This window comes from Salisaeta longa DSM 21114, from assembly GCF_000419585.1.
GTDB lineage: Bacteria > Bacteroidota > Rhodothermia > Rhodothermales > Salinibacteraceae > Salisaeta > Salisaeta longa.
The window spans coordinates 2,183,264-2,298,606 of record NZ_ATTH01000001.1 but is presented as its reverse complement, the minus strand read 5'-3'; the positions used below and the strand labels follow the sequence as shown (position 1 = coordinate 2,298,606).

General features: G+C 62.7%; 92 protein-coding genes, 1 tRNA gene and 1 pseudogene (2 of these 94 running past the window's edge). 38 read left to right on the top strand and 56 right to left on the bottom strand.

Annotation, left to right across the window (positions count from 1 at the left end; translation table 11 throughout):
* Together SALLO_RS0109530 and def are read left to right on the top strand one after the other, a co-directional pair.
* Positions 1-739, top strand: the 3' portion of a protein-coding gene (locus tag SALLO_RS0109530) for an SLC13 family permease (protein WP_022836081.1). Its footprint begins 1,091 nt before the window's first position; only the last 739 of its 1,830 coding nucleotides appear in the window; its start codon lies beyond the left edge, outside the window; its stop codon occupies positions 737-739.
* A gap of 85 nt (positions 740-824) precedes the next feature.
* Positions 825-1,412 (top strand): peptide deformylase, encoded by a 588-nt coding sequence (gene def, locus SALLO_RS0109525; RefSeq protein ID WP_022836080.1) that lies wholly within the window; start codon positions 825-827, stop codon positions 1,410-1,412.
* On the opposite strand, the gene SALLO_RS0109520 is transcribed toward def, so the two are convergent.
* The 10 genes from SALLO_RS0109520 to SALLO_RS0109475 all read right to left on the bottom strand — a co-directional run bounded on the left by SALLO_RS0109520 (position 1,407) and on the right by SALLO_RS0109475 (position 13,638).
* Entirely contained in the window at positions 1,407-2,444 is a 1,038-nt protein-coding gene (locus tag SALLO_RS0109520) for a PorV/PorQ family protein (RefSeq protein ID WP_022836079.1), read from the bottom strand. The two genes, def and SALLO_RS0109520, sit on opposite strands and share 6 nt — an antisense overlap.
* Positions 2,445-2,453: 9 nt before the next feature.
* On the bottom strand, positions 2,454-4,079 hold the full coding sequence (locus SALLO_RS0109515) for a FlgD immunoglobulin-like domain containing protein (RefSeq protein WP_022836078.1): 1,626 nt from the start codon (positions 4,077-4,079) through the stop codon (positions 2,454-2,456).
* Positions 4,076-4,549, bottom strand: a complete 474-nt coding sequence (locus SALLO_RS16420) for a hypothetical protein (protein WP_022836077.1) — start codon at positions 4,547-4,549, stop codon at positions 4,076-4,078. Before SALLO_RS16420 ends, SALLO_RS0109515 begins: the two co-directional genes overlap by 4 nt.
* 1 nt (position 4,550) lies before the next feature.
* Positions 4,551-5,732, bottom strand: a complete 1,182-nt coding sequence (locus SALLO_RS0109505) for a site-2 protease family protein (RefSeq protein WP_028567102.1) — start codon at positions 5,730-5,732, stop codon at positions 4,551-4,553.
* 68 nt (positions 5,733-5,800) lie between these two features.
* On the bottom strand, positions 5,801-7,225 hold the full coding sequence (locus tag SALLO_RS0109500) for a nucleotide sugar dehydrogenase (RefSeq protein ID WP_022836075.1): 1,425 nt from the start codon (positions 7,223-7,225) through the stop codon (positions 5,801-5,803).
* A 44-nt stretch (positions 7,226-7,269) separates the two neighbouring features.
* Positions 7,270-9,126 (bottom strand): glycosyl transferase, encoded by a 1,857-nt coding sequence (locus SALLO_RS17820; RefSeq protein WP_022836074.1) that lies wholly within the window; start codon positions 9,124-9,126, stop codon positions 7,270-7,272.
* 230 nt (positions 9,127-9,356) lie between these two features.
* On the bottom strand, positions 9,357-10,358 hold the full coding sequence (locus SALLO_RS0109490) for an NAD-dependent epimerase/dehydratase family protein (RefSeq protein WP_022836073.1): 1,002 nt from the start codon (positions 10,356-10,358) through the stop codon (positions 9,357-9,359).
* Positions 10,359-10,530: 172 nt separating this feature from the next.
* Entirely contained in the window at positions 10,531-11,475 is a 945-nt protein-coding gene (locus SALLO_RS16410; protein WP_022836072.1) for a glycosyltransferase family protein, read from the bottom strand.
* A gap of 51 nt (positions 11,476-11,526) precedes the next feature.
* On the bottom strand, positions 11,527-12,138 hold the full coding sequence (locus tag SALLO_RS0109480) for an MlaC/ttg2D family ABC transporter substrate-binding protein (protein ID WP_028567100.1): 612 nt from the start codon (positions 12,136-12,138) through the stop codon (positions 11,527-11,529).
* Positions 12,139-12,189: 51 nt separating this feature from the next.
* Positions 12,190-13,638, bottom strand: a complete 1,449-nt coding sequence (locus tag SALLO_RS0109475) for a TolC family protein (RefSeq protein ID WP_022836070.1) — start codon at positions 13,636-13,638, stop codon at positions 12,190-12,192.
* Between the two features lie 138 nt (positions 13,639-13,776).
* Here SALLO_RS0109475 and SALLO_RS0109470 point away from each other — a divergent pair, with 138 nt between their 5' ends.
* A complete protein-coding gene (locus SALLO_RS0109470; RefSeq protein WP_228702800.1) occupies positions 13,777-14,094 on the top strand; it encodes a DUF721 domain-containing protein in 318 nt (105 codons plus the stop codon).
* Here the strand turns inward: SALLO_RS0109470 and SALLO_RS16405 are convergent.
* The 3 genes from SALLO_RS16405 to SALLO_RS0109455 are packed head-to-tail and all read right to left on the bottom strand — an operon-like array spanning position 14,045 to position 17,961.
* Positions 14,045-15,010 carry a zinc-dependent peptidase gene (locus SALLO_RS16405; RefSeq protein WP_022836068.1) on the bottom strand — a complete coding sequence of 322 codons (966 nt, stop codon included), beginning with the start codon at positions 15,008-15,010 and terminating at the stop codon, positions 14,045-14,047. The genes SALLO_RS0109470 and SALLO_RS16405 overlap by 50 nt on opposite strands.
* 2 nt (positions 15,011-15,012) lie before the next feature.
* Positions 15,013-16,617, bottom strand: coding sequence for a hypothetical protein (locus SALLO_RS16400; RefSeq protein WP_157621376.1), 1,605 nt, complete (start codon positions 16,615-16,617; stop codon positions 15,013-15,015).
* A gap of 36 nt (positions 16,618-16,653) precedes the next feature.
* A complete protein-coding gene (locus tag SALLO_RS0109455; protein WP_040605750.1) occupies positions 16,654-17,961 on the bottom strand; it encodes a BamA/TamA family outer membrane protein in 1,308 nt (435 codons plus the stop codon).
* Positions 17,962-18,446: 485 nt separating this feature from the next.
* Here SALLO_RS0109455 and rpsT point away from each other — a divergent pair, with 485 nt between their 5' ends.
* Together rpsT and SALLO_RS0109445 are read left to right on the top strand one after the other, a co-directional pair.
* Positions 18,447-18,701, top strand: coding sequence for a 30S ribosomal protein S20 (gene rpsT, locus SALLO_RS0109450; RefSeq protein ID WP_022836065.1), 255 nt, complete (start codon positions 18,447-18,449; stop codon positions 18,699-18,701).
* 358 nt (positions 18,702-19,059) lie between these two features.
* Positions 19,060-20,016, top strand: coding sequence for a PKD domain-containing protein (locus SALLO_RS0109445; RefSeq protein WP_157621374.1), 957 nt, complete (start codon positions 19,060-19,062; stop codon positions 20,014-20,016).
* Between the two features lie 440 nt (positions 20,017-20,456).
* Here SALLO_RS0109445 and tig read toward each other — a convergent pair whose 3' ends face one another.
* Positions 20,457-21,854: a trigger factor gene (tig, locus tag SALLO_RS16395; protein ID WP_022836063.1), complete on the bottom strand. Its 1,398-nt coding sequence runs from the start codon at positions 21,852-21,854 to the stop codon at positions 20,457-20,459.
* Positions 21,855-22,092: 238 nt separating this feature from the next.
* Between tig and SALLO_RS0109435 the strand changes: the two genes are divergently transcribed.
* The 5 genes from SALLO_RS0109435 to SALLO_RS18440 all read left to right on the top strand — a co-directional run bounded on the left by SALLO_RS0109435 (position 22,093) and on the right by SALLO_RS18440 (position 26,738).
* Positions 22,093-23,298, top strand: a complete 1,206-nt coding sequence (locus SALLO_RS0109435; protein WP_028567098.1) for a M20 metallopeptidase family protein — start codon at positions 22,093-22,095, stop codon at positions 23,296-23,298.
* Between the two features lie 24 nt (positions 23,299-23,322).
* Positions 23,323-24,015: a class I SAM-dependent methyltransferase gene (locus SALLO_RS17815; protein WP_022836061.1), complete on the top strand. Its 693-nt coding sequence runs from the start codon at positions 23,323-23,325 to the stop codon at positions 24,013-24,015.
* Positions 24,005-24,685, top strand: coding sequence for an RluA family pseudouridine synthase (locus SALLO_RS0109425; protein ID WP_022836060.1), 681 nt, complete (start codon positions 24,005-24,007; stop codon positions 24,683-24,685). The genes SALLO_RS17815 and SALLO_RS0109425 overlap by 11 nt, the downstream gene beginning before the upstream one ends.
* Positions 24,686-25,128: 443 nt before the next feature.
* The gene (locus tag SALLO_RS0109415; protein ID WP_169577913.1) at positions 25,129-25,944 is read left to right on the top strand and encodes a hypothetical protein; all 816 of its coding nucleotides are present in this window, start codon (positions 25,129-25,131) and stop codon (positions 25,942-25,944) included.
* A 119-nt stretch (positions 25,945-26,063) separates the two neighbouring features.
* On the top strand, positions 26,064-26,738 hold the full coding sequence (locus tag SALLO_RS18440) for a hypothetical protein (RefSeq protein WP_022836057.1): 675 nt from the start codon (positions 26,064-26,066) through the stop codon (positions 26,736-26,738).
* Between the two features lie 41 nt (positions 26,739-26,779).
* Here SALLO_RS18440 and pth read toward each other — a convergent pair whose 3' ends face one another.
* The 8 genes from pth to SALLO_RS16380 all read right to left on the bottom strand — a co-directional run bounded on the left by pth (position 26,780) and on the right by SALLO_RS16380 (position 37,534).
* Entirely contained in the window at positions 26,780-27,349 is a 570-nt protein-coding gene (gene pth, locus SALLO_RS0109405; protein WP_022836056.1) for an aminoacyl-tRNA hydrolase, read from the bottom strand.
* 49 nt (positions 27,350-27,398) lie between these two features.
* Complete coding sequence (locus tag SALLO_RS0109400; protein ID WP_022836055.1) at positions 27,399-28,763, bottom strand: NAD-dependent succinate-semialdehyde dehydrogenase; 1,365 nt, start codon at positions 28,761-28,763, stop codon at positions 27,399-27,401.
* A 100-nt stretch (positions 28,764-28,863) separates the two neighbouring features.
* Positions 28,864-30,381 (bottom strand): sensor histidine kinase, encoded by a 1,518-nt coding sequence (locus SALLO_RS16385; RefSeq protein ID WP_022836054.1) that lies wholly within the window; start codon positions 30,379-30,381, stop codon positions 28,864-28,866.
* Positions 30,378-31,133 carry a response regulator transcription factor gene (locus tag SALLO_RS0109390; protein WP_040605749.1) on the bottom strand — a complete coding sequence of 252 codons (756 nt, stop codon included), beginning with the start codon at positions 31,131-31,133 and terminating at the stop codon, positions 30,378-30,380. The genes SALLO_RS16385 and SALLO_RS0109390 overlap by 4 nt, the downstream gene beginning before the upstream one ends.
* Positions 31,134-31,350: 217 nt before the next feature.
* Positions 31,351-31,698, bottom strand: a complete 348-nt coding sequence (locus tag SALLO_RS0109385; RefSeq protein ID WP_022836052.1) for a P-II family nitrogen regulator — start codon at positions 31,696-31,698, stop codon at positions 31,351-31,353.
* A 72-nt stretch (positions 31,699-31,770) separates the two neighbouring features.
* Positions 31,771-34,938, bottom strand: a complete 3,168-nt coding sequence (locus SALLO_RS0109380; RefSeq protein ID WP_022836051.1) for an efflux RND transporter permease subunit — start codon at positions 34,936-34,938, stop codon at positions 31,771-31,773.
* Between the two features lie 85 nt (positions 34,939-35,023).
* Complete coding sequence (locus SALLO_RS0109375) at positions 35,024-36,130, bottom strand: efflux RND transporter periplasmic adaptor subunit (RefSeq protein ID WP_028567096.1); 1,107 nt, start codon at positions 36,128-36,130, stop codon at positions 35,024-35,026.
* 45 nt (positions 36,131-36,175) lie between these two features.
* On the bottom strand, positions 36,176-37,534 hold the full coding sequence (locus tag SALLO_RS16380; RefSeq protein ID WP_022836049.1) for a TolC family protein: 1,359 nt from the start codon (positions 37,532-37,534) through the stop codon (positions 36,176-36,178).
* A gap of 316 nt (positions 37,535-37,850) precedes the next feature.
* On the opposite strand from SALLO_RS16380, the gene SALLO_RS0109365 reads away from it, so the two are divergent.
* Positions 37,851-38,870 carry a glycosyltransferase family 4 protein gene (locus tag SALLO_RS0109365; protein ID WP_040605748.1) on the top strand — a complete coding sequence of 340 codons (1,020 nt, stop codon included), beginning with the start codon at positions 37,851-37,853 and terminating at the stop codon, positions 38,868-38,870.
* A 139-nt stretch (positions 38,871-39,009) separates the two neighbouring features.
* Positions 39,010-39,465, top strand: a complete 456-nt coding sequence (locus tag SALLO_RS16375; RefSeq protein WP_157621370.1) for a hypothetical protein — start codon at positions 39,010-39,012, stop codon at positions 39,463-39,465.
* Positions 39,466-39,482: 17 nt separating this feature from the next.
* Here the strand turns inward: SALLO_RS16375 and SALLO_RS0109355 are convergent, their stop codons facing one another.
* Together SALLO_RS0109355 and SALLO_RS16370 are read right to left on the bottom strand one after the other, a co-directional pair.
* A complete protein-coding gene (locus tag SALLO_RS0109355; protein WP_040605746.1) occupies positions 39,483-41,234 on the bottom strand; it encodes a sulfatase-like hydrolase/transferase in 1,752 nt (583 codons plus the stop codon).
* Positions 41,234-41,920, bottom strand: a complete 687-nt coding sequence (locus SALLO_RS16370) for a CDP-alcohol phosphatidyltransferase family protein (RefSeq protein WP_022836045.1) — start codon at positions 41,918-41,920, stop codon at positions 41,234-41,236. The genes SALLO_RS0109355 and SALLO_RS16370 overlap by 1 nt, the downstream gene beginning before the upstream one ends.
* A gap of 184 nt (positions 41,921-42,104) precedes the next feature.
* Here SALLO_RS16370 and SALLO_RS16365 point away from each other — a divergent pair, with 184 nt between their 5' ends.
* The 3 genes from SALLO_RS16365 (at position 42,105) to SALLO_RS0109335 (ending at position 46,396) form a co-directional block, all read left to right on the top strand.
* Positions 42,105-44,039, top strand: coding sequence for a GWxTD domain-containing protein (locus SALLO_RS16365; RefSeq protein WP_022836044.1), 1,935 nt, complete (start codon positions 42,105-42,107; stop codon positions 44,037-44,039).
* A gap of 116 nt (positions 44,040-44,155) precedes the next feature.
* A complete protein-coding gene (hflX, locus tag SALLO_RS16360; protein WP_051141352.1) occupies positions 44,156-45,523 on the top strand; it encodes a GTPase HflX in 1,368 nt (455 codons plus the stop codon).
* Positions 45,524-45,736: 213 nt separating this feature from the next.
* Positions 45,737-46,396: a CBS domain-containing protein gene (locus tag SALLO_RS0109335; protein WP_022836042.1), complete on the top strand. Its 660-nt coding sequence runs from the start codon at positions 45,737-45,739 to the stop codon at positions 46,394-46,396.
* Positions 46,397-46,796: 400 nt separating this feature from the next.
* Here SALLO_RS0109335 and SALLO_RS0109330 read toward each other — a convergent pair whose 3' ends face one another.
* Complete coding sequence (locus SALLO_RS0109330) at positions 46,797-47,507, bottom strand: phosphoadenylyl-sulfate reductase (RefSeq protein WP_022836041.1); 711 nt, start codon at positions 47,505-47,507, stop codon at positions 46,797-46,799.
* 213 nt (positions 47,508-47,720) lie between these two features.
* Between SALLO_RS0109330 and apaG the strand changes: the two genes are divergently transcribed.
* Positions 47,721-48,104 (top strand): Co2+/Mg2+ efflux protein ApaG, encoded by a 384-nt coding sequence (apaG, locus tag SALLO_RS0109325; RefSeq protein WP_022836040.1) that lies wholly within the window; start codon positions 47,721-47,723, stop codon positions 48,102-48,104.
* A gap of 26 nt (positions 48,105-48,130) precedes the next feature.
* Here apaG and SALLO_RS0109320 read toward each other — a convergent pair whose 3' ends face one another.
* The gene (locus tag SALLO_RS0109320; protein WP_028567092.1) at positions 48,131-48,436 is read right to left on the bottom strand and encodes a gamma-butyrobetaine hydroxylase-like domain-containing protein; all 306 of its coding nucleotides are present in this window, start codon (positions 48,434-48,436) and stop codon (positions 48,131-48,133) included.
* A 136-nt stretch (positions 48,437-48,572) separates the two neighbouring features.
* Entirely contained in the window at positions 48,573-49,232 is a 660-nt protein-coding gene (locus SALLO_RS0109315; RefSeq protein WP_022836038.1) for an RNA polymerase sigma factor, read from the bottom strand.
* A gap of 414 nt (positions 49,233-49,646) precedes the next feature.
* On the opposite strand from SALLO_RS0109315, the gene SALLO_RS0109310 reads away from it, so the two are divergent.
* The 5 genes from SALLO_RS0109310 (at position 49,647) to SALLO_RS0109290 (ending at position 55,153) form a co-directional block, all read left to right on the top strand.
* Positions 49,647-51,038: an AAA family ATPase gene (locus SALLO_RS0109310; protein ID WP_028567091.1), complete on the top strand. Its 1,392-nt coding sequence runs from the start codon at positions 49,647-49,649 to the stop codon at positions 51,036-51,038.
* A 261-nt stretch (positions 51,039-51,299) separates the two neighbouring features.
* Entirely contained in the window at positions 51,300-52,037 is a 738-nt protein-coding gene (locus SALLO_RS0109305) for an MlaE family ABC transporter permease (protein WP_028567090.1), read from the top strand.
* 45 nt (positions 52,038-52,082) lie between these two features.
* A complete protein-coding gene (locus SALLO_RS0109300; RefSeq protein WP_022836035.1) occupies positions 52,083-52,850 on the top strand; it encodes an ABC transporter ATP-binding protein in 768 nt (255 codons plus the stop codon).
* A 15-nt stretch (positions 52,851-52,865) separates the two neighbouring features.
* Positions 52,866-53,798, top strand: coding sequence for an MlaD family protein (locus SALLO_RS0109295; protein ID WP_022836034.1), 933 nt, complete (start codon positions 52,866-52,868; stop codon positions 53,796-53,798).
* Between the two features lie 167 nt (positions 53,799-53,965).
* Entirely contained in the window at positions 53,966-55,153 is a 1,188-nt protein-coding gene (locus SALLO_RS0109290; protein ID WP_022836033.1) for a thiolase family protein, read from the top strand.
* Positions 55,154-55,282: 129 nt separating this feature from the next.
* Here the strand turns inward: SALLO_RS0109290 and SALLO_RS0109285 are convergent, their stop codons facing one another.
* Positions 55,283-56,449: a cystathionine gamma-synthase gene (locus SALLO_RS0109285; RefSeq protein ID WP_022836032.1), complete on the bottom strand. Its 1,167-nt coding sequence runs from the start codon at positions 56,447-56,449 to the stop codon at positions 55,283-55,285.
* A gap of 92 nt (positions 56,450-56,541) precedes the next feature.
* On the bottom strand, positions 56,542-57,777 hold the full coding sequence (locus tag SALLO_RS0109280; RefSeq protein WP_022836031.1) for a tetratricopeptide repeat protein: 1,236 nt from the start codon (positions 57,775-57,777) through the stop codon (positions 56,542-56,544).
* 260 nt (positions 57,778-58,037) lie between these two features.
* Between SALLO_RS0109280 and SALLO_RS0109275 the strand changes: the two genes are divergently transcribed.
* Together SALLO_RS0109275 and fahA are read left to right on the top strand one after the other, a co-directional pair.
* Positions 58,038-59,045 carry a hypothetical protein gene (locus tag SALLO_RS0109275; RefSeq protein ID WP_228702799.1) on the top strand — a complete coding sequence of 336 codons (1,008 nt, stop codon included), beginning with the start codon at positions 58,038-58,040 and terminating at the stop codon, positions 59,043-59,045.
* A gap of 39 nt (positions 59,046-59,084) precedes the next feature.
* Positions 59,085-60,377 (top strand): fumarylacetoacetase, encoded by a 1,293-nt coding sequence (gene fahA / locus SALLO_RS0109270; RefSeq protein ID WP_022836029.1) that lies wholly within the window; start codon positions 59,085-59,087, stop codon positions 60,375-60,377.
* Positions 60,378-60,467: 90 nt separating this feature from the next.
* Here the strand turns inward: fahA and SALLO_RS0109265 are convergent, their stop codons facing one another.
* Together SALLO_RS0109265 and SALLO_RS0109260 are read right to left on the bottom strand one after the other, a co-directional pair.
* A complete protein-coding gene (locus SALLO_RS0109265; RefSeq protein WP_022836028.1) occupies positions 60,468-61,544 on the bottom strand; it encodes an alanine racemase in 1,077 nt (358 codons plus the stop codon).
* Between the two features lie 47 nt (positions 61,545-61,591).
* Positions 61,592-62,059, bottom strand: a complete 468-nt coding sequence (locus SALLO_RS0109260) for a GNAT family N-acetyltransferase (protein ID WP_022836027.1) — start codon at positions 62,057-62,059, stop codon at positions 61,592-61,594.
* Between the two features lie 226 nt (positions 62,060-62,285).
* Between SALLO_RS0109260 and SALLO_RS0109255 the strand changes: the two genes are divergently transcribed.
* A tRNA-Ala gene (locus SALLO_RS0109255) sits at positions 62,286-62,358 on the top strand.
* Between the two features lie 275 nt (positions 62,359-62,633).
* Entirely contained in the window at positions 62,634-63,029 is a 396-nt protein-coding gene (locus tag SALLO_RS0109250) for a RidA family protein (protein ID WP_022836026.1), read from the top strand.
* Positions 63,030-63,047: 18 nt separating this feature from the next.
* Here SALLO_RS0109250 and SALLO_RS0109245 read toward each other — a convergent pair whose 3' ends face one another.
* From SALLO_RS0109245 to SALLO_RS18200, 9 genes are all read right to left on the bottom strand, one after another.
* Entirely contained in the window at positions 63,048-63,896 is an 849-nt protein-coding gene (locus SALLO_RS0109245; protein ID WP_157621368.1) for an ADP-ribosyltransferase-containing protein, read from the bottom strand.
* Positions 63,897-64,793 carry a phospholipase D family protein gene (locus SALLO_RS16355; protein WP_157621366.1) on the bottom strand — a complete coding sequence of 299 codons (897 nt, stop codon included), beginning with the start codon at positions 64,791-64,793 and terminating at the stop codon, positions 63,897-63,899.
* Between the two features lie 101 nt (positions 64,794-64,894).
* Entirely contained in the window at positions 64,895-66,094 is a 1,200-nt protein-coding gene (locus tag SALLO_RS0109235) for an MPP10 family protein (RefSeq protein WP_022836023.1), read from the bottom strand.
* A 19-nt stretch (positions 66,095-66,113) separates the two neighbouring features.
* Positions 66,114-67,922 carry an ATP-binding protein gene (locus SALLO_RS0109230; protein ID WP_022836022.1) on the bottom strand — a complete coding sequence of 603 codons (1,809 nt, stop codon included), beginning with the start codon at positions 67,920-67,922 and terminating at the stop codon, positions 66,114-66,116.
* Between the two features lie 81 nt (positions 67,923-68,003).
* On the bottom strand, positions 68,004-69,614 hold the full coding sequence (locus SALLO_RS0109225; RefSeq protein WP_022836021.1) for a DEAD/DEAH box helicase: 1,611 nt from the start codon (positions 69,612-69,614) through the stop codon (positions 68,004-68,006).
* Between the two features lie 48 nt (positions 69,615-69,662).
* Entirely contained in the window at positions 69,663-70,877 is a 1,215-nt protein-coding gene (locus SALLO_RS0109220) for an IS256 family transposase (protein WP_022836020.1), read from the bottom strand.
* A gap of 357 nt (positions 70,878-71,234) precedes the next feature.
* Positions 71,235-72,116, bottom strand: coding sequence for a phosphoadenosine phosphosulfate reductase family protein (locus SALLO_RS0109210; RefSeq protein ID WP_022836018.1), 882 nt, complete (start codon positions 72,114-72,116; stop codon positions 71,235-71,237).
* A 9-nt stretch (positions 72,117-72,125) separates the two neighbouring features.
* Positions 72,126-75,680, bottom strand: a complete 3,555-nt coding sequence (locus SALLO_RS0109205) for a hypothetical protein (RefSeq protein ID WP_022836017.1) — start codon at positions 75,678-75,680, stop codon at positions 72,126-72,128.
* A gap of 5 nt (positions 75,681-75,685) precedes the next feature.
* The gene (locus SALLO_RS18200) at positions 75,686-76,591 is read right to left on the bottom strand and encodes a DUF4007 family protein (RefSeq protein ID WP_022836016.1); all 906 of its coding nucleotides are present in this window, start codon (positions 76,589-76,591) and stop codon (positions 75,686-75,688) included.
* Between the two features lie 262 nt (positions 76,592-76,853).
* Between SALLO_RS18200 and SALLO_RS18930 the strand changes: the two are divergent.
* A pseudogene (locus SALLO_RS18930) lies at positions 76,854-77,015 on the top strand (HIT family protein); the annotation flags it as partial.
* Here SALLO_RS18930 and SALLO_RS16345 read toward each other — a convergent pair.
* Positions 77,005-77,334 carry a hypothetical protein gene (locus tag SALLO_RS16345; RefSeq protein ID WP_157621364.1) on the bottom strand — a complete coding sequence of 110 codons (330 nt, stop codon included), beginning with the start codon at positions 77,332-77,334 and terminating at the stop codon, positions 77,005-77,007. The pseudogene SALLO_RS18930 and the gene SALLO_RS16345 overlap by 11 nt on opposite strands.
* Here SALLO_RS16345 and SALLO_RS0109190 point away from each other — a divergent pair.
* Positions 77,318-77,581 (top strand): hypothetical protein, encoded by a 264-nt coding sequence (locus tag SALLO_RS0109190; protein ID WP_157621362.1) that lies wholly within the window; start codon positions 77,318-77,320, stop codon positions 77,579-77,581. The two genes, SALLO_RS16345 and SALLO_RS0109190, sit on opposite strands and share 17 nt — an antisense overlap.
* A gap of 49 nt (positions 77,582-77,630) precedes the next feature.
* Here SALLO_RS0109190 and SALLO_RS18925 read toward each other — a convergent pair whose 3' ends face one another.
* The 6 genes from SALLO_RS18925 to SALLO_RS16335 all read right to left on the bottom strand — a co-directional run bounded on the left by SALLO_RS18925 (position 77,631) and on the right by SALLO_RS16335 (position 84,519).
* Positions 77,631-77,987 (bottom strand): DUF5615 family PIN-like protein, encoded by a 357-nt coding sequence (locus SALLO_RS18925; RefSeq protein WP_084696232.1) that lies wholly within the window; start codon positions 77,985-77,987, stop codon positions 77,631-77,633.
* Entirely contained in the window at positions 77,984-78,229 is a 246-nt protein-coding gene (locus SALLO_RS18920; RefSeq protein WP_084696327.1) for a DUF433 domain-containing protein, read from the bottom strand. The genes SALLO_RS18925 and SALLO_RS18920 overlap by 4 nt, the downstream gene beginning before the upstream one ends.
* Before the next feature lie 220 nt (positions 78,230-78,449).
* A complete protein-coding gene (locus SALLO_RS0109180; RefSeq protein WP_157621360.1) occupies positions 78,450-79,244 on the bottom strand; it encodes a class I SAM-dependent DNA methyltransferase in 795 nt (264 codons plus the stop codon).
* 8 nt (positions 79,245-79,252) lie between these two features.
* The gene (locus tag SALLO_RS0109175; protein WP_022836012.1) at positions 79,253-81,403 is read right to left on the bottom strand and encodes an amino acid permease; all 2,151 of its coding nucleotides are present in this window, start codon (positions 81,401-81,403) and stop codon (positions 79,253-79,255) included.
* Positions 81,404-81,599: 196 nt separating this feature from the next.
* A complete protein-coding gene (locus SALLO_RS16340) occupies positions 81,600-82,499 on the bottom strand; it encodes a glycerophosphodiester phosphodiesterase (protein ID WP_022836011.1) in 900 nt (299 codons plus the stop codon).
* Between the two features lie 16 nt (positions 82,500-82,515).
* Complete coding sequence (locus SALLO_RS16335; protein WP_022836010.1) at positions 82,516-84,519, bottom strand: cation:proton antiporter; 2,004 nt, start codon at positions 84,517-84,519, stop codon at positions 82,516-82,518.
* 167 nt (positions 84,520-84,686) lie between these two features.
* Between SALLO_RS16335 and SALLO_RS0109160 the strand changes: the two genes are divergently transcribed.
* Positions 84,687-86,141 carry a Glu/Leu/Phe/Val family dehydrogenase gene (locus SALLO_RS0109160; protein WP_022836009.1) on the top strand — a complete coding sequence of 485 codons (1,455 nt, stop codon included), beginning with the start codon at positions 84,687-84,689 and terminating at the stop codon, positions 86,139-86,141.
* Between the two features lie 90 nt (positions 86,142-86,231).
* Here SALLO_RS0109160 and pdxA read toward each other — a convergent pair whose 3' ends face one another.
* From pdxA to SALLO_RS0109145, 3 genes are read right to left on the bottom strand one after another with little or no spacing between them, the layout of a single operon-like run.
* Positions 86,232-87,308 (bottom strand): 4-hydroxythreonine-4-phosphate dehydrogenase PdxA, encoded by a 1,077-nt coding sequence (gene pdxA / locus SALLO_RS0109155; protein ID WP_022836008.1) that lies wholly within the window; start codon positions 87,306-87,308, stop codon positions 86,232-86,234.
* Between the two features lie 44 nt (positions 87,309-87,352).
* Entirely contained in the window at positions 87,353-88,852 is a 1,500-nt protein-coding gene (locus SALLO_RS0109150; RefSeq protein ID WP_022836007.1) for a leucyl aminopeptidase family protein, read from the bottom strand.
* Positions 88,853-88,900: 48 nt separating this feature from the next.
* Positions 88,901-90,010: a DHH family phosphoesterase gene (locus SALLO_RS0109145; RefSeq protein WP_228702798.1), complete on the bottom strand. Its 1,110-nt coding sequence runs from the start codon at positions 90,008-90,010 to the stop codon at positions 88,901-88,903.
* A 176-nt stretch (positions 90,011-90,186) separates the two neighbouring features.
* Here SALLO_RS0109145 and uvrA point away from each other — a divergent pair, with 176 nt between their 5' ends.
* The 6 genes from uvrA to SALLO_RS16325 all read left to right on the top strand — a co-directional run bounded on the left by uvrA (position 90,187) and on the right by SALLO_RS16325 (position 101,834).
* A complete protein-coding gene (gene uvrA, locus SALLO_RS16330) occupies positions 90,187-93,096 on the top strand; it encodes an excinuclease ABC subunit UvrA (RefSeq protein ID WP_040606194.1) in 2,910 nt (969 codons plus the stop codon).
* Positions 93,097-93,747: 651 nt separating this feature from the next.
* Positions 93,748-97,887, top strand: coding sequence for an LAGLIDADG family homing endonuclease (locus tag SALLO_RS0109135; protein WP_022836004.1), 4,140 nt, complete (start codon positions 93,748-93,750; stop codon positions 97,885-97,887).
* 224 nt (positions 97,888-98,111) lie between these two features.
* Entirely contained in the window at positions 98,112-98,840 is a 729-nt protein-coding gene (locus SALLO_RS18435) for a hypothetical protein (RefSeq protein ID WP_157621358.1), read from the top strand.
* A gap of 71 nt (positions 98,841-98,911) precedes the next feature.
* A complete protein-coding gene (locus tag SALLO_RS0109120; RefSeq protein ID WP_022836001.1) occupies positions 98,912-101,056 on the top strand; it encodes a hypothetical protein in 2,145 nt (714 codons plus the stop codon).
* Between the two features lie 221 nt (positions 101,057-101,277).
* Positions 101,278-101,580, top strand: a complete 303-nt coding sequence (locus tag SALLO_RS0109115) for a nucleotidyltransferase family protein (protein WP_211214086.1) — start codon at positions 101,278-101,280, stop codon at positions 101,578-101,580.
* Positions 101,577-101,834 carry a HepT-like ribonuclease domain-containing protein gene (locus SALLO_RS16325; RefSeq protein ID WP_022835999.1) on the top strand — a complete coding sequence of 86 codons (258 nt, stop codon included), beginning with the start codon at positions 101,577-101,579 and terminating at the stop codon, positions 101,832-101,834. Before SALLO_RS0109115 ends, SALLO_RS16325 begins: the two co-directional genes overlap by 4 nt.
* 15 nt (positions 101,835-101,849) lie before the next feature.
* On the opposite strand, the gene SALLO_RS0109105 is transcribed toward SALLO_RS16325, so the two are convergent.
* The 3 genes from SALLO_RS0109105 to SALLO_RS16320 all read right to left on the bottom strand — a co-directional run bounded on the left by SALLO_RS0109105 (position 101,850) and on the right by SALLO_RS16320 (position 106,120).
* A complete protein-coding gene (locus SALLO_RS0109105; RefSeq protein WP_022835998.1) occupies positions 101,850-102,455 on the bottom strand; it encodes a transposase in 606 nt (201 codons plus the stop codon).
* 192 nt (positions 102,456-102,647) lie between these two features.
* The gene (locus SALLO_RS0109100) at positions 102,648-105,428 is read right to left on the bottom strand and encodes a serine/threonine-protein kinase (RefSeq protein ID WP_022835997.1); all 2,781 of its coding nucleotides are present in this window, start codon (positions 105,426-105,428) and stop codon (positions 102,648-102,650) included.
* A gap of 98 nt (positions 105,429-105,526) precedes the next feature.
* Positions 105,527-106,120 carry a sigma-70 family RNA polymerase sigma factor gene (locus SALLO_RS16320; protein ID WP_022835996.1) on the bottom strand — a complete coding sequence of 198 codons (594 nt, stop codon included), beginning with the start codon at positions 106,118-106,120 and terminating at the stop codon, positions 105,527-105,529.
* 309 nt (positions 106,121-106,429) lie between these two features.
* Between SALLO_RS16320 and SALLO_RS0109090 the strand changes: the two genes are divergently transcribed.
* The 4 genes from SALLO_RS0109090 to SALLO_RS17810 all read left to right on the top strand — a co-directional run bounded on the left by SALLO_RS0109090 (position 106,430) and on the right by SALLO_RS17810 (position 112,276).
* A complete protein-coding gene (locus SALLO_RS0109090) occupies positions 106,430-108,058 on the top strand; it encodes a thiol-activated cytolysin family protein (RefSeq protein WP_084696231.1) in 1,629 nt (542 codons plus the stop codon).
* 330 nt (positions 108,059-108,388) lie between these two features.
* Entirely contained in the window at positions 108,389-108,919 is a 531-nt protein-coding gene (locus SALLO_RS0109085; protein ID WP_022835994.1) for a hypothetical protein, read from the top strand.
* 46 nt (positions 108,920-108,965) lie between these two features.
* A complete protein-coding gene (locus tag SALLO_RS0109080) occupies positions 108,966-111,245 on the top strand; it encodes a hypothetical protein (protein WP_157621356.1) in 2,280 nt (759 codons plus the stop codon).
* Between the two features lie 17 nt (positions 111,246-111,262).
* Positions 111,263-112,276 (top strand): OmpA family protein, encoded by a 1,014-nt coding sequence (locus tag SALLO_RS17810; RefSeq protein WP_169577912.1) that lies wholly within the window; start codon positions 111,263-111,265, stop codon positions 112,274-112,276.
* A 363-nt stretch (positions 112,277-112,639) separates the two neighbouring features.
* Here SALLO_RS17810 and crcB read toward each other — a convergent pair whose 3' ends face one another.
* The 3 genes in view from crcB to SALLO_RS16300 are tightly spaced (each overlapping or abutting the next) and all read right to left on the bottom strand, a layout consistent with a single transcriptional unit that may run on beyond the window.
* Positions 112,640-113,005: a fluoride efflux transporter CrcB gene (gene crcB, locus SALLO_RS0109070; RefSeq protein WP_022835991.1), complete on the bottom strand. Its 366-nt coding sequence runs from the start codon at positions 113,003-113,005 to the stop codon at positions 112,640-112,642.
* Entirely contained in the window at positions 113,002-113,874 is an 873-nt protein-coding gene (locus tag SALLO_RS17805; protein WP_022835990.1) for a universal stress protein, read from the bottom strand. The genes crcB and SALLO_RS17805 overlap by 4 nt, the downstream gene beginning before the upstream one ends.
* A protein-coding gene (locus SALLO_RS16300; RefSeq protein ID WP_022835989.1) for a Lon protease family protein crosses the window boundary here: on the bottom strand, positions 113,867-115,343 show its 3' portion. It continues 971 nt past the right edge of the window; 1,477 of the gene's 2,448 nt are visible here — the last part of the coding sequence; its start codon lies beyond the right edge, outside the window; the stop codon is at positions 113,867-113,869. Before SALLO_RS16300 ends, SALLO_RS17805 begins: the two co-directional genes overlap by 8 nt.

Here is a 115,343-nt window from a genome sequence, read left to right as displayed (position 1 = left end):
GGGCGAGGTCCTAAACAACCATCTGGATAGCATTCCGCTGCAGGGCGGCGATACGCTGCTCGTGCAGGCCGCCTCGGCCTCGTTGCAGCGCTTGAACAACAACCGCTCGTTTGTGGTGGTGCAGCAGCAAGAGGCGCCGGAATACCGCACGGAGAAGCTGCCCATTGCGCTGGCCATTCTGGCCGGCGTGGTGGGATTGGCCGCGTTTGAGGTGGTGCCCATTTTGGAATCGGCGCTGGCCGGCATTGTGGCTATGGTGGTGACCGGCTGCGTGCAGCCCAACGAGATGTACCGATCCGTTGACTGGAGCGTCATCTTTTTGCTGGCGGGGCTCATTCCACTGGGCATGGCCCTCGAGCGCTCGGGGGCCGCGGCCTACATGGCGCACTACTTGGCGAGCAGCGTGGACGGGTTGCCCGTGGTGCTCATTTTGTTTCTGTTTTACCTGTTTACGGCCGTAATCACCGAGGTGCTGAGTAACAACGCGAGCGTCGTGCTCATGATACCCATCGCGATTGAGTCGGCCCAGCTGGTGGGCGGCGATCCGTTCTCGTTCGTGCTTGTCGTTACCTTTGCCGCAAGCACGGCGCTTATGACGCCCGTGGGCTACCAAACGAATCTGATGGTGTACGGCCCCGGCGGCTACCGGTTTACCGACTTCTTTCGCGTGGGCGCGCCGCTGCAGCTCATTCTGGCTGTTGTAACGTGCGGCGGCATCTGGGCGCTTTGGGGCGTGTAGGGCTGCGTTGGGAGCGCGCTGGGCACACGTAAAGCCCCCACGCGTTGAGCTAGCGCATGTACTTGTTTGTCAGCTTTTTCTGCGCATGATTCTTCCCATTTACGCCTACGGCCACGACGCGCTGCGGGCCGAAACGCACCCGGTGACCGAAGACTCCGACGCGTTGCAGCAGCTCATTGATGACATGATTGAGACGATGCACGCCGCGGCGGGGATTGGGCTGGCCGCCCCGCAGGTGGGCCGCACCGAGCGCCTCTTTGTGGTCGACGTTTCGGCCCTGGCGGATGACTTCGACGAGCCGTTGCCGCCCCAGCCGATGGTCTGCATCAACCCCAAGATTGTGGATGAGAGTGAGGCGACGGTTGAGTACGAAGAAGGCTGCCTGTCGATTCCGGAGATCCGTGAAGCGGTGACGCGCCCCGAGCAGGTGCGCCTGCAATACCTCGACCGCTCGTTTGCGCCGCAGGAGTACGCCGTCGGCGAGTTTCTGGCGCGCGTCATTCAGCACGAGTACGACCACCTGGAGGGCGTGCTGTTTACCGACTACCTCAGCAGCTTTCGCAAGCGATTGCTCAAGCGCCGCCTGCGCCGCATCGCCGAAGGCGACGTCGACGCCGGGTACCCCCTCGTCGCCCGCGATGGCTCGACCGTCGAACCCGCCTCGCAGCTATAAAAAGAGGTTGACGGTGAGCACGTGCAGCGGGTCGCGCACAAACGGTTCAAGCATAAACGCGTAGCCGACGCGCAGCTTGAGCGTCCCCAGGGTGTGGCGAATGCCAAAGCCCGCCGTGGGCCGCATCCCGTCCATGCCATCGTCGCTGATGCGATCGGCGCCGGCCCGCAGCGTCATCTTCTGTAGCGGGCGGTACGCCACGCCCAGGCGCGCACGCTGGTCGTAGCGCCGCACCGTCTCGGTGGTAAATTGGTTGACGAGGCGGCCGCCGCCCTGCCGCACCACACGTACACGGCGCTCGCGCTCTACGATCCGCGTTTCGTATTCAGCCATCACGCGGAAGCGGCCGTCGGCTATCGTGTAATGGCTACCCACGCGCACCCGCACCGGAAAACGGTCGGAGCTGCTTTGGCCGCCCACCGCGCCGGTGTCCCAGTTGTACGTCGCCAAAATGTCGTTTGCGGCCAGGGCTACCGTTAGTTGCGGGGTGGCGCGGTACGTGGCCCCCAGGTCAACGCCAAACCCAACAGAGGCATCGGTGACATCGTAGTAGTTGGCTTGGTAGAGATTCAACGCGACGCCCGCGGCGAACTGTTCGCTAAAGCGATTGCCAAACGCCAAGAAGAGGTTGTACTCGTCGGTTGAGAGGGTGCCGGTACGAAAGCCATCGGCGTTGCGGGCGTCGATGGTGCTCACGCCTGCGTGAATGACGCCCACTTCGAGGCCCGCCGTGGGCCCCAGCGGCGTCTGAAAGGCAGCAAACTGCAACGACCGATCGAACGTCATGAGCGCCGCCGAGAGCTGCACGTGCTGGCCCGTTGCGTAGGCGGCCAGCGCCGGGTTGTAGTACGCGCTCACGTCGCCCGACACGTCGGCCGTTTGCGCATTGCCCAGTGCCATGCCCCGCGCCCCAAAGCCGAGGCGCGCAAAGGCCCCAGGCCCCACCGCTTGGGCAGCGGCCGGCGGAACGAGGCCCAGCAGCACAAACGCAGCGCCGGCGGCCCATAGGCAAACAGAACGAAAAGAAATCATGACGCCGGGTTAGTCAATCAGGAGAATTTTTCCGCGGGCGGTGGCCGAAGGCGTTTGCACCTCGTAAAAGTACGGCCCGTTGGGCAAACGCAAGCCGCCAGCCCCGCGTCCGTTCCAGGCCACCTCGTGCTCGCCCGCTTGCGGGGCTTCGTCGCGTAGCACGCGCACCTCGTTCATGCCAAAGTCGTAGATGCGCACCGTAACGCTACCGGCCTGCTCGGTGGCGTACCGGATGCGCGTTTGGCCATCGGCCGAAGGAGTGAACGGGTTCGGATAGGCGTACGTGCGTACCGCAGGCACCGCCTCGCTGGGCGTTTCTGGTTGCAGCGGAACGTTCACGCGAAAGAGCTGCCATGTGGGGTGCGTGCCGAGGTCGCCGTCGATGAGGGCACCCTCGTTGGTGGTGCGCAGCAGGCCCTCGGTGGTGCCCACCCACAGGGCGCCCGTGGTGGTGGCGAGGCTGCGCACCCCTACGCCGGGCGGCAGGCGCACATCGGCCGCGGGCACGTCGAACTGCTGCACCGCTTCCCACGAGCGGCCGCTGTCCGTCGACACGAACAGCCCGTCGTCGCCGCCCGCATACACAACGGTGTCGCCGGCGGCCGTGCTGCGAAAGGCAAAGTCAAAGATGCGCTGGCCGAGTAAGGTCTGTTCGATGGTGCGCCCGCCGCCGCGCACGACGGTAACGCCAAAGCGCTCGGGTCGTTGGGTGCTTCGGTTGAGGGCCCAGCTGGCCATCCACAGCGGATTGCGGCCCGGCGCGGGCTGCTCGGCAATGCGCACCACCGCATCGCCGGTGGGGGCATTGGGCGTTCCATCGAAGGGCACGTGTCGCCAGGCGCGGTCGCTGCTTCCGGCCACCGGCTCCGAGTAGTTGAATCCGTTGGCGGTGCCCACCCAGGCGGTACCGGTCTCGTCGACGACGACGCTGTACGCAAAGTGGTTCAGAAAGCCCTGCCGCGATTGCGTGGGCGCGACCAGCGGGAAGTTGTATGCTTCGGTGGGCGTGATGAACGAGGCGGTGTCGGGCGGGAGGACGATGCGCTCCCACGTTTGACCGTTATCAACCGAGCGCCGCAGCCCGCTTGCCGCGCCGGCCACCCACACGGCCGTTGTAGAGGGCACGTAGGCGATGCTTTGGGGCGTTGCGCTCTCTTCCTGCACCGTGGGCACCGCCGGAAGGGTATTGGCGCCGTACTGCACCGTCGTATCGGTGGGGCTGTCGAGTGCAGGGGGGCGCTGCGTAAACGTTTCGCCGCCGTCGGTGGAGAAGAGGAACCCGCCCGCCGCTGCGCTGCCGCCGCCGGCATCGAAAGCCAGGCCGGCCCACAGCACGGTGCGCGCAGGGGTGGCGTCGACATCGAGCCCGAAGACCACGTTTTCGCCGCTTGTGAGCGCCGGGGCCTCTGCCGCCAGGAAGTTGGTGGTGCCGTTGGGCGCCAGGTAGATAAGCGGCCCAAACCAGAGCGAGTCGCCGGTGGCCGTCATCACCTGCACCAGGTTGCTGGGCGGGCCGCCCACAGGGCGGAGCATCGGCGGGGTGGCGGGGCGTTGCGGCGCGGGTTGGACTTGCGCGTGCGCCGCGCCGGCCATCAACCAACCGCTCACGAAAAACATCCAGAACAAACGCATCATGGCGAGGCCTCGGGGGCGTCAGCGGGAACGAAGCGAATACGGCCCTGCACCTGGTTGCTCACCAGGCTGTCGTTGTCGATGGCGTACACGCGGAGGGTGTACTGCGTGTTGAGGGTAGCCGGCACGCCCACGTTGAGGCGCGCTTCGTAGCGGTTGCCCGCAGCCGGTTGCAACGGTCCGCTGATGGCAGCCTGTGGGGCGCTGGCCGGCGCCAACGTGTACACCACGCGGGCCACCGCGCCGTCGGCATCAGCGGCGCGCACGCCCATGTCAATCAGCACGCGAGCGGTGCCGTCTGAGACTTGATCGGGCGGAAGCGCCGCAGCGTTTATGCTGTCGGGTGCGTACTGAAAGGCCCCCACCTGTGGCGGGGTGGGCGTTGGGGCTACGCCCGATGGGTTGTTGTCGCACGCAGCCAGTATCAGCAGCACGCCGCAGACGCCATACCAGCGCCATCGAAACGGATTCATGTTAGGCCACGGTGATTGGTTGGAAGCTGAAGCACAGAAGAAAGATGGCAATGCAGGCGTAGCCCAGGTAGCGCTGGCGGCGCGTGAGCGGTTGCTCGTAGCGCACCGGCGGGTGCTCTACCCGCACCAAGAAGATGATGATGAGCACCCAAAGAAACCAGCCGGTGTACCCAATGTGGGTAATGCCCAGCCAGCGCGCCCCGCCCACCGCAAGCAGCAGCCCGGCAAGGGACGGGGCAATGTGCTCATGCGCGCCATTCATGATGCGGTACAGCAGACCGTAAAACAAGCCGGCCATCAGAATCCAGGCTCCTTCGCCCAGCCACACCGACTGTTCCGCCAGCCACGGCCGGATGTCGTCCATAAACCCAATGCCGCCCGACCACAGCAGCAACAGGACAAAGCCGCGCGCAAGGCGCCGGTGCCAGCGACGACCAAAAAGGGCATACAGAATGTGACCGCCGTCCAGTTGTCCGACAGGCAGCAGGTTTAGGGCGGTAAAAAAGAGCCCCAGCCAGCCGGCAAACAGCACCGGGTAATGATAGATTTCGTACATCGGCGGCACGTGCGCAAAGAACTGCGACAGGAACCAAAAGAGGGGCGTTTGGCCGATGAGGATCACCGTTGCGCTTTGGGCGGGCAGGCGCTCGGCGGGAAACGCGCCGTGTTGCTGAATGTAGGCCTTCAGCGCCTCGTGGCCGGGTTGCGTGAGGAGATACTCGGGGCCTGGGAGCGTGGCGAACCCATACAAGAGAACGCCGAGCGCCACAACGAAGCCTGCGAGGGGGCCCGCGGCGCCAATGTCGAACAGGATGCGCGTGGAGGGAATGGGGTCGCGGATGCGAATGACGGCCCCAAAGTTTCCGATGCCATTAAACGGAAACGGAATGTAGTAGGGCAGCGATGCGTTGATACGATGGTGCCGCGAGGCGAAGTAGTGCCCAAACTCGTGCACCGTAAGGAAGCCTACAAGGGGCACGGCGTACCGCAGGCCATCGACCACCGCCAGCCACCATCCCATGTCGTTGTAGAGCAGCACGCGGCTGGCCCACTGAGCGCCCGCGTAGATCGTAGAGACCACGGTGAGCACGAAAAGGAGCGCATGCAGCCAGTAGCGGTTGCGTGGCGGAGCGGCCGACGACGCGGCCGAAGCATCAGAAGGCGCAGTAGAAAAGGGGCGCACAGAGGCGAGCGGGGCTGAAGCGAAGGGTAATGAGCCACGTTTCGCGTACGCCCCCTTCCGCCCGATGTTCATCCGCCGCCCAAAAGCGTCATTTTCGCCTGCAACGCGTCATCATCCACGTCGGCAAGCAGGTTGCGGGTATCCACAATGGCCGGGGCATGGTCGGCGATGAGGGCCGCATCAAACGCCGCATGGTCGGTGATGATGACGGCCACGTCGTGGTTGGCGAGCACCTCTGGCGTGCAGTCGACCTTCTCGATGGTGCGCCGCGTGCCATCGGGCTGCGGTACCGTGAACCCATCTACGTGCGGATCGGCAAAGTGGATGGTGTCGATGCCTTTGGCGCGCAGCTGCTTGATGACGGTTTCGGCCGGGGAGTGGCGCGTATCGTCCACGTTCCCTTTAAAGGCAACGCCCAGGATGAGGACGCGTGCGTCGGACAGCGCGATGGGCTGTTTGGCAATGGCTTCGACCACCGCCTCGGTGACGTAAAACGGCATGCCCTCGTTGATGCGGGCCGCGAGGGTGATGAAGCTCGTCTCGAAGTCGTAGCGCTTGGCAATCCAGGCCAGGTAGTGCGGGTCGATGGGAATGCAGTGGCCGCCGAGGCCCGGGCCCGGGTAGAACGGCATAAAGCCGAAGGGCTTTGTTGCAGCGGCCTCTACGACCTCCCACATCGAAACGCCGCCCATGCGGTCGCAAAGGCGGGCCAGCTCGTTCACCAGCGCGATGTTGACCGACCGGAAAATGTTTTCCAGCAACTTTTCCATCTCGGCCACTTTGGGGTTGGCCACCGTGTGCACCTCGCCGACGATGGCATCGAGCGCGCGCCGCGTGAGCTCGGTGCACACCGGCGTGACGCCGCCTGCGACCACCGGCGTGTTGGCGGTGGTGTACTCTTTGTTGCCGGGGTCGATGCGCTCGGGGCTGAACGCCAAAAAGTAATCCTCGCCGAGGGTCCACCCGTGGTCGCGGCCCTCGCGGTCTAGGATGGGCTGCACCACGCCTTCTGTGGTGTTGGGATAGGTGGTGCTCTTCAGGATAACCAGCTGCCCAGGTCGCAGGTGGTCGGCAATGGACTGGGCCGCGGACTCAATGTAGGTCGTGTCTGGCTCCTTCTGAGGAGTAACGGGCGTCGGCACGCAGATGTAAAACACGTCGACATCGGCGCACGCCTCAAAGGACGTCGTGCCCTGCAGCGTCTCCTGATCAACCAAGCTGCGCACGTGGTCGTCGTCGAGGTCTTCAATGTAATTGTCGCCGGCGTTGAGGCGCGCCACCCGTTGCTCATCTACGTCAATGCCGATGGTGGAAAACCCTTGGGCCGCATATTCAACGGCCAGCGGCAGGCCCACATACCCCAGCCCAATAATGCCAATGGTCGCGGATTTGTCGTGCAGGCGGTCGGCCAATTGCTGGGCCGGTCCGCTCAATGCCGGGCCGGCGGGTGGGGCTTCGCCATTGGGCGTCGATACGTGGGTTGGGCTGTTCATACGTGCAGGTCAAAAGTGAGGAGGTACGTCGTTATGCAGGGCCGTCACGGGCCGGACGGGCGGATCAGGACCGGGCGCTCGTTGGAGGTAGGGACGGCCTGAATGCTAAGGTCGAACTGCCGGCACGGAATGCCCAGGGCCGCGCATCGTTCGTGCAGGCGAAGGCGCTTGCGAGCCGACAGGTGGTCGGTTGTAATGATAAGCGTCTCGATGTCGTGCGCTTGGCACAGCGCTTCGAGGCTGCCGCCGCGCCCCAGCACCTGGAGGCCCTGGATGCGCTGGCCCTGTTTGAGTGGATCGTCGTCGAGGAAGCCCACGGGAACAAGGTCGAGGTGGTCATTTTGCCGGAGCTCGCGCACCGCGAGACTACCGGCGGCGCCGGCGCCATAGAGCAGCGCGCGCGCCCCCTGGTTGGCCTTGGACGCCAAGTACTGCCGCAGGCCGCGAAATCCGAAGCGCACGCCGGTCACCGCCAGGGTGACGGTCATCCAGTCGATGATGAGCACAGCCAGCGACACGCGATTGGGGCCCTGCCACGCCGCAATGAGGCCGCCCACGACGAGTGACGCAAGGGCCGTTGCGGCGCCGGCACGAACAATCTCGGGCGTTCCGGCATGGCGCCAGATGCCGCGGTATAAGCCCATCGCGTAGAAAACAGCAATTTTGATGCCCACGACAAGGGGCAGGAGCAGCGTCAACTGCTCTTCATGCGGCACCGACAAGCCCTGTTCAAACCGAAGGTAGTGGGCAAGGACAAAGGCCGCGGCCACCAGCACCATATCGGCGAGGACGCCAAGAAAAGCTTTCCAGCGATCGCCAAACAAGCGATACAGCAAGTGCGAGGGGTTGCGGCGCCGCGAGGCGGCGGCGCCGTGCCCGTCGCCTTGCGTGGGAGCGCCCGACGACTCGTACACGTCGGCACGGGCCAGCTGAATGCCAAACACAATCAGGGCGATGGCCCAAAAGCCCATGAGGGCGTAAAAGAGTTTGAGGTCAACGACGAGGGCTGCCAGCGCGAGCCCGCCGGACAACAGGCTGAGGCCGTACAGCATCAGCACGGCATGGCGCTCCGACAGTCCGAGAAAGACCAGCCGGTGGGAGGTGTGGTCGCGGCCTCCTTGCGAGACCGCGCGGCCCGCGAGCTTGCGCACGAAGGTGACGAGGGTCGTATCCAGAATGGGCACTGCCAGAACCGCCACAGGCACAAGAACGGCGGCACCCTGCACCGCCGGCGGCACCTCTTGCTGAATCATGACGGCCAGGCTGGCAATCAGGTAGCCGAGGAAGAGGCTGCCGCAGTCGCCCATGAAAATGCGGGCGGGGTTAAAATTGAAGACGAGGAACCCCAGCGATGCGCCGCTCACCACCAGTCCCCACAGCACAGCCACCGGCTGGCCAACCCAGGCAGCAAATCCGGCCATCACGAGGGCGGCAATGCCGGCAATGCCGGCCGCGAGGCCGTCCATGTTGTCAAGGAGGTTGATGGCATTGGTGATGCCCACCACCCACAAGAACGTGAGCGGAAACGAGATCCAGATCGACCAGCTTTCGGCAAATGCGTAGCCGGCAAACAGGAGCAGAGCGGTGGCTATGCTTTGGGCCGCGAGCTTTGCGCTGGGCTGAACGCCGTACCGATCATCGATGAAGCCCACCACAAACATCAGCAGGGCACCGCCGGCAATAAGGAAGGAGGCCTGCGACGGACCGCTGCCCATCCAACCGGCAAAAACGGCCGGCGCGATGGCCAGGCCGCCCATCAGCGCCGTGGGCGTCTCGTGCCACCGATCGGCCTCGGGATAGGCGAGCCACTCGCGGGCGTGAGCTAACCGAATAACAAGCGGCGTAAACAGAAGCGTGGCAAAGAACGCAACACTTCCCGCGATGTACCAGGGCCAATTCATGTTGGTCGGACGTATGGTGTCACGTGCACGTTGTGAACCAAGGAGGAAGATAAATTGCATGAAGCAGCAAAGGCTTCACGCTTGTGAACGGACAATGTCGCCCGTATGTGTGCCACGGTGTAGCCCCGCAGGTCCCCTCCCCACAAGAAATAGCTTCTTCTTTGTCTAAGACGCAAAGGGTGACCCTAGCGTAACATGCGTGCCTTTGGGCCAGCAGCGGCCATAACGTGTTACGAGGCCGCCGGAGCTGGGCGTGGCCGCTGCTTTTCGTAGGCGATCACATCGTCAAGAATGTCTTCTGTGGTGTGTTGGGGGGCATAGCCCACCACCGAGCGAATCTTATCGAGGTTGGGCGTGCGCCGCTTCATGTCTTCGAACCCCGGCCCGTAGACCTCTTCGTAGGGGATGTGGTCAATCGCTGCGGAGGAGCCGGTGCGCGCGATGACACGCGCGGCGAGATCGTTGATCGTGACTTCTTCGTGGTTGCCGATGTTAAAGATTTCGCCTTCGGCCGCGGGGGCGTCGAGCAACGCACGCACAGCCGCCACCGCGTCGCGCACATGGGTAAAGCACCGCGACTGCGTGCCGTCGCCAAATACCCGCACGGGGCCACCCGCGAGGGCCTGGCGTACAAACGTGGGGATGACCATGCCGTACTGGCTAGACTGCCGCGGGCCTACCGTATTAAAGAACCGCATGCACACCACCGGCACATCATACTCGTCGTAGTACGCGCGCGCCAGGAATTCGTCCATGGCTTTCGAGCAAGCATAGGCCCACCGCCGCTTTTCAGGCGTGCCCAGCGTCCAGTCGTCACCTTCGGAGAGGTCGTTGAGCGACGGGTCCTTTTGCATGGCCTTCCCGTACACTTCCGACGTGGAGGCAAGCAGCACCTTCTTGTCAAGATGATGGGCGAGTTGCAAAACGTTTTCGGTGCCGCCCACATTGGTCTGAATCGTTTCCACCGGATGCTCCATGATGCGCTTCACACCCACCGCGGCGGCGAGATGGATCACCGCATCGCACGGGCGCATGATCTGCTCAAGCGTGTGCGCGTCGAGGACGTTGCCTATGGTAAGCGCAAACCGATCATTGCTGGCAAGATGCTCGATGTTCGTGCGCCGACCGGTCGATAGGTTGTCGAACGCATGAACCGAGTGGCCGTCAGCGAGGAGGGCATCCGCCAGATGGCTGCCTATAAAGCCGGCTCCGCCAGTAATGAGGTAGCGCATGGGGCATTCACTAAGCAAAAAACGAAAGCAGAAGAGGCTGGCCGTACGGATATGTTAACAGCCAGCACAAACCAGTAGCTAATGTAAGAGACGGGGCAAGGAATCGCTACCCCGAAATCTAGGCTTTCAAATAAGACGCAATGAAAGCTCGTTAGGGAAAGAGGGGGCGCGGTTAGGCGTGCTGCGCCCATACCCGCTCTGCAAATTCGTAGAACGGCTGCTTTTGGTGAATCCAGCCGAAGTGAAGGATGAAGGGCGTCACGTACATGTAGTCACCAAACCCGGGGAGCTTCGTGACGAGGGAAATGAGCGTATCGCGCAGGCCTTCCAGGGGAATGCCGCGCAGGCTGTACGTAAAGCGGGAGCTGTAGTACCGGCAGCGCACGGTGCAAAAGTCCGGGTCGTAGGTTGTGAGCCCTTCAATGAAGTCAAGCTGCGGACTGTTGATGCCCTGCCACCACGGGAAGACGGGCACGTTGCGTTTGCTCATGGCCATGGCCAGGCTCCACTCGCAGGTTTCTTCCGAGCGCCCCTCGTCGAGGCGGCTCCGAAAGTGCATGGCATCGACCTGGTCGAGGAACGAAGACGCCAGGGCGCACACTTCCTCAGTAAGCGCGTCGTCTTGGGCGTAAATCATGCCCGCTTGTACGCGGGGAAGGTGCGTGAGGCCAAACCGGCGAAGGGTGCGCTGGCGGCGCATCAGCAGCATGTCCAAAAGGACGCCTGCCCCCTTCGGCCCGCCAAAGAAAAAGTCGGCGCGTTGCAATCCGGTAGCCGTAAACGGATACGACGACAGTTGGGCCCACAGCGGGTCGGGGTTGCGGCAGAACACCATATCGGCATCCAAGAAAAGGGACCGGTCAAAGGGCTTGAACCGGTCCAGCGAATGCTTGAAGCCAACGATGGAGTGGTGGGGTTCGGGGAGATCTTCCAAAACCGCGAACGCATCGCTTAAACCGCGCGCCGCGAGGGCCGCTTGGTGATGGGGCGGGCAATAGAGGGCTACGGGCCGGGTGGTATCATACCGCCGCAAGGTCTCTACCGAAGCTACGACGTGATGCACATACCGCTCCGGACCGTAGCTGTGATAAACGTACCCTTCGGTGGGGGAGGACATGGAGTGTGGATTGATTCATTGGTCCGCGAGCCGCGCAGCGGCGCCCGGTGGCTAGCGGGAGGCAACCGCCTCGCGTTTTGCACGCAGGCGCTTCATCAGAAAGTCGTAGCTGCGTTTGCGTATCATGGTTTGGAACGAGCGCGCATAGCCTTCGGCCGTGCTCACGCCATCCAGAATAATATCTTCGGCCCTCCACGTTCCATCGCTGCGGCGTAAGATGTAGTTGACGGGCGTGCGGGTGTTCTTGTACTCGGTGATGGTGCGCACAAAAGCGCTGTCGCCCACCACCTCGATCGTGTCGTAGGTAACCTTCGAGTTGTACACCTCCAGGTCGGCCAGCGACTGCGCCCGCACGATGTCGCGGAAGACGGCGACAAACTCATCCTGCTGCTTGGCGGACAGGTCGCTCCAGTACGGCCCCAAGGCTTGCTTGCCCATCGCGCGAAAGTCGATCACGCTGTTGATGAGCGTTTTGAGGCGCTCGCGTTGCGCCTCGGAAAAGTTCTTGGTGTCGCCCTCCAGGATGGCCTTGATTTGCTGGTCGCGCTCGGTCAGCATCTGGCGGATTTCGGCCGCGGCCCGCTCAGCCGATTGGGCGTGAACCATCGGCACGGCGCTTAGAAGAACGACGACAGCAAGCAACAACGTGCGAAAATGTCTCATGGCAAGAAGCAGTTTGTCAGAAAGCACAGGAGCGATGCAAGGCACCGTCCGTTACGGGTTGGGTTCAACAAGCATGCCGGACTTAGTGCGGTCGACGAGCACGCCGGTTGCTCGGTAAAGCCGCAGTACCGCGACGTTAAAGTCACGCACGGCCTGCCAGTAGCGTACCTCGGCGTCCAGATTGGCCTGCACGGCCTGTACCAAATTGTCCACATTGCCCACGCCCAGGTCGAAGTTGATCTGCTCGGTGCGCAGCCACTCTTTGGTGAGGTCGAGCGACGCTCTGCGCGATTTGAGAGCGGCCTGTGCGATGAGCAGCTTGCGAAAGGCTTCTTCTGTTTCAAACTTCACGAGCTGCCGGGCGCCATCGAGCTGGTACCGCACGGCGGCCAGCTGGGCCTGCGCCTGCTCGACGCGCGCTTCGGTCTGGAAGAAGTTCAGGTTTTGTTGGATGCCAATGCCGGTGCGCGTGCCCTGGCCCCGGTAGGGGTCGTTGATGTAGGCATTTTCCTGGCGGTAACGCCCGGGCGTGCCGCGGATGGTGTACGACGCTTGCAAGCCCAGTTTCGGATAGTAGTCGGAGCGGGCCACGGTTACCTGCGCCTTGCGGGCTTGAATGCCGGCTTGCGCCTGATTAATCTCGGGGCGGCGGCGCAGCGCCATCGTGATGTAGTGCTGCAGCGCGTCGGGGGCGATGGAGACGTTGAGCGGCTGCAGCGGGCCGGCAGCGGGGGCAAACGCCGTCGTGTCGGACAAAAAGAGCTGGCGTTGCAGGGCGGCGCGGGCGGTGGCTTGTTGCTCGCGAATTTCGACGACCCGCCGCTGGTATTCCTGCCGAAAGAGCTTGAGCTGGTACTCATCGGCAAGGTCTACGCTGGTGCTGCCGGCCTTAATGAGCCGCTGCATTTCGCGGGCCGCGCGGTCAATCACCGACTCCGTTTCGTTGGCGAGGCGCTGCAGCTCTTGCGTAAGCTGTAGGTCGTAATAGAGGCGGCCGGTGCGTAGGGCCACCTCCAGGGCTTTCCGCTCAACGGCGGCGGCGTCTACCTGCACGCCAAAGCGGGCCGCGCGGATGCTGCCGCTCAGCTCACCCCAGGTGTACAGCGGCTGTGTCGCCTTCACCTCCAGCTGGTTGAACGGTCGAAGCGCGCCCAGCGTCCAGTCGTTATCCACCTCGGGGTTCAGGTACAGCTGGTCGAGCGGCTGCGTGTTGCCAGGGGGAATGTCGAGCCCGGGCGCGAACGAGTGGGCCGTGTTCAGGGAGAACTCGGTGAGGAAGCGGCTGGCGCGTGCCTCTCCGTAGCGGGCGGCGGCGCGGCGGCGCTGGGCTTCCTCCACGCCCACCTCGGGGCTTCGGTTGAGCGTGCGCGCAATGGTTTCTTCAAGCGACAGGCGCACCGTGTCGGGGGCCGCGTGTTCGTTGAAGGCATGCGCCCGCGACGAACGTCCACTACTGGCGAGCAGGACAAAACCAACCAAGCAGGCAAGCAAAAGGCGCATAACGCAGGGCAGCAAGCGGTGAAACGAACGAAGGAGCGGCACCCAAGGGCATCGCATGGCCGTACACATCGTAGCGGTAGACGCGCCCAAACGCCAACACGTAACAACTTTGCGTGGCCCTGCGCATAGGAAGTTTGTGTGCATCTGTCGGATTACAGCAAGCGCTGGATGAACAACCGCCCCGAAAAGCTAGGCCACGTCCTTGGCGACCTCATCGACCGGATGGGCCTGCGCGACGGCCTAAACGAAGGCCGCGTGCTAAACGCGTGGGAGCAAGTGACCGACGCGCGCATTCGCGCCGTCACGCAGCGGCTGTGGATGAAGAACGACACGCTCTACGTCAAGATTTCGTCGGCGGCGTGGCGGCAAGAGCTGCACTGGCAGCGGCGCACCTGGCGCACGCGCATCAACGAGCATCTGGGCGAGGCGCTGGTGGGGGAGATTCAGTTTCGCTAGGGATCGTTTGTTCGTTGGGGGCCGCCTGGGGCGGCGCGGCCGAGGGCCGTCGCGGGTCGAGTTGAAACAGCGCCACGAGCGCGTCAAACAGCGCGGGGCGCGCATCCGCGAGGATGTCGGGGCGCTCCACGAAGACCTCCACGGCCACGGCAAACAGCTCAGACGGCGCGGTGCCCGCGTACGAACGAAGCGGCGAGCGGCCGCGGCGCACGGCCCGCAGCTCGCGCTTTACGAGAGCCTGCCACGCCTCCACCGAAGCCGCAGCAACAAGCGTGGGCACGCCATCGGCGCCGTGGCCGGTAAGGTCGAACAGGTGCGCTAGCTCATGCAGCACGACGTTGTCGCCGTCGTGAGGGTTGGCCCAGGCGCGGGCTACGGCCGGGGCGCTCATCAGCAAAGGGCCTTGCGCATGGGCCATGCCGTCGTAGTCGGCGTACGGACCCTCGGCGTAGGCATCGTCGAAGCGATCGGGGTAGAACAAGATCGTGCGCGTGCCGGGCATCTCCCAGGTGGGGCGCCCGTGCACAAGCAGGGCGATGCCGGCAGCCACCGCCCACCGGTGCGCATCGGTCACGTGGGCCGCGCCCACCGCCTCGAAGGTGTATTCCGCAAGGACAAACCGCATGTCGCGCACAAAGCGTTCGCGCCCGGCCGCATCCAACCGTCCGTAGAAGGGAACGTGCGCCTCCAACCAGCGGATGAGGGCGGCCGGCGGCGACTGGCGGGTGAGCTGCCAGCGCCGCACGGCCGAGCGGCTTGCCCAGGCGCTGCCCACAAGGCCCAGTGCTCCACCGATGAGAAGGGGCCACGGACGTGCACCGGGCGCGGCCATCCATCCAATAGCCGCGGCGCCACCGGCGGCGCTCCACACCACGAGCAGGCGCAATGCAAGAGAAAGCGGGCGAACGATGCGCATGGCTATGTTCCCTCCGCGGCGTCGCGGCGCCGCACGCCCACGACGGCATAGGCGCCCGAGGCGCGGCGGCGCAGGTACACGTACGTGTGGCCGTGGCCCGGGGTGCGCAGCGTGACCTGCAGGAAGGGGGCGCGGGCGTCGGGCGGTAGGGCTACGGAGGTGTCGTGCACGGTGCCCCCGCCCAGCCGCTCGCCGCGCTGGCCGCTCGCGTTGTTGAACACATGCCAGTTGTAGAGGCGGCGGAGGGCGTCGGGGCGTAGCCCGTAGCGCGCCGGCAGGTCCGCAAAGTGGAGCGTGTCGCGCCGCACAACGAACCGGTCGAGGCCGCCGGCGAATCGCAGGTGCGTGGCCCCAATGCGGTTGCGCCGCGCCAGTAGGGTGCGGGTGATGGCGTTGGCGGCTACCGGGTTGCTATAGTGCGCAGCAGCCACCGCGCCTTCAATCGCTTCTTGCGAGAGGGCACGAATGCGGGCCGCCGCCCAAAAAGCATCGGCAGAATCGCACCGCAAAAACGCCGGGTTCGGGACGCGTGGTTTCCAGGCGCGCGGGTCAAAAAAGGAAGACGAGAACCGCCCCACGGCCGGATGCGGCGACAACGGCTCGCGCGTCCAGGGGGTTGCCGCGAGTCCTAGCGTGGCGGCGCGGCGCAGCACCGGTCCAACTTCCAGCAGATACTCGTGGCCCACCCATGCCGGCTTGGGCCCCTGCCCGCTGCTCCCCAGCGCCGACGTGAAGTCGTACAGGTAGTGCAGCACAAACTGTCGTTGGTCGCGCACCGTGACGACATCGCGGGTGGCAGCGCCTTGCAGGCCGGCATGGTGCAGCCACGCCGCCACGACCCGCAGGCCGCGCAGCTCGCGGCGCGCTTCGTGCGGGAAGACGTCGTTGCCATCGTAGGGGCGCGTGCCAAAAAAGCGAAACGGCCCAATGCGGCGTTCCGCATGCGGCAGGTGGGCGGCCACCGCGCGGTACGTGCCATCGTCGTTGCGCTGCGCAGCGCTAAGCACACGGTTGACCTCGTTCGTCGGGGCATCGGCCTCCAGGTCGGCGGCGCGGAGCGCAACAAGGAAGTGCGTGGGTACCCGGTAGCCCAAGGCGTGGTACAGGCGCTGCGCCACCATGGCCGCCCCTGTTACAAGCTCCGGATGGCCGCGCGGGTCGAGCCACAGTCGGTAGCGGCGCCCGCTCACGTCGCGCACGTCCAGCCAAAGCGCCGCGCCGGTGCTGTTGGCATCGAGCACCGTCCAGGGCGGACGGCCGGGCGGACGTCCGCTGCGCGGCCCCATGCGTACCGCAGCGCGTGGCCGCGGGCGGTGCCGGGCGTTCACGAACCACGACGACGTGGGCACCGCACCCACCGTGTTGATGTTGCGCGCCGGCCCTTCGTAGTCGCCCGGATCACGAAAGGTGTTGACGACAAAGTCGTAGGCGGCCGAGGGCGTAGTGGGCGTCGGGAGGGGCATGTCCAGCCGGTCAGGGTCGGTCCAGAGCGGGTCATCCGGAAGAAAGACCTGGGCCTGCGCGGCGCTGCTTCCGGCAAGCAGAAGGCCCGCAGCCACGACGCGCAACGCAGCCCTCCACCACCACGCAACCGACCGAGTACCCATAACATGCATCACGCAAAAACGAAGGCTCCGAGACGGCTACAGCAACGATCCGAAGGCCAGATACGTGGTAACACCGCTTGCACTGCCGGCTACTTCAAAGCGGGCAAGCACTCGCTGGTTCGATCGCACACGAAAGCCGATGCCGTAGCCCACGTGGGCCTCCAAAGGCGCGATACGGCGAAAGCGGTTAAACGTATGGCCGACGTCGGCAAATACGGCCATGTCGAGCCAGTGCCATACCTGGCACCGAAATTCGGCGTTGATGAGCATCACATTTTGGTCGCGGAAGCGTGCGCCCCCAAAGCCGCGCACGGAGCGCGCGCCGCCCAGCACGGGCATCAGGTAGAACGGAACGCGCCCGTGGGTGAGCTCGGCATAGTGCCGCAGCACAAAGGCATGCGCGGTGCCCCGCCGAACAGGGACGTACCACTGCACGTCTGCCGTGGCGCGTGCAAAGCTAAACTGCCCCTGCACATCCTGATGGTAGGAGGCAGTGGCAGCAGCAAAGAGGCCGTCGGTGGCGCTTAGCGAGAGGCCGCGCAGGCGGTCGCCCGTAGGCGCAAACGCGCGGCCGTAGGTCCACACTTCGGGGATGTTGCGGCCGTCGTAGGCCACAAACCCCCCGGCTGTGGCATAGTCGACGTCGGCTTGCTGTCCGGGCAGGGGGGTCGTAAAGGCCGTGTCAAGCTGAGCGTACCCGTCGCGGCGCCCGGGGCCGTAGCGGTACGTTTGGTACGAGGCATGCAGCCCGCTCAGCAGCCGGGGCGTCAGGTAGCGCCCAATGAGGCCGCCCATCAGGCCTTCGTTCAGGCGAAAGGCGGCCGGCTCATCCACGCGCGTTTCCATCGGGTACACCAGCTCGCCGGGTTGGTGGCGGTAGCGCGCAAACGCGTAGCGGATGTACGGCGGGCGCTCTTCGCCGAGGACAGCTTCGGCGCCGTAGTACCCGCGGAGGCTGGCCAGCGCCTGCACGTTGGCATAGCGGCCGCTGCCCAGGGCAAGGGGTGGGGCATACCACAGGCCGCCGGTGAACCCTGCACCGCTGCCCAAGCCGCCAAACACCGGCTTTATGCCGTAGAGGTCGAGGGCCGCAATGTCGATGACGAGCTGGTCGGGGGTGATGAAGCTGCGGTTGCGCGCTACGAACTGGGCTGCGTCTTCGACCCACGTATCGCTCGGAGGCTGCATGATGCCGGCCTTGGCAAGGCGCTGGGCACGCCAGTGGGCCGCGCGGGTTGAATCGGCCCGGCCGCTGTCGGCGCGCAGCCACCACGACTGCGCCGTGGCACGAGGCGCACCGGCGCTCCACAGCATCAGGACAACCGCAAAGCCAAGGATTCGCATGGGTACGGGGGCAGGCGTTGGAAAAACCAGTGGCCTAACGGGAACGTGCGGGCGGCGATTCGTGAACCGAACAGTGCGCGGCCTGCGCGAGGCGCGGACGCGGGACGCACGAACACACAGGCAACGACCGCTGGTAGGCAAACCCCTGTGGCCATGTCAGGTGCAAGCGGGAATAGAACCTGTCTTGATGTTGCATCAGACGGCGCGCGCGAGCAACGATGACGCGAACATCGGACGACGGGCGCGGTTCGCAGTGAAGCTACAAGCCAAGGCCGGGGGCGATGTGTAGCCCATCAGGGCCGCGCGCAGCCCGGAGGCACGAATTAAAACAGGTTTGCAATCTTAATTTTTCAAGTGTGCGGAACTATTGTGTTCGCAGGCTGCGTTGGTTCAGTCTGCAATAGTCGTAGCACAGCGTGCGCACAAAGCCGTGCGTAGCGGGTATTGCTTCGATCATCTTTTTTGACCACAGAAGAGCGAGCGGTATGCCACAGCATCAATCAGCCATCAAGCGCATGCGCCAGAATGAGAAGCGGCGCCAGCGCAACAAGTCGCAAAAGAGCGCCGTCCGGACCAAGATGAAGAAGTTGCGGGCTACGGAGGACTACGAGGCAGCCAAGGCGCTTCTCCCGGAAGTAAAGAGCGGCCTTGACCGGTTGGCAAGCAAAGGGATCATCCACAAAAATAAGGCAGCGAACTACAAGAGCAAGCTTGAAAAGCACGTGCAGTCGTTGGCGTAAGAAGTTGTGCGCCGGGGCTTGTGGGCGACGCGCGTAGCACATACACATTTTTTACAGTGCGCGCGTAGATTATTTTGCGATTGCCCGCTGTGCTTTGCATTATTCGGTCTGTATGGTCCTTGCACCGGAATGTACGTAATCGCTGATGCGCCAGATGGGAGGCTGGTTGCAACGGCATACGCGGTACAAGCTATCGAAGTGGACGTCTCCGGTGAATCCTCACCTGTTGGGGCTTGCGTGTTGATGATAGATTCCGTTTCTTAACGGACACTGGTGACACGCCAAGCTTAAACGCCGCACCGGTTTCTGGTTTGCGACATCGGTTTACACGATCTCGACGCAGCGCAACACAATCATCATGGATACACAAACTTCTATGCGAACATCCAAACGGTTTACGCTCTGGCTCCCGCTGCTGCTTGTGGTGGGTGGCCTTTTCCTTTCTGGTTGTGGTAAAACAGCCCCCACGGTAGACTCCATGTCCGGCCCTGATCAGCTGCAGACGGGCGAGTCGGGCACTTTCGAGGCCAGCATCAATGCCGAGGCCGACAAGCCGCTTACCTACCAGTGGAACTTTGGGGATGGTGAGACGGGCTCTGGGCTGCTGACGACCCATACATTCCAGCGCGCAGGACAGTACCAGGTTACGTTTACCGCGAGCAACGAGGCCGGTAGCGACACCGATACGCTGACGGTGATGGTGGAGCGCCCCCCGCAGCCCGCGAGCATCGCAAGCATCAACGCCCAGCCGAACCCCGTGGATGAGGGCGAGTCGGTGCGCTTCACGAGCAACGTGCGCGGCGACACGCCCCTCACGTACAACTGGTCGTTCGGCGATGGCGCCACAGGATCGGGCGCTAGCGTGACGCACACCTACAGCGACCCGGGCGAGTATACCGTCGAGCTGCAGGCGTCGAACAACGCCGGCTCGGACTCGCGCACGCTCAGCGTTACGGTTGAGCCGGCGCTGCCGCCCATCTGCACGAGCATCACCGAGTTCAATCCGGTGTTCTTCAGCTACAACTCCAGCACGCTCACCGATGAAGCCCAGAGCGCCCTGCAGGAGAACCTCGATGTGCTGAACCAGTGCTCGAACCTGAGCGCCCGTGTGGAAGGCTTCGCGGCACCCGGCGAGCGTAGCCCGCAAGAGCTGTCGGCTGACCGTGCCCGCGCGGTGGCTCAGTTCTACACGGAGAATGGCGTCCCCGGCGCCCGCGTCATGGCCGAAGGCCAAGGCGAAGTGGAAGGCCAAACCAGCAAGAAGGGCGGCACGCGTCAGTTCCGCCGTGCCGACTCGATCCCGGTGCGTCAGTAAGCACCTGAAGACATAGCGGTTTTGCACGACGGGGCGGCCTTCGGGTCGCCTCGTTTTTTTGTTGGGTACAGCCAGCCCAGGGCTGCGGCGGACGGCTCAAGTCCAGGCGCAGGATTGCGCTTTCGGGTCGCCTCAGCTACCGATGAAGCAGGGCCTGGGGCGTACGGCAGTACGAACCGCGGCGCTACAGCGCTGGAGATGCGCGCCTGTCGATGGCGGCGAGGCGTCGTTTGAACTTCCCGCACAGGATTGTACCGAGTCCGGCGCAATGGCTTTCCCCACGGGTGCACGTACGCGCTGTCGCCGCAAACCGGCGGGGGCGATGGGCGTGTGCGCGGGCCGCCCAGGCGAACGCAGACATTAAAACGCCCCGACGGGGATTAGCCCGTCGGGGCGTTTAAAGACCTGCACTTGATCGGCGTGTGTGCCAATCGTTCGGATTAAGAAGAGGCCTGTACGATGTTGGGCGCGTTCGTGGGCGCAGCGTCGTGCGCATGGTCATGATCGTGATCGTGACCGGCGTGGTCGTGATGCGCGTGGCGATCCTCCATCGCTTCCTGGAAAGCCTCCAGATCCATCTCATCTACGTCCATCTGTTCCAGCAGGTGGTCGTACACCTTGCGGCTCATCACCTGCGATTGCACGCGCTCCATCATGCGCGGCATCTGGCTGTACACGCGGCGCATCTGCTCGACCGACGACGCATCGCCCCCGGCCTGTTCAATCAAGAACGCGTCGATGTCGTCATCGGTGACTTCGAGGTCGGACGTAGCAATGACGTGGTTGCGGAGGAGCATCCAGCGCCCCTGCTGCTCGGCATCGCTGCGGTTTTGCTGGCGGAAGTGCGTCTCGTCGAAGTCGTCGGGCAGGTCGCCGTCGTTTTGCTGACGCACCTGGTCGACAAAGGAGTCGAGCACCGATTCTATGAGCGAGTTGGGAACCGGCACCTGGTGGCGGTCCAGCATCTGCTCCACGATCTCCTGCTCCACAAGCTCGCGGCTTCGCTGCGTATATGCGTTTTGCAGCCGGTCGTGGATTTCTTCGCGCAGTTCCTCGGGGTCTTCGAGGTCGCCGTCGGTAACTTCGCGCACCACGGCTTCATCGAAGGGCGGTAGCTCGCGGCGCTTCACATCGTTGATGGTGACGTCGTACACGTGCTGCTCGCCTTCATCGCTGGGGAGCTCCACGCGCACCGTGTCGCCGGCCTGATGCCCCAAAAGCTCATCGCGCAGCGCGTCCATCAACCAGTCGTCGTCCAAAAAGAACGTGAGCCCCTCTTCCTTCTCGCCGATGATGGGCGTGTTGGTCGACGGATCGACCCGCTGAAGGTCAACATCCACGTAGTCCTCAGGACCGATCTCGGCATCTTCGGCCGGCACGAGGTCGGCCTGATCGCGCAAGATCTGGTCGATCTCGTCCTGCACATCCGCATCGCTCACCGTATGGTCGAGCATCGGGATGGTGACCTGCGAAAGATCGGCCAGCTCAATGTCGGGCTCAACGCCAAAGCGCACGGTCGCTTCCAGGTCGCCCTCAAAGTCGTAATCGAGCGACATAATCTCGGGGCGCCCCAGCGGCTCAATATCCTCGTGCTCCTCCTCCATGGTCGACGCAAACGTCTGGCTTACAAACCGCTGCGCGACCTCGAAACCAATGGATTCGCCGTATTTCTTCTTTACAATCTGCATGGGGACTTTGCCCTGGCGAAAGCCGGGCAGGTCCATTTGCTTGCGTTGCTTGCGCAGCGCGTCGTTGAGTTGGTCGGACAGGTCGTCGGCCGTGGCCCGTACCGTCAGTTCGTATTCTACGGGGCTGACTTGATTCAGCGTCGTTTCCATATGGAGGGCAGTTGTGTCATCACAGTCTTATTGGCGCCGTAAGGCATAAACGATGAATGCGCGAGCGTCTCAAAAGATCACGCGTTGCCTGCGATGCGCCATAGACTGCACCAAGGGCGGGTGAAAACATCCACCGCTCACGCTATTTTCATTGATGTTTTTCGGTCCGGCCGACCTTAACCGATGGTTCATTCGTTACCGCCTGTGCGTTTTTCCTCTCCACTCAATCCGCTGGCCTGTGCTTGATCGTATTCGTAACCGGGCGCGCGATGCCTTTGAGACCATCGTGGCGCTCCGCCGCCAGATCCACCGCAACCCCGAGCTGGCGCTGGAAGAAACGCAGACGGCCGCCTTGGTCGCCGAGACACTGCGCCCGTTGGGGCTGTACGTGCAAACGGGGATCTATGAAACTGGCGTCGTAGCCTCGCTGGATGGCCTGAAGCCGGGCCCGACGCTGTTGCTGCGGGCCGACATGGACGCGCTGCCCATTTCCGAAGCGACCGGCTTGCCCTTTGCCTCGGAGACGGCGGGCGTGATGCATGCCTGCGGTCACGACGCCCACACCGCCTCGCTGCTGGGCACGGCCATCGTCTTGTCGGAGCTCAAGGAGCACATCCACGGGCGGATTCGGTTTTGCTTTCAGCCCAGCGAAGAGCGCATCCCCGGCGGGGCGAAGTTCATGATTGAGCAGGGCGTGCTGGAGGGCCGCGGCATGGGATCGGCCGTTGACACCGTGTTTGGGCAGCACGTAGCGCCCGATCTGCCCACCGGCGCGATTGGCGTGCGCAGCGGCGCCTACATGGCGTCGGCCGATGAGCTACACATCACCATCCACGGCGCGGGCGGCCACGCAGCAGCGCCGCACACGCTGTCGGCCGATGCCACGTACGTGGCGGCCCAGGTGGTAACGGCACTGCAGAGCATTGCCAGCCGGCACAGTCCGCCCGGCACGCCCACCATCCTGTCGGTGGGCAAGCTGATGGCGGAGGGGGCCACCAACGTGATTCCGGAGCACGCGCGGCTGGAAGGTACCTTCCGCACGATGGACGAAGACTGGCGCTTTCGGGCGCACGACCTGATCCGCCGCGTGGTGACGCACACCGCCGAGGCCCACGGCGCTACCGCCGATGTGGAGGTGCGGGTGGGCTATCCGTCGCTGCACAACGATCCCGAGACGTCGGCGCTGGTAAAGCAGGCGGCTGAAGACTATGTGGGTGCCGGGCAGACGGTTGACCTCGACCGGTGGTACGCGGGCGAGGACTTTGCCTATTTCCTGCAGGAGCGTCCAGGCACCTTTTATCGCCTGGGCACGGGCAACGAGGAGGCCCAAAGTACGCACGGCTTGCATACGCCCCAGTTTACCGTCGACGAAGAGGCGCTGCGCGTGGGGGCGGGCTTCATGGCCTACCTGGCCTGGCGCTACGGCAACGAACATTCGTCCTAACGCACCCCTGACCACCACCCGCGTATGTCTCGCTGGTTGCTTTCTTGGCAAGAACGCCTCGCGCGCTGGCTGCCCCGCGCCGGCAAGGAGTGGTACGAGGGGATGTTTTGGTGGGGGCTGCGCTGGCTGCGGCCGTCGCACTTTCGCAACGACCACTTTGCGCCGCTTTTTACCACGCATTTTGGGCTGACGCCCGCGTTTTATGAAGGCAAACGCCTGTTGGATGTGGGCTGCGGGCCGCTGGGAAGCCTTGAGTGGGCGCCGCAGGCCGCCGCGCGCGTCGGGGTCGACCCGCTCGCCGACACATACCGCACGCTGGGCACCACGCAGCACGCCATGCGGTACGTGCAGGGCTATGCCGAGGCGCTGCCGTTTGCCGATGCCTCGTTCGACGTGGTCAGCTGCTTCAACGCGCTCGATCATGTTGACGACCTGGCTGCCACCATCGCCGAGATGGGCCGTGTAACGGCGCTGGGCGGCCATCTGCTGCTCATCACCGATGTCGGGCATCGCCCAACGCCTACCGAGCCGCAAGCCTTTGGGTGGCGCGTTGTGGAGCGGTTTCGCCCGTGGTTCGATCCGGTGCGCGTGCAACACCTCGAAAAGGACGGATGGAAGATTTACAGCAGCGTGCGGCGCGGGCGGCCGTTCGACCACGACGACCTGTCCGAACGCTACGGCATCCTCACGGCTCACTTCCGGCGCCATGACTCCTGAACGCCTCCATACCGACGACGCGCTGCTCGTGATTAACAAGCCGCCGGGCATGCTCTCGCAGGCCGACCGCACCGGCGACCTCGACGTGCTCACCTGGGGCAAGCGTGCGCTCGATGCGTCGTACCTCGGGCTCGTCCACCGGCTCGACCGGCCCGCATCGGGCGTGATGGTGCTAGCACGCACGCGTCCCGCGGCCCGCCAGTTAACCCGGCAGTTTCGTGAGCGCACGTCCGAAAAGCGCTACCTGGTGCTGGTGGAAGGCACCCTCACAGGCATTGGGCGCTACGCCGACGTCATTGCCAAAATAGACCAGCAGCCGCAGCTCGTAGCGCCCGACCATCCGGAGGGCAAAGCCGCCGAGCTGTCGTGGGTGGCCCTGGCGGCCGCGCACGGGGTAACGCTGGTGCAGGTGACGCTGCACACCGGGCGGCCGCATCAGATCCGTTTACAGTTTGCAACGCGCGGATACCCCGTGCTGGGCGATGGGCGCTACGGCGCCACACGCCCCTTTGGCGGACGCACCATCGCCCTGCATCATGCCCTGTTGCGCGTGGAGCATCCGACGACCGAGCGGCTCTGCAGCTTCACCGCGCCGGTGCCCAATCGCTGGGAAGCCGCCCTGCGCCCCGACCACCAAGCGGCCCTCGCGCGGCTGGCCTGGTTCTCGTAACCCTACGTAGCGTAAGCGCTTAGGCGTTCTTGTTGCATCTTCACGCGTTGCTCATTATACTGCAAGTGCTCTGGGCGTGGCATGCCGAATAAAACGTCATCCAAGAGACGATACACCTATCATCCATAAGATGATGATGGCGTCCCCGGCATTGCCCATCTCGTAGAACCTGCTCTTGTATTGCGTGTCGGTGCGTGTTTGCAGCGTCATTGTAGCGTAACGGTTGCCGTAGGGTGGCCTCTTTGGAGCACACACGCCTGGGCATTTATTGTCCGCCTCAACTGGATTCCGTTGGAGCCATGCGTTTCCTTCTGCCGCTCCTCATACCTGCAGGCTGCACGATCGCGCTCTTTTTCGTACCGGCGCACGCCACCCTGTTGGCGTATGCCGCCATGGCGAGTCTCGTTACATACGGGGCGTGCCTGGTGACATGGCGCCCCCTCATGCGGGCACCGCTTCTCGAAAGGGACGCGCCTGATGTGGCGGACGCCCCCGCACCCGACGCGCGCGCCGCGGCTGTCTCAGAGCCCGTGCAAGCGCCCTCCGATGCACCGAAAACCCCGGCGGCAGCAAGGCCAAGCACGGGGCGCTACGTGCTGTGGGGCGGACTGCTCCTCATCAATGCTGGCGTGGCCGGATGGATGGTGTACAGCCTGATTGCCGTGTTTCAAGCACCCGACACCGCGGCGGCCTGGATGCTGCAGTTCTTCGTCTCGCTCTTTGCGCTGGTGCTCCTGGCGGTGGCCGCGGTAGCCACGAAGCCGGAGGCCGAGGCGTCCCACGCCGACGATGCACACGCGGCCGCCGATGCAGCGGGTGACGACGCGTCGCCGGAGTCCACAGCAACCACAGAGCCTCCACCAACTGCGGCGGATACAGAAGCGCCTAGCTATCCCGCCCCTGCAGCAGCGGATGAACGGGGCCCCGATTGGACGGCCCCGTGGGCCCGCGAAGACGGTGAACCACAAGGGCGCGATCGGCCGCAGCGCTCCATCGATGACTTGTCGGACGACGAACTTGGGTCGCTTTGGGGCTTCCCGAAAGCTGGTGCGGCCTCTGATGATCACCCGGCCGAATCCTCCGCGGATGGACGCTCCGCAGCCACCGACGCGGCGATCATGGAGCGGGCCACCAAGGCCGCGCAGCGGGCCTCCGAAAAACAGCAGCAGAAGAAGCAAAAAGAAGAAACAACCGCCGAGGACGAACGGGACGACGGATGGGCCCCCGGCGACTGGCCCGACTTCAACTACGACGTGTAGGCGACGCCTGTTTGGTAGGAGCGATTGCATGATGGGGCGGACGCCGAATGTCCACCGGGCACAGGCACGTTTCATATCGTGAAGGCACCTCCGATTCACGTATTCGATGCCTTCTACCTATGTTTTGTCCATCTGTCCGCCGCGCATCCCGCAAAGTACTCCTCATTGTTGGCAGCGCGTTGCTTTTCCTAACGGGCTGCGGGGGCGCACGTCACGTCGCGTATCATTCCACAGCAGAAATTAGCTACCAGACAGCCGCCACTAAGACGCAGCTCTACCTGGTGGGAAGCGATGATGCAAATGCCCTCCAACGCAACTACGTGGTTTTTGCTGCTTCCGACCGTGGCGGTACGCCGTATGTGTTGCTCACGCCACGCACGTCGCGAGGAGCGGGGGCAACATATTCGTTTAACGACGCCGTAATCGTGCGGGGCGTCCCGCTCCACCGGCCCGCGCTCGATACGCTCATTCAGACGCTCACGTATGTGCATCAGCAGTGGGCACCGACGCCAAAGGCGACGCGCGGTGTGCTTGCGGAAATGATCCATGCGCCCGTCACAGATATCGAACCGGACGGTCCAACAGTAACCACGTGGACACCTGCTCTCCGCTTTACGTTTTCCCATACGCCAAAGGGACCAACAGCACGGATGATTTTGGGCAATGCCCCTAAACAGAGGTTGCAGTACCTCGTCTCATTTGACGAGCGTGAGGAAATCGCCGATTTCCGAAAGGTGCTCATGCAGGCGCGAAAAAAGGTTAACGCCCTGGAAGCAAGGGGCAGCGTGCGCTGAGCACTGCATGAGAACCCCAGAACATGAGATCGTAGACAACGCTAACTGTTGTAGCGGTTCATGGCTGCCTCCATGCCGTCGCGCACAAAGAGCAGCGCCGCGTTGGCGGCGTCAATCAGCACCTCCTGCATGGTGTCTGCCTGCTGCGCAGTAAACGGTGACAGCACGTATTCGGCCTGCGCACCGTCGGCGTAATCGTTGCCGATGCCAATGCGCAACCGCGGATAGTCGGTGGTGCCAAGCTGCGCAGCAATGTCGGCGAGGCCATTGTGTCCGCCGCTGCTGCCGCCGGGGCGCAGGCGCAGCTGTCCCACATCGAGATGCAGGTCATCCACAATGACGAGCAGGTCCGACACGTCGAGGTCGTAAGCGGCACAGAGCGGCTGCACCGCGTGGCCGCTGCGGTTCATGTAGGTTTGCGGCAGGGCGACGCCTGTCTGGGTGCCTTCGTGCACGCCCCAGCCCACAAGGGCCTGGTGCTCGCGGCGCGCCGAGGCATCGAGGCGGTGAAGAAGCATCTGCGCGACGCGAAAGCCCACGTTGTGGCGGGTGTCTTTGTACTCGGGGCCGGGATTGCCGAGGCCCACAATCAGTCGTTTGTCGTTTGCCATAGCAGGGGAAAAGGCGAAAGAAAAAGCCGTGCGGCGTGCAGGCACCGGGCTACGCAGTCACCCAGATGGTTTTGGCGTTCACAAATTCGTGGATGCCGTGATGCGAGAGCTCGCGCCCGTAGCCGCTGTTCTTAATGCCGCCAAACGGCACCCGCGGGTCGCTCTTGGTCATTGCATTGACGAAGGCGCAGCCGCACGCAAGCCGCCGGGCAACGGATTGCCCTTTCGAAAGGTCCTCGGTAAAGACGGCTCCGCCCAGTCCAAAGTCGGTTGCGTTGGCGAGCGCCACGGCGTGGTCGAGGTCGCGGGCGGTGGTGAACGCGGCCACCGGACCGAACAGCTCTTCGTCGAAGGCGACGGTGCCGGGTTCCACTTCTGCAAGCACCGTGGGTGCGTAGTAAAAGCCGGTGCGATGCAGCGGGTGGCCGCCGGTAAGGGCGAGGGCGCCGTCGCCAATGGCGCGTTCCACCTGGTCATGCAGCTGGTCGCGCAGGTCGGCGCGGGCCATCGGGCCGAGGTCTACGGCATCGGTTGGGTCGCCAACGGACAGGTCCTCGACCGCAGCAACGAAGCGGTCGCGGAAGGTATCCGCTACGGGTTCTTCCACAATGAACCGTTTGGCCGCAATGCAGCTTTGTCCGTTGTTTTGCATGCGCGCTTGCACGGCCACGTCGAGGGCGCGGTCGAGGTCGGCATCGGCGCATACAATGAACGGATCGGAGCCGCCGAGCTCCAGCACCGTGGGCTTGAGGTGCTGTCCGGCCTGCTGGGCCACGGCGCGCCCGGCGCCCACGCTGCCGGTGAGGGTCACGCCGCGCACGCGATCGTCGGCGATGATATCGGCCGTCGTGTCGGTGTCTACGCGCAGGTGTTGCAGCTCGTGCGCATCGAAGCCCGCGTCGCGCACCACCGCCTCGATGGCTTCGGCGCAGCCCATCACGTTGGGCGCGTGCTTCAGCACGATGCTGTTGCCCGCCATGAGCGCCGGGGCGCCAAAACGAAAGAGCTGCCAGAACGGAAAATTCCACGGCATGATGGCCAGGAGGGGGCCCAGGGGTTCGTACGCCACAAAACTTTCGGTAGCATCGGTGGCCACCGGCTCGTCGGACAGGAAGTCGGCGGCGTGTTCGGCGTAGTAGCGGCACACCCAGGCGCACTTTTCCACCTCGCCGGTGGCCTGGTCGAGCGGCTTGCCCATTTCGCGGGTCATGAGGCGGCCGTACGTGTCGGCGCGCTCCTCTAGCAGATCGGCTACGCGCCGCATCCGCCTAGCGCGCGCCGCAAACGAGCGTTCGCGCTGCACGGCGTGGGCGGCCACCGCGCGGTCGAGGGCCTGCTCCACCGCATCGGGTGTGTGGGCCGCGTAGCGGGCAATTTCTTCTTCGGTCGCAGGGTTGACAGACGTGAAGGCCATGGCGGCAGCAGCGGGTTGGGAGGCGTGGGCGAATGGACATGATCTCACGGGTCACACGGAGCGCAGGATCCGTCAGGCCGCGACGCACACGCTCGTTAAGCTATTGACCGGCCCGATGGGTGTGGGGCACCGGTTCGTCGGATCCATCAGAATGGTGGGGAGAGGGCGCGGTGGGGAGCAAGATAATAGCTTGTGTGCCCTTACCCGGGGTAGACTTAAGGCGTAGCGTGCCGCCATGCGCGTTGACAATCTGCTGCACCAACGAGAGCCCAAGCCCGCTGCCCTCTGCAACCTGGGCGGCGCCGTCGCCACGGTAGAAGCGACTGGTGGCCGCTTTGCACTCTTCCGCGGTCATGCCAACACCGGTGTCTGTGCATGTGAAGCGCGCCTGCCCGTCCGTCGTGTAGTCTACCGTCACCACCACATCGCCCCCGGGGGTGTACTTGATGGCATTGTCAATGATATTTCGGACTGCCTTATGAAGCAAATTGGGCAGTCCTTTCGTCCAGACGGGTGTACTAGTTTGCACGGTAAGCGAGAGGCCTTTCTCGATTGCCGCGTCTTGGAGAGCCTCTATTTCATCGCCAACGAGGGCTGAGAGGTTGACCGGGCTTATGTCCACAAGGGCGTCTCGGTCAAGGCGCGTAAGCGTGAGGAGCGCGCGAAGGGTATCGATGAGAACGCTCAGCTTGCGTTCAAGAAGGCGGAGCGTCTCGCGGTACCGCTCGGGGTCGCGTTCGCGGCGCAGCGCCAGCTCAACGTGGCCCTGTAAGGCTGTAAGCGGGGTTTGTAGCTCATGGGCCGCGTTAGCGGTAAACGCTTGCAAGGCAGCTACATGGTCTCCGATGCGGTTGAGGAGTGCGTTAAAGGCACGTCCGAGGGTGGCAGTCTCGCGGTCGGCTGAGGGAGGGACCACCACGCGCTCGTTCAAGTCGGTTGTGGTGACGGACTGTGCAACTGCGGTGATGGACTGAAGCGGTTCTAAGACGCGTCGGGCAGACCATTTGACAAGGGCCAGCAGGCCCAGCGAGAGGACAATCCAGAGCCCAAGCAACACTCCCGCAAATGTCCAGAGGAGGGACCGGTGCTCCGGCACGTGGCGCGCAATCTGTACAAAGCCCACCCGTGTGCCCGAGGCAGTCCGAAGCGAACGCGTGCGATAGTAGAGCGCCTGGCCACTCACCGTAAATATATGAATCGACGGCCAGAAGCTCTCCGGATGAATAGGTAGGCGCCGGCGAGGAAATGATCCCGACAGCGAGTCGATATTGGCCGACTGACGTATGAGGCGGCCATCGGTAGAAAACACTTGTACAAAAATCGGATCCACCCGGTTAATGGCAAGGCGATGGTGTGCCTCGTTCCACGCATACCCAGACACGTCGAGGGTATCGTGCACGCCAATGATAGTCCGCATTTCGCCGATCTCCGTCTCCAACGCCTCGACGGCATTCCGGTGCACGGCCAGGTAGGCCCCGGTCCACGCGATCAGGGCTAGTACCCCAAGCGCTAGCACAAGGGCCGGGCCAAACTGCACCAGGAGGCGCCGCTGAAACGAGGGGCGCTCCCCTGTTGACTCGTCCGAAGAGGCACCAAACGGAAGGAGGGAACCGGTCATCGGTCGTTGGGGGCCGGGGGAGAGGATTCGGAAGGCAGTTGCTGGGAGGAGGCTTCATCGGCGCAGGGAGCGTACCGATAGCCGACCCCTCGCACGGTCTCGATAGGCGGCTTGCAGCCGACCGCCTCTAACTTTCGGCGCACGTAATTGACGTACACGTCGATCAAGTTGGTGCCCCGGTCGAAGGCATGCCCCCACACCTCTTGGTGGATCGTATCGCGGCTCAAGGCCCGCCCCGAACGCGCCATCAGGTAGGCGAGCAGATCAAATTCCGTTGGTGTAACATCCACGCGTTGGCCCTTGTAGGTGCAGGTGCGAGCGGCCGGGTCAATCACGAGCGGGCCGTCTTTGAGCATACCGGATTCCTGTGGTCGGTTCGTCCGCCGCAGGAGGGCTTCGATACGCGCGACTAGTTCGTCGAAAGCAAACGGCTTGGGAAGGTAGTCGTCGGCACCTGCCCGTAGCCCGCGCACTCGATCTTCGACCGCATCCAGGGCCGTGAGCATGAGTACTGGAAGCGCGGGGCGATGCAGACGCATGCGCTCGCACACTTCCAACCCCGAAAGGTCCGGCAGGCGAACGTCGAGCAAGACGAGATCGAAGGTCGATTGGCGGATGTATTCCAGCGCGCGCTGCCCCGTTTCCACCCAGTTCACCTTATAGCCTTCTTCCGACAGACCTTGTTGGACAAAAGAAGCCACGTCGGGCTCATCTTCAACAAGAAGTAGGTGATGTTCGCTTGGGTGTATCATGAGCACGTAGCAATCATTGCGAAAGAAACGAAAGCCTCCTACATACGGAAGTTCTATTTCAAGGAGCCGGGCTTCGTCCAAACAGCTGCGTGTAGGTGTCCGATGGCCTAGCGTGTTACGATCTTGCGTATGAACCCGTACCCGATGATGGGGGCAGCAGCCACCCGCCGGGCGGGGGTATTCAGTGGAAGGAGCACGGAAAGGGAAGGCACACGGGTCAGGCCCGCCCGTGGGCTGCACCTCCAGCCTCGTAAGAGCGAATGTCGACAGCGCGCTGAACGGGCAGAACGTAGATCTTTCCGTCGCCTCGCTGCCCAGTCTGCGCTGTTTGGGCGATAGTATCGACGAGTTCCGCTTCCCGGTCGTCCGGGCAAATGACTTCCAGCTTCACTGTGTGTTTGTAAGGAGAAACCTGGGGGCCATAGGTTTCTTTGCCCGCCGCATCGGCCTCTAGCCCAAAGCCATGTACCTTGCTCAGGCTAGCTCCGGGCACTCCCATTTGGCGAAGTCGCTCCATAACCTCGTCTTGTACAATAGGGCGAAAGTAAGCAACAATCATTTGCATGGCGTAAGAATGTTGGTGATACGTTTAGCAGTTTAAGAGCGCGTTTCGACGCTGCGCAGGCGACCAGCCTATCTATGGTTTTACTTGTACGGTGGACTGTTCGGAGCGGGCCTTGGGCTCAAACCAGCCGTAGAGGGTGGGGAGAAGCAGAAGGGTTGACGGCACCAGCGTAAAGATGCCTCCAACCACAACCGCCGCCAGCGGACGCTGAACGTTGGCCCCAATGCCCGTAGCCACCAGCAACGGTGCCAATCCGAGCAACGAGGTAAGCGTTGTCATTAGAATGGGGCGTAGGCGCAGCCTGGCTCCGTTTCGTACGGCCTCCGTGAGCGAGTGTCCTCGTTCGCGCAGATCATCGATAAAACTGACCATCACCACACCGTTCTGTACAGCAATGCCTAACACGGCGATAAACCCGACCGATGCCGGCACGCTCATGTAAAGGCCCATTCCCCAGAGGAGGAGCGTACCGCCGACCAGTGAAACGGGGATATTCAGGAATACGAGGAGGGCCTGGCTTACGGAGTTAAAGGTCATATAGAGAAGCACAAACACGATGATCAGCGTGATCGGCAAGATAAGCATGAGACGCTTACGCGACCGCTGCTGGTTTTCGAACTGACCGCCCCAGTCCACCGTGTAGCCGGCGGGCAGATCCACGTTCTGCCGAAAGGCCTTCTTTGCTTCCTCTACAAAGCTTCCGGCATCACGCCCACTCAAGTTGACGCCTACCGTGACCTTGCGCTTGCCCTGTTCTCGGGTCACTTCTGCCGGGGCTTCGGTAAGCTGAATCGTTGCGACGTCTTGGAGACGAATGCGGCCCCCTTCCTCGGTTGTTAATGGCAGGTTGCGGATGGATGCAACGGAGCTACGCGATGCCTTGTTGAATTTGCCAACTAGCGCAAAGCGGCGGTCTCCGTCGCTGATTGTGCTCAGCTGATCGCCCCCAATTGCGGCGTCGATGGCATTTTGAACGGTGCTTACCTGTAGGCCGTACCGTGCCGCCAGATCGCGTTGGAGGGTGACCTCCACATAGCCAAAACCAGCAATTTGCGAGGGTAGCACGTCTGCAGCCCCCTCAATGTCGGACACGACCGCAGTGGCCTCCGATTGTAGGCGCTTGAGTTCTTTGAGGTCTTCCCCGAATATCTTGAGAGCAATCTCGCTTTTGGTTCCGCTCACCATTTCGTCAAGACGGAGAGCAATGGGCTGAGTAAAGGCAAATTTAGCCCCAGGAATCTGATGTACCCGGTCCCGCATCGCATTCACGAGGGCTTCTTTGGAGTCGTACGTCCACTCTGCGCGAGGCTTAAGGCCCACGAACATGTCGGTCAGGTTCTGGCCCATCGGGTCGAACGCCACGGCGGGGCGGCCGGTCTTGCTTACGACCGTAGTCACCTCTGGAAACTCCATGAGGGCACGTTCGACCTTGGTCTGGATCTCGGTCGATGTTTCAAGCGATGCATCCGGCTCGAGTGCCACCTGGATGGCTACAGATCCTTCCTCAAGGTCTGGTGCAAACTCCGTCCCCAGCGATGTAAAGAGCCATCCCCCCAGGAGCACTATGACGATTGCAGCCCCCAGTGTCATCCTGCGGTAGCGCAATGCAACATCGAGCACCGGTTGATACACCGATTGCAAAGCTTGCATAAACCGATATGACAGTCCGGTTTTTGATGGCGTATCATCACCGGGTGCGTCGCCGTCCGACGATTGTCCTACGGCGGCAAGCAAATACGAACTCAAGGCGGGGGCCATGGTGAGGGCCAGGAAGAGCGACGCAAGGAGGGCAAAAGAGACGGTAAACGCCATAGGCCTAAACATGCGCCCCTCCATGTTTTGCAAGGTGAACAGCGGCAGGAAGACCGCGATTACAACCCCTACCGAGAACGCGATGGGGCGGGCAACCTCGCGCCCGGCGCGTACCACAATCAGGCCAATCGACTCGTTTGGGTTCTGCTCGCGGAGGCGGTAGATGTTTTCCACCATCACAATGGCCCCGTCCACGAACATCCCGAGGCCAATGGCGAGGCCGCCTAAGCTCATCAGGTTGGCCTTAAACCCCAGGTAGTTCATGAGGATAAACGTGATAAGCGCCGTCATGGGGAGTACGAGGCTCACAATGAGCGCCGAACGCCAGTCGCCTAAAAAGCCGATGAGAACAATGAGGACAAGCAGGCCCCCAATGAGCAGACTCGATGTTACCGTCGAAATGGCAGCGCTCGTCAGCTGGTTGCGGTTGTAGTAGACTTCAAGGCCCACCCCTGGGGGCATCGCCTGCTTCTTCAACGTTTCCAACTTGGCCTCCACATTGCGGACAACCTGTTGGGCGTTGGCGCCGCGGCGCATCATGACGATGCCTGTTACCGTTTCGCCTTTGCCGTTGGCCGTGGCAGCGCCGTAGCGCACCGCGTGGCCCACCTTTACGTCTCCCACATCACTGATCAAGATGGGGGTGCCGTTCCGGCTCGTTACAACGGTGTTTTTGATGTCCGCAATGATACTGTCGTCTCCGGCTCCTAATCGCCCAACGCCGCGCACCACATATTGCTGACTGTTGCGCGTGATGTAACTCCCGCCGGCGTTTCGATTGCTTTTTCGTAGGGCTTCGTAGACGTCGTCAAGCGTGAGATCGTAGTTAATGAGTTGATCCGGGTCGAACCGCACGTGGTACTGCTTGACGAATCCGCCGAGAGCGTTGGCTTCCACCACTCCGCTTACGGTGCGCAGTTCGGGAGCCAAAATCCAGTCCTGGATGGTGCGCAGTTCCATCGGCGAGTACGAGTACGCATCGCCTGGTTTGTCTGTAAGCGTGTACTGGTAGACCTGCCCGAGCGCTGTTGACAGCGGGCCTAAACTCGCCTCGGCCTTTTCTGGCAGCTTGCTCTTTACTTGCGAAAGGCGCTGGAAGACGAGCCGACGGACGAAGTAGGGATCCATGTCTTCCTCAAAGACGAGCGTGACCACGCTAAGCCCAAACTGACTCAGGGAGCGGTTGTCTATCACGCCCTTCAGGTTGGTCATGCTCGTTTCGATAGGGTAGGACACAAGCTGCTCCACCTCTACAGGAGACATCCCCGGCACGCGCGTGAGAATCTGCACCTGGTTATTGGTGAGCTCTGGGTAAGCATCAAGAGGTACCTCCTGCCAGCTGTAGATGCCCCACCCGGCCAATACAGCCGTGAGGAGCAGGACGAGCACGCGGTTTTTAATAACGGATGCAATGAGACGGTCAAACATGAATACAGGGCGCGTTTCAAGAGAAGATGGTAAAGGAGCGGGCATTAGGCATGACAGGCACGATCGTCTGCCGAGGCGTTAGGGCCTATCCGCGCTGATTGAGGGCGCTTGCAATTTGGTAAGCGCCCTTCGTTACAACCTCAGTGCCCACTTTGAGCGAAGGTACGGCAACGTCGCCTGCCGTCTCTGCTTGTGCGTCTACGTAAACGCGCCGAAACTGCCGGGCACCCTCGCGGACAAGCAGGTAGGCGCCCGAATCATCGGTCAGTAGCACGTCGGAAGGGAGCGACGCTTGCACGGCAGACGTTTGGTGGACCTTCATGGCGGCGTACATGCCCGGACGAAGCGTCCCGTCGGAATTGTCAAGTACGACGTGGGCAGTAGCAGCTCGGCTCTTGTCATCCACCTGCGGCGTGATTCGGTCGATCGTGCCTTCATAAACGCGATCGGTCATCGGTGTGGTGATGGCGACCGATTGGCCCACCCGTACCTCGTCGAGGGATTGTTCGAAGATGCGAGCCACCACCCGAATAGGCTGCAGGCTGGCGATGTGATAGAGCTTGCTGCCCGCGTTCACCGGAGCGCCGAGCACGACCATGCGGTTAAGTACGGTGCCGGCAATCGGAGCTTCTAACGGCAAGGTGAACAGGTCTTTCTTTCCTGAAGCTACTTGCTTGATGCGGCCGGCCGATAGCCCAATGGAGCGGAGGTGTTGCCGGGCGGCTTCCCAGTTGCGCTTGGCCGCTCGCACATTCTTTTCAACAGCTAGGCCCCGTTCCTTGAGGCGCTGCTGGCGGTCCAGCGCATCGCGGGCCGCGCGCAGGTCCGCGACCATCTGGCTGAGTTCGGGAGCAGTGATCTCGGCGAGCACCTCGCCCTTCTCGACGCGCGTGCCTACCGAGGCGCGGAGCTGCTCCACGCGACCGCTTACCAGCGCGGTGGCATATGCCTCCTGATTTGCCGATGGACGTACCTTTGCCGGAAACTCAAGGGTAGTAATAACAGGCTTCAGGGCAACCCTAACAGTTTGTGGGTCTATTTCGTCGAGCTCAGCCCTCGACAACGTAATGGTGTTTGCAGGTGCGGCAGCGGTGTCGGCTGCCGTAGAGGGCGCAGCCGATTGGTCTGAAGTTCCGCAACCCGCAAGCAGGAGAACGAGAAATACAAGGGAAAACAGTCGAACGGAAGACATACAGTGCGGAAAGAAAGTCATTCGTGAAGGTGCGGTGGGTACGTGTTACGGAAGTCGGGCAGAGCGAAGCGGGGAGAGCGCCCCCTCCACGACAATCGGTGCATCGTGCGGCCCAACGCCAATGGCCGTCTCCAGGTCGTAGAGGGCGCGGAAGTACTCGGCCCTTAGGCGAACTTGCAGCAGTTCCGTTCGACGGGCCGAGGCGATGGTGTCCAGCAGTTCGAACAGGGTGATCTCGCCCTGCTCGTAGACGAACAGCGCATCTTGGAGGGAGGTCGTCACCTGGAGATCTGACGTCTGCAGAAGAGTTTGTGCGCTTTTGAGGCGGCGCAGAGCGTCGTGTACGCTTCCCGCTACACTGCGCTGGAAGGCGTCGAGCTGGGCCTGGGCCTGGTTGCGACGCCCGCGTTGTGCCTCCACCGCCGTGCGACCGCCGTTCCACAACGGCAGTGTCATGGTTATTCCAGCGGTAAAGCCGAGGCTGCTGCCACCGGGCGTGGCAAGCCGTTTGGGGCCTGCCGAAAGGCCCAACCCCGGATATTGCTGGTAGCGCGTGGCCCTGAGGGTCTGTCGCGCATACTCAACGCGGGCTTGCTGGGCCTTCAGTAGCGGGCGCCGGCTCGTGGCTGCTGCTACGGCGGCTGGCGCGTTTACGGTGATTGCTCGAAAAGAAAGGGAGTCTGGAATCACGTATGCTCCGATCTGCGAGGGCCCGTCGAGGCCTTGCGTCTGTTGGCCCATAAGCATGTATGTCAGCTGCATCTGAGCTGCTTGGCGCTTGCGCTGAGCGGCTGCAAGGTCGCTTTCATAGGTGGCCCGAGCACTCATGAGCCGACTGTAGCGAATGGCGCTCAGGTCGCCCTCCTCATACCGTGCGGTAGCAGCACGGGCCGCGCGGCGGACGGCCTCTGTGTAACGCTTCAAAATTCGCAGACGGGCGCTTGCAACCACAACGTTCAGGTATCGGCGGCGAAGCGAGTTGTACAGCGCGGTGCGCGTTTCCTGGAGCGCTGCCTTCGCTGCTCGACTTGCTGCTTCTGCCGCCTGGCGCCGGGCGCGCTGCTCGCCCGGATACCTCAAGGGCTGGCTGAGTTGCAGAAACCACTCATTGTCGGCGCCGTCGGCGTTGGTATACGGCGTGTATTCTTCGGACAGTCCAAGCGTTGGGTTGGGGAAGAGGGATTGGGCCTGTGCCCCCATGCTCAGGGCTTGTGTGCGAGCGCGGGCCGCACGGAGCTGCGGGTTGTTCTTCAGGAGCAGCGCCGTGGCTTCTTTGAAGAAAAGCGTGTCGGAAACCGAGCGCGGATGTGCCGAGACGTCGTAGTTGCCGGAGGCTGCCAAAAGCCCCAGGGCACTCACCAAAATGCCCATAAGGAGCTTTCTCTGCCAGAACGATTGAATCATTGCGCCATGGTGATTGATATGAAGTTCGCCGGAGGGTCACCCTCTCCGACTGTCCGCTCTGACTGGAGATCTTATAGCGCAATGAGAACCGGATTAGCGATCAATTAGGATGGCGGCGGGTCTCCCAAGCTGGTGCCTTGATCCCTGACCAAATAGCGCGACACGGCGGCGCCTCTGTTGTCGCATATTGGGCTCAGTCCCCGAGTAAGGCAGCGCCGCTTCAGAACAGATGCAGCACACTGCTCATGCAAGCGCAGACGCTCCGTTTTGGTACGGGCCTGTGCTTGGCCTCCGCACGCAACTGACGTTGTGGGATATGCCGCGCCCTGTAGGCTGGATCGTGCCCGACATCCAAGCGCTGCCCACCGGCGGGAATCGCTACAACCGGCGGGTGCTGGATGCGTGGCCCGCGCCGCCGCCCACCGTGTGGACGTGGCCCACAGCCCATGCGCCGCCGTCCCTTCCGGCGGTGCCGCCCGGCGCGGTGGTGATTGTCGACAGCTTGCTGTTGCGGCATCGTGAGGCGCTGCAGGCGCTCCGTGCCGCCCATCCCGATGCGCATCTTGTGTTGCTGGCCCACTACCTCGCGTGCGTCGACCCGACGGCCGCAGATGATCCGGGCGAGCACGGGGCGCTGGCGTTGTTTGACGCCGTAGTGGCCCCCAGCGCGTATGTGTGCCGGGCGCTGCATGCGGTGCCAACGGCCCCCGCACGTTGTCATGTGGTGCCGCCCGGCCTCGACGCCCGCTTTCGTACCGACGCGTCTGCCCCTGCCCCGCCGCAGCGCCCGGTACAACTGCTTACCGTAGCGAACTGGGTGCCAGGCAAACAAGTGCCACAACTGGTAGCGGTACTCAGCGCGCTCCCGGCGGAGGATTGGCAGTGGACGCTGGTGGGCGACGATGCGCTGGACCCCGACGCGGGCCGCGCGGTGCGGGCTGCCATCGAGGCCACGCCGGTCGCTGACCGCTTCGACATCCGGGGCGCCGTGCCGTCGCCTGAGATGCCGGCGCTGTACCAAGCGGCCGACGTATTCGTGTTGCCCTCGCGCTTCGAGACGTGCAGCATGGCCACGCGCGAGGCCCTCGCCGGCGGCTGTGCGGTGGTGGCCTACCGGGTGGGCGGCCTCCCCGACAATCTGGGAGCGGCCCCGGCGGGCGCGCTGGTACCGGCCGGCGACACGGAAGCGCTCCGGAAGGCGCTGCAACGCCTCATTGTGGATGGCGCCGCGCGCGAAGCGGCGCAGGCAGCGGCGCAGCAAGCGGCTGCATCATTTCCTACATGGGACGAAGCAGCAATGCGCCTATGGAAAGCTACGCAAGATGCTTTCGATTAGTTGTTGGATGCCAGTTTGTGCAATAAAACATTTATAGCATTGCGATGAGGTGTAGATAAGAGTCATTCTTGCTTGCATAATTTACACTTTTGTGCATTTCTTGCAACATCACAATACAAAACACCACCTGTCTCGCCCCATGACCTACAGAAACGCTGTACTATGGGCTGTCTTGGTTTTTGTCGTTGGCTTTGCCACGCACCCTGCTTTGGCACAAACATCTGACGATCAGTTGCTTCTACTGGTTGATGACGATCACGACTCGATGGATCGAATGCTTAGCCGGTCCGGCATGAACCTTTCAGGGTATCGGATTTTTCGTTTGGATACGGACAAGAGTAAGACGTTTACGCGCCGGTTCTATGCGGGCAATCGCTACTACATTTACGTCCGAGGCTCATCCGAAATCAGCGACATTGACGTTGAAGTCGAATGCGGATTCGATGTTGTTGCGGAAGACGATGATTATGATGACTCCGCACTTGTGTCGTTCAGCGTGAGCGATTCGCAGGATTGCGGTGTGGAGACGTCGTTTTCGTCATCAGACAGCGGCGAGCACTTTGTCTCGCAGCACATCTACTACGAGCGCGACTGAGGCACGTAGCCGATGGTTCAGCGGACCAGCAGGGCGCGGCTGATGCCGTTGGGCTGAATCGCGGGCCGCGGGGTGCGCGACGTGTCGGCCAGCATGTGCACGAGGATGCTGTAGAGCGCTTCTTGCCGGACGCGCGCCAGCGGCTGTCCCGGCGGTCGCAGCAGCCCCGACGTAAACCCCAGGTGCGAGGTGAAGCCGCGGAGCAGCGCCGGGTTGCGACTCAGGACGTGCAGCGGGACGTCGGCGGTGGTGCTGGGCAGTACCGGCGGCTGGTGATCGCCCATCAGCAGCACCAGGCTGTTGGGCGGCACCGCCGTGCGCAAAAAGTCGCGCACCACGCGCAGGTCGTGTGCGATGTGGCGCAGGTAGCGCTGCGTGACCGGGGCATCGTAGATGCGTGGGCTCGTCACCGAATCGGGCAGCATCGCCGTCTCGAGGCGCGCGCGGGCATCGAGCCATGATCTGGGCTGCGGATGGGCAGCCGCCGCATTGAAGGTGCGCCAGTCGGGCAGGTACGGGGGCAATCCGTAATTCCAGAGGGCATGCGAGTCGACGCCCTCAAAAAAGAGGAAGAGCGGCGCCCGGCTGCTGTCGGCTACGGCGTGCGCGTAGTGGAGGCTGTACTGATCGGGCACGCCGCCCCAGCCGTACAGGGGCGCACGATAGTTTAGCGCATTTTGGTAGAGCAGTCGGTCGAAGCCGTAGGTGTTGGGCGCCGGCAGGCCGGGCCGCGCGCGGGTGGCCGCCTGCACGGCCATCGTCTGGTAGCCGCGCCGGTTCAGGAAATCCACCAGATGCGGGTAGCCGGCGGCATGCTGCTCGAATCGTTTAAACAGCAACTGATGGCCGACGCGCGCGCCGGTGAGGGTGGAGGCAATAGCCAGCCACGAGCGGCCGCCGCGTACCGGCGCCACGGCATGCCCCGAGGCCATGTGCCAGCCATCGGCGGCCAACGAATCGGTCATGCGGCGCATCATGCGGCGGTAGGGCGCGCGCAGCGCCGGGTGCGAGTTCAGCACCGCGCCGTACGACTCCACCATGAGGAGGTAGATGTTGGGCCGTTCGCGCAGCGGCACCGAGCGGTATCCAAAATAGGTGGAGTCTACCGGTGCCTGCTCCAATTCATCCAGCAGCTGGTGTAGCCGCAGCGACGCCTGGACGTTTTCCACAATTTTGCCGGAAAGCGTGCGCACGCGGGTGCGCTCGTTTCCGGTTTGGTAGGTGAGGTTCTCGGCCCCCCAGGCCTGCCACGGCGCCACGACGAACACGAGCGGCCACACCACCAGGTGTCCGACGGCCAGGATGCGCCGTGACGCGCGATGTCGTCCGGCCCGCGCCATGGCGCGGAACGTCCACGGCATCACGCCGCCAAGCAGCACCGCGAGGCCCGCGAGGGTACCCACCAGCAGCGCAGCACGCGACCACGACAGCAAGCTTTGCAGCAGGTAGGCCGTCGACACGACGTACTGCGCGTCCTCGTAAAAGATGGCGCTACGTTGCGTGGCAAGGTAGATGCCCGCATCGTAGAGCGCGTACAGAAAAAGCGCCCCGTACAGCACGGCGGCCGTGCGCCGCACCCCCGTTGCATACGCGCGGTCCGCGCTCCACAGCACCGCCGAGCCTAGCACCACCGCCTCCACGCTCATCGGGAAAAAGGGACTGAGGGGCTGCCCAGCGGCCCACGCAGGCACAAACAGCAGCACGTTGAGCGCAGCAAAGCCGATCCAGCAGATCAGCACCTCGGAGCGCGAAGGGGAGGCGGTAGGCATCAGGCGGTACGAAAGCGAAAAATCCACCAGAACGATCGGGCAAACGAGAGCCCCAGAGCAGCGAGCGCGAGCAGGGCTACGGGAACTGCCAGGGCCTGGGGGGCCACAAACGGCAGGAGCAGGCCCAGCACGGCGGCCACAAAGACGTAGCGGGCCGCCGACGAGCGCTGTTCCGTGGGGGCTTCGGGCTGTAGCCAAAAAAGGGCCAGCACAAACACGTAACGGAGCAGCCCCGCCGCCACAACGCCCGCGGGCAGCACCTGCGCACGGGCAGCCAGCAGGCACAGCATAAGCAGAAAGAAGGCGTCCGTTTCTTTATCCAGGAAGGCCCCAAAGGTGGAGGCTTCGCCCTGGCGACGTGCGAGCCACCCGTCGAGGCCGTCCGTGCACAAGATGACAAGGCCTATAGCCGCGATGCCGGTGGGGGGCACGAGCGGCAACACGGCCACGGCCGCAGCGCGGGCGGCGGTAACGGCATTGGCCCAGCCCCAGCGGCCGCTGGGCGTCCAATCCTCGCGGGCCACGCCGCCCAGGCCGGCCAGCAACCCGATGCCCACAAGAGCAACCGGCGCCATTGACGCCGACGACAGCGTGAGGCCCGTAGCCACGAGCAGCCCCAGTGCGTTGACGAGTGACCAACGCTCGATGGGCGAGGCCGATAAAAAGCGCCGCACGGCAAGGGCCATGACACAACAGAGCACAGAAAAACAAGAGACAAAATGCCTTACGATAGAATCCTCAGAAGTATCCAAGGCACAGCGCACGTCACGACGTTGTCGCATGAGGGAGCATCTCTCGCCGCTTTTCGTAGAGAACACGTGAAGGCGGTGTGCCAGCCGCCCCGATGCTGTGCATTATGCGGTAGGGATCATGTCTGTGCTTCTTGCTTTGCTCCTTTTGGGCTTCGGGCCTACGGGGGATACCGCCCCGACGGCCGCGCGCGACTCGCTCACCGTTGCCGCTGCCGATGCGTATCTGCAGCGCCTCACGCCGCCCCTGCAAACCCAAGAGCGCCTGCAGGCGGCCGCGACGTACCGGCGTCTGCTTGGCGCCGTAAAACCTAACGCAGGCACGCGGCAGCGAGCGATCTTTCAGCGGCGCGTGGCCCAGCTCGTCCCCCTGCTGTCCGACGCGTTCAAGCAGCAGATTCTCGTTAACCCGGGTGCCGATGCCGAAGCGTGGCGGTTTCGCCCGGCGGCGGGCTCTACCCTTGTGCGGTGGTGGCGCAGCCAAGACGTGCTGCCGGGGACGGCGGTCAACGAGCGGCTGGAGGAGCACGTGATGCGCCTTGTGCATGCACAGCACGCCTACGCTTGCCCCGAGGCCCCCGCCGGGTGGGACGTGCGTGGCGACATGTACGTGCAGTACGGCCCCCCGTCGCGCACCGAAACCGTCACGTACGACAGTGGCGACTTTTTCCTGGACGTGTTTCGGTTTGGCGTACCGGTGAGCGCATCCGATTTCCCCGAGAACGTGTTCTGGGCGTACGACCATATCCACGAAGCGGGCTACTACCTGTTCATTCGCCGCCCGGGCGACTGCTACCGGCTGGGGACGCCCCGCGAACTGTTGCCCCCCACCCTCCGCTACGGGCGCGGCAACTCGGAGCGCAGCTACAACATTGCGTATTCCAGCTTGGCCGCCATGGAGTACATCTACCGGCAACTGGCCCTTATGCATATCGACTACGGCGCGCGCTACGACAACGTGGCCAACTACATGGACTGGCAGGAGATGCAGGCAGTGAAGGCCCGTGCCGATGCGGCCTTCGAGGCACGCACCGGCCAGTCGTTTGGCAATGGAAGCACGCAGTCGGTGGAGGTGGGCAGCGGCATCAACCAGACGCGCATCATCTCGTGGGATCCTATGATGGGCATTCCGCCCCCCAACCAGCAGGTGACGCGCATCGTGCAGCAGGGGCGCCGCGCGGAGGTGCAGGCGGCGCGTCGGCGGCGGGCGGCGATGCCGGCGCAGTACACGGCCCTGCTCGACGATGTGCCGCGCTTGCCTGCGGCGGTGCAAACCACGCGCTTCCTAACGCCCGATGGCCGCACGCGCTTGGCCATTGATTGGGGCGTGCGCAGTGCCGATCTGCGGGGTGATTCTGCGCGGGCGGCGTTGCTGTACCTTCGCCTCAATCAGTACAACCGGGCGTATCGCGTCACCCATCGCGCCCGGCAGGTGCGTCCGGTGCCGGCCACGGCCCAGCGCGCCTCCTCCGATGCAGCGGTGGTTGCGTCGCTACAGGTGCCAGCCACGCGGGCCATGCAGCATCTGCGCGTGCACTGGGCGCAGTACGACAACATCGCGGCGCGCACGCTGGGCCCGCGGCGCGCACAAGGCACCGTGCTCCGCGACTCGCTCGCGGCGCTTCCGCCGGGGCCGGGCCTGCGCATGAGCGATCTGCAAGTGATGACGCTCCCCGACACCGCGGCGCGCACCCTGACGCGCGCGACGCCGTATCCGTTTCCAACCCTCACCCCCAGCACGCCGCTCGTGCTGCATTTTGAGGTGTACGGACTCGCGCAAGATGCCACCGGACGCACGCGTTACCGCGTGGCCTACACCGTAAACGAGCGCACCGAGGGCGGCTGGCGCTCCCTGTGGCGCGACGACGTGCAAACGACGACCACCGAAGCCACCTACACCGGCACGTCTGCGCGCAGCAGCGAGTACCTGCTGCTCGACCTGGCCACGGAAGCCCTCAAAAAGCCGCGGGCGCTGGCCATTACCGTCACCGTGGAGGATACGCGCACGCAGGCCACCGCCACACGCACCATCCGGCGTACGCTGCAACCCGAGTAAAGAAGGGGCGCGCACGCAGCAAAACCGCAACATTTCTCTGCATTCGCCGTACATCCTGCTCCATACCGCTTCGATGTATTCCCCGAACAATCTGGGCTTAACCGGTCCCTCCACTTTTGCACACCCCTACGAAGGAGACGCTGGAGACAGCGATTTTAGTTGGCGTCGCAACGCCCGATGTGTCGCGCTGGGACGTCCGTGATAACCTGAACGAGCTGGAGCAACTCGCGCGCACCGCCGGGGCGTCGGTGGTTGAGCGCATGACGCAGTCCATGACGAGCCCCGATCCGGCGACGTTTATCGGGTCGGGCAAGGTGCGGCAGCTCCAGCGGATGGCCAACCGGCATGGCGCCGACCTGATCATCTTCGACGACGACCTTGCGCCGGTGCAGGTGCGCAACATCGAGAAGCAGGTCAACTGCAAGTTGCTCGACCGCTCCGGGCTCATCCTTGACATCTTTGCGAGCCGCGCCAAAACGCGGGCAGCCAAAACACAGGTCGAGCTCGCACAGCTTCATTACCTGCGGTCGCGCCTCACCCGCCGCTGGACCCACCTTTCCCGCCAAAAGGGCGGTATTGGTACAAAGGGCCCGGGCGAGCAGCAGATTGAGACCGACCGCCGCCTCATCGACACGCGCATTGCCAAGCTCCGCGAGCAGCTGGAGCAGATCGACCGGCAGCGTACCACGCAGCGGAAGGGGCGCGATGCGTTTACCACGGTGTCGCTGGTCGGCTACACCAACGCCGGGAAGTCGACCCTCATGAACGCGATGGCCGACGACACCACCGTGCTTGCCGAGGACCAGCTGTTTGCGACGCTGGACACCACCACGCGCTCCATTACGCTGGACGACAACAAGGAGGTGCTGCTGTCCGACACGGTGGGCTTTATCCGCAAGCTCCCGCACCGCCTCATCGAAAGCTTTAAGAGCACGCTGGATGAAGTGCGCACGGCCGATGTGCTGATGCACGTGGTAGACGTTACGCACCCGCGCTTTCGCGACCACATGCAGGTGGTGCACACAACGTTGCAAGAGCTGGAGTCGGGCGACAAGCCCACGCTCATCGTGTTCAACAAAGTAGACGCGTTGGAGGACCAGGCCCTGCTGCGCGCGCTGCGGTCGGAGTATCCGGACGCGGCCTTCGTTTCGGCGCTGCGTGGCATTGGGCTGGAGCAACTCAAGACGCAGCTGCTGGCGCTCATTGAGCGCGACTACGTGGCGTGCGTGGCGTACGTGCCGGTTACGAAGCCCAAGGCCATCGCCTACCTGCACGACGTGGCCGACGTCTCGGCGGAAGAATACCTGTACGCCAACGGTTCCTCCGATGCCCCGCAAGCAGTGGCGCGCATCGCATTTCGAGCCGATGCGGCGCATCTGCCGCGCGTGCGCCGGATGATTGGGGCCCAAGGGGTTGTGCGTCCGGCCGACGAAGATGCCGACGCGCCCTACGCCACCACACCGGCGTCTGTGGCAACGTCGTAACGCATCGCGGCGTAACTTTCACACATCCTCCACCGTTTGTATATTGGATGTTGGGTGAAAGGCTCAACCTTGAGCAACGAGGCCGATGTAGGGTATGGCGCACAAGTTCCTGTAGCGTACGATGCGGCATGACCCTTGCACGGTTCCTTCACACAGCCTACTGCGCTATTTCTTGCAGGCTCTGCCTGCGCTCACGATCCTTCGGTGACGGTTATGAGGGTACGCGACGCTATTCATACGGAAACGCTGCCGCTGGCGGTTGACGACACGGTCGAAGACGCCCTGGGGCGTCTGTTGGAGCACCACGTGCATCACCTGCCGGTGGTAGACGATGAGGACGTTTTGGTGGGTGTCATTTCGGAAGATCAGCTCATGAAGGCTGCCGGCCCCGACGCGCCGGTGGAGGGTTTGCTGCTGGCGCGCCCGGTGAGCGTCCCCCCCGACGCCCACATCTTCGACGCGGCGCGCACGATGGTGGAGCACACCCTAAGCACCGTGCCCGTCACCGACGAGGCCGGGCACTACCTGGGGCTGCTGCGCCGGCACGACATCTTCGATCAGTTTGCGCGCATGCTCGCGGCTGAGGAGTCGGGGGCGATTTTGGCGCTGGAGGTGGACCCGCGCGACTACACCCTGGCCAAGCTGATCCACGTAATCGAACAAAACGGCGCCAAGGTGTGCGCCGTGGCCTCCGAGGCGCAGGCCACAAGCACCGATAAGATTCGCATCACGCTCAAGCTCAACACGCGCGACACGTCGCGGGTGCGCCACGTGCTGGAGCATCATGGGTACCACGTGGTGGCCTCGTTTGGCGAAGAAGACAGCGAGCTGGTGAGCCGGGTGGACGAGTTTATGCACTACCTGGAGGTGTAGGGCGCCGCGTGGGTGGGCCGTGCGGTCGGGCCATGTGGAGATGATGGTAAGCGCAGCCCCTGCGCGAAACGCCGGCCGTCTCGTACGGTACAGCCTTCTCGCGAGCCGTGCGCGATGCAGCCACGGTTAAAGAAGAATCTGCACCTATACCATAGGAGGCTTACCTCCAGGACCGGCCGGCAGGCCTCACGTGTTGCGGCGCGGAGTTGCGCCCTTGTCGCCGCAGCGCGCTGTACCGATAGGCGCTTCGATGGGTACAGATAACAGTGGACGTCGAAAGGCTCTGGGCGGCCCCCACATTGTCCGAGAAGAGGTTCTTCTCGCCTGGTCGCTGCACGGCGCGGCTCGCCCTTTTTGCCCTACAGTAGCCCGGCTGCTGTAGGGCGTTTTTGTGTGTGGGCTAGGAGGGATCAACGTGCAGGCCGCATTCTGTCTTGTCGCGCCCTTGCCACCGCCCCTCGCGGGTGTAGCCGTCGCGGTTTACGGCCTGCGTGCACGGCATGCATCCGATGCTGGGATAGCCTTCGTCGTGCAAGGCGTTGTACGGAAGGTTGTGCGCGAACAGGTACTTCCATACATCTTTGCGTGACCACGTGGCCAGCGGGTTGAGCTTGAACACCTCGTAGCGCGGAATCCATTGCAGGATGGGCGTGTTGGCACGCTGCTTCGACTGGTCGCGGCGGAGCCCGGTGATCCAAGCGCGCTTCGTGGCGAGGTAGCGCTTCAGCGGCACCACCTTGCGCAGGTGGCAGCACCGATCCGGCGCCCGCTCCCACAACGCGGGCCCTGCCTGTTCGGCCTGCTCGTCGAGCGAGAGGCCGCCGTGCACGCGCTCGATGGTAACGTCGAGCTGTGCAGCAAGCGTATCGCGCAGGGCGTACGTCTCCGGAAAGAGGAGGTCGGTATCAAGGAAGAATACCGTGCTTCCGGGCGCAAGCTCCGCTAGCATATGCATGATCACGATGCCCGAGGGCCCAAAGCCGGTGCCTTGCACCACATCCGGCCCAAAGACGCGCACGGCCCAGTCGAGGACAACGCGCGGGTGCTGCGGTTCGAACTGGGCATTGAGGGCCGCAAGGCGACTGCGAGACCAGGGGGCGGAGCGCTGCATAGGCACGATCGGCTGCAAGAAGATGCTGGATTCCTAAAAAGCGTATCACGCAGCAAGGTGTCAACCAATGGCGCAGGCCGGAAGCGCTTTTTGTCCATAAAAGAAAACAATTCGTTACTCAGCCGTAACAGCTGGCAGATGTGTCGCGTCTGCGGCATGCATTTGGTGCATTATCGCGTGCAGCCTTGGGATTCATTCGCTTCAAGACGCATTATGCTCAGCTACGTAGCGACCACACGCGGCATCACGGTCGCGGTGCATCCGGTATACCTCGACGAACCGTCAAGTTTTTTCGACATGCGGTTTGCATTTGGCTATGCCGTACACATCACCAATCGCACCGGCACGGACGTGCAGCTGGTGCGGCGGCGGTGGACGATTCAGGAGGCCAGTGGGCAGCTCCAAGACATTGCGGGCGACGAGCCCCTGCGCGCGCAGCCCGTCATTGAACCGGGCCAAACGCATGTGTACGACGGTACGTGTACCATTGCCTCCTTTGAGGGCGTCGTGGATGGGAATTTTCTCGTGCAGGGCGCCGACGGCGAGCGGTTTCGCGTCCCCATTCCGCAGTTTCCGCTGCAAGCCGCGGCCAACTAAGTACGGCGTGGGCACTGTATGAACCGTCAGCGTAGCGCGCGCAACCGCTCCCACGTGTAGATGCCGTCGTTGTGGCCGTCGTCCCACGTAATGCGCAGGCCCATGCTGCCGGCGGTTTCCACGCGGACGTCGGTCCAGCGGCGTCGGGCGGGGTGGTCCAGCACGGCCGCATCGACGGGCGGAGCGCCGTGGGCGCCGCGGCAGTGGGCACAGGGACAGGCGCGCCGGAGGCCATCGAGCGGGTAGACCGACGAGTGGCCGTCGGACCAGTCGATGGTCAGCGTTTGGGCGTCGATGTCAACCGATACGCGTTGTGGATGGGGAGAAGCCATAGCCGGAGGGTGCAGAAGCAAGCAAGCGCGTAACAAGGCGGGAGCACGGCCCACGCACAACGAAGCACCGACAGGGCAGCCCGCCGGTGCTTCGTTCGGTGTTGGTGCAAACGTGCTCAGCAGCAGCACAGAGCGGTTACACTTCGTCGTAGGGATAGACATCCTTCAGGAGCGCCTGCAGCTTGGTGCGGCCTCGGTTGATGCGGCTCTTCACCGTACCCATGGGCAGCCCCGTAATCTCTGCAATCTCATCGTAGGCCAGCTGCTGGATGTCTCGCAAGACCACCACCTCGCGGAAGGCGGATGGGATCTCGTTCATGGCCTCCTGGATGTAGCGATCCTGGATGGTGCTCTCGGCATGCTTATCCGGCGAGAACGACTCGTCCGGAATCTCCATCTCGTACTCTTCGTTGTCGCGGTTCACCGACTGGATCGACTGCATCCGGCGGCGCTTGCGCTTCCGGTACTCGGAGCGCGCGAGGTTGCCCGCGATCGTGTAGAGCCACGTCGAGAACTTCGCAATCCGGCGGTACGAGTGCCGGTTGCGGTGCACGCGCAAGAAGGTTTCCTGCAGCAGATCCTCACACCGCTTCATGTCGCCAAGAAAGCGGTACAGGTACTGCATGAGCCGGTCGGAATACCGCTCCACCAGAATGTTGAAGGCCTCCACCGTCCCAGCCTGAAACTGAGACATGAGGTCTTCGTCGGTCATTTCCTGGAGCGCGTCGTAGCGGTTGTTAAACCCCTGCCGGTCCTTTTTCTTTCGGGTAACGACTTCTACTTTCTGCTTCGCCATATATACGCTGCGCTGTTTGCTGCTTATGAGCCAATTCATTGGGGGCTACGGCTTGCCGCAACCCTAAGGTGTGCACTACAGCGCTGAATCGCAAATGCAACTTGTTACGAATCAGGCATGCACCCACATGTTCCCAAACGGACCTCCTGTGGATATTATTGTGTAGCAAAGAGCAGTCCATCGTTTCATGCCGCCAGAAAAGAGCCCCTCCGGGCGCTCATTTGGTTTTTTGGCGTCATAACGTCGCGTGGGGATTGCCGGGGCAGGCCGTCTGTGCCGTTTCGTCAGGCCCAATCAGTTCACAATTCTACTACGTAAGGTTAACGCGTATTTTGCGAGCGCCTCCGGAAATCACATGCGCGTGCTGCGGGTTCAGGGAAAGGCGCGCGACGTTTTGTTTCCTTTTGATGGCTTATGTCTGATTTATTTGACACCACGGCGACGTCGGATGACCGTATGCGTCCGTTGGCCGATCGCATGCGCCCGCAAACGCTGGACGAGTTCGTTGGGCAGGCGCACATCCTGGGCGAGGGCACGCTGCTGCGCCGTGCCATTCAGGCAGATCGGCTTGCGTCCCTCATCTTTTACGGGCCGCCCGGAACGGGCAAAACCACCCTGGCGCGGATCATTGCCAACACGACGGCCGCGCACTTCACGTCCCTCAACGCCGTGCTCGCGGGCGTAAAAGACATCCGCGAGGCCATCCAGAAGGCCCAGTACCGCCAGAAGCATCAGCAGCAGCGCACCATCTTGTTCATCGACGAGGTGCATCGCTTCAACAAGGCCCAGCAAGACGCCCTGCTGCCGCATGTGGAAAACGGCACCGTTGTGTTTATCGGGGCCACCACCGAAAATCCGTACTTTGAGGTGAACAACGCGCTGGTGAGCCGCTCGCGCGTGTTTGAGCTCAAGGCCCTGAGCACCCACGACCTGCGCACGGTGGCGCATCAGGCGCTGCGCGACCCGGTGCGGGGCTACGGCGACCTGCACGTCGATCTGACCGAGCCGGCGCTCAACCACCTGGTGCACACAGCCAACGGCGACGCCCGCTCGGTGCTCAATGCGCTGGAGTTGGCCGTCGAAACGACCGAGCCGTCCGACGATGGCGAGACGATTGTCGTCGATCTGCCGGTGGCCGAGGCGTCCATCCAGCAGCGGGCCGTGCTGTACGACAAGGAGGGCGATGCCCACTTCGATACCATCAGCGCGTTCATCAAGAGCCTGCGCGGCTCCGACCCCGACGCCGCCCTCTACTGGCTCGCGCGCATGATCTACGCCGGCGAAGATCCTCGCTTCATCCTGCGGCGGATGCTCATCTTTGCCGCCGAGGATGTGGGCTTGGCCGATCCGCAGGCACTGCAGGTGGCGCAAAGCGCGGCGCAGGGGTTCTCGTACGTCGGCATGCCCGAGGGGCAGTTTATGCTGGCCGAGTGTTGCCTCTACCTGGCCACCGCACCCAAATCGAACACCGCATTTGCCTACTTCGACGCGCTCGACTTTGTGCGCAACGAGCAGACCGGCGACGTGCCCACCCACCTGAAGGATCCCAACCGCGACAGCGAGGACCTGGGCCATGGGGAAGGATACAACTATCCGCATGCCTACCGCTCGCACTACGTGCCCCAGCAGTACCTGCCGGAGGACATGCAGGGCACCTACTTTTACGAACCGACAGGGCAGGGCTACGAAGCCACGCTGCAAGAGCGCCTGGAGGCTCTGCGCGCCCGCGATGCCGATGCCGATGTGAAAAAGCGCGCGCAGCGGTACGCCAACGAAGCCCGCGCCGAAGACGAGTCGTCGGCGTAACGGCGCAGCGCGCGATCTGACCTACGGAACGGGGCCTTCGCGCGTTTTGCATTGAACCGACCCGATGGTAACGCATTTTACGACGCGTACACCCAAGCCAAACGGCACGGTGTGTCCATGTCTCTTTTATAGAACACCGCTTCCTGGCGGCCCGCGCGTGTACAAAACGGCCGCCTGGGGGTGAAAACGACACATGGCCCAGCACTCCGCACGCGTTTCGCGTACTGCTCACAACCTGTTACTGCCGTGCTCAACCGCCTGATGGCGCCGCTCGAGGATCTGGGGCGCTACCTGATTCTCCTCGGGCGCGCCTTTGCCTCGATTGATGAGGTGCGTACGTACTGGGAAAATCTCGTGACGCAGATGGTACGCATCGGCGTCGATTCGCTGCCCATTGTGGCCCTCTCCTCGGCCTTCTCGGGCGCGGTGCTTACCGTGCAGACGGCCTATCAACTGGAATCGTCCTTCATTCCGAACACCATCATCGGGTCCATTGTGGTGCCATCGATGATGCTGGAGCTGGCCGCCGTCATCACCGGATTTATCCTGGCCGGTCGGGTGGGCGCGCGCATCGCGGCGGAGCTGGGGACCATGCGCGTGTCGGAGCAGATCGACGCGCTGGAGGCGATGGGGCTCAACTCCATCAGCTTCCTGATTCTTCCGCGGGTGCTGGCCGGCGTCATCATGGTGCCCATGCTCTACATAGCGGCGTGCTTCATCGGGATTGGCGGAGGCATGGTGCTGGGCGAAGTGACCGGCGCCCTGACGATGAATGAGTTTATTGAAGGCGCGCGGCAATTCTTTAAGCCGTTCGATCCGTTCTTTGGCCTGATTAAGGCGTTTGTGTTTGGCTTCATCATCACGTCTGTGTCATGCTTCAAAGGCTATTACACCGACGGCGGCGCCGAGGGCGTGGGCGACAGCACCACCGAGGCGGCCGTGCAAAGCTGCGTGTATATCCTGCTCGCGGATCTCCTCTTGGCCATGCTTATCCTGTAAAAATGCTGTACGCCGCCTTATGTCCGATCATGAACCGACACCCCCATGATTGAAGTCCGAAACATCAGCAAGCGCTTTGGGGCGCTGCAAGTGCTGGAAGACGTGTCGCTGACGATTGAGGACGGCGAGACCATCGCAATCATTGGGCGCTCGGGATCGGGCAAAAGCGTGCTCATGAAGCACTTGGTGGGGCTGCTGGATCCCGATACGGGGGCCGTGCTGGTGGATGGCGAAGACATCTGCAGCATCCCGTACGACCGGTTGCGCGTGGTGCGCCAGCGGTTTGGCGTGCTCTTTCAGGGCGGGGCGCTGTTCGACTCGATGACCTCGTTCGAAAACGTAGCCTTTCCGCTGCGCTTCTTTGCAGACATGTCGGAGCGCGCCATCGAACAGCGGGTGCAGGAGTGCCTCGACCTGGTGCGGCTGGGCGACGTGGGGCCGAAGAAGCCCTCGGAGCTCTCGGGGGGGATGCGCAAGCGCGTCGCCCTGGCCCGGGCCATTGCGCTGGAGCCGCACTACATCTTGTACGACGAACCGACAAGCGGGCTCGACCCGGAAACCTCGAACACCATCGACGAGCTCATCAGCCAGCTTGCCGAGGAGCTGCAAGTGACCAGCGTGGTGGTGACGCACGACATGCACTCGGTGTTTAGCATTGCCGACCGCGCCGCCTTCCTGCACGACAAGCACCTGCACTGGGTGGGCAAGGTGGCCGAGATCCACAACCGCCCCGACCCCGTGCTTGATGCTTTTGTGCGGGCCAACGAGTACCACGTGGGTTCGCCTGCGTCGTCGACCGCCGACCCTTCCTAACGAACCGCATTTTGCATGCAATACAGCAACGAATTAAAAGTGGGCGCCGCGCTCATTATCGCGGCCGTTATCTTTTTTATCGGCTTTCGGTTCTTTCAAGGCATTCCGTTGTTTCAGGAGCGCTACACGCTGCAGGCCCACTTCGACTCGGCCGGCGGACTGGTGACGGGCAACCCCGTTACGATTAGCGGCGTAACGGTGGGCACGGTGGAGGATATCCAGCTCGACCCCGACGGCCGCGGGGTCATCGTGACGTTCAAGGTGGAAGACGACATCACCATCCCCCAAGGGTCGTATGCCGAGGTGGCCGGCTTCAGCGCGCTTAGCGGCGTACGGCTGGCCATCACTTTAGGGCCGCGCACCAATCCCCCGCTTATCAGCGGCAGCATGCTCTCGGCGCCGCCCACGAAAGACATCCTGGAACGCCTTTCCGATCAGGCGCCGGTGATCGCGGCCAAAGCAGACAGCACCCTCTCGTCGGCCAACACGGCGCTGTCGGCGGCCGCACGCATCATGCAGCGCTCAAGCGGCGACATCGAAGCGGTGCTGCGCTCGCTTCGCCAAACGCTGCAGACGGTGGAGTCGATCACCCAGGCCGAAAAGGAAAACATTCGGAAGACGATTCAGCACATTGAAGGCATTACGGCAGACCTGAAGCGCTTCACGGGCACGAACGTGGATTCGCTGAACATTACGGTTGACCTGCTCAACCGGTCGTTGCGGAAGCTCAATGCGAACCTGTCCAACCTGAAAACATCGACGGCCACGCTAAGCACCATCACGCAAAAGATTAACCAGGGGCGGGGCACCGCCGGGCGCCTCATCAACGATCCCAGCCTGTACCGCCGGCTCGACTCGGCGGCCCTCAACATGAACCAGGTACTGGAAGACCTGCAGCAGAATCCGAGCCGATACCTGAAAGACATGACCCTTGTGAAGGTCTTTTAGCACTGGGCACGGTCTTGAGGCAACGCCCCATACGCCTGGAGGCCGGGCGCCGGGGCGGAACTAACGCAGATTGCACGACCGGCGGTTGCGTCTGTGTAAGCGGTTCCAGATTTTGTAAACGTCGCACCTGCGGCGCCTCGTTTCTTGTCCACGAACTGCTCAGTCTTATGCGTGACGTTTATATCGTTTCGGCGGTGCGTACGCCCATTGGTCGCTTTGGCGGCGCGCTCAAAAACCACTCTCCTGTTGATTTGGCGGCCCATGCCATGCGCGCGGCCCTCGACCGCGGCGCTGTAGACGGCGGCGCGCTCGACCTGTTCGTCTTTGGCAACGTGCTACGGGGCGGCCACGGGCAGCTCATTCCGCGACAGGCGGCCCTGCAGGCCGGCATTCCCGACAGCATTGACGGCTATGCGGTGGATATGGTGTGCGCATCGAGCATGATGAGCGTGCTGAACGGCGCCACGATGATTAAAGCCGGCGAGGCCGAGATCGTGCTCACCGGCGGTACCGAGTCGATGTCGGATACCGGCTTCTACGTATCCTCCGACGCCCGCTGGGGCTACAAGTACGCGCCGGGCGGCGGTTCGCTGGAGGACCTGATGTTTCGCGACGGCCTCAGCGACCCGATGAGCGGCGAGGCCATGGGCGAGCAAACCGAGCGCCTGGCGGCTGAGCATGGCATCACGCGCGAGGCGCTGGACAAGGCGGCGGCGCTGTCGCAGCAACGGGCCGAAGAGGCCACCGAGAAGGGCTACTTCGACGATGAGATTGCGCCCATCACGTATCAGACGCGCGGAGGCGAAGAGACCCTGTCGCGCGACGAGGGCATTCGTCCGGGCACCACGGCCGAGGGCCTGGGCAACCTCCGCCCGGCGTTTAAAAGCGACGGCGTGCTCACGGCCGGCAACAGCAGCCAGATCAGCGACGGCGCGGCGGCGCTTCTGCTCGCAAGCAAGGACGCGGTGGAGGCGCACGGCCTTACGCCACTGGCCAAAGTGGGCCGCGGCGCGTGGTCGGCCGGGGCGTCGTGGCGCTTCCCCGAAGCGCCCATCCCGGCGGTCGAGAAGGTGCTGGAGCGCACCGGGCAGACCATTGCCGACTTCGACCTGTTCGAAAACAACGAGGCGTTTGCCATCAACAACATTCTCATCAACAAGATGCTGGATGTGCCCATGGACAAGCTGAACGTGCACGGCGGCGCCATTGCGCTGGGCCACCCCATCGGCGCGTCGGGCGCGCGCATTGTGGTGACGCTGCTGCACGCGCTGCGGCAGCACGACGGCGCGCACGGCCTGGCCTCAATCTGCCACGGCACCGGCGGCGGCGTCGCCCTGCCCATTGAGCGCACGTAACACCGGGCACACCGCAGCGCCCGATGACGCGTTCTGTGGCGTAGTATCCGTTATGCAACGTAAGAGCCTCCAGCGGTTAATCGCTGGAGGCTCTTGCATGTCGCACGCAATGACATAAGTTGGAGGCGCCTACGACAGCGCCGCGTCGAGGTCGGCCTGCAGGTCGTCAACGTCTTCGACGCCCACCGAGAGACGAATGAGCGAGTCGGTGAGGCCAATGGCGCGGCGCTCTTCGGCAGGAATCGACGCGTGCGTCATGGAGGCCGGATGCTCGATCAGGCTCTCCACGCCGCCCAGGCTCTCGGCCAGGGTAAACACCTCGGTGCCCTGCAGCACCGCGAGGGCCGCGTCCATCCGGTCGTCGGCGAGCTCAAATGAGATCATGCCGCCAAAGTCGAGCATCTGCCGGTCCGCCACCGCATGCCCCGGATGGCTCGTAAGGCCCGGGTACCGCACGCGGGCCACGGCCGGGTGCCCATCCAAAAAGACCGCCAGCTGCCGCGCATTCGCGCAGTGGCGATCCATGCGCAGGTGCAGCGTCTTGGTGCCGCGCAGCGTCAAAAAGCAATCCATGGGGCCGGGGCACGCGCCAGCGCTCTTCACCTGAAACCGCAGCGCCTCGTTCCACCGGTCGCTGTTGGTGCACACCGCGCCGATAATCACGTCGGAGTGGCCGCCGAGGTACTTGGTGCCCGAGTGCAGCACGAGGTCGGCGCCCAGCGCCAGCGGCTGCTGCAGGTAGGGCGACGCAAACGTGTTGTCGACCGCCACGTCGATGTCGTGGGCGTCGGCGAGGTCGCAGAGCGCCTCGATGTCGGCAATGCGCATGAGCGGGTTGGTGGGGGTCTCCACCCAGAGCAGCGCCGTGTCGTCGGTCACGGCAGCCGCTACCGCCTCGGTGCTCGTCATATCAACAAACGAAAACGACAGCCCGAATGGCGCAAACACTTCCTTGAAGAGCCGAAAAGTGCCGCCGTACAGGTCGTTGGTCGCAATGACGTGGTCGCCCGGGCGCAGGCCGCCCTTCAAGATGGCGTCGATGCCGGCCACGCCGGAGCTAAACGTGATGGCGTGCGCGGCCCCTTCCAGCCCGGCGAGATTGCCTTCCAGCGCCGAGCGCGTAGGGTTGGTGACGCGCGAATACTCGTGCCCCTGGTGCTTGCCCGGCGCCGATTGCGCGTAGGTCGAGGTCTGGTAGATGGGCGTCATGACGGCGCCGCTGGACGGATCGGGCGCCTGGCCCGCATGCACCGCGCGCGTCCCGAAGCCGGTAGCAGATGAGTCGTTGGAGTCCATAGCATCACACAATTGATTGAAAAAAGCGAAAGGCCCGTGCGCGAGTGCGCTACGGGCCTTTCAAAGCATGAGGCGTTAGGCGGCCCTGCGGGTTACTGTCCGCCCGAGCCCTGGTCGCCCGAGAAGCCAGCGCACGATTGCACCGCCTTGGCCTTGTCTTGCTGATTGGTCTGAACGTAGGCCGTAAACAGCGACCGGCAGATGTCTGCGCGGTACGCGCTGCCGCTCTCGGCGAGCCGGCGGGCCTTCTCCAGCGGGTTGATGGCGTTGGCAAACAGCTCTTTGCGCCGCTCCACCAATTGCTTGATCGTTGCTTGCTTGTCCTGCGGGATCTCCCCCGTCTGGTACTCGCTCTCGATGGCGGCAATGCTGTCATCGACCGCAACGGCTTTGTTCACGTAAGCCGCGCCCAGGTTGTAGAGCGCCTTTACGTTGCCCTCGTTGTACTGCACGGCGGCCTTCAACTGCTCAATGGCCTCGTCGAACCGGTTGGCCTGCAGCAGCATCGTGCCGTAGTTGTAGCGGTAGTTGGCGTTCTCAGGATTTTGCTTCACCTGTCGGGCGTACTGCTTCATGGCCTCTTCGGTCATGCCCGCGGTGTTGTACGCGTTCAGAAGCATCGACTGCAGCTCCTGGTTGGTGGGGTATATCTCAGCGCCCTCCTCAAGCACCGGGATGGCCTTTTTGGCCTGCCCGTCGACGAGGTACAGGTTGCCGAGTAGCGTATAACTTTCCACGCCCACCGAGTCGGCTTTCTCCACGTACGCCGCGAGTAGCGGAATGGCGTTGGCCTGCTCGCCGGCCCGCAGCCGGGCGTAGGCCTCATTCTGCAGCATGACCACCGAATCGGGCTGGATCAGTTGAGCGGCTTTAAACCGGCTCGCAGCGCGCAGGAAGAGCACCGAGTCGGCCACCGCGTTCGTGTCGGAATCAGCGGTCCGGAACAGCTGGCCGCCTTGGCGGGCTTCCTGCATGTAGGAGAACTGCCGCCGCGTGTTTACTTCCTCACGTAGGCCCGGGTTGAACTGGATGGCCTGCTCCTGCGCCTCGATGGCTCGCTTCACAAGCTCGGCGTGGCGCTCAGCGTCATTGGTGCTGCGCGCCTGCTGCATGAGGATACGGGCCTTGAGCATGTACGCCTGCGCGTTGGCGGAGTCGGCGTCAATGGCCTTCTGCACGCTTTGCAGGGCCTGCTGGTAATTGTTTTGCTCCAGCGCATCTTCCGCGGCCCCAACGTTCGGGTTGCCCCCCGAGCAGGCCGAGAGCGCGCCCAACAGCAGTACGCCTGCCACGAGCGTCCAAACAGATGATTGTCGTAAGGCTTTCATGATGAAGTCTGTCGTCTATGAAGGTGGGCGGAAGCGATCCCCTGCTTCCGCACGAGCAATCGTATATTTCGTGCAAACCAACGTATAATGTAGCGGCGCGTTACAGGGGATGCAACTTCGCCGGCGTAACCCTTCGTGAAGTCCGTTGTACACCCCGGGGCGCCCGTTGCAACTCCGCGGGCTATCCCGCTATTTGGAAGCGCTGCCACTACATGCTGTTGCGGTGGCGTTCGTTCCGTTCACCATCCCGGACTGCTGCTATGGAAGACCACGCCACGCCTACGCCCGATCTTGTGGCCCCGAGCCTGCGGGCGTTGCTTGCCGAGATTGTTGACTATGCCGGGCTCTTTCCGCCGGCCGAGCTGCCGCTCGACGAGGCCCTGCACAACTACACGCAGTACCGCGACGAAGAGGAGGCCTGGATGCTGGCGCGCTTCGTCATTCCAACGAAGCGCCTGGGCGACCTGTCGGCGTACAGCGGGCTTTTTCGCCGGAAGGCCCCCTACGCGTTCTCGGTGCTGGGCACCGGCGGCGCGACGCCCGCGGACTTTCTGGACGCGTTTGCCTCCGACCTCGCCCGCATCGGCGCGTTCGAGACGGACCACCACGATCGCGTGTCGGCCGATGCGATGGAGGTGCGCTTGCCGGCGCCGTTGCAGGCGGGCACCACCCACGCGGTGCTCGACTTCCTGACGGCCGTGAACCAGCAGCTCGTGCGGCATGGCACGGCGAAGCTCGACATCTTTTTTGAGATCGCGCCGTCTGATGAAACGCTGGAGGCGCTGCCGGCGGTGGCCGCGGCGGTGGCCGAGCACAACAGCCAGGGCGATGTGCCGCTGCGCTCGGAGGTGGGCCTGAAGCTGCGCTGTGGCGGCCTCAAGCCGTCGATGGTGCCCACGGTGCCGCAGGTGGCTACCTTCATTGATACGTGCCGCCGCGCGGGCGTCCGGTTTAAGGCCACGGCCGGCCTGCACCACCCGGTGCGCCACTTCGATGATACGCTGGAGACGATGATGCACGGCTTCTTTAACGTCTTTGGCGCGGCCGTCTTTGCCGATGCCCACGCGCTGGATGCTGCCGCGCTGCATGATATTCTGCAAGAAGACAACCCCGAAAACTTCCGCTTCACCAAAGAGGCCTTCGGCTGGCGCGAGGCCCTCGTACCCATCGACGCGGTGCGCGCGGCGCGGGCGTCGTTTGCCATGTCCTTTGGCAGCTGCAGCTTCGAAGAACCCGTGTTCGACCTGCGCGACCTCGACCTCTTGTAACCGCACCTTCTCGATTTTCTCACCCAACTGCTTTCCTGTATGGCCGACCCAACCGTCGATCCGTCGCACGCGTCGTTTATTGACGTGCCTGCCGACTCGCACTTTCCCATCCAAAACCTGCCCTACGGCGTGTTTACGCCGCCCGATGAGCGGCCGCCCCGCGTGGGCGTGGCCATTGGCGCGCACGTGCTCGACCTCTCGGCCCTGGCAGACGCCGGTCTGTTCGAGCATCCGCTGCTGGTGCAACACGCGCCCTTCGAGCAGTCCACGCTGAACCGCTTCATGAGCCTGGGCCGCGTGGCCTGGGATGCCGCGCGCGCCACGATTCATGATGCGCTGCGGGCCGATACCGCCACGCTGCGCGACGACGCCGACCTGAAGGAGCGCGCGCTCTTTGAGCGCTCGGCTGTTACCATGCACCTGCCGGCGCGGGTGGGCGACTACACCGACTTCTACTCCTCGAAGGAGCACGCCACCAACGTGGGCACCATGTTTCGGGGCAAGGAGAACGCCCTGAAGCCCAACTGGGTGCACCTGCCGGTGGGCTACCACGGGCGCGCCAGCTCCATCATTCCGAGCGGACAGCCGGTGCGGCGCCCCTGCGGCCAGCGCAAGCCCGACGACGGCCCGCCGACGTACGGTCCTACGCGCCTGCTCGACTTTGAGCTGGAGATGGGATTCTTCACGGGCCCCGGCAATGAGCTGGGCACGCCCATTGGCATCGACGCCGCCGAAGATCAGATCTTTGGCCTCACGCTCGTGAACGATTGGAGCGCCCGCGACATTCAGGGCTGGGAGTACGTGCCGCTGGGGCCGTTTTTGGGCAAGAGCTTTGCCACCACGGTGTCGCCCTGGGTGGTGCCGCTGGCCGCGTTGGAGCCCTTCCGCGTGGATGCGCCCACGCAAGAGCCTGCGCCGCTGTCCTACCTGCAGCCGCCCCGCCCCGATACGGCGTACGACATTCAGCTGGAGGTGGGCCTGCAAACGCCTGCCCTGGATGCGCCGCATACGGTCTGCCGCACCAACTTCCGCCACATGTACTGGACGATGGTGCAGCAGCTGGCGCACCACACGGTGAACGGCTGCAACATCCGTCCGGGCGACCTGCTGGCGTCGGGCACGATTAGCGGCCCTACAAAAGACAGTTACGGCAGCCTGCTGGAGCTGACGTGGCGCGGCGAGCATCCCATCGAGCTGCCGGACGGCTCGGAGCGCACCTTTGCCGAAGACGGCGATGCGGTGGTGATGACCGGCTGGGCCGCGGGCGATGGCTACCGCGTGGGCTTTGGCGAAACCCGTGGCACGGTGTTGCCGGCACAGCCGCTGGCGTAGCAACGTGCTGCGTACAAAACAGCGCATCGGGCCGGCGTCGCCGTTGGGGCGGGGCCGGCCCGTGCTGGTGATGGGCGCCGCGGGGGCACGCTACCCGACGGCCTTGTCCATGTATTTTGAGAGCATGAGGTGCGCCGTGGCCATGTAGTTGGGCCGAAAGGCAATGCGGTCGCCCACGGCGTAGGACGTGTCGCTCAGGCTGACATCGAACACCGTCATGTCGGAGGTGGTGCCGGCAAACTGCACACCCTCGTCGACCGGTGTCAGGTTGTCTACGTCCACGTCAAGCAACCCGAAGTCGGTGATGCAGCGATCGGTGCGCCGGTCGGTGGCCACGGGCTGGGCGGTGTGGCCGATGTTGGCGTCGTTGATAACGCCCTCCGGCTCGGGGTCTTTCCGGGCCTTTTCGATGATGTTGGCCGCAAAGACGAACGTGTCGGAGGACAGGTCGAGCACCTTGTCGTGATGCAGCGGCGACGTGCCAAAGAACGCCGCCTCGCCAATGCGCAGGTGATTGACGCCATCGGGCAGCTTGTGCGTGCCCACGTGCGGGAGTCCGATGCTGCTGGTGCCCGACACGAGCGGCAGCTCGCGGTTAAAGCTTGCTTCGATGAGCTGCTGGTAGAGGCACAGCTGCACCATCTTGTCGTAGTTGGGCTCCACGCCGTGCATGCAGCCCAGGTTGCTGCCCAGCCCGATGACCTCCACGTGGGGAAGCTCGAAGACGGCATCGTAGAAGTCGAGCAAGTCGTCGCGCACGATGCCCTCGCGCAGCTCGCCGAGCTCCACCATAATGATGATGCGGTGGGTGGTGTTGTGGGCCGCGGCGGCGTCGTTGAGGGCCTGGATGGTGGTGAGGCTGGAGTTGAGCGACACGTCGGCATACTGCACCACGTCGTCGGCCAGCTCCACCGCCGGGGGTTTGATGTACATGGTGCGGATGTCGGGCCGGATGGCCTTCATCGTGCGGATGCCCGAGAGGCGCGAGTCGGCAATGGAGTGCACGCCGTTCATCGCCTCGCTGGTGAGGAGCGCCTCGAGGGCCGCGCGGTGGCCATTCAGCACCTTGGCTACGAGCGTCCACTGCACATCGTGTGCAGACAAGTAGGTGCTGAGGCGCTTGATGTTGTCGATGATGGGCGCCGTGTTGATGCGAAGGGTTGCCATGGGCGGCAAGAAGCAGCAAGAGGAAGGCAGCGTACAACGGGGTCCGCTTATGACAGGGCCGGGGCGCGCATTTCTACGTAGGGCGCCGCAAAGCCCTGCCGTTTGTAGAGGCGGCGGGCGGGGTTGTCGGGTTCCACGTGCAGGGCGATCGCGCCGTCGCAGTGTGCGCGCAGGCGTTCGACGAGGGCCGAGCCGAAGCCCCGGCCGCGGTAGTCCGCGTCGACCGCAATGTAGACGAGCAGGTGCGGCGGCACGAAGTCGGCCATGCCGGTATCGAGCACCACCGCGGCGCCCACCACCGCGTCGTCGTGGCGCGCGATAAACACGCGGCCCCCGCGGCCGTCGGACGTGCTAAAGGCATAGTCGAGGGCCCTGCGAATGGCGGCCGGCGCATCGCCGAAGCGCCCCAGGTGCGTATGCAGGAAGTCGACCAGGGCCGGGCGGGGCAGATCGTCGGGGAGCGCGGCGGGCGTATCGGCCACGGCGACGTCGAGGACAGCAGGCGAGGAAGCCATACGGGGTGTAGCGAGCATCAAGAAAACGCGTGCGCATGAATCGGAGCCACGCCGTGCGGTTTCATTGCGGGGCGGAGTGTTGAGTGCTCTTCACACAACGGGAGGGCGTATGAACCGCGGGCGCCGCCTCACGTCCTCGCGGGCCCCGGATGAATTGAGTGTGCACCGCACGGCGGCTGGAACAGCCCTGCGAGCGGTGCGGTATCGATAGCACAGACTAACCGCCGGGGCTATAGCTCAGTTGGTAGAGCGCTGCAATCGCACTGCAGAGGTCAGGAGTTCGAATCTCCTTAGCTCCACAGCCCCAACCCTCGCCCGTGATCAATGGGCGGGGTTTTTTCTTTGGTGCGCCCTGCGATTGGGCGGGCTTCATGTGGGCGCGCCGGCTGGGGCATTCCTGTATCAATCCGCTGCAGGAGATCGCGGGCAACCGGCTCCTATGCTCCCGACCGCTCGCCGCTGTGCGTTTTTGCGTGTACGCTTGCAGCGCTTGGGTCGTGTGGGTATCTTTACTGCAAGAAAGCGCCCCGGCACGGCGCGATGTGCTGGCAACTGGAAAGAAAACCCACATGTAATGGCTCGTACAACCGTTTCGTCCGGCTCGCCTTTCGAGGCCTCCATCGGTTTCTCGCGCGCCGTGCGCGTGGGGCCCTTCATTGCGGTATCGGGAACCGCGCCCATCGCGGACGACGGCTCCGTGGCGCATCCCGGAGACGTGGCGGGGCAGACGCAGCGGTGCCTCGACATCATACAGCAGGCGGTGGCGGAGGCCGGCGGCACGCTGGCGGATGTGCTGCGGACGCGCATTATGCTCACAGACATCACCCGTTGGGAGGAGGCCGCCCGCGTCCACGAACGCTACTTCGGCGATATTCGGCCGGCGAGCACGTTTGTGGAGGTGAGCCGCCTCATTGACGCGGACTGGCTGGTGGAGATTGAGGCCGATTGCGTCTTGGGAGACCAGGTCTAACACGGCCAGGCCCCAGGGTCAACGCGCCGCATGTGCTGAATGCTCCGTCATCGCATGCGCTTCGCTTGGGGAGACCGAGCGGGGCGCGCGTGGTTGCGCAGCCGCCGGTGGCTTGTGCGCGCCGGTGAGCATCCAAATCTGCGATGGGTCGAACGCCACGAGCGTCGTAGCGCGGATGCGGTCACGCCCGTTTGCAGCGTCTGTATCGGTGAGGGGACCGCCCTGATCGTGCATGTTGTGAAGGATAAGCCCGTCAAAGCCGCTCGCGCGCGCCCACGTCGCAAGTTGGTCGACAGTCGCGCTCGTGCGGTACGGCAGCCGGTATGACGTATAGGCCCCATCTGATGTGCCTCCATTGACAGTCCCCTGTGGTGGCGCCGGCACGGCAGACGGCCAAATGACGTACCCGTGCCGATGCACGGGCGGCACCTCGGTAAGGGAGGGACCATCGTCGAGGCGGACATGCGACCACCGGCTGGGTGTTATGTTAATGTACGGAGTGCGGAGGTTTAAGAACGCGGCGATGATCCGGGAACCATAGGTTTGCGCCACACGATCATCATCCGTAAAGTAAAGCCCTCGCGAGTGGCAGGTGGTGCGGGTACGCTCCTGGGCCCGCTCCATTTCAAAGCGGGCAAACGCGTATGGCGTGCCATGGTACACCAGAAGCGGACGACCGTTGGGCCCGATGGCCGCAGAAGAGGTCGCTTCAGCGGTGCGCCAGTCGCCAAACCACTCGAGGAATGACGGGCTTCGGACAAGCCGCTCCAAGTCCTCCGACGGATACACCGGAACTGACAAGTCCAGCGACGGCTGGGTGGCCATCTGCAACGGGGCTTTGCTGTGGGGAAGTCGACGAGGAGTCATTTATCTATGCTTTTTGTAAATTATTTCAGAATAATTGTATACTCTTCTTTTGTATCTATCCCCAAGAAAATATAGCAGCCATCTCATCAGTGTCTGCCACGCCTCAGTAGCATTAAAACCAGGCGCTTCAGAGCAGGGGAGAGTTTTGAGGTAATCACGCACCGCACCAAAACGCCTGGAGGTACGAACGTAGTCATCTACCGTCTGGACTACCGGCATTTGGAGAAGCTGCCACTTTATCTCCATGTTGAAGGCCGCTTCTGGTAGCCCATCAGGAGTGTCGAAGAACTGCAAGTCACGCAAACCGTGACGACGAGTGGCTGTCGTGAGAGACTTAAAGTCACCGGTGTATGTTCGATATAACTTTTCAGGATGACGCAGGTGGGGAAGCCATTGCTCGCGATCAATCTGCTCTGATTTCTCCACATCTAACTCAGTCTCAAACTCCGCCACAGAACCGGTCACATCTGCAGCATCGTATTTTATCTTCCCGTAATCCGTGGATCGGTCATCTAATTGCTCGTACTCTTCCCTAAGTCGGGTAAAATGGTCATAGAGATCCTGCGAAACTCTGACGCAATTCCTTCGCAGTCTTCCCTCAATGCTCGCAAGCCTGTCTTTGCGGAAGGGGAGACGCACTAGAAGCTCAAAATTGGGACGAGCACTCCAACCAAGTGCAGCATCGGTGATATTCGCTGATCCAGCGTAGCATACATCACCGAACCGATAGTATTTGGCGTGCAGGTCTGGACGCAGCCACAATGAAGCGCCTGGTCGATCCTTTAAAAGCTTCCAGATCTCAGGATCACTCGCTCCCGATACAATCTCGTCCAGGCGCCATCTGGTAATCGCTCGTACGGGCTGCTCGGAGGAGCAGGCCTCGATGAGGCGCTGCATGGTGCCCTTTTTGATGAAAGGGGCGGCTAAGAGTATCTCACCGGCGGATCGCTCACACTCCTCTGTCAGACGTGTGCCGAGGGACCGAAAGTAGACGTGCATCACGAATCTTTTTGACTGCGGAGCAAGGATCGAATAGCACGTCCCCAATCTGTGCGTAGTTCTTCTGCCAGGTCTCGGCTCCGGCCTTTGAGATTGCTTTCAACGTCTGTCCAGGCGGCAAGAAGTATTTGCAGAGCAAAAGTCAAGCTGTGAACGTCCGGATTTCGCTTGTGCTTTTGCCCGTCGATAGCCGCACGCAGTTGTTTAGAAAAAGGATGAGACGTGTTCAGGTTGATCTGTACTGTACCACCCTGAATATGACTCGAAAACAATGCTGGAGAGTCGTACTCTTTTTCGGCAAACTCGTAATTGTATGTCGTCCCCGAGAGAGAGGCACGAGTGTCTGCATCAACGGGCTCCTCATCTTCCTGTGAGGCAGAATCCGTGGAAGAGACGAGAGTAACATGGTCCTCGGCATCCTTTGTTACGAACCGGTTTAGAATCACGTCCAGACAGGTTTCGATGTCCTCTTCCGTGGTGTCATGGCCTAATTTCTGAAGTACCTCTCCAAGTTGTGAGGTGGACAGGGGACGCTTAGCAAGGGCAAGCACGGTGACGATTTTCTTGGATGTCTCAAGGTGCGATTTAATGGAGTCTGCAATACTCTCCGGCGAGACGTCGGACTCCTCCTCAGATGGTACGTGGGCCGGATCCTGCTCCTCATCGGGTTCCGCATTTACGTCTGATGTCTCCGCATCAGAGACACGTTCATTCTGTTCTATGTCATTCTTAAGCGACCAACGATATTGCGGATCTTGCTTTACGTAATCTCCGAGTTCGCCGTGTAGTCGTCCATTTACCGCAGTTCGTGAGACGAATTGCGAATTACTCGATAGCGATTTGGCAATGTCGCTGGCTTTAAGCGGTTCATCTGATTCGACCAAAACCTTGATGATCGAACGATTTAGGCCTTTCAGCGATGAGAGTATATTATCGATACCTTGGTCAGGAGGCTCGACTTGTTGTTGGGTTTCGGTAGCCGGGCGCTCTTCCCGATCTGATGAGTTGACACAGATCCATTTGCTGTCGGCGGTTTTTCGCACGTGCTCTTCCAGCCCGTGCTGTAGGTAAACTTTCACGAGACCACCGACATATTCTTCGTCCTCGTCAGACAAACGATCAGCGATCTCGCTGGCCGCAAGAGGCCGATCAGCCGCTTCCAGCGTTTCTAAGATGCTTCTGCTGAATTTACTGAGCATAACAAATTAGCATGACCCCTCAGTCCATCTCCCGCATAAACTGCCGTGCTATCTTTCCCCATTCGTAACGGATGTCTTGAGCTCTCTCGCGCTGATCTCCTCTCTGTTCGTCTTCGTAGCGAGCCCAGGCTAAGAGGAGGAGTCGCAACCCTTTCCGTGCTCGGCGAAGACGATCACGTAGGGCATCTGCATCTTCGTCCCCATCCACATTTTCCAGGACTTCTATAAGGTTTTCGTAACCGGGATGAGTTGTGTTCAGCTTGATAATGATTTTGCCCGCCCTCGGCGTTATTGAGAACAGTTGGGATCTTGCTTCAAGTGCCGTTTCGGCGAACGTGTATTTCAATCCACGATTGACAGTAAATGCTGCAATACCTTGAGCAGCTTCTTGCGTCATTCCAGACTCTCGCAGTTCTTCTTCAAGTTCTTTTTCCTGCTCTTCGTCAGGGAGAGTTTCCTCTTGGTCACTTTCACCCTGATAGCCTTCCTTTTGTCGCTTGCGAGTTTCTGCTGTAGCCTGCTCTTCTGCCTCGATGTCCTGATGACGTTCCTGTCCTCCTTGCGATCCCTTTGTTTGAGCCTTCAGAAGTTTGCGAATCGTTTTAAGGTTTCTGTCGATGCTATCTGATAACTCAAGAAGAGGGCCCGCTGGATCGTTTTCCTCCTCAAGGCGCTCTTTCAGTTCTGTAATAGATTCGCTGTCTTGTTTCAGCGCCTCAGCGTCTAATTCGTGGAAATTACGGGCAGTCTGCTTATTATTGGATACACCAAACAAATCATCGAGGGCCGGAGGGAACTCGACTTCTACGCCCCACCATCGTTCGGTAGGGTCGTACTGAACTACCCACGATTGATCGAGCTCTAATTCGCGTCCAGCCCGGACGATAGACACACCCACGTTCTTGGCGGCGTGACGACCATGTGGTTTTGATCCTGGATTGTGTCCTCTTCTGGCTTCCTCCTTGGCGAATGAGAAAGTGATAGTTACCGGATGTATTTCTCCCTTATGGTAGATCTCAAACTTGTGCGGTTCGCCCCACCTCTCGAACATCGGCTCCTCCTCATACGGGCACGACGTGGTTGACATCAGGTAAAGCGGATCATTCGGCTGAGCATACTTTTCGATGCCTCCTCCCTTCTGGGGTTTGTCGAGGTCGAACGAATGCATTCGAATCTGCACCCGGTCATTGGCAAGGAAGCGGCGGTACATGCGACCGATAAGCATCTCGGAGTTGCGAATAATCGCCCGGGCTGTCTTCCACATGACACGATCCAGCTGGGACCAGACGACGAGCGTCCCACTTTTGCCAAACGAGTTACCCACCTGTTGCCAGAGTTCCGGGATTGACTTAGGCTCCGGCACAGGAACTTCTTTCATTTCTCGATCCAAAACGGCATCGAGGTCGAGGTATGTGTAGATGGCACTGTCAATTCCATCTTGCCAGGACCACACATCGACTCGTCTGCACTGCGACATAGATGAGCTTGGCAATCCCATGCCAAACTTACCGATCCCGTCCTGATCCTCGGGGTCCAGGTAGGTACCATTGCCAAATTGAAGGGCGAGCCGAAGCACCCGTTCATCCATTCCCGTACCATTGTCGAGCACGGCAATCTGATGAATACGGGAGCTCTTTTTTTTCTTCAACTGGACTTCTCGCTCGCCGCAGAGCAGTTCGACTTGAGAAGCTTGAGCCTGAATCGCATTATCCATCAGCTCGGCGATCGCGTACGCCGCGTTCTTATAACCGTTGTCCCGCATGGCTTTCACCGCAAGGTGAGCGGGGACAATATCGTGATCTTTGGTATGTTCTCCACCTTGACTCATGGTCAAAATCAATCGAGTATGAAGAGATGCGACGTTAGGTATAGTTCTACCTGGAAGACTGCAAATATTGTGCCACTTGTGTCATTCCCAGACATCTTCCCAGTTCATGAAAGCTTCGGCAACGCTGCTGAACCCGGGAAGATTGTGATCCACGACGGTGACGATTTCCGCCTCTTCATTTCCGCCTGCTTTGGGTCCGCGAATCGCTCGACCTACCATCTGGCTATATAATACTAATGATTTGGTTGGACGCGCAATGAGAGCTGCACTGGTCTCGGGCGCGTCGAATCCAGTTGTTAGCACACCGTAGTTACAGAGAATCATCGGCTGATCTGTCCGCTTCTTAAACTTTCTGATGTATCGCTTGCGCTTCTCGCTCTCGGTTTCGCCTGTAACTGCAGCAGCCTGGTACCCGCGCGACTGTAGAACCGTGGCCATAACCTCGGCATGGTTCACCGTGGTACCAAAGAAGAGAATGCGCTGATGACGTTGCAGCATCTCTTCCAGGCGGGCGAGGATCGCCGTGTTTCGCTCTTGGTCTTCAGCCAGCTGACGGAGGACGTTTTTGGGAAGATCGAGCTGCTCCTTGATTTTTCTTCGATCCTCAGGAGACAAATCCAGACCCGGCTCTACAAAGAGTGACTCAAAGTGGGCATCCGCCAAATATCCATTGTCAACGAGGTAGTCAATCGGGTTGTCGTAGCCTTCGATTTCCAAAATAACTTTGTTGCGAGCAAAGAAGTCGGCCAGCTTTTCATCCTCCTCAATGTCAGCCCACGTGCGACCCGGAGTAGCTGTAAGACCCAGGAGTCCAGGTTTGCGGTGATGCACGAGAAGCGATTCGAGAACAAGACCGTACGTCTCTGCAATGGCTTGATGGGCCTCGTCGATGATGACGAGGGTGCAATGCTGGCCTATTTTCCCAATGTGTGAAAGGCGTCTTTTTGCCAGGCTATACATTTTCGCAAGACCGGCAACCATGAATCCGTCTCCGAGGGTATCGAGGTTAAGGTCGTGCGAACCCCAGAACCGGTGAATGTTGATCTTCCGATTTCCCAGATGATTCCAGGCCCGTTCGAACTCGGAAGCTGCCTGTTCACAGAGCTCTTCGCTGTAGGCAAGCCAGACGACGAAGCCGGGCTCTGTTTTCCGCAGATGCTCCGCAATGATGTTCATGGCAGTCCGCGTTTTTCCAGATCCTGTCGGCATGTGAAGCACGACACGCCGGGGCTCGGTGTCTAAGTACCGCTTTATCCCGCGCGCTGCCGTTCTTTGGTGAGGAAAGAGGGCGTAAGCTGGAAGGTGCTTCTTTAACGCGGGTTCAACCTTGACCTCTTTGCGTTCCGGCGGATCCAGATTGAAAAAGTTGAACAACAGCTCTTCGCGCTCAGAGTTTTTGTAAATACTAGCCTTTTTCAGAGATTGGTAAAGATCACCACCCGTGTTTACGCCAAGCAGGATGGCCAAGCGTTCTGCCTCCCTGCGCCGCAGGAGGTCGAAAAGAAGGCGGCGCGACTTTGTATCGGTCAGCAGTCCCGCTGGACCGTGGAGATCAAGTACAATCCGTCGGAGCCGGCTGGGGAGCGTGAGGTTCTCGTCGATGGCGTGGAGTAAACGAAGCGACTCCCGGCCGATGAGCGTCTGGAGTGTTACGTCGTCTGCTCGTGCGAGAAGCCTGTCGAATTGGACCATGATCAAGTCACGTTTTATGTGTAAAAGGCATTCTGCCAGGTTATGGGTTCATGCCGCAACGGGTAGCGAGTCGCCGTCAGGTTCAAGGGACGCCTTCCACTCGAAGAACGCATCCATCGTCAGGTAACGCCGACCTGTCGACCACTCTTCATGCCGCTCGGCGCAAAGGGCGCCGATGAGGCGGTGGGCCGCCTCTTCGTTTGGGAAGATGCGAACCACTTTCTCTCGCCGGCGGATCTCCTCGATGAAGCGCTCCAGCATATTGGTCGTGCGCAAGCGGCGCCGATACTTCGCCGGCAAGGCCAAGACGGCAGTCGCCTCCTCCCAGCCGCTTTCCAGTACTTCAAGGGCCCGGTCAGCAGCCCCCTCCAGCTCCGCGCAGGCCTCGCCGACCGCCTCGCGGGCGCGCTCCGGCGAAGGGGCCGTCAGAATTCGATCGAGCAGCTCATGCACCCGGTCGCGGAGCCCAGCAGGCGTCCGGTCAAGGACGTTGCGCCGGAAGTGGGCTTGGCATCTCTGCCATATGAGCCCTGGGAAGGCGGCCTCAAGCGCCTGGCGCAGGCCTTCGTGCGCGTCGCTGGTGGCGACCTCCACACCGGAGAGCCCACGCGCCTTGAGCTGGCCTATGAAGCGGCGCCACGCTTCGCCGGTCTCTCCGAAGGCGACGTCCAGCCCCAGAATCTCCCGCTGGCCAGCTTCGCTAATGCCTACGGCCAAGAGTACCGTGGTCGAGCGCACCGCGCTCTGCTGCCTGACCTTCACCTGCATCGCGTCGAGAACCAAAAACGGGTAGGTGCCACCTCCCAGTGGGCGCTTGGCCCAGGCGGCGACCTGCTCGTCAAGCCCCTCGGCCAGCCGAGATACCGTCTGTCGGCTGAACTCACGCCCGCACAGCTCGGTGGTGATCTTCTTGACGCGGCGGGTCGAGACGCCTTGCACGACCATTTGCATCAGCGCCAACACCAGCGCCTTCTCACTGCGCTGGTAGCGCTCGAAGAGACTCGTCTGAAAGGTACCATCGCGGTCACGGGGCACTTCCAGCTCCAGCGTGCCCACTCGCGTGGTGAGCCTCCGCCGGTAGGAGCCATTGCGCCAGCCACGGCGATCGGTCGTCCGCTCGCCCGGCTCGGCCCGGAGATGCTCGGACATCTCGGCCTGTAGGAGCTGATTCAGAATGGGTTCGAGCAAAGCCGCCATGCCGCGGTCTCCTTGCAAAAGGTCTTGGATCTTCTCGTCGTCTATGGTAATCTCAAAGGTAGCCATCGTCAGTATGTCTGCGGTTGTTGTTGACTGGTCTAAACTCCAACCTGACAGAACGCGATGGCTTTTTCTACTCAGCCTGCACTTCTACACAAAACTAGTGACTCAACCTATATTATCAACACCTCGGACTTGATGATGTCGAGCAGATTGAGAAACTTAGACAAGCTGCCGAGGAAGACGGCATTGAGTTGGCGCCTGAAACAGTCTCCATGTTGCAAGAGGCGAAATACAACAAACATCTTGCTCTAGTGATAAAGCGAGGCAATAAAAGCTGGAATACTGGTTTTGTGAGAAGAAGGACCATGCGAATTAGTGAAATCGTATGAGATCGGGTATCACCTTAGATAATCGATTGACTTAGAGGTGGCAAATATTACATCCTTTACCATCATCTTCCATATCCCGCACCTCGTCCTCGAAGTAGAGACTCATCAAGGATCGATTGGACATTTCCTGCTTTAACCGTTCTCGCCGCTTTTCAGTCCGCTCCTTGATTTCCTTGATCCGCTCTGGATTTTCGAGCTCGTCGAGGGACTCGGTGTCCGACCACGTGAACTCTTCCCCGGTGTCCTCGTCGACCTTTTCGTATTCCTTCGCTTTCTCGAAGAGCTCGGGATGGTTCTCCTTCAGGCCCACCCACTCGCTCCGGCGTTGAAAGAAGCAAAAGTAGCAGCCGCTCCGGGAGCGCCAGTCGTAGTATTCCGGCCGGCCCATGCCGCTATCTTCTAAGATGCGGTAGACGTCTTGCTTGTCGATGCCATCTTCTCGGAAAGGAAAGACCGAGGTGATGTTGTCTTTCGTGCTGATGTAGCCCTCGCGGTCTTCGTCGGCCCGGATGCCCACGTAATTGACCACCGGATCATCGCCAATGTAGTTCTCGAAGGGTTTAATCTTCAGGTTGCGCGTGCACCAGCGCATGTTTGCGCTCGGCAGGAAGCCGCCGTACAGCTCGAGATAGTGATCGAACGGTGTCTTGTCGGGCGGCGAGTCGGCCTGGAGGCGAATGATGGGCTTGCCAAGTTTCGTTTCGAGCTGATCGAGGTACTCGTACGTCTCCTCCAGCTCCGTGCCCGTGTCGCAAAATACAAACTCGACGTTTTCGATGGGCTCACGAGGCTCAGCCTCCGTCTTCCCTAAGTGCTTTTGCCAGCGATTCGGCTCTCGCATGTAGATGGCGAGCGCGGAGCTATCCTTACCGCCGCTGAGTGCGATGATGTGGCGCGTCTCTTGGTCATTCATAGGTTTGTCTTAGGCGTCGAATTCGGCGTCCATCGAAGTTTCCTGCTCGTCTTTCAGTCGCTGGATCAGCTTTCCAAGAGCAGCCAGTTTCACCTGTTTGTCCTTATCTTTCGAGACCTCATCTGATTCGAGCAGGTCGTACACCCGTTTTGCAATGTCTTCGACGATTTCTTCGTCTTCCGGGTGAACTTGAACAACGGTTTCTTGCTCGGGCTCTCCAAGCATTGTGATCCCGAGACGAATGCGATGGAGACGCATGGCCTCGCGCTCTTCCTTGCTCTCCGTATCCTCAGCCTCTCCCTCAAATACGAGCGGTTCGCGGTTCCGAAACTTTCGGGCAATTCGCTTGACCTCTGACTTGAAGCTGTTGATGTCCTCGTCAAGCCACTTGACGGGCGGCTTGTCGGCAAGCAATGAAGCAATCGACTCGTACCACGCCTGCGTGTCCATCATTTCGTTAGTCGCCCGAATCACGAAGGCTTTCAGGTCCGAATCGGACACGTGCGGTTCGAGCGCCTGAGCCCGTTCTGCAATTTCGTGGCGCTGCTCCTCCACGTCGTTCGCCCGCACTTGAAATGCGGCCGCTACGCGGCGCTGGATGCTACGAATGAGCTGGTCGTATGCACCTGTGATCTCCCGAATCGTCTTCTGAAGCTCACGGACGAAGACCCGTATTTCTTCCTCGCTGATATCGTCTGCGGAAAGGAACGAGTCGACGCCCACATTCAGTGCTTCTGGAAGCTCTTCGAAGAGCAGCGCCGTGGGATCCGTCGAGCGGTGCAGCGCCTCACGGACGGCCATTGCTTCCTCAGACATCTGCGAGGTCTTCCGGACGAATGGGGGGAGGCCGTGCACCTGGCGAAGGAGCCGTAGCACGATAGGTAACGGTTTGCGCTGATCTTCGGGTAGGCCGACGAGAGGCGCGAGATGTTGAAGCACCTCTTGGCGCACGCCCGCGATCGACACCTGCTGCATGTCAAACTTCGCGGGGTTTTTCAGCAGGCGCTCGATCGTTCCGTAATCGATCTGCTTCAGGAACGTGCCATTCTCATAGACGGCAATCTCGTCTTCGTTGGCTTTGAAATAGGCGAACAGGAAAACGGGAACGAGTCCCTGGCGCACTCCATAGGGCCGCTGGATAAGCAGGTCAAAAAAGGTGTCAATGGAAACGGGCTTCCCTTTTGCCTCGTCGAAGTGCTGCTCGATACGTTTCCAGACGGCGTAACAGCCCGGCTTCTTATCCTCGTAAGGGTGGGTGAAATACCAGGCGCCCTCCTCCCCTTCGCGATGCATGCCGGTCGCTCGGACAATGGACGCGTACAGGCCATACTCGGCCGGCGTCCCGTCAATCCCGAGCCGGTCTTTGGACGGATCGCGGCCCGCGTTCTCATCCCCAAGCACCATGGCTTCAAGCAGCTTTTTCTGCCCTCGCACGGCACTCGGGGAGGGCTCGCGCAGATTCAGCAGTTCGTTCCGAATCTCTGGTGTCTTAGTGAACACCTCGTCGCAAGCTGTAGAGAGCCGGTCTTGCAGCGCTCGCCGACTCCTGACCCGGAAGGTCGCTCCGTCGTTGATCCACTGGCACGGATTGCGTCCATCTTCATTGGCAACGATAAGACGATTCAGCAGGGTATCGACCCGCTGCTCAAGATCAGATTGGCGCTCGCGTAGCTCGTGCCGGGCCGCTTTGTCACCGCGCAACTCTTCCATATTTTTGCGGATCCAGTTCAAGCATTTGAGCTCATAGACGGCTTCGTGGAGCGTGCCAGCACCGTCAGGGACGGCGAAAAACGTCATTGGATCATCGGCTTCCAACTTCAGCGTGTCAACGAGTGCCTCCCGTTGATCGTCTCGTTCTGGAAGCACGTATACGATGTGCCCATCTGCCTTACTCGACGCATCGTCGAGTGCCGCCCGCCACGCATCACCCGTCGCGTAGACGACCTCAAACACGCGCGTGGTGCCGGTTTCATAAGAGTGACGATTGGCAGCCACTGGTGCCGGCGGAATAACGTCACGTAGGAGATCAGCGAGCGGCACATCGGGTGAGACACGCGAACGCGCTTGTTCTATCTCCTCCTCAATGTCAATGTCGCTCCCCTGCCAGACTGCGTAGGTGTCATTGTACTTGCGCCGGACAACGACGCGCTCATGAACAAGCCGATCGAGCTCCTCATCCACGCGTTCATCTGAAACATCAACAGAAGCGTGGAGAAGATCGGTCGTGGCGGATAAGCCCGCCATCTCGCCAGCAAAGTTGAGCAAGGCAATCTGTTTCAATAGCACCGGAGAGAGCTTAGTTGGATCTTTCATGCTCCCGAGTGCTGCTTCCGTCTCTGCCCAGAGCTTACTCGTGCTCTGATTGAAGAGCGTTGCCCCCAGCGTAGTCATCAAGTAATCATACAGGTGGTCGAGGCGGTAGAGTGGCATCGCTTGTCCCTCTGCCTGCTCGGATTCGCGACGCAGTACGTCCAGAAATCCATTAGGCTCTCCCGATGCCAAAAACGCAAACAGGGAACGCTCATTCTGCGCCAGGCGACGGAAAAGCGGTCCTACCAAGAGAGCTACCAACGGGTGCAACGGGAGCGCCTGACGGAGCAGCTGCTCGATCTCTTTCCTGTCGACCCATGTGGGAAGCTGTGCGGCCTCCGTCACCGCCGAGGCTAGGTGCCCATAATCATCAGCAACAGAATCGTCTTCTCTCTCAATAGCTTCCGCAAGCAACTGAAGCGTGGCGTCGGCCGGCTCGACATACGCAACATCTTCGAATCGTCCCTGCACCTTTTGCCACTCTTCCCGCTGTGTGCGGTCCAACTGACTTGCGTATCGCTCGAACGCTTGATGAAGGATCGTCGTCAGAAAGAGTGGTGCCTGCTCGCTTTCAGTCGTCCGCGCCGCCCGCTCGGCGAGTTGCTGCAGGACAAAGATATCCCCTCGGTCCGGATGTAGTGCTGCATACTCAAGCAGCTTTCCCAGCTCATCAACAACCACGAAGAGGCCGCCGCCCGTGCTTGCATAGACCGCCTCCGAGGCCTTTTCGAACAGATCAGTGGTAATCTCGCCAGACACGTTCGTATCACCGGCCATCGTGCGCGCTTCGCCGGCGATGTTTTCTAGATCCTCGCGGACCTCTTCCCCATCTACAGCGCGCTCTTCCGCAAATGCGTCGAGCCCTTCCGCTAGCCCCTCCAGCAGTGCCACATTTAAGGGCTTACGTGCGCCCCCTACCAGAACAGGACAAAACGGAGACGCTTGCAGAGGGGCAAAATCCTCGGCAAGCGACTCATCCGCCTCGCGGAGGTGATCAAGAGCCGCTTCATTCCCACGGGCAATGTGTGAGGCAAAGAGTGCAAAAGCGCTTTTTCCGCCGCCATACGGTCCCGTGAGGGTCCAGGCGCGCTCAGGGTGGTCGCCCTTCAAAGACGCCCCCATGTGTTGAAGCACCTTTTGGGCTGTCGGCGTGATAATGTACCCTGTGATGTGCGAAGCATCACTATGGAAATCACGGACGAGGTCTACGCTACGTCTGAAACGGCCCCGAACCGTTATCGAAAGATCATTCATGAGGTTTATGCAATTACGCGTTGATGTGCAGATGCGTAGTATCGTTCGAGAACGTCTTCGGGCGATATCGATTCATCCTGCCGAAAGAGCTGACGGTTTCCGGCTGAATCCCTGTACGTGAAGGGCTTCTTCTCCCACTGATCGGCTTGCAGTAGCAAGTCGAACGCCCGGTTTTCAGCAAGCTTGAAAATCCGGCCGGGGCTTGCGCCTTCCTGCAAGATCTCTTGTATAGAGATCGATTTCGCCTCTCCCCGTCGGGCATTCCAAAATTTGAGCACGGCATAGACGAAGATTTCAGTCGGCAACGACGGTTGTGGCCCCTGACGGAAATGGTGCACGCCGTCTGTTTTGTGAATAAGGTTCAGCCCGGTGAATGGACTTCCGAGCGCCTCCTCTAAATCACTACGGGTTGACCGGCGAGTCACGTAGGTTGCTAAAAGGCAATTGAGGTCACGCTTGAGCGTAGAGTTCGCAGGCAAACTGATTCCTTCACGCTCGGCCCAGTCGGCGAATGGGTTTCGCACCGAACTCATTTCTATCTCTCGGCCGGACCACCGTCCAAAGACAAAGTGCCACAGCGGAGAAGGCTCAGGTTGAGCACATAACTTCCAATGCAAAAGCCACGTCGTACCTACATCTTCCAAATAGGGGTCCCATCCGTTCACACCAAAGAGTGCCTGCCCGAAATCTGTCGGTATGTATCCGCCGGTTACGTCAGGGTCCTCCTGCAATACCCCGCACGCCAATCCCCAATGACGGATTGCCCGAACCATGTTCTTCCCTACCCCAAACTCTGCGATAGCCCAGTCGTCATTGAAGATTCCCGGTTCATCACTTGAAGCGTCAACGGCCTTCTTAAGCCAATTGAAGCGAAGGGGAAATGTCTCGTGACCGGAAAAAGAGATGCGCACCGTTTTACCACCAAGTTAGCGTCAGAAATATCCGTGCTGGTAAGCACCACCAGCGTTACTGCCAAATACAGTATAGGCCTCTGTGGATCCGAATACAAGACCACAACTCTAATGTGGCTTGACTAAGATGACCTAACTATCAATAATTATTTATTTTATATATTTGTAATAAAAATTAATTTAATGATTGGATAGTATGTACCTGTGGAGAAGCAGGTTGTTCGGCTAGCTGTGAGCCCTCCTCAATGCACGGCATGCGCCCGACGGCTTCAACGTCGGATTCAACAGCGGTGCCGCGGCGGGGCAAACGGTGCCGCATGCGCATGTGCACATCATCCCGCGCCGCACGGGCGACGTGGAGGACCCAACGGGCGGCATCCGTGCCGTCATTCCCGGAAAAGCGAATTATCGGGCTACAGATTGACGGGCCGCCGCACCGCCCAGTGCACGCGGAGGCTTTGGTCATGCGCGGGCCGCGTGGTGAACCCGTCGTAGCGGCCCACCACCTGCAGCGGACTCTCGGCGAGGCGCGCCGCTACCGTGCCGGGGGCGTACAGGCGCTGCACGTGTACCTCGCGGGCGCCGGTGCTGTCCGGACGGGTGAGCGTGAACACCGTGCGCTGCGTCTGCGTCGACGGGTCGTACGCGCTCGTGCGCCGGTACGAAAAGGCCGCGGTGGTGCCGGTGTCGTGAAAGTCGTCGCCGTGCACGTGGCCGTGCCGCGGCGTGACGTGGTCAAACACGAACACGCCGCCCGACGAACACGCGAGCCGCCAGGAACTCATTCGCGCGATGTACCTCGACGACGCCAAACTTCCCGTGTCGGCTGTCGCGCAGTGGTACGCGAAGAAGCTCGATCATCCACTGGAAGATGAATCCGACCTCCTCGACTTTATCTGCCGCGTCGGCATCGCCGGTGTGCGCGAGCTGAAGGAGAAGTGGGAGGGCCGGAGCAAGGCGCAGATTCAGTGGAGCATCATTCGGAGCTAAACCCCAGTCCCTATCCACCTGTGGTATTTTGAATCATGAGATGGATGCATTACCGGAGATCTCGAATTCGATACTGCCCCGGCTCAACGACGATAAACGACCTTAGAATCTCAGCTTCTGAGTGTTGGTCGAGTACGTGCAGCAACTCGTTGTGAACGGCATCTTCAGTCGAAGGCCGAATCCGAAGGTAAAGGATTCCAGCGGCTCGGTCGTCGGCAAAGACAAGACGTCCGAAGTCGCGATCACGAGTAACCAGAACACGGCTTTCGCGAATGGCGTGCTCCAGAAGCTCCGTATCTTTAGCTTGAGCCATGCCAATATCCGACGCAGTCACCACGTCGTGTCCTGCGTCATTCAATACTCCGAGAGTCACTGCCCAGACATCGTGATCCGCTAATATGTTCACGAGGACGACGTGGTTACGTGCAGGTGTTCAGCATCGATGGTGTCAATCGCGTACTGCACGCAAGCCTGTACGTCGGCCTTCTCAAGAACCGGATAGTAGTGTGTGGTTATTGCGTCAAGTGAGCGACCCGCCCGTAGGAGTTCCAACACGTCCCGAACAGGGATTCGGGTACCGGTCACACACGGTTTGCCGAAGTGCACATTCGGGTTCACCGAGATGCGGGTTCTTGGTTCGTTGGACATGGTGTTTAGGCTGGTTTCGAAGAATTGGTCGGGATGCCACGGCAGCACTGGGGTTGGCTACGGTGTTCCCGGTTGGATTACAGGCTGCTGGTGGTATTGTGCCCTTGCACGTCGGGTCGGCCGATTGCTTTTGTATTCGACGTTTCGTGGACGGTTAAGGATCTGATCAATCGTTTTCACCCCGATGCTCGTGCGCTATCGGGCGTGCTCCCTGTTTCCGCTACGTGGGCCGCCGCACCGCCCAGTGCACGCGGAGGCTGTGGTCATGCGCGGGCCGCGTGGTGAACCCGTCGTAGGGGCCCAGCACCTGCAGCGGACTCTCGGCGAGGCGCGCCGCTACCGTGCCGGGGGCGTACAGGCGCTGCACGTGTACCTCGCGGGCGCCGGTGCCGTCCGGACGGGTGAGCGTGAACACCGTGCGCTGCGTCTGCGTCGACGGGTCGTACGCGCTCGTGCGCCGGTACGAGAAGGCCGCGGTGGTGCCGGTGTCGTGAAAGTCGTCGCCGTGCACGTGGCCGTGCCGCGGCGTGACGTGGTCAAACACGAACACGCCGCCCGGCCGTAGCAGCGCGGCGACGCGCGCAAACAACCGACCGAGGGCCGCGGGGGCGCGCAGGTAGTTGACGCTGTCGTAGCAGCAGACGGCAGCATCGAAGGGCGCGTGATGCGCTACCGCTGCCGTGGCCAGGGCCGGAAAGGTGGCCCGTGCGCAACAAAAGGCGGCCGATGCCGCGCGGGCGGTGCGGCAGGCCCCGCGCACCATCGCGGCGCTCCCATCGGTACACAGGTAGCGGTACGGACCCATCGGTTGCAGGTGGCGCGCCAGCCGTCCGGTGCCGCCGGCCAGCTCAAGCAGCCGCGGGCCGGGCGCGTCGTGGCGGCTCAGCAGGGCATGCACGTGCGCCGCCCATCCGCCGTAATCCACGTGATCCATCACCGCGTCGTACCCGGCGGCAAGGGCGGCATAGGGCGGCACGTGGCGCATGGCAGGGGCAGGCGTGGGAAGGCGAGGCACGTGGGGGCTTAGCGGCGCGTCACCCCGTGGCGCTGACGATACAGCTCGTACAGGCGCTCGATGCCGGCCGGGTCGCCAATAATGGTGATGCGATCGCCGGCATGCAACACGGTGTCGCCGCGCGGCACCATGATGGCGCCGTTGCGGCGCACGAGGGCCACAAGCGTGCTCGCGGGAATGTTGAGATCCGCCACCCGCTGATCGATGAAGTCGGCCGCCGCGCTCTCGGCCACCAGGTGCAGCGACAGGTACCGCTCGTGGTGCAGCAGCGTCTCCTTGGCCTGCTGCTCGTTGGTGGCCTCGCGCCACTCCGTCATGAAGGAGGCATCCTCAATCCGGTGGACGAGCGCGGCCTGCGTGCGCAGGTGCAGGCTCTGGTCCTCGCGCGGGCTCACCAGGAAAAACAGGGCATAGGCGGTGGCGGTGCGGCCTGCGGTGCCGCTGATGCCCTCACCCGGGGCCTGCGCATCGTCGAGCGACACCTCAACGCCGCCGGCGCAGTGAATCATCACCAGCTCCTCGCGCTCCAGGTTTGGAAGGAGCGCGTACGGCAGCACCGCCTGGTGCGAGACGCTGACGCTGCTGTAAGGCGACCCCTCCAAAAAGTAGCGGCTAATCGCTTCAGGCGTCGCGTCGATGCGTTCGCTCAGGCGCTCAGCGGCCGCCGCGACGGCGTCTGCGTACGTGTGGGGCGCCGGCCGAAAGAGCACATCGGCGCGGGCCACGAGCCGGTCGAACGAGTCGACCTCCGTCGATCCTTTCTCTTCCAAGATGCCCTGCAGCTCGGTATCGAGGTCGTCGTGGCGGTACCGGCCCAGGCGCGCAAACAGATGGTAGATCGCGCCTTCGCGCGTGACGTGGAGGCGAGCGTAGTAAAAGTACCACCCGATGCCCACAATCACCAGGAAGGCGGTGAACAAGATCGACAGGTTGCCCATCTCGGCAATGAGCAGCAGCGAAAACACGATGCCCGCGATCTGCATCCACGGATACAGCGGCGAGCGGTAGCCCGGCGCATACGACGGCAGCTGGCTTTCGCGCATGATGATGACGGCGAAATTAACGAGCGCAAAGAGCAGCAGCTGAAACGCACTCGCCAGTTTGGCCACGCCTTCCTCCGAGAACCCAAAGATGATGGCCAGCATGAGGGCAGACGTCACCAAAATGGCCAGTGTGGGCGTCCCGAAGCGCCCCAGGGTGGCAAACCGGGGCGACACCAGGCGGTCGCGGGCCATGGCCAACGGGTAGCGGGAGGCCGAGAGAATGCCCGCGTTGCCGGTGGAGGCAAACGCGGCAATGGCTGCCACCACGATGAGGATGAGACCGGCGGGCTCCGGGAGCCAGTTCAGAAACACCTCGCCCGAAGTGGCCACCGGCGTGAGGTCTTCGCGCAGCGCCTGCGGATCGAGCACGGCCACCATGATGAACGTACCCACGACGTAGATGAACGTGGCGGTAAGCAGCGACAGCCCCATGCCCAGCGGAATGTTGCGGTCGGGGTTTTGCACCTCCTCGGCCACGCTGGCGACCTTGGTGAGGCCGGCGTACGATACAAACACCAGCCCAATGGTGCTCGCGAAGCCGGTGGGCCCAAACGGGAGGAACGGCGTCAGTTGCTTGCCGATGGCCGCGGGTTCCATGCCGGCGACGGTCATGAGGCCCTGCACCACGTAAAACACCAGCACGGAAACGAGCACCGTCACCAAGATGCGCTGCAGCCCGCTGGTCTCCTTCGCGCCCACAATGTTGAGCACGGCAAAAGCCACGGTGAGCGCAGCGGCAAGCGGCTTGATGGGAAGCTCGACAAACAGCGCCAGGTAGGCCCCCATGCCGATGAGCGCGAACGCACTTTTGAAGGCGAGGGCCAGCCAGGTGCCCAGCCCGCCAACGGTTCCGGCGAGCGGCCCCAGGCTGCGATCCAAAAAGTAGTACGCGCCGCCGGCCTTCGGCATTGCGGTGGTCAGCTCGGCAATGCTAAACATGGGCGGCAAGATGAGCAGCCCCGCCACGAGATAGGCAAGGATGATAGACGGTCCGGTTTCAGCAGAGGCGATGCCCGGCAGCAAGAAAAATCCCGAGCTAAACATGGCCCCTGTACTGATCGCGTACACGTCGAACAGGGTTAGATTTTTGTCGAGCGCTTCGGTTGTCTTCGGCATGCGAAAGGCAATCGAGGGTTGTTAGGGCGGCCGGAAAAGGCCGTTGCGGGAACGACAGGCGCGCTGGCCTGCCAAGAATTTCTGTTTTGTGCGTCAGAGGCCCGTCCTACGCGGGCCGTAAGACGAGGTGACGCGCTGCGTATGGGATTGACAGAGATGTTGCGTTCGGCCGGTACGATGCGCTGCCACGGCGGGATCAGTCTGCAGGCTCGGTGTTGCTAAGCACCGGCAGGGCCCGGTTTGGGTAGTCGGTGATGAGCCCATCGACGCCCAGGCCGATGAGGCGGCGCATGCGGTCGGGGTCGTTCACGGTCCACGGGATGAGCTGCATGCCGCGTTCGTGCACGGCCTCCACCAAGGCAGCGTCCACCAGCGTATGCTCCGGGCTGTAGATGGCCGGCGTAAAGCCGAGGGCCGCCAGCTGCTCGGGAAGGGTGTCGGGCCCCCACCCGTCGGCCACAAGAAGGGCGAGGCGAATCGGCCAGTCCCGGCGGTGGGCCACCTGCAGCGTGCGCACATCAAACGACTGCAGCGTGCTGCGCGCGGTGACGCCGGTGGCCTGCAGCACGTCGTACACCGCCTGCGCGAAGGTGTCGGGCGGCGGGTGCAGCTGGCCGTCGCCGCCCGGACGGCTCTTCGTCTCGATGTTGTAAAAGACGGCCGGCCGGTCGTGCGTGCGCGTGTAGGCCTCGGCCCGTTCAATCACGGTGCGCAGCAGCGGCTTGGGGGCGGACGTCAGTTGCTGCTCCGGAAACTCCGGGTTCGGGCGTTGCCCGCAGTCGAACTGGCGGATGCGGGCGTAGGGCATCTGGTACAGCACATGCTGCAGGGATTGCACGGGCGCGCCGTCGGGCGTTTGGCAGAAGGCGGGCGACATCCACGGGTCGTGCGAGACCACCACCCGGCCGTCTTGGCTGATCACCACGTCCATCTCCAGCGTGGTGACGCCCAGCGCCAGCGCCTTTTTAAACGCGGGCCACGTGTTTTCGGGGGCCAAGCCCCGCGCGCCGCGGTGGCCCTGCAGGTCAAATCCATCCGGCGTGCGCACAGTATCGGGCGGCGTAAGAAGCAGGAGCGCGAGGAGAGCAGCAAGCATGGAGGCATGCAAAAGATTAAGGCGAGGTCTCGGCCGGCAGCGACCGGCCGTTGGTGTTGGTGTACGACGGCAGCGAGTGCATCTCGAACACCGCTTGGTTCACGTTGGGCGCTGGGTCGGTGGAAGCTGGGCCGTCATGGTCCACAAGCGCCACAAAGCGGTCGTCGGGGCGCAGCGTAAACTGCTCGGCCTCCGAAACGATTTCGAGCGTGCCCGTGCTGCGCACCAAAAACAGCGGCGTGATGGTGTGGTCCTTGTATTCCTCCAGGATGTCGGAGAGCGTGTAGTACTCCTGCCGCTCATCGGTGGGGAAATCGTCCGAGAGCTTGAAGACCTTGAGCGTAGCGCCGTGCTTCACCTGCCGCTCGATGTCTTGGTACGTGGTGCGCTCGCCAAAGAGCGGCCGTCCGCGCAGGTGGCGGGGCAGCTCCTCGCCCTCCTCGGCATGTTTTTCGGTTTTGGCCGAGAGCTGGTAGATGTCGGTCGACTCGAACACCTCGGAGAAGTGAAGCGCCGCCAGGGCCGCCACCTCCTCGTTGGGAATGGTGATGAGCACGCGGCCCACGCCGCTGAGGTCCACGTCGTCGAGCACGGCCTCCGAGAGCGCATTGGCGCGCCGTGCGGTGAGGCCTTCCGCCTGCGACTCCTCCACATTGTCGGGGTTCGTGTCGATGAGCTTCACGTCGAAGCCCAGGTCTTGCACGAAGCGCGCCACCATGCGCACCCAGCGGTTGGCGCCCACAAAGAGCAAGCCCTGCGGGTTGGGGTCGGCCAGGTCGAGCCACCGCGCCAGCGGACCGGCCGTAAGCCCGTACGTGGCCACCGTACCTACAATCACGGCAAACACGACCGGCACGAGGGCGCCCACCTGCTGCGGGTAGATGGGTTCCAGCTTGAAGGCAAACAGCGAGGCCACCGCGGCGGCCACAATGCCACGCGGCGCAAGCCACGACAGAAATATCTTTTCGCCCCACTCCAGCGGCGTGCCAAAGGAGGAGATCCACACGGCCAGCGGGCGCACCACAAAGACGAGGAGCGCCAGAAAGAGGAGCACCGAGCCGTCAATGTATTGCAGCGCGCTCATCTCCAGGCGGGCGCTCAGCAGGATGAACAGCGAGCCGATGAGCAGCACCTGCAGGTTTTCCTTGAACTCGACGATGCGCTGCACCGACACGTACGGCTGGTTGGCCAGTGCGATGCCCATGATGGTGGTGGCCAGCAGCCCCGATTCCTCCTGCAAGACGTTGGACGTGACGAACGCCGCCGCCACGATCATGAGCGTCATGGGGTTGCGCAGGAAGTCGGGCACGAGGCGGCGCTGCAGGATCACCACAAGCAGCGCAGTGGCCGCGATGCTCACGCCCAACGCCACAAATACCGCGAGTCCCAGGCCAATGGCTACGTGCTCGGCCGCCGCCGCCACGTTGGTCGCGTGCTGCGTGGGGGTTTCGAGCAACAGGAGCGTTTCGAGCACAAGCACGGCCAGGATGGCGCCCACCGGGTCGATGGTGATGCCCTCCCACTTGGCCACCGTGCTCACGCGCCCCTTCGGGCGGATGTGCCGCAGCAGCGGAATGACCACCGTAGGCCCGGTGACCGTCAGAATGGCGCCCACAAGAATCGCGAGGCTCCACCCAAAATCCAAGAGGTAAAAGGCGCCCAGCGTGCCCAAGGCCCACGTAACGAGGACGCCCACCGTAATGAGGTTGCGCACGGTAGACCCCACCTCGCGCAGCTCCGAGAGGCGCAGGCTGAGGCCGCCTTCGAACAGGATGATGCCAATGGAGAGCGACACAAACGCAAACAGCCAGTCTTGCTGAAGTGCCGTGGGGCTCAGGATTTGCAGCACGGGGCCCGCCAAAAATCCGGCCAGCAACAGTAATAAAATGGACGGCAGCCGAAAGCGCCAAGCCAGCCACTGCGCGCCAACGCCCAGGACGATGACCGTGGTAATATCCAATAGTATCGATTCGGGCACAAAGGCATGAATGGTATGAACAGGGTTTGCTTGGTCGCTCATACCAGCCCTATGGCAGCGGGATCCGAAGGTGTGAAATCGGATGTGAGGTCTGCTGAAATCTGAGTAGAGGTTGCGCGCGGGGCATGGAAGCGCTTGCAGTTTGGCGCGTGCTCCCGTTTTATGACGGTATATCCATCTGTTTTGTGCACTCGGCCCCTTGTGCCTCTATGACCCCTTCGGCCCCTGCAACCACTCAGAACGGCTCTGCGCACGGCTTCTTTGCGCAGGTCAACCGCATGTTCGATGCCGCTGCTGCCCACACCGATCATCTTGAGGGCATCCTTCACCAGATTCGGGCGTGCGACGGCATTGTGCGCTTCGAGTTTCCGATAAAGCGCGACGATGGCAGCATTGATGTGGTGCAGGCGTACCGCGCCGAGCACAGCCATCACAAGAAACCGACGAAGGGCGGCATCCGCTACGCCCCCAATGTAAACGTGGACGAGGTGATGGCCCTCGCGGCGCTCATGAGTTACAAGTGCGCCATTGTCGACGTACCGTTTGGCGGCGCCAAGGGCGGGGTGTGCATCGACGCGCGCCAGTACTCGGCCGCCGAGCTGGAGCGCATCACCCGGCGCTACACGTTCGAGTTGATCCGCAAGAACTTTATTGGGCCGGGCGTGGATGTGCCGGCGCCCGACTACGGCACCGGGTCGCGCGAGATGGCGTGGATCATGGACACCTACAACCAGATGACGGACGACGACCTCAACGGCCTGGCGTCGGTCACGGGCAAGCCGGTGGGGCAGGGCGGCGTGCGTGGCCGTACCGAGGCCACGGGACGCGGCGTGTACTATGGCGTGCGCGAGGCGTGCAGCTACGCACGCGACATGGAGCGCATGGGCCTCGATGCCGGCATGGCCGGTAAAACGGTTGTCATTCAGGGGCTGGGCAATGTGGGCTACCACACGGCGCGCATCATGCAAGACGAGGGCGACGCCGTTATCGTGGGCATCGCCGAGATTGAAGGCGCCATCTATGACCCCGACGGGTTGGATGTAGACGCGGTGGTGGAGCACCGCCGCACCACCGGATCGATCCTCGACTTCCCCGGCGCCCGCAACATCGCGGAGTCGGCCAAGGCGCTGGAGCTGCCGTGCGATGTGCTCGTTCCGGCGGCACTAGAGGGCGTAATTACAGAGGAGAACGCGTCAAATATTCAGGCCAAAATTATTGGCGAGGCGGCCAACGGACCGGTGACGGCCCAGGCCGATCAGATGCTGCGCGAGCGCGGCGTGCTTCTCATTCCCGATGTGTACCTGAACGCGGGCGGCGTGACGGTCTCGTACTTCGAGTGGCTCCGCAACCTCTCGCACGTGCGCCATGGCCGCATGAGCCGGCGCTTCGAGGAGCGAAATGCCGAGCGCATCCTGCGGGCCGTTGACGAGCTGACGGCTGAGCACTTCGACAACGAACTGCTCGACAGCCTCATCGAGCGGATCGGGTTTGGCGCGAGCGAACAAGACCTCGTCAACTCCGGCCTCGAAGACACGATGGCGTTTGCCTACGACGAGATCCGCATCATCCGCGAGGAGAAGGGCGTGGACATGCGGACGGCCGCCTTCATTAGCGCGATCAACAAGATTGCCAAGTCGTACGCCGATATGGGCATTTTCCCGTGATCGACGGCTTCTTTTTGCGGACACGAAAGAGGGGCGGTGCCGGTGTGGCATCGCCCCTTTCGTTGTGTTGTCGGTGGTATGCAACGCCCGCTAGGGAAGCACACGCTGGGCGGCATCCTCGTAGCGCGCACGGTTCTGGGCCACCACCACGGCGAGCTCTAGCGCGCTGCGCATGCTGCCGGGCAGCGCCATGCCCTTGCCGGCGATGCCGTAGGCCGTGCCATGATCGGGCGAGGTGCGCACAATGGGCAGGCCCGCCGTGTAGTTGACGCCGCGGTCGAACGCAAGCGCCTTAAACGGCACCAGCCCCTGGTCGTGGTACATGGCCAGCACCGCGTCGTAGCCTTCGTCAAGCTGCGTGGCAAAGTAGCCATCGGCCGGCAGCGGGCCCTCCACGTCGAATCCTTCGCCGCGGGCGCGCGCCAGCGCCGGACCGATGATCTGCTCCTCCTCGCGGCCCAACACGCCCCCGTCGCCCGCGTGCGGATTGAGGCCCAGCACCGCAATGCGCGGCGCCTCAATGCCAAAGTCGACGGTGAGCGAGCGCTCCAACACGCGGAGCTTCTGCAAGATGGCCTCCTGCGTAATGCCGGCTGCAATCTGGCTGACGGGGATGTGGCCCGTGACGAGGCCCACGCGCAAGCCCCCGGCCACCATCATCATGGTGGGTTGGGCCGTGCCGGTGCGTTCGGCGATAAACTCGGTGTGCCCCGGCGCGGTGTGCCCGGCCTGGGCAATGGCGTCCTTCGAGATGGGCGCGGTGACCATCGCATCGAGCGCGCCGCTCGTGCAGGCATCCACAGCACGCGCCACAGCCTCCATCGCCAGGGCACCGCCTGCCGCCGTGACGGCGCCAAACGAGACCGTGGGCGTCTCCTCGCCCACGCGCAGCACCGTGATGCCGTCCGATGGAACCGTTTCCGGCACCTCATCCACCACGTGGATGGTGAGGTCGGAGTACCCCAGCGTGTCGGCGTGCACCCGCAGCACGTGCGGCGAGCCAATCACCAGGGGCAGCATGGGCGGCAGTTCGGGCTCATGCAGGCACTTTAAGATGACCTCCGGCCCGATGCCGTTGGGGTCGCCCAGGGTGATGCCAACGCGGGGGGCATTGCCGCGGGAACGATCGGGCGAGGGGCGCTGAAACGTGGGGCGATGAATAGCCATAAGCAGCGGAGTTCATAAAACAGAACAGAGCAGCGGCGCATGCATCAGTCGGCATGCGTCGTCACATATTCACGCAAAAAGTCGACCAACAGCCGCACGCCAAAGCCCGTGCCGCCGGCCGGGCGATAGTCCTTCTTTTGTTGTAGAAAAGCCGTGCCGGCAATGTCAAGATGAAGCCAGGGGCTGGGGGCAAAGTGTTCCAGAAATTTCCCGGCCGTGATGCTGCCCGCCGCCCGGCCGCCCACATTTTTAAGGTCGGCTACGTCGCTCTCCAGCAGCGTGCCGTAGCGGTCGTACATGGGCAGCGGATGCACGCGCTCGCCGGTGCGCTCGCCGGCGCGCTGCATGGCAAAGAGGCGCTCGGCTGCGGCGTCATCTTCGGCGGTCATGAGGGCCGCGGCTTCGTGGCCCAGCGCCACCACCGCGGCGCCGGTGAGCGTGGCCAGGTCAATGGCAAGCGTCGGGTTGTAGCGCTTGGCATAGGAGAGGGCGTCGGCGAGGCAGAGGCGGCCCTCGGCGTCGGTGTTGAGGACCTCGACGGTGGTGCCGTCGTGCATGTGTACCACATCGCCCGGCACGTAGGCGTTATAGCCCGGCCGGTTGTCGGTGGCCGGAATCAGTCCGATGACGTGCAGCGGCACCTCTAGCGCGGCCAGCGCCTCAAACGTGCCCATCACGGCCGCGGCGCCGGCCATGTCGCACTTCATCATGTCCATCGAGTCCTTGGTGGGCTTTAGCGAAAGGCCGCCGGTGTCAAACATCACGCCCTTGCCCACCAGCACGATGGGGCGCCGGTTCACGGCGTCATCGGGCGTGTGCGTGAGAATGTTGAAGGTGGGCGGCGCGTGGCTGCCGCGATTCACGGCCAGCAGCCCGCCCATCCCCTCGCTTTCGATGGCCGACTGGTCGAGCACGGCTACGTCGTAGCCATGGGTGGCGCCGGATTCCTGCAGGGCCTCGGAGAACGCGGGCGCCGATTTTTCGTGGGGCGAGCGATTCACCCAGTCGCGCGCGGTGCAGGCGGCCTGTGCCGCGATGCGTCCGGCGCGCAACCCGCGATCGATGGCCGTGCCGTCGGTATCATCGCTGGGGAAGACGTGCAGCGTGCCGGGCACGGCGGGCGCGTCGTCCGTCTTGTAGCGGCGAAAGCGGTAGCCGCCCAGCACGGCGCCGGTCGCAAGGGCCTCGGCGATGCGCGCGGTGGGCAGGTCAACGTCGGGCCACAGCAGGCCCAGGGTATCGGCCGGGGCCTCGCGTGCTGCGGACACGCCGGCGGCCGCGGCAATACGCAGGGCTTCGGCATCCACCTCGGCCGCCGGGCCGCACGACACCACCACGGCGCGCCCGCCCAACAGCGCATCGGGGTACAGGGTGCGCGTGGCGCCCGCGTCGTCCTTGAGGTCGCGCACGGCCGCGGAGAGTCCGTCCCCCAGCACGTCCGTCAGGGCGTCCACCAAGGGCGGTGCGGGTGCGGCCACAAGCGGGACAATGAGTACGTCGGGGGTCGCCGCGAGCGGCGCGTCGGTGGAGCGGGTAATGGTCATGAGGACAGCAGGGCGTGAGGGAACTGATGAGGCGTCATCGTGCAGGCGTTACGCGTCTTCGTGCTGCGCATCCATCAGCGTGCGCAGGTAATCTTCATCTTCGGCCGAGAGCATGTTGTGCGTGGCCGCCTCGGGAGCAAGGTCGAGGAAGCGCGGCGCGGCGTCAAGCACGTGGTCGACGACCTCTTTCAAGGACGGACGGCGCACGTAGGCCCCGGCGGCATTTTTGTGGCCGCCGCCGTCGAAGCTGCGGGCCCATTCGTCTACGCGGGTGCCGGCTTCTGAGCGGAAGCTGATCTTCGCGCCGTCGTTCACTTCGCTAAAGAGCAGCGCGGCGCGCACGCCGTCAATGGAAAGCAGGTAGTTGACGAAGCCGTCCTTGTCGTTCCAGCTTGCGCCCGCGTCGTCGACCATGCGCTGCGTGAGGATGGAGTACGCCACCTGGCCGTCGTAGCGCAGCCGGATACGATTGAGCATGAGGCCCAACAGCCGAAGCGCGGGCATCGACTTGCGGTCGTAGATCTGCTCGTGGATGGGCGCCGGCTGAATGCTGCCGCGCTCCAGCACATCGGCAATGATGCGGTGGATGCGCGGCGTGACGCTCGTGAACCGAAACGAGCCGGTGTCGGTCATGATGGCGGTGTACAGCGCCGTGGCAATGGTGGCGTCGATGCGGTCGGCATCGTACGCCGCAATGATGTCGTAAATCATCTCGCCGGTGGCGGCCGCCTCGCTACGCACGTACGACACGGTGAACCACGTGTCGGGCGCCTGGTGGTGGTCGATGAGCACCGTATCGGCCGCGCCGGCCTCCACGATGGGGCCGAGCCGTCCGAGGCGATCGGCGTCGTTGGCGTCCACCACAAACACGACGTCGGCGTCGTTGAGCGCCTCGTGGTAAGCCACCGACCCGTCAAAGGTCTCCACGGCGTCAATGCCGGGCATCCACTCAAGATTGGGCGGCGGGTCGTCGCTGTTGAGGAGCGTCACCTCTTTCCCCAGGGCCTTCAGGAAGTGGCCCAGCGCAATCTGCGACCCGAGCGCGTCGCCATCCGGTCGAATGTGGGTGACAACGAAGAAGCGTTCGTTGTCGCGAATGAGAGAGCAAATGCGGTCGAGCATGCGCAGCGCGCGAGTCAGTGCAAGAGGATATAGCATATACCTAACGGAAGGTGAGGCACGGGGTTCAGCGCTGCGCCCGATTTGCACACGCGGCGCACACCCGCAACGCACCCGCAACGCCTGGGGCGCGGCCCGCGCAACGGGAAACGTCGGGCCGCAGGGCGGGTGTAAATGTTCTGTCGTCCCTCCCTCGGTTGGCCTTTCTTTGGTTCATGAACGAACGCATCACCATCCGCGGCGCGCGCGAGCACAACCTCAAAAATGTTGACCTCGACATTCCGCGCAATCAGCTCGTCGTCATCACCGGGCTCTCGGGCTCGGGCAAATCGAGCCTCGCCTTCGATACGATCTACGCCGAGGGGCAGCGCCGCTACATGGAAAGCCTCAGCGCCTACGCCCGGCAGTTTTTGGAGATGATGGAGCGCCCCGATGTGGACTACATCGACGGCCTCTCGCCGGTCATCTCCATCGAGCAGAAAACGGTGAGCGGCAACCCGCGCTCTACCGTGGGCACCGTCACCGAGGTGTACGACTTTTTGCGGCTGCTGTATGCGCGGGCCGCGACGGCCTACTCGCACGAGACGGGCAACAAAATGCGCAAGCAGTCCGATGACGAAATCATTGACGGGCTGCTCGACTTTGCCGACGGCACCCGCCTCATGATTCTGGCGCCGGTGGTGCGCGGGCGGAAGGGGCACTACCGCGAGCTGTTCGAGCAGACGGCCAGCCAGGGGTTCGAGCAGTTTCGCGTGGATGGCACGCTGCGGCGCTACGAGGAGGGCATGAAGCTGGAGCGCTACGAGACGCACGATATTGAGGTGGTGGTGGACCGGGTGGTGGTGAAGGACGGCCTGCGGGCGCGCCTCAACCAGAGCGTGAGCACGGCCCTGGAGATGGGCGAGGGCACGCTGATTGCGCATGTAATGGACGGGCCGCGGGCGGGCGATCATCTGTTTAGCCGCCACCTCGTCGATCCGGAGACGGGCCTGTCGTACGATGAGCCCGCTCCCAACCTCTTCTCCTTCAACACGCCGTACGGTGCGTGCCCGGCGTGCGATGGCCTGGGCGTTGCCAACGAGATTGACCCCGCGCTCGTCATCCCCGATCCGTCAAAGTCCATTGCCGAGGGGGGCCTCGTACCGCTGGGCACGCCGCGCGACACGTGGATCTTTAGCCAGCTGGAAGCGGTGGCTGCGGCGTATGACTTCGACTTTGAGACGCCGCTGGGCACGCTCTCCGATGAGCAAATGGCGGTCATCTTGGAGGGCGCGGGCGAGGAGCAGTTCGACATCACGTACGGCTACAAGGGACGCGACGTGCGCTACACGCACCGCTACGGCGGGCTCTACCAGCACATCTGGCACACCTACGAGGAGACGAACTCTTCGAAGCAGCGGCGCTGGGCCGAGTCGTTTATGCGCAAGCTGCCGTGCCGGCGCTGCGGCGGGGGCCGCTTGAACAAGGTGGCGCTCAGCTACAAAGTGGGCGGCCAAACCATCGCGGACCTCGCGCAGATGGACCTGCAGCGCCTCCGCTCGTTCGTCGACGAGATGACGTTCGATACCGCGCGCCAGCGCACCATCGCGCGGCCGATCCTCAAAGAAGTGGCCGAGCGCCTCGACTTCCTCATTGGCGTGGGCGTGGGCTACCTGACGCTCGACCGCTCGGCGCGCACCCTCTCTGGCGGCGAGAGTCAGCGCATTCGCCTGGCGACGCAAGTGGGCACGCAGCTCACCGGCGTGCTGTACGTGCTCGATGAGCCCTCCATTGGCCTGCACCCGCGCGACAACACGCGGCTCATCCGCACGCTCAAGAACCTGCGCGACCTGGGCAACTCGGTGCTCGTGGTTGAGCACGACCGCGAAATGATTGAGGCCGCCGACTACGTCGTAGACCTTGGGCCGGGGGCGGGCGTGCACGGCGGCCACGTGCTTACGGCAGGCCCGCCCGAAGCCCTCACCGTACAGCCCGAGCGCAACGGCACCGCCGAAGCGTACGAGAGCGAGCACTACGACTTTAAGAGCCTCACCGCGGCGTACCTGCACAGCGATCGCGTCATTCCCCTGCCCGAAGCGCGCGCCGAGGGCACCGGCGAGGCGATTGTACTGAAAGGGGCCACGGGGCACAACCTGAAGGGCGACCCGCTGCGGCTGCCGCTCGGACAGTTTGTGTGCGTGACGGGCGTCAGCGGCTCCGGCAAGTCGACGCTCATCAACCAGACGCTGTACCCCATTCTGGCGCGGCACCACCACAACGCCAAGGCTGTGCCGTTGCCCTACGACGAGGTAGCGGGCATCGACGGCATCGACAAGGTCATCGAGATCGATCAGAAGCCCATTGGGCGCACGCCACGCTCCAATCCGGCCACCTACACCAAGCTCATGGACTACCTGCGCAACCTGTTTGCGGATGTGCCCGAGGCAAAAATTCGTGGGTACGACCGGGGGCGCTTCTCCTTTAACACCAAAGGCGGGCGGTGCGAGAAATGCGGCGGCACCGGCACCGTAACGCTGGAGATGAACTTCTTGCCGGATGTGGATGTGACGTGCGACGAATGCCACGGGCAGCGCTACAATCCCGAGACGCTGGAGGTGCGGTACAAGGGCAAGAACATTGCCGAGGTGCTGGACATGACCGTGGCCGAGGCGCTGCGCTTCTTCGAGAACGTGCCGCGCATCCATCGGGTGCTGAACACGCTGGAAGCGGTGGGGCTGGGCTACATCACCCTGGGGCAGCGCTCCACCACGCTGTCTGGCGGCGAGGCGCAGCGCGTAAAGCTGTCCAAAGAACTGTCGCGCCCCGGCACCGGCGACACGCTGTACATTTTGGACGAGCCCACCACCGGCATGCACTTCGAGGACATCCGCCACTTGCTGCGCGTGCTTCGGGCGCTGGTGGACAAGGGCAACACGGTGGTTGTCATTGAGCACAACATGGATGTGGTGAAGATGGCCGACCACATTGTCGACCTCGGGCCCGAGGGCGGTGCGGCCGGGGGGCGCATCTTGTTTGAGGGAACGCCCGAGGCCCTCGCGGCCGCCGATACATACACGTCGCGCTACGTGCGCGAGGAGCTGGAGCGGGCCGAGGCCGCATCGGCACGCCGCGCGGCGGCCGCCTAACGCCCGCAAGCAATTTCCGTTATGCAAGTGCGCGGGCCGCGCGGCGGCCCCGGGGCACCGCCCCCACCCGGGAGGCCCTGTGGATAGCTTGTGGATAACGTCGCGCGGATGCTGGTTCTGCGCCGCTAATCCCCGATCGGTTCGTGCACGGCAAATGACACGATCTTGATCAATAACGGAGTATCCCCCATGCCATTACGGGCAAAAAATAGGCCCTTGGGGCAAAAGCGGAATGTCCGTTATGCAGATAGCGCCGCAGGGAAACCGGCCGTGCGGCCCGTAGGGCAGACGTTAGTGCTTTGTGGATAACTTGACTTGCATCCGTGGCGGCGCTTCGATTCTTTGGGTATCCACGATTGGCACCCGCCGTCGTTTGTTGGAACCGCCCCCGGTCGCAGGTCCTGCCATCGGGGGGTTGTGCATCGGTTGTGTGCGTACAGCTCGCAGAAGCGCCGAAGCGCCCGTCCCCCACGTCCGGCCGCGTTCATCTGCAGTGCGCGCATGGCTTTGGTAGGCAGCGGGCGTCGCTCGTGCCCCACGGGGCCAAGGGTGCATGCACGGCACGGCCCATCGACAGGGCGCAGCGCACGCACCTGAAACGACGGCCCCGCATCGTTCAATGCATTTGAATTCATCAGCACAGGCTACTCAATGTCCGAATCATCCGCTACCGCCTCCACCGGTGCGCCCGCCCTGCCCGACGCCGACGCGTTGGCCGACGGGCTCTCCATCGAGCGCGTATTCTCGTCGGAAGACACGCATCCGTTTGACGAGCTTGACTGGGACCGCCGCACCGCGGCCATCAAAAACCCTGACGGCGAGGCCATCTTCGAACAAGAAGACGTCGAGTTTCCGTCGTCGTGGAGTCAGCTCGCCACCAACGTGGTGGCCTCCAAATACTTTTACGGCGACCAAGATGCCGGCAACGGCTCGCCGGCCGACGGCCAGCGCGAGTATTCCGTCAAGCAGCTGGTGGAGCGCGTCACCCGCACCATTGCCGACTGGGGCCGCGCGCAAGACTACTTTGCGACGGAAGAAGACGCCGAGACGTTTTACGAGGAGCTGACCTGGCTGTGCGTGAACCAGTACGGGGCGTTCAACTCGCCCGTGTGGTTTAATGTGGGCCTCGGGCAGCAGTACGGCATCCGCGACACCGGCGACAAAAAGATCTACGGCTGGGACGACGAGGCACAAGCGATTGTGCAGGTCGACCCGTACGAGCACCCGCAGGCCTCGGCGTGCTTCATCGTTGACGTCGAGGACTCCATCGACGGCATCTGGCGCACCATGGCCGAGAGCGCGCGCCTGTTCAAGTTCGGATCGGGCGTGGGCGGCGACTGGTCGACCCTGCGTTCCTCGAAGGAGAAGCTCTCCGGCGGCGGCGTGCCCTCGGGGCCCGTCAGCTTTATGAAGGTGCAAGACGCCACCGGCGGCACCATCAAGAGCGGCGGCAAAACGCGTCGGGCCGCGATCATGCAAACCCTCAAGTGCTGGCACCCCGACGTGGAAGCGTTCGTGAAGGCCAAGCAAGAGGAGGAGAAGAAGGCATGGGCCCTCATCGAACAGGGCTACGACGGCTCGTTTAACGGGCCTGCGTATGGCGCGGTCGACTTCCAGAACGTCAACCAGAGCCTGCGCGTCACCGATGCCTTCATGGAAGCGGCCGAGACGGGCGACACCTACCCGCTGCGCGCCGTGCTAGACGGCGAAGTGATCGACGAGGTAGATGCCGCCGCGCTCCTCGAACAAGTGGCCGAGGGCACCTACATCTGCGGCGATCCCGGCCTGCAGTACGAAGACACCATCCAGCAGTGGCACACGTGTCCGAACACCGACAAGATCAATTCCAGCAATCCCTGCGTGACGGGCGACACGCTCGTAGCCACCGCGCACGGTCTGCGCCGCATTGACAGCCTGCTTGGGGAAACGCCACGTATCGTTGGGCTCGATGGCAAGCTGCACCGCGCGACTCGTGTCATTGAAACCGGCACAAAGCCCGTGTACCGCCTTCGTACGAAAAGCGGCTACACGATTAAGCTCACCGCGGATCATCCTGTTTGGACAGAGAACCGCGGCGACGTACCTGCTGCGGAGCTGACCAAAGACGACACGGTGCGGCTCATGCAGCCCCGCTTCGGCACGGATGCGTTGGCGGCAGATACGGCCGAGTACGTAGGTTTGATGCTAGGTGACGGATGCATCAGCGGCACCGTTGCTACGCTTGCGATGGACAAAGATCAAGAGACGCTTGTTGCTGAAAAGGCAGCAGCGGTTGTCAATCGGTTCCAGCGGCAGCGTGGCACGGTGGCAGTCACCGAGCGTGATACAAGCGCCGCAGTAGCAACGTCTGCCGCGTCTGTACGCGAGCTGTTGGATCGGTACGTGGTGCTAGATGAGGGATCGAGCGCCAAACGGCTTAAAGACACTGCATTTGCCCTCGATCGCGAGAGTATGGCTGCGTTGTTGCGCGGGCTCTTTACGGCCGACGGTACCGTGGTAGACAACGCCGACAAGAGCCAGTACGTTGGCCTCGACTCGACTTCTGAGACGCTGCTGGAACAAGTCCAAACCTTGCTGCTCGGATTCGGCATCAAGGGTAAACTGTATCGTAACCGCCGCCTGACCAGCCGTGCGTTGATGCCGGATGGAAAAGGGGGACTGAAGGAGTACGATGTCAAGCAACTGCACAGCTTGCGCATCACGCGTTCCAGCCGCGTTCGCTTTGCAGAAGAAATCGGCTTCATGGCCGAGAGCCAAAAGTCTGCGGCGCTCCAGGCACTCAACGAGCGCGTGGGCACCTACCGCGATCGCATGACAGATCGCGTCGTATCGATGGAGCTGCTTGGCGAAGAGCCGGTCTACGACCTCACCGAGCCGGCAACTGATCACTTTGTGGCCAATGGCGTCGCCGTGCACAATTGCTCCGAGTACATGTTCTTGGACAACTCGGCGTGTAATCTGGCATCGTTGAACCTGCGGAAGTATCAGCGGGCCGACGGGTCGGTAGATGTGGAGCGGCTGCGGGCCGCTGCGCGCATCTTTATTACGGCGCAGGAGATTCTGGTGGACAACGCCGGCTACCCAAGCGAAGCCATCGCGCGCAACAGCCACGCCTTCCGTCCGCTGGGGCTGGGCTTCGCCAACCTCGGCGCCCTCCTCATGTCGATGGGCTACCCGTACGACTCGGACGAGGGCCGCGCGGTGGCCGGGGCCGTGCAAGCCATCAACCACTGCGAGGCGTACGCCCGCAGCGCCGAGATCGCCGCGAACAAGGCCATCGGTCCGTTTGACGGCTATGCCGAGAACGAAGAACCGTTCTTGGACGTGATGCGCCAGCACCAGGCAGCGGTGGAAGACATCGACCGCGGGCTATGCCCCGACGAGCTGCTTTCGGGTGCCCGCGAAAGCGCCGCTCGCATGGTGGCCCTGGGCGAGCGGCATGGCTACCGCAACGCACAGGCCACAGTGATCGCGCCCACCGGCACGATTGGCTTCTACATGGACTGTGACACGACGGGCATCGAGCCGGACATTGCGCTGGTGAAGTACAAGCTGCTCGCCGGCGAGGGCGAGGGCATGATGAAGATCGTAAACAAGAGTGTGCCCAATGCCCTCGAGCGCCTTGGCTACTCCGACGAGGAGATCGAGTCAATCATTGCGTACATTGACACCAACGACACGATTGAGGGCGCGCCGGCGCTGAAAGACGAGCACCTGCCGGTGTTCGACTGCGCGTTCAAACCCGCCAACGGCGAGCGGTCCATTCACCACATGGGCCACATCCGCATGATGGCCGCCGTGCAGCCGTTTGTGTCCGGGGCAATTAGCAAGACGGTGAATATGCCCGAGCACGCCACGGTGGAGGACATCGCCGATGCGTACCACAAGGGGTGGGATCTTGGGTGCAAGGCAATCGCCATCTACCGCGAGAACTCGAAGCGCAGCCAGCCGCTCTCTACCTCCGAAGGCGGCAACACGCAGTCGGCGGAGAAGGAGCAGGCGGCAGAGCCCGCCGAGGCCTCGGTCGATCCTTCGGGCGACGGCGCGCCGCAGTACGCCGCCGACGAAGCGCCCGCGATTGACGACGAGCAGGTGGTCTACAAGCCGCGCCGCAAGCGTCTGCCCGACGAGCGGCCGTCCATCACCCACAAGTTCTCGATCGCTGGGCACGAGGGCTACCTCACCATCGGGCTCTACCCCGAGACGCAGCAGCCCGGTGAGATCTTTATCACCATCGCCAAGCAGGGCTCTACGCTGGCCGGCATGATGGACGCGTTTGCCACCAGCATCTCGATTGCGCTGCAGTACGGCGTGCCGCTGGCGGATCTGTGCCGCAAGTTTAGTCACATGCGCTTCGAGCCGAGTGGCTTTACGCAGAACGATCAGATCCCCATCGCGAAGTCGATGATGGATTACATCTTCCGCTACCTGAGCCTCAAGTTCTTGGACGCCGACCCGCAGGACGCGGAGGCGACCCCGGACCCTAGCCGGGCCGCTGCGGAGGAGACGACGTCCCGTAGCGGCCACACCGCCTCGCCCGCCGACGACCTGGGCACGCTCGACGCGCCCACCGCGCCGATCGACGATGCCCTGATTGGGCAGACGGTGAATGCGTTCATGGACGCGACGGTGGACAACGCCTCGCAGGCGGATGCGGTGAAGGACGACGTGGCGGCCACCTTCCAGAACGCCTCGGACGCGCCGCCGTGCCCCGAGTGCGGCTCCATCACCGTGCGCAACGGCAGCTGCCACATGTGCCCCAACTGTGGCAGCACCACGGGCTGCGGATGATAACCGTGAATGACAGATAGCGGCCATTCTTCCCCGCTATCGCAGACGTGGAAAGGGCGCATGGGGCAACCTGTGCGCCCCTTTCCAAAGCATGTCTGATTAACGCCCACAAACAGAAAAGCCCCGACAGCGGCAACTGTCGGGGCTCTCTGGAGAGTCTTGGAGAGACGGCAAGTTAGAGCTTGCCGCCACTACTGTTTTTCCATTATGTACTTGCTACGATAATGCCTACGTCAAAGAATCGCAATACCCCTCAACCCAAAGAACGCTCGAAGCCGCGAATTTCCCTGAACAAGCTGGGAGAGTATGCGGCAGAGTCTAGTCCGTCGCGCCGTCGGCGCATCGTTCGGGATCAAAAGCACCCGAAAGGCTTCATCGTCCCATACTACGACCCTGTTCGTGATGCGATTGTAAGCTACATCGTGAATGATGAAGCCGACCTCAGTCCGCTCCGTGACGCGATCACTAAACTTGAGGGTGAGGCTCCAACATCCTCTTGGAAGGAACAGCGACTTCAATCTTGTTTGGACGCAATCACTGCATTCCGATCTCAATTCGATGCGGTACTTGAGCGAGAAGAGATTTATGCTGTGCTCGCCCGCAAGACTGATCCGGCCTCTATCCAGATTGAAGGCGTAAAGGTATCGATTCGTCCAGATCTTCTGGTTTACGGCAAAGACGGACGAGGCAAAGAGATTGTGGGTGCTATTAAGCTTCATCTCTCAAAGAGTCACCCGCTGAACGACGCGTCTGGAAAATATGTCGCGACGCTTCTGCACCGCCATGTGGAAGAACGGCTCGCCAGCGATGGCCTGCATCCCTCGCGTATGTGGTGCTTCGTGCTCGACATCTTCGAAGGCGACCGATTCATCGCCCCACGAAGTTACAAGCGCCGCCGCGAGAACCTAGCTGCTGCGTGCGAAGAAATCAGGTCGACTTGGCCGCTCGTTTGACCCAATCGGAACGTCTGGCTCCCTGTGCGGGTCGGGCGTGTTCATAATCTGTGAGCAAAAAACCAGGGCTCATGCTTTCTTCAACCGAACAAGGCGACGCATCAAGGGGTGGCAAAATCCCTCAGGAACTTGTGTCTCTCATTCAGCACATCCGGCTCAATGAGGCCGGTTGGTGGGAAAAGGGTGTGCACCGTCTAATCCTATCGGTGGTATGGCTCTCTGATGATCGACAGGATGAGCAAGGTATCGAGAGCAGTCTGCGTAATCTCTTTGGTGTTGAGCTTCAAGGTGGAGTAGAGAAGCATATTGAAACCTTGTTAGCCACTGGCCAGGTCGTTCGTCTACAAGACGGGTCTCTTAAAATCTCCGAAGAACGACTCACAGCATTCGAAGACGAACTGCAGAGCTCTGAGGAGCTGGAAGACAAGACCAAGCGTGTTTTCCACGAAACCGTGGATAAGTATCTCTCAGACCCCCAAGACAATATATGGGAAAGCTTTAATGAGAAACTCCTCATCCCTTTTGTGAAAGAGATGGGGGCCAGAACCTACGAGATAATATCTGGAACCTCAGAGAATATAGAAGAAGCGATCAGCTTCTCAGAGTTTCTTCAAGACTATCCAGAAGAACAACATGCATCTCTCCGAAAGGCAATCGTAGAGTTCATGAATCCGAAGCACCGGGTCGTTAGAGGGTATGTGCTCAGGTACTTGAATGCGTATTTCTTTGTCGAGGCGGGTAATCTGAATGAGCAAACAATTGGAACCCTAACTCGCATCACCGAGCAATCTCAGACTTTTACACTTTTCCTCGACACGAATGTAGTGTTCTCACTGCTGGGGTTTCATAACAATCCTTCTGACGATGCCGTCGAGTCGTTGATCAAGACGGTCAAAAAGCTATCAGAGGCAGTAGAGCTTGAATTTTACTTGCTGCCCATCACTCTTGACGAAACCAAACGCAGTATTGATGCGAGCAAGGCTTCTCTGGAAAACATAAAACTGCCTGCTAATTTGGCAGCTGCAGCTACTCAGACCGATAAGCTTAACGGTATTGCTAAAAAGTATGCACAGGCAACGCTCAAAGTAGGGCGACCGCTGAAAGCAGAAGATTTCTTCGGAAGGTATCTCAACAACCTCCTTCCCATACTGCGTGCTGGTGGCGTAGAACTGTTTAACGACGGAGAAATTGACGAGTATGCAACACACCAGAAGGTCATCGATGATCTCAATGACCAGAGGGAGTTTGAAGAGAGTAGATATCCTGATTTCAAACGAAAAAGCTATCAGCAACTTATCCATGATATTTCCTTATGGCACTATACCAAAGATAAGAGACCGATCCGCGTTGAATCACCACTCGAAGCTCAGCACTGGATTGTCACTATCGATTATCGGCTGATCCGATTCGACAAGTATAAGATTTCCAGAGTACCGGGACAGATTCCTGTCTGCATTCATCCCACTTCACTTATTCAACTTCTTCAACTCTGGGTGCCTCGCACTTCCAAATTGGAAGAGGCCATTCTAAACAGCTTCCAGCTCCCACTCGTCTCGAATGAGTTCGACAGCGATGCTGAGAGAGTAACTATCGACATCTTAGAGACACTGGCGCGATACGAGGGAATAGAGGGCTTACCCAGCAAAACCGTGGAGAGAATTATCGTTAGTGATGCTCTCCGTGACAAGATGAAAACAGAAACCGACACAGATAAAAAGTCAAAGTTTATCCACGAAGCGGTAATTCAGGAAAACCAGAAGCTCGCTCAGATGACTGAAAATATGAGACGGGCCATGTCCAAGCAGGGAGAGCAAATCGATACGTTCCTTCAGGTCATTGAGGAGCAAAACAAAGAAATCGAGAGCATAGGCTCAAAGCTGGATGAAGCAACTGACATCAATCGGAGTAAGGACAGCCAACTACAGGAAGCGAACGACCAGGTTGAGGAAGCGATGGAGGAGCTCTCGGACTTCAAAAGGGCGACTGCCAAATGGATTGCTTCCGTTGTTCTGTTCCTGATGTCATCAACCGCTTTATGGCTTCACGATTCCTGGCTCGGTTGGGAATGGCTCAGTGGACACTCACGGCAAAACGCTGTTTTGATTACCCTCCAGCTCATGCTGGTATTTGTGCTGTTAAATATTCCTCTTCCTAAATACTGGAAATTTTGGGTCGGCACACTCATCGCAATAATTTTGACTGCTATCGCTCTCTGATCAGGTGAATCAGTGGTTAACTGTTGAAAGGACCTTCGGCAGTCGTAGATGATGAATGCCCAACGATCTGCAGGCCGTGCCCGCACGCCCGGACGACCGCCCATCCCCCGATGGCACCGCGCCGTCCCCGGCCCGAGTCGTTGCGCCGGGATCGATCAAACGCGTGAAGGTGTCGTACAACGAACGGATAGTATATGCCCCGACACCACCTGCTAAGGCCCATGCCTCGCATGCCAACGCTGCCCGACATCAAACGCACGCTGCGTCAGCACCTCCCTGTGCTGCGTGAACGCTACGGCGTCGATACGCTGGCTCTCTTCGGCTCCTATGTGCGCCACGAGCAGCGGGCCGACAGCGACTTGGACGTGCTCGTCACCTTCCGCGAGACGCCGGGTCTGCTCAAATTTGTGGAGCTCGAAGATGCGCTCAGTGACGTGCTTGGCGTGCCGGTAGATCTCGTCGTGGAAGACGCCCTGAAGCCTCGTATCGGCGATCGCGTCCGGCGCGAGGTGGAGCCGCTATGACCAAGCGCACCCACGTCGACCATCTCGAAGACATCCGCGCGCTGGAGATCATCGGCGAAGCGACCAAACGCGTTCCGGAATCCCTTCGCGAGCAGCACCCGTCCGTGCCGTGGCGCGCGATGGCCGGGATGCGCGACAAGCTGATCCACGACTACATCAACGTGAACCTGCGCATTGTGTGGATGACTGTGCAGGAGGAAGTGCCTGCCGTTCAACGAAACGTGCAGAACATCCTCAACGCGCTAGATGAATAGGGGCCTTGGTCTCCCTTATCCATCCGGGTGGTGCCGGTCTTCCTGCCACCGTGCCGGATTTTGGCGGATGTATGTGCGGATGCGGTTCAAATCCTGGCGGTTGCGCACGATGTGTTCGTAGAAATTGCGTTGCCACACCGGGGCACCCGGCGTGTCGCGCCGGCGGTTGATGCGTTTGGTGACCATCGATTTGAATTGCCGCATGATCGTCGACAACGATCCGGCCACGGCCCCGCCAAAGGTGCGATGGGGGTGGTCGCCGTAGGGATTCATCGGCGATGAATCCCTACGGCGGTTTGCGTCGGATGGGCCGGATGACGCATTCCCGTCCCGGTCGGCACCGGTCCCGTCGGCCGTAATCACAATAATGCCATGCACGTGGTTGGGCATCACCACAAACGCGTCCAACACGACGTTGTCGCGCACCTGTTCGGTACGGTGCCATTCCTCGGCCACGATGTCCCCTAACGGATTCAACACCATCCGGCCCCGGACGACCGCGCCGAAGAGGCACATGCGGTTGTGCGCGCAGGTGGTGACAAAATACGCCGCCGGCCGGCGGTAATCCCACCCCGGGAGGCGCATGGACTGGCGGTCGTGCTTCTCGGGATCGTACGGCATGGCAGATGGACAGGCCCTCCTTTATTCCGCAGACACCCCCGCGCCGCCCGCGCAACGTGTCGGGGCGTCCCCGGTGCCTCCGCGGCATCCAGGCCAGGGCCGCAGCGGCCCCGCCTGCGGCGCGCTCTGGAGTGGCCCTTGTAGGTCGTGCCTAAGGCCCTCCGCGAGGTCCCATGGCACCGCTACGTCGCATTACGTGGGGGACTTCACGCCCGGCGCCCGCGAGGTGCGAAAAGAAGCTGCGCGCTCGGGACGGCCCCAGGCCTCGTAGAGCCGGACGACGCGCGTGCGAGCGGTTTGCACGCGGTCATCGTCTGGGCCGTGCACATCGAGGAGGGTGGCGTAGCTTTCGGTGAGCGGCGGCTCGGCGTCGGCATACCGGCCCAGCGCGGTCAGGCAAGCCCCCAGCGTGCTGCGGGCCACGGCCACCCGCCAGTGGTCGGCGCCCAGCGCGTCGGTGCGGAGTGCGACGGCTTCGCGTAGCAGCGGCTCGGCATTGGCCGCGCGGTTCGTGGCGGTCAGCAGCGCGCCGAGACGGATGAGCGGATAGGCGGTGTTGGCGTGGCCCTCCGGGAAGAGTTGACGATGCAGCCCGAGGCTCTGGCGAAAGTAGCGTTCGGCATCGGTCAGGTTGCCGGCGGCCTGGAGCGACGCGCCGAGGCTGTAGCTGAGGGCCGCCACGTACGGATGCACGGGGCCCAGCTGCGCCCGGTTGATCTCTAGCGCGCGGCGGTAGTAGCGTGCCTGCTCCTCGTGCCGACCCAGGCCGCCCAGAATACCGGCCAGGTTGCCCATGCTGGCCGTGGTTTCGACGTGCGCCTCGCCAAACAACGCGATGCGCATGGTGAGCGCGCGCCGTGCGATGGGCGCGGCGGTGGCGTATTCGCCCATGTTGGCATAGAGGCGGCTGAGGTGGTTGAGCGTGTGGGCTACGTCGGGGTGTGGGCCGTCGTAGAGGCGCTGGCGCATGGCGAGCGCTTCGCGGTAGAGCGCCTCGGCCTCGTCGAACTGGCTCTTGTGGCGCAGCACCATCGCCAGGTTGTTGAGGCTCATTGCCACGTCGGGATGGTCGCCTTCAAAGTGCTGCTGCCGCACGGCGAGTGCCCGCCGGTAGAGCGCCTCGGCCCCGTCCAGGTCGCCTTGGTCGAAGCGAAGCGTGGCCATCTCGTTGAGCGTGCTCGCAGTCCGCGGATCGGCTTTGCCAAACTGCTCGGTGCGGATGGCAAGCGCGCGCTGGAGGAGGGTATCGGCCCGGTCGTAGGCCCCGAGGAAGTGCAGCAGGGTGCCCCGGTTGTGGAGCGTCGCCGCGACCGTGGGATTATTGGGGCCGAGCTGGGCCTCCTGGATAGCGAGGGCCGCGCGGAAAAGCGAATCGGCAACGGTGTACGCGCCCGTCTCCTGTCGCAGCACGGCCAGGCTGTTCAGGCTGGACGCGACGTCGGGGTGCGCCGGCCCCAACGCCGCGCGGCGCAACGTCACCGAACGTTCCAGCAGGGGGCCTGCCGCCTCGAAGGCACCCAGGCTCTGATACGCCTCGCCCATCACCTGCATCATGCGCGCCTGCACGAGCGGCCGGTTGGCGAGTTCGCGCGCGATGCGTGCGGCGCCGGTGTCGAGCAGCGCGCGGGCCGTCATCGTCTCTCCCCGGGATACGCTCGGGTTCGCCGTAGCGAAGAGGCCCTGCAGGAAATCGGACACCTGCGTGGCGGTGGCCGCTTCGCGCCGCGCCCGGTCGCGCTCCTGCGCCAGCTGTACGGTGTAGAAGCCGACGAGCGCCGCGATGAGCACGACGACGGCGGCGGTGGCCGCCACGCTCGCACGATGGCGCTGGAGAAACTTGCGCGTGCGGTAGCGGACGGTATCCGGCTGGGCCGCGACGGGCCGGCCGTCGAGGTAGCGCTGCAGGTCGTCGGCCAGTTGCTCGGCGGCGGCGTAGCGGCGCTCCGGCTCTTTGCGGAGCGCCTTCAGCACGATGGTGTCGAGGTCGCCCCGCACCGCGCGGCGCCGATCCGCGGGGGCTCCCGCCGACGGGGGCGCAGGCACCTGCTCGCACACGATGCGCTCAATCGCGGCCGGCGAGCAGCCCGTCAAGTCGAAGGGACGCTGTCCGGCGAGCAACTCGTAGAGCACGACGCCGAGCGCGTATACGTCCGTGGCCGTCGTCACCGGCGCGTGGCGCAGCTGTTCGGGGGCTGCGTAGGCGGGCGTCATCACAGCGCGACCGGTGCGGGTACGGGCAAACGCCGGCCCCAGGTCATCGTCGGAGGCCAGCACTTTGGCAATGCCAAAGTCGAGCAGCTTCACCGTGCCCGCTTCCGTGACGAGGATGTTCGACGGCTTCAAGTCGCGGTGGACAACGAGCCGGTGATGGGCGTACTGCACAGCCTCACACACGGTTTGCATGAGCCGAATCCGCTCCTCGACCGAAGCGCCGTGCCGGGTGCAGTAGCGGTCAAGCGGCACGCCGTCAACGTACTCCATTGCGAAGTAGGGATGCCCGTCCTCGGTGAGCCCCCCATCGAGCAATTGTGCGATGTGCGGATGTTGCAGGCGTGCGAGGATCTGGCGCTCGCGTTGAAAGCGCTGGACGACCGACGTGGAGAAAATGCCGCCGCGAATCAGCTTGAGGGCAACCCGTTGCTCGAACTGACCGTCTGTGCGCGCAGCGAGGAAGACGGCGCCCATGCCGCCATGGCCGAGCGGCCGCACGATACGGTAAGGGCCAACGCGCTCACCCTCTGCAGGAAGGATGCCGAGCGGCAGGAGGTCGGTAGGCAGGCGGATGGCATCGAGGGCTAGGCCGTCGAGCAACGGATGGGCCGCGGCGTCTGCCGCGAGCAGCGACCGAAGCTCAGCAAGGAGGTCAGGGTCGCCTGTACACGCTGTTCGCAAGAAGGCATCCCGATCGGCAGGCGCGCGCTCCAGCGCTGACTCAAAAAGCGTTTGGATCTGTGACCATCGAGCCCCATCCATGGTGGTCTGGTGGAATAGTTGGGAGGGCGGGCAGGCGAAGCGCCCAAAGGCATGGGCGCCGGGCTACCTATAGACGCAGGAAAATGCGCGCCGACCGATCATGCCGTTGCGTCTTTTTTTGCGTCGGGCGCAGGCGGCTTCATCTCGCGGCTCAGCCAGGCACGGGCCAAGCGCCAGTCGCGCCGCACGGTGGGCACCGACACACCGATCACCTCGGCAATTTCTTTTTGCGTAAGCCCGCCGAAGAAGCGGTAGGTGACAACCTGCGCCTGCCGCTCGTTGAGCTCTTCGAGCCGCTGCAGGGCATCATCCAGGTCAATCAGATCCGCGGCGTGCACGTCGCGCGGCGCCATGCCGTCCTCGAAGGTAGCCACCGGCGCGCCGCCGCCGCGCTTCTGCGCGTTGCGCTTGTGGGCGTAGTTGATCAGGATGCGCCGCATTGACAGCGCCGCAACCCCCATAAAGTGGGCGCGGTTTTGCCATGTCATGCGGTCCTGTTCGACGAGCTTCTCGTACGCCTCGTGCACGAGGGCCGTCGTGTTGAGCGTGTGGTCGGCGCGCTCGCCGCGCAGCTTCTGATGAGCCAGTGCACGCAGCGCATCGTACACGTGTGGCAGCACGGCATCCACGACGGTGCGATTGCCGCCGGTTAAGGCGTCGAGCAAGGTGGTAAACGGTGCGGTAGTTGGCATCCCATTCTCTCAACAGCGCGCACGAGTCGTTCGTTTTTCCTTCACAAAAGTATGGGCTGCTAGAGCAGAAAGCAATGCCGCGTCTGGTTTGTTGCACAACGTGCGCTCCTTCGAGGCGCGCACTGCGCCATTTCTCGATAGGGGCCACGGGCAAAAGACGCATCGCACCATAAGCCCGCGCGACGGTCATCCGAAAATGTGAAGATTTGATGGGGTATTATCGGTTGGGGGGCCATCTGATGCGTGAGTACATGAGGGCCGCAGCGCCCTTTCTTCATAGGTTGCTCACCACAAAGCACAGGACACCCCATGAGATGCTTCCGATTTATTTTCCCCTCTTTGCTGTTGATCTTCTTCATCGCGACCGGCTGCGACAGCGGCTCCGGAATGACCGAGCCGGGCCAGCGTCCGGACGGGGCGTCAATCGGCGAATATCTGTCTGGGCTGACGTACGATGCCGACGCGCTCCTTAACGTGCAGCCGAGCGATGCGGCGCGCACGCCCATCGACACCACAACGACGACCGAGCAAGACGGCACCGTCGAGCGCACCTGCGTTCGCACGACCTATAACCTGCAAACCAACTTCGAAGAGATTGCCATCCTGCGGCCCACGGCCGATGTCATTTGGCCGGGGGCGCTCGTCGAGGCCAATCAGTCGCTCCTTGATGGCTTGCCCGAGCCGGCGCGCTTCGATCGGGCACCCGTCAAGATTCGCGTTGACCTGCCCGGCATCGGCGAAAACGGCACAAAGACGATTGAGGAACCGGATCTGGCGAGCGTGCAGACGGCCATCGACGAGGCGCTGGAGTGGTGGAATGCCAACGCCTACGAGGAGGGCTACGTAAACGCTGCGAGCTCCTCAAACCGCATCACGACATCGTACTCGTCGACGCAGGCCTCGCTAGACGTGGGTCTGAACGTGGCCTGGGCCACCGGCGACGTGCAGTCGCAGTTCAACTACGAAACGACCGAGACGAAGCGCGTGGTGATGGCAACATACAAGCAGGCCTTTTATACGGTAAGCTTCGTGCAGGAGAGCGGCGCACAGCCTGAAGACGTGTTTGGCCCGGAGGTGACGCTACAAGCGGTGCAGGCGGCCTTCGATAGCGATGCGCCGCCGGCCTACATCGCGTCGGTGACGTACGGGCGGATCATCATGTTTCGGATGGAGACCGCCTCGTCGTACACCGCTGCGGAGGTGGAGGCAGCGTTTAAGTATGCCGCCGGGACGCAGGTCGATGGCGACCTGGAGGCACGCTATCAGGAGATTCTGTCGAGTTCGACCGTAGAAGTCGTCACGCTGGGCGGCAACGCGGCGGTGGCGTCGGAGGCCGTGACGGCGCGCTCGGCGGGCGACCTCGTGCCGATCATTACCGGCGAGAATGCCGTGTACTCGCGCAGCAATCCCGGCGTGCCCATTGCGTACGCCGTCAAGTACCTGAAAGACGATCAGCTGGCCAAGCTGGGCTACACGACCGAGTACACAGCCACTGAGTGCTCGTCGGTGCAAACAATAAACACCATCACGGTGCATTTGAAGGAGTTTTATGTGCGCAAAGACTGCGACGGCATCGAGGGGGATGGCGAGTTCGAGTTTCGCGCCATTGTGAACGGGGGTGGCACCCGCGCAGGAGATTTCATTCGGGAGGCGACCCTGGGCGATGGCGGCCGGGTGCGGCTCAATGAAGAGGTCGTCTTTGATATTGAGCGGCAAGACGGCAACGAGTTTGGCATCACGTTTTACAGCACAGAGTGGGATAAAAAGATCTGGGGCGAAGTGTTCAAAGACCCAAACATGGCAACGGTGCGCAGCGTCAAGCGACACACCTTTGGCAGTACGGGATGGAGCAACGTGCCCACCAGCGGTGACATCCGACTTGTAAATGGCAGCCAGAATTGCCAGGCCGAGCTTGTGTACTCAGTTGGCGTGATGTAGCCGCGGCAACGGCCCTCATGGCAGACCGCATCTGCAGCGAGCGCACGTTCGCAGCGAGGGAAGGTCACGGGCCCGGCTGCCTGTGGCCTTCTTTACGCCTTTATGCTGCGTCGAGATGGGGGGCATGGTCTTCTGAGGTCCGCGACGGGGCGGACGTGTGCGCCGGAAGTAGCGGCGTCCTTCGCCAAAAATCCCCTACAGAAGCCGTGGAGTTGTTACATTCCACGAAACCTTGGCCTCTACCATTGCTTTCCACGGGACGCTCGTGTTAGGTTTGCGCTAGCATTTCAACATTCCACTGGACTTTTTCTTGCCCGCGACTCACTTCCTATGACTGTTTTACGCTCGGTTTTTGCGGCCGTCTTGTGCGCTTCTGTCCTTTTTGTTGCGGGATGTGATGGCGGAGGCGCTGGTACGTCAACCAACCTGGAGGGCACGTTTACGGCCCAACGGTTCACGTTTGAAACGACAGGCACGGCCATCGCCGACTTCAACCTGCTGGCCGATACGCTGGCGGCTGCTCCGCAGATGCGTTTCTTTTCGGGCAATGGGGCGGTGTTCATTGACTACCGCCTGGAGGGCCAAACGGGGTCGTTTAGTATTGCGGGTTCGTTTGTGCGGCGCGACAGTCGCATCATCGTTGACCTAAGCACGGTGAACAGCGAGACGCTGCAAGACCTGCTGCTGCCCGAGACGCTGCGTCTCACCTTGTTGGCCGATGAGAATACGCTTACGGCCGATCAGCAGGTGGACAACGTGGAGCTGGCATCGTATGCGCCCGGCCGGTACGGTGGGCTCACGCAGCCGGTGAATGGTACCCTGCGGCTTACATTTACGCGGACGTCGGATACCGCCCAGTAGCCTCTCGTCCGCGGCCTGTCTTTCTTCTCACATTTGCTTTGCTTCTATGACGCATCGTTACATATTGCCGTCCGCACCTCGCTTGCTGGGGTGGTTTGTTGCGCTCTTCCTGCTGGGTCCATCTGTTGCTGCGGCGCAGATGGGCGGCATCAGCTACACGATATCGCCGGCGGTGGAGGGCGTCTTTTGGCCGGATCAGGCCGCGCTTGAGGAGACCGCGATGTACGGCGGCGAGCTGGGCCTCGGGTTTGGGCGCTACGTGGAGCTGAGCGGCGTGTATATGCTCAACGGCGGCGTCTCGTCGGACCTCAACAACATCGGCTCGCTTGCCGGATTGAGCAACCGCTCGGTGGATGTGCAGCGCTACGGCGGTACGCTCCGCTTTAACCTGCCGGCTACGCGGTTGCGGCCCTATTTGGAGGCGGGCGTCGGGGTGTTGCAGTTCGATCCGGACGCGAAGGACACGTACAAGAGCATCTACGCCAGCGGCGGCGCTGGGCTGACCTTTACCGCGGCGAGCCGCTACACCGTGACGGTGGGCGGCGGATTGCTGACGTACCGGTACACCCCGAGCGCGCTGTTCTTTGATGCAAACGATGGCATTGGCGATACCGGGCAGCGCACCGTGTACAGCCCGACGCTGCGGGCGGCCGTGCGGTTGTATTTGGGCGGGCGGCGGCCGGGCACAACAACCGCGCTCGACCAATCCATCCGCGGGCAGTTTGGGGATGGCCTCAGCGGCGCCCGCTTGTTTGTGAAGCCGTTCTATGGCCGCGTAGAGTTTAACGAGGCCCTCGGCTTTCCCAAAGATCAGAACCTGTACGGCGTCAATGCCGGCGTGCAGCTTGGGCAATACCTGGGCCTCTACGGGTTCTACTGGCGCGGGGCCGATGGCACGGCGTACTTTGAAGATATTGGCGGCGGCACCGATGCGGTGGCCCTGTACGGCGGCGAGATGGCGCTGCGCGTAGACGTGGGGGCGCTCGGCCAGCGCTTCGTTCCGTACCTAACCATGGGCGGCGGCTACTTTAACGTGCTGTCGGGGTATGCGAACGACGTGCCCGCCGGCGCGGCGCTGCCCACCGACCGCTACTTTGCATCGGGCGGCCTAGGCCTTGAGGTGCCGCTTGTGCGGTCGTTGCGCCTCACCGGCGGGCTGCGTGGGCTCGTGATGAGCACCGAAGAGGCCAGCACCGTCAGCAATCCCGGCGAAGTGTACGGCAGCCTGATGTACAGCGTGGGCGTCGAGTTTAGCCTGGGCGGCGGCCGCGAGGCCCCGCAGCCGCCCCGTCGCCCCCAACCGCCTGTAGCGCCGCTGCCCGCCAACGCGCCGGCCGCCGCAACGCCGCAGGCGCCTGCCCCCGCAGGCCGCGCGCCCACCGCCGCTACGACGCCAAGCACGCCCGACACCGTGCGGGTGGCGCAGGCCGCACGCTCCCCCGCGCCCACGGCATCGTCTAATCTTTCCGACCGAACCATTGCCGTGCCGGTGCCCGAGGTGGGCGAAATCTACATCCGGATTGGCAACCCCGACGCGGCCTCGCCTGCCGGGGGCCCGCCGACAACCGCCGCCGCCCCGGCGCCGGACCAACCGCTGGAGGCGCGCGTGCGGCAAGCCCTGCGGGCCGAGCTCGGCGCCGACACGACGGCCACCACCGCCGCCTCCATCGAGCAGATGGTGCAGCAGGCCGTCCGCGAGTACTTGCGCACCACCGAGGGCGATGCGCCCACGGCCGACGAGGCCCGCATTCAGGCGCTGGAGGAGCAAATTGCTGCCCTGGAGCGGCAGCTGGAGCGCCAGACGCAGGCGCTGAATGCCCTCGGCGCCAACGTGCGGCCCATCCAGGTGCAAACCACAACGACTACCGCAACCGAAGAAGGGGACACGCAGCCGTTCTACCGCTCGGTGCTCGGGCAGCCGCTGCTAGAAATTATGCCCTACACCGGCGCGCGCTTCGGTCAGGGGCTTACGCAGGTGCAGATTGGCGTGCGCGGTAACTACCGCTCCAGCCCCTCCTCCAACTTCCAGCTCATGCCGGAGCTTGCGGTGGGCCTGCGCGACGGCACCTCGGTGCTCGCCCTCATGAACGCCGGCTACTCGTTCCTTGGCGCGACGGTGCAAAACCAAACGGGCCAGCCGATTGAGCCGTACGCCGGCATCGGCCTGGGACTGCTCACGCGCACCGGCATCGACGTGGGCCTGGCGTCAAACGTCTTCCTGGGCGGTACCTACAAGATCGGTGGAGGCGGCGTGGTGCTGGAGTATAGCACGCTCAACCTCTTCGATTATCATCGCCTTACCATTGGCTACCGCATCCTCCTGTGACACGCGCCCTAACGTATTTGTTGGTTTGGGGAGGGCTGGTGTGGGCCTGCAGCGGCGCGTCCGGCGCGGCGCATGCACAGACCGTGCAGGTGGATACCACCACAGCCGCACCGTCGCGCACCGAGGCCCCGGCCAGCGTGCAGCGCGTTCGTGCGCGCATCCGCGCGATTCGCGGCGGGCCCGGTCCTGCGCAACAACAGACGGCCGCGTCCCCGCGGCCCATCCGTGTCGAGATTCAGCGCATCACGCGCGGGACCCTTGCGCCGGCCGACCTGCGCGCCCTGGAGCGCCGCCTCCGCGCCGATTTCAATCAGCAGATCGATGCGCTATACCGCGTGCTGCGGCAGCTGCCAACCGGCGACCTGGTGGTGACGAACCCCTCGGTGCAGGTTGTGCCGCCCGACACAGCGGCCCGGCGTCCGCCTGCGCCGCCCGATACCGTCACGCGCGTCGTGCCGGTGTCGCCAGGGGCCGTGCCGCCCCCGCCGCCCGCTCCGGTGCCCACCGTGCGCCGGGTGGAACGGGCCATTCTGGAGACCGGCCTCTTCCGCGCGGCGGGTGTCAACTTTGCGTTTGACGAAAGCACCCTGCTGCCCAGCGCCACGCCCATCCTGAACGCCGTGGGTACGGTGATGCAGCGCTACGACGAGCTGCGGATTGCGGTGGGCGGCCACACCGACAGCATCGGGACGGCGGCGTACAACCAGCAACTTTCGGAGGCGCGCGCGCGTCGGGTGCGGCAGTACCTCATCGATCGGCATGGCATTGCGCCGGCGCGCCTTACCGCGGTGGGCTACGGCGAAGCGCGCCCCGTAGCCACCAACGCCAACGCTACCGGGCGCACGCTCAACCGCCGCGTCGAGTTTAAGGTGCTGAATCAGGCGGCGGTGGTCGAAGACCGCAACGCGACGGCGCGCCAAGACACGATCACCGTAAGCCGCGAGCGCCTCCAAGAGCTGGTGCGCACCTTGGTGCAACAAGAGCTGAAGCGCCGCGCTGCCGCGCCCGACACCACGCGGCCAACGCCGTAGGATCCTGGCGAAAGCGCCGCGCAATCGCGCGTCGCACCGGGCCCAATCCAGAACCAACGCGCATACTGTGGACAACTGTGGACAGGCGCGTGCGCCAAACCACCGGTACGGCGCGCGTCAGAATGGCGGCCGTAGATGCGCTGTCTGTAGGCAGTCCGGCGACGCATGGGGCGGTATCCTTGCAATTGTCGGCGGGCAAAAGGTGCCCCGGTGCTTGTTGCCCACCGACCGATACGACCTTCACCGAAGGGGTGAAACCGGCTGGAGCATGTGCGCATCGTCCAAAAGCGACGCGCTAGGTTCCAGCCGGGGGGCTTGCGCGCCGGCATGCCGATGAGGCCTGTCGGCGCTTTTTTGTGGGCATCACTCGGCCATCCACAGCCCCAGAAAGACCAACGCGAGGCCCGCGGCATTACTCACCGCAATGTTGGTGAGGCCGGCGGCCCAGTGGCCGGTGCGCATCAGCTGGATGCTTTCCAGGCTGTACGTAGAGAACGTCGTAAACGCCCCAATGACGCCCGTGAGCAGAAAGGGCGCCACCTGCGGCGGCAGCCGCACGCGCTCCAGCCATCCCCAGGCCAGCCCGATGAGCAGGCAGCCGCACAAGTTGGCGGCAAGGGTGCCGTACGGAAACTGTTCGGGCAACGCACGGTGCACGGCGCGTCCGAGCCCATGGCGCATCAGGGCGCCCAGGCCGCCGCCCAGGGCAATCCACAAAAGAGCAGTCATGAGGGGTCGGTAGCAGGTGCTGAGGTTGGGGCTCGCATGATAAGCACGGGCCGATCCAATTCGTAGAGCAGCTGGCGCTGGCGGTTGCGGAGCTGTGGCAGCGTATCGGGCAGCACGGCAAAGCCGCCCGCGTGGTGCAGCACGGCCGGCAGCCGGCTGGCTTCGAGGCGCGACAAGACGTGCACATCCAGCAGAAGCCGCTGCTCGCCGTACACGTCATGCACGGCCTCCCGCAGCGTCGCGGTTTCATCGGGGGCGCCGGGGGGCAGCAGCACCTTGAGCGGCACGTGGCCCATGAGGTGGGCCAGGCGCGCCGCCATGCGCAGCGCCGCCCGCGCCGCCGCGCTGCCGTCAAAGTAGGTCACCACCGGGGGCGCGTGGTCGCCATGGTCGCGCAGGATCAGGACGGCAGCCGGCGCACGCTCTAGCAGCGCCGTGGTGGTGCGGCCCAGGCGCTGGCGGCTGCTCTGTGCGGAGCTGGTCTTGCCCAGGGTCACTAGGTCGGTGTCCGCGGCGGCATCCAGCAGCTCCCCAACCACGTGGCCCTTACGCACCGCAAACGAATGCTCGATGCGCAGGGCGCGGGCGGTGTCCTCCAGCATGCGTCGGGCGGCTTCGGCCTGGGCGCGCAGCTGCCGTTGCAGCCGCGGGCCACTCATCGGAACCGCCGTGCGCCGCAGCGGCCGCACCTCCTGATGAAACGGCAGGCGCGCCAGCCGCTTCAGCTGCTCGTCCTCCACAAAAACCCCGTGCAGTGAGGCGTTGAACAGCACCGCAAACTGTGCGGCCACATCGAGGGCGGCCTCGCTGGGCCGCGAGCCATCGAGGGCGACGAGGATGCGGCGCAGCGTGTGGTCGGAATCATTCATGAGAGGCAGCCTCGTCGGCGGTTCCGTTAGGCGATGCAAAGGCACGCCGCTGGTCGGCCATGGCGGCGAGACGATCGGCCACGGCGCGGTTCACGGTGCCCTCGGGATACGTGCCGTCGTCGGCGCGCGTGCCGGCCGGTTGGCCCGTGAGCAGCGCAATGCCTTCGTCTACGGTGCGCACCGGGTAGATGTGAAACGTGCCCGCCTCGGCGGCCGCGACCACCTCGGGGCGCAACATCAGGTGCTCCACGTTGCTCTGCGGAATGATGACGCCCTGCGATCCGGTGAGGCCCGCCGCCTGGCAGGTGTCGTAGAACTCTTCGATTTTTTCGTTCACCCCGCCAATGGGTTGAATGACGCCGTGCTGGTTGACCGAGCCGGTGACGGCCAGCGACTGCTTTAGGGGAAGGTCGGCGATGGCGGAGAGCAGCGCGTAGAGCTCGGCCGAGGACGCGCTGTCGCCGTCGATGCCGCCGTACGACTGCTCAAACACGAGGCTCGCGCTGAGCGACAGCGGATGCTCTTGCGCAAAGCGCCCCTCCAAAAATCCGGACAGGATGAGCACGCCTTTGGCATGCAGCGGCCCGCCGAGCTCGGTCTCGCGCTCGATGTCTACGATGTCGCCGCTGCCCAGGCGCACGCGGGCGGTGATGCGGTTGGGCTTTCCGAACGCGAAGCCGTCTTGCTGCAGCACCGAGAGGCCGTTTACCTGCCCCACGGCGCTGCCCTCGGTGTCGATGTAGATCGTGTCGCGGGCAATGGATTCTTGCACGCGTTCGCGCAGGCGATCGGCCCGGCGTTCTTGGGCGTCAAGGGCCTGCTGCACGTGGGTGCGCGAGACGACGTCGGCCGCGTCTTTTCCGGCCCAGTAGCTGGCTTCCGTTACCAGGTCGCACAGCGCGGTGCGGTGGGTGGAGAGCTTCTTCGTGTCGTCAACCAAGCGCATGCTGTGCTCCACCACGCGGGCCACGGCCGAGGCGTCGAGCGGGCGCAGGTCCTGCTCGTCAACGAGCGTGGCCAGCATCCGCGCGTATTGCATGCGGGCCGCGTCGGTGTGGTCGATGTTGTCGTCAAAGTCGGCCATCACCTTAAACAGATCCTCCATATCGGGGTCGTACGCGCTGAGGAGGTAGTAGAGCATCCGTTCGCCCACGAGCACCACTTTCACGTCGAGCGGGGCGGCTTCGGGCTCTAGGGTGACGGTGCGAATGAGGCCCAGGGCCTCGCCGGGCGACTCGATCTGGATTTCGTTGTTTTGCAGCGCGCGCTTCAGGCCTTCCCAGGCGTAGGGCTGCGTGAGCAGCTTGCGGGCTTCAATGATGAGGTAGCCGCCGTTGGCTTTATGGAGGGCGCCGGGTTGGATCAGGTTGAAGTCGGTGACGAGGGCGCCCATCTGTGCGATTTGCTCGACCTCGCCCACCAGGTTGCGGTAGTTGGGATTGTCCTCGTAGATGACCGGCGCGCCCTCC

What these genes read in the sequence shown, in the direction of transcription:
- SALLO_RS0109380 (WP_022836051.1), bottom strand. Translation starts at nt 34,938, where the DNA reads ATGTTTGACCGTCTCATTGCATCCGTTATTAAAAACCGCGTGCTCGTC.
- SALLO_RS0109120 (WP_022836001.1), top strand. Translation starts at nt 98,912, where the DNA reads ATGCTTTCTTCAACCGAACAAGGCGACGCATCAAGGGGTGGCAAAATC.
- SALLO_RS0109085 (WP_022835994.1), top strand. Translation starts at nt 108,389, where the DNA reads ATGACTGTTTTACGCTCGGTTTTTGCGGCCGTCTTGTGCGCTTCTGTC.
- SALLO_RS16325 (WP_022835999.1), top strand. Translation starts at nt 101,577, where the DNA reads ATGACCAAGCGCACCCACGTCGACCATCTCGAAGACATCCGCGCGCTG.
- SALLO_RS0109105 (WP_022835998.1), bottom strand. Translation starts at nt 102,455, where the DNA reads ATGCCGTACGATCCCGAGAAGCACGACCGCCAGTCCATGCGCCTCCCG.
- SALLO_RS0109205 (WP_022836017.1), bottom strand. Translation starts at nt 75,680, where the DNA reads ATGAATGATCTTTCGATAACGGTTCGGGGCCGTTTCAGACGTAGCGTA.
- SALLO_RS16370 (WP_022836045.1), bottom strand. Translation starts at nt 41,920, where the DNA reads ATGGCCCTTGCCGTGCGGCGCTTTTTATCGGCCTCGCCCATCGAGCGT.
- SALLO_RS17820 (WP_022836074.1), bottom strand. Translation starts at nt 9,126, where the DNA reads ATGAATTGGCCCTGGTACATCGCGGGAAGTGTTGCGTTCTTTGCCACG.
- SALLO_RS0109310 (WP_028567091.1), top strand. Translation starts at nt 49,647, where the DNA reads ATGTCTGATTTATTTGACACCACGGCGACGTCGGATGACCGTATGCGT.
- SALLO_RS0109355 (WP_040605746.1), bottom strand. Translation starts at nt 41,234, where the DNA reads ATGCCTACCGCCTCCCCTTCGCGCTCCGAGGTGCTGATCTGCTGGATC.
- SALLO_RS16365 (WP_022836044.1), top strand. Translation starts at nt 42,105, where the DNA reads ATGTCTGTGCTTCTTGCTTTGCTCCTTTTGGGCTTCGGGCCTACGGGG.
- pdxA (WP_022836008.1), bottom strand. Translation starts at nt 87,308, where the DNA reads ATGGCTATTCATCGCCCCACGTTTCAGCGCCCCTCGCCCGATCGTTCC.
- SALLO_RS0109300 (WP_022836035.1), top strand. Translation starts at nt 52,083, where the DNA reads ATGATTGAAGTCCGAAACATCAGCAAGCGCTTTGGGGCGCTGCAAGTG.
- SALLO_RS0109280 (WP_022836031.1), bottom strand. Translation starts at nt 57,777, where the DNA reads ATGAAAGCCTTACGACAATCATCTGTTTGGACGCTCGTGGCAGGCGTA.
- SALLO_RS16420 (WP_022836077.1), bottom strand. Translation starts at nt 4,549, where the DNA reads ATGAATCCGTTTCGATGGCGCTGGTATGGCGTCTGCGGCGTGCTGCTG.
- SALLO_RS16385 (WP_022836054.1), bottom strand. Translation starts at nt 30,381, where the DNA reads ATGACCGGTTCCCTCCTTCCGTTTGGTGCCTCTTCGGACGAGTCAACA.
- SALLO_RS0109145 (WP_228702798.1), bottom strand. Translation starts at nt 90,010, where the DNA reads ATGCTATATCCTCTTGCACTGACTCGCGCGCTGCGCATGCTCGACCGC.
- SALLO_RS0109455 (WP_040605750.1), bottom strand. Translation starts at nt 17,961, where the DNA reads ATGCGAATCCTTGGCTTTGCGGTTGTCCTGATGCTGTGGAGCGCCGGT.
- SALLO_RS0109210 (WP_022836018.1), bottom strand. Translation starts at nt 72,116, where the DNA reads ATGAATGACCAAGAGACGCGCCACATCATCGCACTCAGCGGCGGTAAG.
- SALLO_RS16405 (WP_022836068.1), bottom strand. Translation starts at nt 15,010, where the DNA reads ATGCGCATCGTTCGCCCGCTTTCTCTTGCATTGCGCCTGCTCGTGGTG.
- SALLO_RS0109245 (WP_157621368.1), bottom strand. Translation starts at nt 63,896, where the DNA reads ATGACTCCTCGTCGACTTCCCCACAGCAAAGCCCCGTTGCAGATGGCC.
- uvrA (WP_040606194.1), top strand. Translation starts at nt 90,187, where the DNA reads ATGAACGAACGCATCACCATCCGCGGCGCGCGCGAGCACAACCTCAAA.
- SALLO_RS0109230 (WP_022836022.1), bottom strand. Translation starts at nt 67,922, where the DNA reads ATGAGTCAAGGTGGAGAACATACCAAAGATCACGATATTGTCCCCGCT.
- crcB (WP_022835991.1), bottom strand. Translation starts at nt 113,005, where the DNA reads ATGACTGCTCTTTTGTGGATTGCCCTGGGCGGCGGCCTGGGCGCCCTG.
- SALLO_RS0109335 (WP_022836042.1), top strand. Translation starts at nt 45,737, where the DNA reads ATGAGGGTACGCGACGCTATTCATACGGAAACGCTGCCGCTGGCGGTT.
- SALLO_RS0109475 (WP_022836070.1), bottom strand. Translation starts at nt 13,638, where the DNA reads ATGCGCCTTTTGCTTGCCTGCTTGGTTGGTTTTGTCCTGCTCGCCAGT.
- SALLO_RS0109330 (WP_022836041.1), bottom strand. Translation starts at nt 47,507, where the DNA reads ATGCAGCGCTCCGCCCCCTGGTCTCGCAGTCGCCTTGCGGCCCTCAAT.
- SALLO_RS0109490 (WP_022836073.1), bottom strand. Translation starts at nt 10,358, where the DNA reads ATGCGCTACCTCATTACTGGCGGAGCCGGCTTTATAGGCAGCCATCTG.
- SALLO_RS0109415 (WP_169577913.1), top strand. Translation starts at nt 25,129, where the DNA reads ATGCGGGCACCGCTTCTCGAAAGGGACGCGCCTGATGTGGCGGACGCC.
- apaG (WP_022836040.1), top strand. Translation starts at nt 47,721, where the DNA reads ATGCTCAGCTACGTAGCGACCACACGCGGCATCACGGTCGCGGTGCAT.
- SALLO_RS0109175 (WP_022836012.1), bottom strand. Translation starts at nt 81,403, where the DNA reads ATGCCGAAGACAACCGAAGCGCTCGACAAAAATCTAACCCTGTTCGAC.
- SALLO_RS0109400 (WP_022836055.1), bottom strand. Translation starts at nt 28,763, where the DNA reads ATGGCCTTCACGTCTGTCAACCCTGCGACCGAAGAAGAAATTGCCCGC.
- SALLO_RS17815 (WP_022836061.1), top strand. Translation starts at nt 23,323, where the DNA reads ATGTCTCGCTGGTTGCTTTCTTGGCAAGAACGCCTCGCGCGCTGGCTG.
- SALLO_RS0109265 (WP_022836028.1), bottom strand. Translation starts at nt 61,544, where the DNA reads ATGGCAACCCTTCGCATCAACACGGCGCCCATCATCGACAACATCAAG.
- SALLO_RS17805 (WP_022835990.1), bottom strand. Translation starts at nt 113,874, where the DNA reads ATGAATGATTCCGACCACACGCTGCGCCGCATCCTCGTCGCCCTCGAT.
- SALLO_RS18440 (WP_022836057.1), top strand. Translation starts at nt 26,064, where the DNA reads ATGTTTTGTCCATCTGTCCGCCGCGCATCCCGCAAAGTACTCCTCATT.
- SALLO_RS0109235 (WP_022836023.1), bottom strand. Translation starts at nt 66,094, where the DNA reads ATGCTCAGTAAATTCAGCAGAAGCATCTTAGAAACGCTGGAAGCGGCT.
- SALLO_RS18435 (WP_157621358.1), top strand. Translation starts at nt 98,112, where the DNA reads ATGCCTACGTCAAAGAATCGCAATACCCCTCAACCCAAAGAACGCTCG.
- SALLO_RS0109260 (WP_022836027.1), bottom strand. Translation starts at nt 62,059, where the DNA reads ATGGCTTCCTCGCCTGCTGTCCTCGACGTCGCCGTGGCCGATACGCCC.
- SALLO_RS0109320 (WP_028567092.1), bottom strand. Translation starts at nt 48,436, where the DNA reads ATGGCTTCTCCCCATCCACAACGCGTATCGGTTGACATCGACGCCCAA.
- SALLO_RS0109135 (WP_022836004.1), top strand. Translation starts at nt 93,748, where the DNA reads ATGTCCGAATCATCCGCTACCGCCTCCACCGGTGCGCCCGCCCTGCCC.
- SALLO_RS16335 (WP_022836010.1), bottom strand. Translation starts at nt 84,519, where the DNA reads ATGAGCGACCAAGCAAACCCTGTTCATACCATTCATGCCTTTGTGCCC.
- SALLO_RS0109225 (WP_022836021.1), bottom strand. Translation starts at nt 69,614, where the DNA reads ATGGTCCAATTCGACAGGCTTCTCGCACGAGCAGACGACGTAACACTC.
- SALLO_RS0109250 (WP_022836026.1), top strand. Translation starts at nt 62,634, where the DNA reads ATGGCTCGTACAACCGTTTCGTCCGGCTCGCCTTTCGAGGCCTCCATC.
- rpsT (WP_022836065.1), top strand. Translation starts at nt 18,447, where the DNA reads ATGCCACAGCATCAATCAGCCATCAAGCGCATGCGCCAGAATGAGAAG.
- SALLO_RS16320 (WP_022835996.1), bottom strand. Translation starts at nt 106,120, where the DNA reads ATGCCAACTACCGCACCGTTTACCACCTTGCTCGACGCCTTAACCGGC.
- SALLO_RS16375 (WP_157621370.1), top strand. Translation starts at nt 39,010, where the DNA reads ATGACCTACAGAAACGCTGTACTATGGGCTGTCTTGGTTTTTGTCGTT.
- SALLO_RS0109365 (WP_040605748.1), top strand. Translation starts at nt 37,851, where the DNA reads ATGCCGCGCCCTGTAGGCTGGATCGTGCCCGACATCCAAGCGCTGCCC.
- tig (WP_022836063.1), bottom strand. Translation starts at nt 21,854, where the DNA reads ATGGAAACGACGCTGAATCAAGTCAGCCCCGTAGAATACGAACTGACG.
- SALLO_RS0109080 (WP_157621356.1), top strand. Translation starts at nt 108,966, where the DNA reads ATGACGCATCGTTACATATTGCCGTCCGCACCTCGCTTGCTGGGGTGG.
- SALLO_RS16400 (WP_157621376.1), bottom strand. Translation starts at nt 16,617, where the DNA reads ATGGGTACTCGGTCGGTTGCGTGGTGGTGGAGGGCTGCGTTGCGCGTC.
- SALLO_RS0109100 (WP_022835997.1), bottom strand. Translation starts at nt 105,428, where the DNA reads ATGGATGGGGCTCGATGGTCACAGATCCAAACGCTTTTTGAGTCAGCG.
- SALLO_RS0109150 (WP_022836007.1), bottom strand. Translation starts at nt 88,852, where the DNA reads ATGACCATTACCCGCTCCACCGACGCGCCGCTCGCGGCGACCCCCGAC.
- SALLO_RS0109445 (WP_157621374.1), top strand. Translation starts at nt 19,060, where the DNA reads ATGGATACACAAACTTCTATGCGAACATCCAAACGGTTTACGCTCTGG.
- SALLO_RS0109375 (WP_028567096.1), bottom strand. Translation starts at nt 36,130, where the DNA reads ATGTCTTCCGTTCGACTGTTTTCCCTTGTATTTCTCGTTCTCCTGCTT.
- pth (WP_022836056.1), bottom strand. Translation starts at nt 27,349, where the DNA reads ATGGCAAACGACAAACGACTGATTGTGGGCCTCGGCAATCCCGGCCCC.
- SALLO_RS0109425 (WP_022836060.1), top strand. Translation starts at nt 24,005, where the DNA reads ATGACTCCTGAACGCCTCCATACCGACGACGCGCTGCTCGTGATTAAC.
- SALLO_RS16355 (WP_157621366.1), bottom strand. Translation starts at nt 64,793, where the DNA reads ATGCAGCGCCTCATCGAGGCCTGCTCCTCCGAGCAGCCCGTACGAGCG.
- SALLO_RS16380 (WP_022836049.1), bottom strand. Translation starts at nt 37,534, where the DNA reads ATGATTCAATCGTTCTGGCAGAGAAAGCTCCTTATGGGCATTTTGGTG.
- SALLO_RS0109275 (WP_228702799.1), top strand. Translation starts at nt 58,038, where the DNA reads ATGGAAGACCACGCCACGCCTACGCCCGATCTTGTGGCCCCGAGCCTG.
- SALLO_RS0109520 (WP_022836079.1), bottom strand. Translation starts at nt 2,444, where the DNA reads ATGATTTCTTTTCGTTCTGTTTGCCTATGGGCCGCCGGCGCTGCGTTT.
- SALLO_RS0109090 (WP_084696231.1), top strand. Translation starts at nt 106,430, where the DNA reads ATGAGATGCTTCCGATTTATTTTCCCCTCTTTGCTGTTGATCTTCTTC.
- SALLO_RS0109295 (WP_022836034.1), top strand. Translation starts at nt 52,866, where the DNA reads ATGCAATACAGCAACGAATTAAAAGTGGGCGCCGCGCTCATTATCGCG.
- SALLO_RS0109315 (WP_022836038.1), bottom strand. Translation starts at nt 49,232, where the DNA reads ATGGCGAAGCAGAAAGTAGAAGTCGTTACCCGAAAGAAAAAGGACCGG.
- SALLO_RS0109385 (WP_022836052.1), bottom strand. Translation starts at nt 31,698, where the DNA reads ATGCAAATGATTGTTGCTTACTTTCGCCCTATTGTACAAGACGAGGTT.
- SALLO_RS0109285 (WP_022836032.1), bottom strand. Translation starts at nt 56,449, where the DNA reads ATGGACTCCAACGACTCATCTGCTACCGGCTTCGGGACGCGCGCGGTG.
- SALLO_RS18920 (WP_084696327.1), bottom strand. Translation starts at nt 78,229, where the DNA reads ATGTCCAACGAACCAAGAACCCGCATCTCGGTGAACCCGAATGTGCAC.
- SALLO_RS16410 (WP_022836072.1), bottom strand. Translation starts at nt 11,475, where the DNA reads ATGTCCTCCCCCACCGAAGGGTACGTTTATCACAGCTACGGTCCGGAG.
- SALLO_RS0109305 (WP_028567090.1), top strand. Translation starts at nt 51,300, where the DNA reads ATGGCGCCGCTCGAGGATCTGGGGCGCTACCTGATTCTCCTCGGGCGC.
- SALLO_RS0109480 (WP_028567100.1), bottom strand. Translation starts at nt 12,138, where the DNA reads ATGAGACATTTTCGCACGTTGTTGCTTGCTGTCGTCGTTCTTCTAAGC.
- SALLO_RS0109515 (WP_022836078.1), bottom strand. Translation starts at nt 4,079, where the DNA reads ATGATGCGTTTGTTCTGGATGTTTTTCGTGAGCGGTTGGTTGATGGCC.
- SALLO_RS0109500 (WP_022836075.1), bottom strand. Translation starts at nt 7,225, where the DNA reads ATGAACAGCCCAACCCACGTATCGACGCCCAATGGCGAAGCCCCACCC.
- fahA (WP_022836029.1), top strand. Translation starts at nt 59,085, where the DNA reads ATGGCCGACCCAACCGTCGATCCGTCGCACGCGTCGTTTATTGACGTG.
- SALLO_RS0109390 (WP_040605749.1), bottom strand. Translation starts at nt 31,133, where the DNA reads ATGATACACCCAAGCGAACATCACCTACTTCTTGTTGAAGATGAGCCC.
- def (WP_022836080.1), top strand. Translation starts at nt 825, where the DNA reads ATGATTCTTCCCATTTACGCCTACGGCCACGACGCGCTGCGGGCCGAA.
- SALLO_RS0109115 (WP_211214086.1), top strand. Translation starts at nt 101,278, where the DNA reads ATGCCTCGCATGCCAACGCTGCCCGACATCAAACGCACGCTGCGTCAG.
- SALLO_RS16340 (WP_022836011.1), bottom strand. Translation starts at nt 82,499, where the DNA reads ATGCTTGCTGCTCTCCTCGCGCTCCTGCTTCTTACGCCGCCCGATACT.
- SALLO_RS0109220 (WP_022836020.1), bottom strand. Translation starts at nt 70,877, where the DNA reads ATGGCTACCTTTGAGATTACCATAGACGACGAGAAGATCCAAGACCTT.
- SALLO_RS0109290 (WP_022836033.1), top strand. Translation starts at nt 53,966, where the DNA reads ATGCGTGACGTTTATATCGTTTCGGCGGTGCGTACGCCCATTGGTCGC.
- SALLO_RS0109160 (WP_022836009.1), top strand. Translation starts at nt 84,687, where the DNA reads ATGACCCCTTCGGCCCCTGCAACCACTCAGAACGGCTCTGCGCACGGC.